Origin of the sequence: Pedobacter jejuensis, from assembly GCF_003725795.1 — a bacterium.
GTDB classification, from domain to species: domain Bacteria; phylum Bacteroidota; class Bacteroidia; order Sphingobacteriales; family Sphingobacteriaceae; genus Pedobacter; species Pedobacter jejuensis.
Genome location: NZ_RBEE01000043.1, coordinates 1 through 115343, shown reverse-complemented (window position 1 = coordinate 115343; position 115343 = coordinate 1). Strand labels below are relative to the sequence as shown.

Annotated in this window: 92 protein-coding genes, 1 tRNA gene and 2 pseudogenes (1 of these 95 running past the window's edge); 60 read left to right on the top strand and 35 right to left on the bottom strand. The window is 36.4% G+C overall.

Annotated elements, in window-relative coordinates; translation table 11 throughout:
* The 3 genes in view from D7004_RS17095 to D7004_RS17085 are tightly spaced (at most 52 nt apart) and all read left to right on the top strand, a layout consistent with a single transcriptional unit that may run on beyond the window.
* A protein-coding gene (locus tag D7004_RS17095; RefSeq protein ID WP_123207038.1) for an Mrp/NBP35 family ATP-binding protein crosses the window boundary here: on the top strand, positions 1 to 44 show its final stretch. 1030 nt of this gene lie to the left of the window's left edge; the window shows 44 of its 1074 coding nt (coding positions 1031-1074); its start codon lies beyond the left edge, outside the window; its stop codon occupies positions 42 to 44.
* 37 nt (positions 45 to 81) lie between these two features.
* A complete protein-coding gene (locus D7004_RS17090) occupies positions 82 to 327 on the top strand; it encodes a NifU family protein (RefSeq protein ID WP_123207213.1) in 246 nt (81 codons plus the stop codon).
* Between the two features lie 52 nt (positions 328 to 379).
* Positions 380 to 1018, top strand: a complete 639-nt coding sequence (locus D7004_RS17085) for a peptidase associated/transthyretin-like domain-containing protein (protein ID WP_123207037.1) — start codon at positions 380 to 382, stop codon at positions 1016 to 1018.
* 199 nt (positions 1019 to 1217) lie between these two features.
* On the opposite strand, the gene def is transcribed toward D7004_RS17085, so the two are convergent.
* The 4 genes from def to D7004_RS17060 form a co-directional block, all read right to left on the bottom strand.
* A complete protein-coding gene (gene def / locus D7004_RS17080) occupies positions 1218 to 1778 on the bottom strand; it encodes a peptide deformylase (protein WP_123207036.1) in 561 nt (186 codons plus the stop codon).
* Positions 1779 to 1924: 146 nt separating this feature from the next.
* Positions 1925 to 3157 carry a M16 family metallopeptidase gene (locus D7004_RS17075; protein WP_123207035.1) on the bottom strand — a complete coding sequence of 411 codons (1233 nt, stop codon included), beginning with the start codon at positions 3155 to 3157 and terminating at the stop codon, positions 1925 to 1927.
* Between the two features lie 26 nt (positions 3158 to 3183).
* Entirely contained in the window at positions 3184 to 3636 is a 453-nt protein-coding gene (locus D7004_RS17070) for a hypothetical protein (protein ID WP_148042832.1), read from the bottom strand.
* 288 nt (positions 3637 to 3924) lie between these two features.
* Positions 3925 to 6075: a S9 family peptidase gene (locus D7004_RS17060; protein WP_123207032.1), complete on the bottom strand. Its 2151-nt coding sequence runs from the start codon at positions 6073 to 6075 to the stop codon at positions 3925 to 3927.
* A gap of 352 nt (positions 6076 to 6427) precedes the next feature.
* Here D7004_RS17060 and efp point away from each other — a divergent pair, with 352 nt between their 5' ends.
* The 3 genes from efp (at position 6428) to D7004_RS20755 (ending at position 7814) form a co-directional block, all read left to right on the top strand.
* A complete protein-coding gene (gene efp, locus D7004_RS17055; protein ID WP_123207031.1) occupies positions 6428 to 6988 on the top strand; it encodes an elongation factor P in 561 nt (186 codons plus the stop codon).
* A gap of 101 nt (positions 6989 to 7089) precedes the next feature.
* Positions 7090 to 7650: a 5-formyltetrahydrofolate cyclo-ligase gene (locus D7004_RS17050; protein ID WP_123207030.1), complete on the top strand. Its 561-nt coding sequence runs from the start codon at positions 7090 to 7092 to the stop codon at positions 7648 to 7650.
* A gap of 5 nt (positions 7651 to 7655) precedes the next feature.
* Positions 7656 to 7814, top strand: a complete 159-nt coding sequence (locus D7004_RS20755) for a hypothetical protein (RefSeq protein WP_167459529.1) — start codon at positions 7656 to 7658, stop codon at positions 7812 to 7814.
* On the opposite strand, the gene D7004_RS17045 is transcribed toward D7004_RS20755, so the two are convergent.
* Positions 7811 to 8578, bottom strand: a complete 768-nt coding sequence (locus tag D7004_RS17045; protein WP_123207029.1) for an exodeoxyribonuclease III — start codon at positions 8576 to 8578, stop codon at positions 7811 to 7813. The two genes, D7004_RS20755 and D7004_RS17045, sit on opposite strands and share 4 nt — an antisense overlap.
* A gap of 167 nt (positions 8579 to 8745) precedes the next feature.
* Positions 8746 to 9444, bottom strand: a complete 699-nt coding sequence (locus D7004_RS17040) for a peptidylprolyl isomerase (protein WP_123207028.1) — start codon at positions 9442 to 9444, stop codon at positions 8746 to 8748.
* A gap of 94 nt (positions 9445 to 9538) precedes the next feature.
* On the opposite strand from D7004_RS17040, the gene D7004_RS17035 reads away from it, so the two are divergent.
* From D7004_RS17035 to D7004_RS17005, 7 genes are all read left to right on the top strand, one after another.
* Positions 9539 to 9940, top strand: coding sequence for an HYC_CC_PP family protein (locus tag D7004_RS17035; RefSeq protein ID WP_123207027.1), 402 nt, complete (start codon positions 9539 to 9541; stop codon positions 9938 to 9940).
* A gap of 83 nt (positions 9941 to 10023) precedes the next feature.
* The gene (locus tag D7004_RS17030; RefSeq protein WP_123207026.1) at positions 10024 to 10560 is read left to right on the top strand and encodes a heavy-metal-associated domain-containing protein; all 537 of its coding nucleotides are present in this window, start codon (positions 10024 to 10026) and stop codon (positions 10558 to 10560) included.
* 2 nt (positions 10561 to 10562) lie between these two features.
* Positions 10563 to 11372, top strand: coding sequence for a transporter family protein (locus tag D7004_RS17025; protein WP_123207025.1), 810 nt, complete (start codon positions 10563 to 10565; stop codon positions 11370 to 11372).
* A gap of 8 nt (positions 11373 to 11380) precedes the next feature.
* Positions 11381 to 11884, top strand: a complete 504-nt coding sequence (locus tag D7004_RS17020; RefSeq protein ID WP_123207024.1) for a DUF3347 domain-containing protein — start codon at positions 11381 to 11383, stop codon at positions 11882 to 11884.
* Positions 11884 to 12444, top strand: coding sequence for a helix-turn-helix domain-containing protein (locus tag D7004_RS17015; protein WP_123207023.1), 561 nt, complete (start codon positions 11884 to 11886; stop codon positions 12442 to 12444). The genes D7004_RS17020 and D7004_RS17015 overlap by 1 nt, the downstream gene beginning before the upstream one ends.
* 347 nt (positions 12445 to 12791) lie before the next feature.
* The gene (gene ygiD, locus D7004_RS17010) at positions 12792 to 13616 is read left to right on the top strand and encodes a 4,5-DOPA-extradiol-dioxygenase (RefSeq protein WP_123207022.1); all 825 of its coding nucleotides are present in this window, start codon (positions 12792 to 12794) and stop codon (positions 13614 to 13616) included.
* A 226-nt stretch (positions 13617 to 13842) separates the two neighbouring features.
* Positions 13843 to 14562: a heavy-metal-associated domain-containing protein gene (locus D7004_RS17005; RefSeq protein ID WP_123207021.1), complete on the top strand. Its 720-nt coding sequence runs from the start codon at positions 13843 to 13845 to the stop codon at positions 14560 to 14562.
* A 31-nt stretch (positions 14563 to 14593) separates the two neighbouring features.
* Here D7004_RS17005 and D7004_RS17000 read toward each other — a convergent pair whose 3' ends face one another.
* On the bottom strand, positions 14594 to 15121 hold the full coding sequence (locus tag D7004_RS17000) for a YfiT family bacillithiol transferase (protein ID WP_123207020.1): 528 nt from the start codon (positions 15119 to 15121) through the stop codon (positions 14594 to 14596).
* Between the two features lie 176 nt (positions 15122 to 15297).
* Positions 15298 to 16695: an aldehyde dehydrogenase family protein gene (locus D7004_RS16995; protein ID WP_123207019.1), complete on the bottom strand. Its 1398-nt coding sequence runs from the start codon at positions 16693 to 16695 to the stop codon at positions 15298 to 15300.
* A gap of 190 nt (positions 16696 to 16885) precedes the next feature.
* Between D7004_RS16995 and D7004_RS16990 the strand changes: the two genes are divergently transcribed.
* The 3 genes from D7004_RS16990 to D7004_RS16985 are packed head-to-tail and all read left to right on the top strand — an operon-like array spanning position 16886 to position 20704.
* Positions 16886 to 18070 carry a hypothetical protein gene (locus D7004_RS16990; protein WP_148042831.1) on the top strand — a complete coding sequence of 395 codons (1185 nt, stop codon included), beginning with the start codon at positions 16886 to 16888 and terminating at the stop codon, positions 18068 to 18070.
* Positions 18071 to 18120: 50 nt separating this feature from the next.
* Positions 18121 to 18276, top strand: coding sequence for a hypothetical protein (locus D7004_RS20750; protein ID WP_167459528.1), 156 nt, complete (start codon positions 18121 to 18123; stop codon positions 18274 to 18276).
* 40 nt (positions 18277 to 18316) lie between these two features.
* Entirely contained in the window at positions 18317 to 20704 is a 2388-nt protein-coding gene (locus tag D7004_RS16985) for a S9 family peptidase (RefSeq protein ID WP_167459527.1), read from the top strand.
* Positions 20705 to 21106: 402 nt separating this feature from the next.
* Here the strand turns inward: D7004_RS16985 and D7004_RS16980 are convergent, their stop codons facing one another.
* The 6 genes from D7004_RS16980 to D7004_RS16955 all read right to left on the bottom strand — a co-directional run bounded on the left by D7004_RS16980 (position 21107) and on the right by D7004_RS16955 (position 27057).
* Entirely contained in the window at positions 21107 to 21721 is a 615-nt protein-coding gene (locus D7004_RS16980) for an ABC transporter ATP-binding protein (RefSeq protein ID WP_123207017.1), read from the bottom strand.
* Entirely contained in the window at positions 21718 to 22188 is a 471-nt protein-coding gene (locus tag D7004_RS16975) for a GNAT family N-acetyltransferase (protein ID WP_123207016.1), read from the bottom strand. The genes D7004_RS16980 and D7004_RS16975 overlap by 4 nt, the downstream gene beginning before the upstream one ends.
* A 259-nt stretch (positions 22189 to 22447) precedes the next feature.
* Positions 22448 to 23233: an acyl-ACP--UDP-N-acetylglucosamine O-acyltransferase gene (gene lpxA, locus D7004_RS16970; RefSeq protein WP_123207015.1), complete on the bottom strand. Its 786-nt coding sequence runs from the start codon at positions 23231 to 23233 to the stop codon at positions 22448 to 22450.
* A complete protein-coding gene (locus D7004_RS16965) occupies positions 23230 to 24645 on the bottom strand; it encodes a bifunctional UDP-3-O-[3-hydroxymyristoyl] N-acetylglucosamine deacetylase/3-hydroxyacyl-ACP dehydratase (protein ID WP_123207014.1) in 1416 nt (471 codons plus the stop codon). Before D7004_RS16965 ends, lpxA begins: the two co-directional genes overlap by 4 nt.
* Positions 24635 to 25711, bottom strand: a complete 1077-nt coding sequence (lpxD, locus tag D7004_RS16960; protein ID WP_123207013.1) for a UDP-3-O-(3-hydroxymyristoyl)glucosamine N-acyltransferase — start codon at positions 25709 to 25711, stop codon at positions 24635 to 24637. Before lpxD ends, D7004_RS16965 begins: the two co-directional genes overlap by 11 nt.
* 122 nt (positions 25712 to 25833) lie before the next feature.
* Complete coding sequence (locus tag D7004_RS16955) at positions 25834 to 27057, bottom strand: HD domain-containing protein (RefSeq protein WP_123207012.1); 1224 nt, start codon at positions 27055 to 27057, stop codon at positions 25834 to 25836.
* 111 nt (positions 27058 to 27168) lie between these two features.
* Here D7004_RS16955 and porX point away from each other — a divergent pair, with 111 nt between their 5' ends.
* The 4 genes from porX to D7004_RS16935 all read left to right on the top strand — a co-directional run bounded on the left by porX (position 27169) and on the right by D7004_RS16935 (position 31253).
* On the top strand, positions 27169 to 28722 hold the full coding sequence (gene porX / locus D7004_RS16950; RefSeq protein WP_123207011.1) for a T9SS response regulator signal transducer PorX: 1554 nt from the start codon (positions 27169 to 27171) through the stop codon (positions 28720 to 28722).
* Between the two features lie 76 nt (positions 28723 to 28798).
* Positions 28799 to 29215, top strand: coding sequence for a tRNA (adenosine(37)-N6)-threonylcarbamoyltransferase complex ATPase subunit type 1 TsaE (gene tsaE, locus D7004_RS16945; RefSeq protein ID WP_123207010.1), 417 nt, complete (start codon positions 28799 to 28801; stop codon positions 29213 to 29215).
* Positions 29216 to 29300: 85 nt separating this feature from the next.
* On the top strand, positions 29301 to 30530 hold the full coding sequence (locus tag D7004_RS16940; protein ID WP_123207009.1) for an alanine dehydrogenase: 1230 nt from the start codon (positions 29301 to 29303) through the stop codon (positions 30528 to 30530).
* A gap of 39 nt (positions 30531 to 30569) precedes the next feature.
* Positions 30570 to 31253: a M15 family metallopeptidase gene (locus D7004_RS16935; RefSeq protein ID WP_123207008.1), complete on the top strand. Its 684-nt coding sequence runs from the start codon at positions 30570 to 30572 to the stop codon at positions 31251 to 31253.
* Positions 31254 to 31460: 207 nt separating this feature from the next.
* Here the strand turns inward: D7004_RS16935 and D7004_RS16930 are convergent, their stop codons facing one another.
* Positions 31461 to 31961 (bottom strand): histidine phosphatase family protein, encoded by a 501-nt coding sequence (locus D7004_RS16930; protein WP_123207007.1) that lies wholly within the window; start codon positions 31959 to 31961, stop codon positions 31461 to 31463.
* 304 nt (positions 31962 to 32265) lie between these two features.
* Here D7004_RS16930 and miaB point away from each other — a divergent pair, with 304 nt between their 5' ends.
* The 12 genes from miaB to D7004_RS16875 all read left to right on the top strand — a co-directional run bounded on the left by miaB (position 32266) and on the right by D7004_RS16875 (position 49346).
* Positions 32266 to 33681: a tRNA (N6-isopentenyl adenosine(37)-C2)-methylthiotransferase MiaB gene (miaB, locus tag D7004_RS16925; protein ID WP_123207006.1), complete on the top strand. Its 1416-nt coding sequence runs from the start codon at positions 32266 to 32268 to the stop codon at positions 33679 to 33681.
* 95 nt (positions 33682 to 33776) lie between these two features.
* Entirely contained in the window at positions 33777 to 35024 is a 1248-nt protein-coding gene (locus D7004_RS16920; RefSeq protein ID WP_123207211.1) for a sigma 54-interacting transcriptional regulator, read from the top strand.
* An 8-nt stretch (positions 35025 to 35032) separates the two neighbouring features.
* Positions 35033 to 35542, top strand: a complete 510-nt coding sequence (locus D7004_RS16915; RefSeq protein WP_123207005.1) for an LptE family protein — start codon at positions 35033 to 35035, stop codon at positions 35540 to 35542.
* 963 nt (positions 35543 to 36505) lie between these two features.
* Entirely contained in the window at positions 36506 to 37555 is a 1050-nt protein-coding gene (locus D7004_RS16910; RefSeq protein WP_123207004.1) for a hypothetical protein, read from the top strand.
* A gap of 13 nt (positions 37556 to 37568) precedes the next feature.
* Positions 37569 to 37928 carry a preprotein translocase subunit SecG gene (gene secG, locus D7004_RS16905; protein ID WP_123207003.1) on the top strand — a complete coding sequence of 120 codons (360 nt, stop codon included), beginning with the start codon at positions 37569 to 37571 and terminating at the stop codon, positions 37926 to 37928.
* A 560-nt stretch (positions 37929 to 38488) separates the two neighbouring features.
* Positions 38489 to 38779, top strand: coding sequence for a co-chaperone GroES (locus tag D7004_RS16900; protein ID WP_025141798.1), 291 nt, complete (start codon positions 38489 to 38491; stop codon positions 38777 to 38779).
* A gap of 134 nt (positions 38780 to 38913) precedes the next feature.
* A complete protein-coding gene (gene groL, locus D7004_RS16895) occupies positions 38914 to 40551 on the top strand; it encodes a chaperonin GroEL (RefSeq protein WP_123207002.1) in 1638 nt (545 codons plus the stop codon).
* Positions 40552 to 40871: 320 nt separating this feature from the next.
* Positions 40872 to 45140 (top strand): PKD domain-containing protein, encoded by a 4269-nt coding sequence (locus D7004_RS16890; RefSeq protein WP_123207001.1) that lies wholly within the window; start codon positions 40872 to 40874, stop codon positions 45138 to 45140.
* Positions 45137 to 46162 carry a PorP/SprF family type IX secretion system membrane protein gene (locus D7004_RS16885; protein WP_244214369.1) on the top strand — a complete coding sequence of 342 codons (1026 nt, stop codon included), beginning with the start codon at positions 45137 to 45139 and terminating at the stop codon, positions 46160 to 46162. Before D7004_RS16890 ends, D7004_RS16885 begins: the two co-directional genes overlap by 4 nt.
* 23 nt (positions 46163 to 46185) lie before the next feature.
* Complete coding sequence (locus D7004_RS16880; RefSeq protein WP_123207000.1) at positions 46186 to 46845, top strand: MgtC/SapB family protein; 660 nt, start codon at positions 46186 to 46188, stop codon at positions 46843 to 46845.
* A gap of 361 nt (positions 46846 to 47206) precedes the next feature.
* Positions 47207 to 47359 (top strand): hypothetical protein, encoded by a 153-nt coding sequence (locus D7004_RS20745; RefSeq protein ID WP_167459526.1) that lies wholly within the window; start codon positions 47207 to 47209, stop codon positions 47357 to 47359.
* 559 nt (positions 47360 to 47918) lie between these two features.
* A complete protein-coding gene (locus D7004_RS16875; protein WP_123206999.1) occupies positions 47919 to 49346 on the top strand; it encodes an L-serine ammonia-lyase in 1428 nt (475 codons plus the stop codon).
* A gap of 195 nt (positions 49347 to 49541) precedes the next feature.
* Here D7004_RS16875 and D7004_RS16870 read toward each other — a convergent pair whose 3' ends face one another.
* The 8 genes from D7004_RS16870 to D7004_RS16835 all read right to left on the bottom strand — a co-directional run bounded on the left by D7004_RS16870 (position 49542) and on the right by D7004_RS16835 (position 55206).
* Complete coding sequence (locus D7004_RS16870; protein WP_244214368.1) at positions 49542 to 50492, bottom strand: AEC family transporter; 951 nt, start codon at positions 50490 to 50492, stop codon at positions 49542 to 49544.
* A gap of 29 nt (positions 50493 to 50521) precedes the next feature.
* Positions 50522 to 51748, bottom strand: a complete 1227-nt coding sequence (locus D7004_RS16865) for a DEAD/DEAH box helicase (RefSeq protein WP_123206997.1) — start codon at positions 51746 to 51748, stop codon at positions 50522 to 50524.
* A 493-nt stretch (positions 51749 to 52241) separates the two neighbouring features.
* Positions 52242 to 52685, bottom strand: coding sequence for an Hsp20/alpha crystallin family protein (locus D7004_RS16860; protein ID WP_123206996.1), 444 nt, complete (start codon positions 52683 to 52685; stop codon positions 52242 to 52244).
* A gap of 56 nt (positions 52686 to 52741) precedes the next feature.
* Positions 52742 to 53125 carry a glycosyltransferase gene (locus tag D7004_RS16855; protein ID WP_123206995.1) on the bottom strand — a complete coding sequence of 128 codons (384 nt, stop codon included), beginning with the start codon at positions 53123 to 53125 and terminating at the stop codon, positions 52742 to 52744.
* Positions 53126 to 53133: 8 nt separating this feature from the next.
* The gene (locus D7004_RS16850) at positions 53134 to 53361 is read right to left on the bottom strand and encodes a hypothetical protein (RefSeq protein ID WP_123206994.1); all 228 of its coding nucleotides are present in this window, start codon (positions 53359 to 53361) and stop codon (positions 53134 to 53136) included.
* Between the two features lie 4 nt (positions 53362 to 53365).
* The gene (locus D7004_RS16845) at positions 53366 to 53635 is read right to left on the bottom strand and encodes a hypothetical protein (protein WP_123206993.1); all 270 of its coding nucleotides are present in this window, start codon (positions 53633 to 53635) and stop codon (positions 53366 to 53368) included.
* Between the two features lie 663 nt (positions 53636 to 54298).
* Positions 54299 to 54643 (bottom strand): hypothetical protein, encoded by a 345-nt coding sequence (locus tag D7004_RS16840; RefSeq protein WP_123206992.1) that lies wholly within the window; start codon positions 54641 to 54643, stop codon positions 54299 to 54301.
* A gap of 11 nt (positions 54644 to 54654) precedes the next feature.
* Positions 54655 to 55206 carry an RNA polymerase sigma factor gene (locus tag D7004_RS16835; protein WP_123206991.1) on the bottom strand — a complete coding sequence of 184 codons (552 nt, stop codon included), beginning with the start codon at positions 55204 to 55206 and terminating at the stop codon, positions 54655 to 54657.
* 717 nt (positions 55207 to 55923) lie between these two features.
* Here D7004_RS16835 and D7004_RS16830 point away from each other — a divergent pair.
* On the top strand, positions 55924 to 58347 hold the full coding sequence (locus D7004_RS16830; RefSeq protein ID WP_123206990.1) for a DUF5916 domain-containing protein: 2424 nt from the start codon (positions 55924 to 55926) through the stop codon (positions 58345 to 58347).
* A 306-nt stretch (positions 58348 to 58653) separates the two neighbouring features.
* On the opposite strand, the gene D7004_RS16825 is transcribed toward D7004_RS16830, so the two are convergent.
* The 7 genes from D7004_RS16825 to ruvX all read right to left on the bottom strand — a co-directional run bounded on the left by D7004_RS16825 (position 58654) and on the right by ruvX (position 63568).
* On the bottom strand, positions 58654 to 59652 hold the full coding sequence (locus D7004_RS16825) for a DUF3078 domain-containing protein (protein WP_123206989.1): 999 nt from the start codon (positions 59650 to 59652) through the stop codon (positions 58654 to 58656).
* Between the two features lie 112 nt (positions 59653 to 59764).
* A complete protein-coding gene (locus D7004_RS16820; RefSeq protein ID WP_208646877.1) occupies positions 59765 to 60100 on the bottom strand; it encodes a hypothetical protein in 336 nt (111 codons plus the stop codon).
* Positions 60097 to 60849 (bottom strand): hypothetical protein, encoded by a 753-nt coding sequence (locus D7004_RS16815; protein WP_123206988.1) that lies wholly within the window; start codon positions 60847 to 60849, stop codon positions 60097 to 60099. The genes D7004_RS16820 and D7004_RS16815 overlap by 4 nt, the downstream gene beginning before the upstream one ends.
* A 49-nt stretch (positions 60850 to 60898) precedes the next feature.
* On the bottom strand, positions 60899 to 61735 hold the full coding sequence (locus tag D7004_RS16810) for a glucosaminidase domain-containing protein (protein WP_123207208.1): 837 nt from the start codon (positions 61733 to 61735) through the stop codon (positions 60899 to 60901).
* Between the two features lie 29 nt (positions 61736 to 61764).
* Entirely contained in the window at positions 61765 to 62442 is a 678-nt protein-coding gene (locus D7004_RS16805) for a glucosaminidase domain-containing protein (RefSeq protein ID WP_123207207.1), read from the bottom strand.
* Positions 62443 to 62506: 64 nt separating this feature from the next.
* Positions 62507 to 63142 (bottom strand): O-methyltransferase, encoded by a 636-nt coding sequence (locus D7004_RS16800; RefSeq protein ID WP_123206987.1) that lies wholly within the window; start codon positions 63140 to 63142, stop codon positions 62507 to 62509.
* Between the two features lie 9 nt (positions 63143 to 63151).
* Entirely contained in the window at positions 63152 to 63568 is a 417-nt protein-coding gene (gene ruvX, locus D7004_RS16795) for a Holliday junction resolvase RuvX (protein WP_123207206.1), read from the bottom strand.
* A gap of 195 nt (positions 63569 to 63763) precedes the next feature.
* On the opposite strand from ruvX, the gene D7004_RS16790 reads away from it, so the two are divergent.
* Positions 63764 to 64495: a DUF3575 domain-containing protein gene (locus D7004_RS16790; protein WP_123206986.1), complete on the top strand. Its 732-nt coding sequence runs from the start codon at positions 63764 to 63766 to the stop codon at positions 64493 to 64495.
* Between the two features lie 86 nt (positions 64496 to 64581).
* On the opposite strand, the pseudogene D7004_RS16785 reads toward D7004_RS16790, so the two are convergent.
* A pseudogene (locus D7004_RS16785) lies at positions 64582 to 65807 on the bottom strand (outer membrane beta-barrel family protein).
* Between the two features lie 1400 nt (positions 65808 to 67207).
* Here D7004_RS16785 and D7004_RS16775 point away from each other — a divergent pair.
* Genes D7004_RS16775 through D7004_RS16765 form a run of 3 tightly spaced genes read left to right on the top strand, consistent with a single transcriptional unit; the run spans position 67208 to position 70264 of the window.
* A complete protein-coding gene (locus D7004_RS16775; RefSeq protein ID WP_123206983.1) occupies positions 67208 to 68356 on the top strand; it encodes a DNA polymerase III subunit in 1149 nt (382 codons plus the stop codon).
* A gap of 2 nt (positions 68357 to 68358) precedes the next feature.
* Entirely contained in the window at positions 68359 to 69804 is a 1446-nt protein-coding gene (locus D7004_RS16770) for a PSP1 domain-containing protein (RefSeq protein WP_123206982.1), read from the top strand.
* The gene (locus tag D7004_RS16765; RefSeq protein WP_123206981.1) at positions 69773 to 70264 is read left to right on the top strand and encodes a gliding motility lipoprotein GldH; all 492 of its coding nucleotides are present in this window, start codon (positions 69773 to 69775) and stop codon (positions 70262 to 70264) included. Before D7004_RS16770 ends, D7004_RS16765 begins: the two co-directional genes overlap by 32 nt.
* 209 nt (positions 70265 to 70473) lie before the next feature.
* On the opposite strand, the gene D7004_RS16760 is transcribed toward D7004_RS16765, so the two are convergent.
* The gene (locus D7004_RS16760) at positions 70474 to 71775 is read right to left on the bottom strand and encodes a UDP-N-acetylmuramoyl-tripeptide--D-alanyl-D-alanine ligase (protein WP_208646876.1); all 1302 of its coding nucleotides are present in this window, start codon (positions 71773 to 71775) and stop codon (positions 70474 to 70476) included.
* 82 nt (positions 71776 to 71857) lie between these two features.
* Here D7004_RS16760 and D7004_RS16755 point away from each other — a divergent pair, with 82 nt between their 5' ends.
* The 18 genes from D7004_RS16755 to D7004_RS16675 all read left to right on the top strand — a co-directional run bounded on the left by D7004_RS16755 (position 71858) and on the right by D7004_RS16675 (position 107678).
* Positions 71858 to 74353, top strand: a complete 2496-nt coding sequence (locus D7004_RS16755) for a M14 family metallopeptidase (protein ID WP_123206980.1) — start codon at positions 71858 to 71860, stop codon at positions 74351 to 74353.
* Positions 74354 to 74494: 141 nt separating this feature from the next.
* The gene (locus tag D7004_RS16750; RefSeq protein ID WP_123206979.1) at positions 74495 to 77668 is read left to right on the top strand and encodes a SusC/RagA family TonB-linked outer membrane protein; all 3174 of its coding nucleotides are present in this window, start codon (positions 74495 to 74497) and stop codon (positions 77666 to 77668) included.
* Positions 77669 to 77683: 15 nt separating this feature from the next.
* Complete coding sequence (locus tag D7004_RS20740) at positions 77684 to 77827, top strand: hypothetical protein (RefSeq protein WP_167459525.1); 144 nt, start codon at positions 77684 to 77686, stop codon at positions 77825 to 77827.
* Between the two features lie 51 nt (positions 77828 to 77878).
* Positions 77879 to 79354 carry a SusD/RagB family nutrient-binding outer membrane lipoprotein gene (locus D7004_RS16745; protein WP_123206978.1) on the top strand — a complete coding sequence of 492 codons (1476 nt, stop codon included), beginning with the start codon at positions 77879 to 77881 and terminating at the stop codon, positions 79352 to 79354.
* A 19-nt stretch (positions 79355 to 79373) separates the two neighbouring features.
* On the top strand, positions 79374 to 80249 hold the full coding sequence (locus D7004_RS16740; protein ID WP_123206977.1) for a hypothetical protein: 876 nt from the start codon (positions 79374 to 79376) through the stop codon (positions 80247 to 80249).
* A gap of 372 nt (positions 80250 to 80621) precedes the next feature.
* Positions 80622 to 83858, top strand: a complete 3237-nt coding sequence (locus tag D7004_RS16735; protein WP_123206976.1) for a SusC/RagA family TonB-linked outer membrane protein — start codon at positions 80622 to 80624, stop codon at positions 83856 to 83858.
* Positions 83859 to 83867: 9 nt separating this feature from the next.
* Complete coding sequence (locus D7004_RS16730; protein ID WP_123206975.1) at positions 83868 to 85403, top strand: SusD/RagB family nutrient-binding outer membrane lipoprotein; 1536 nt, start codon at positions 83868 to 83870, stop codon at positions 85401 to 85403.
* An 8-nt stretch (positions 85404 to 85411) separates the two neighbouring features.
* Positions 85412 to 85951: a DUF1735 domain-containing protein gene (locus D7004_RS16725; protein WP_123206974.1), complete on the top strand. Its 540-nt coding sequence runs from the start codon at positions 85412 to 85414 to the stop codon at positions 85949 to 85951.
* Positions 85952 to 86441: 490 nt separating this feature from the next.
* The gene (locus tag D7004_RS16720) at positions 86442 to 89582 is read left to right on the top strand and encodes a SusC/RagA family TonB-linked outer membrane protein (RefSeq protein WP_244214367.1); all 3141 of its coding nucleotides are present in this window, start codon (positions 86442 to 86444) and stop codon (positions 89580 to 89582) included.
* A gap of 11 nt (positions 89583 to 89593) precedes the next feature.
* Positions 89594 to 91171 (top strand): SusD/RagB family nutrient-binding outer membrane lipoprotein, encoded by a 1578-nt coding sequence (locus D7004_RS16715; protein WP_123206972.1) that lies wholly within the window; start codon positions 89594 to 89596, stop codon positions 91169 to 91171.
* Positions 91172 to 91205: 34 nt separating this feature from the next.
* Complete coding sequence (locus D7004_RS16710; protein ID WP_123206971.1) at positions 91206 to 91748, top strand: DUF1735 domain-containing protein; 543 nt, start codon at positions 91206 to 91208, stop codon at positions 91746 to 91748.
* A 385-nt stretch (positions 91749 to 92133) separates the two neighbouring features.
* Positions 92134 to 95172, top strand: coding sequence for a SusC/RagA family TonB-linked outer membrane protein (locus D7004_RS16705; protein WP_123206970.1), 3039 nt, complete (start codon positions 92134 to 92136; stop codon positions 95170 to 95172).
* Between the two features lie 12 nt (positions 95173 to 95184).
* On the top strand, positions 95185 to 96594 hold the full coding sequence (locus tag D7004_RS16700; RefSeq protein WP_123206969.1) for a RagB/SusD family nutrient uptake outer membrane protein: 1410 nt from the start codon (positions 95185 to 95187) through the stop codon (positions 96592 to 96594).
* A 98-nt stretch (positions 96595 to 96692) separates the two neighbouring features.
* Positions 96693 to 97331 carry a hypothetical protein gene (locus tag D7004_RS16695; protein WP_148042830.1) on the top strand — a complete coding sequence of 213 codons (639 nt, stop codon included), beginning with the start codon at positions 96693 to 96695 and terminating at the stop codon, positions 97329 to 97331.
* A gap of 429 nt (positions 97332 to 97760) precedes the next feature.
* A complete protein-coding gene (locus D7004_RS16690; RefSeq protein ID WP_123207204.1) occupies positions 97761 to 100865 on the top strand; it encodes a SusC/RagA family TonB-linked outer membrane protein in 3105 nt (1034 codons plus the stop codon).
* 23 nt (positions 100866 to 100888) lie between these two features.
* Complete coding sequence (locus tag D7004_RS16685) at positions 100889 to 102520, top strand: RagB/SusD family nutrient uptake outer membrane protein (RefSeq protein WP_208646875.1); 1632 nt, start codon at positions 100889 to 100891, stop codon at positions 102518 to 102520.
* Positions 102521 to 102954: 434 nt separating this feature from the next.
* Positions 102955 to 106158, top strand: coding sequence for a SusC/RagA family TonB-linked outer membrane protein (locus tag D7004_RS16680; RefSeq protein ID WP_123206967.1), 3204 nt, complete (start codon positions 102955 to 102957; stop codon positions 106156 to 106158).
* Positions 106159 to 106169: 11 nt separating this feature from the next.
* Complete coding sequence (locus D7004_RS16675; protein ID WP_123206966.1) at positions 106170 to 107678, top strand: RagB/SusD family nutrient uptake outer membrane protein; 1509 nt, start codon at positions 106170 to 106172, stop codon at positions 107676 to 107678.
* Between the two features lie 65 nt (positions 107679 to 107743).
* On the opposite strand, the gene D7004_RS16670 is transcribed toward D7004_RS16675, so the two are convergent.
* Positions 107744 to 108151: a DoxX family protein gene (locus D7004_RS16670; RefSeq protein ID WP_123206965.1), complete on the bottom strand. Its 408-nt coding sequence runs from the start codon at positions 108149 to 108151 to the stop codon at positions 107744 to 107746.
* A 1-nt stretch (position 108152) separates the two neighbouring features.
* Positions 108153 to 109052: a S66 peptidase family protein gene (locus D7004_RS16665; protein WP_123206964.1), complete on the bottom strand. Its 900-nt coding sequence runs from the start codon at positions 109050 to 109052 to the stop codon at positions 108153 to 108155.
* Positions 109053 to 109090: 38 nt separating this feature from the next.
* Here D7004_RS16665 and metG point away from each other — a divergent pair, with 38 nt between their 5' ends.
* From metG to D7004_RS16645, 4 genes are all read left to right on the top strand, one after another.
* Positions 109091 to 111196: a methionine--tRNA ligase gene (metG, locus tag D7004_RS16660; RefSeq protein WP_123206963.1), complete on the top strand. Its 2106-nt coding sequence runs from the start codon at positions 109091 to 109093 to the stop codon at positions 111194 to 111196.
* 133 nt (positions 111197 to 111329) lie between these two features.
* Positions 111330 to 111401, top strand: a tRNA-Arg gene (locus D7004_RS16655).
* 249 nt (positions 111402 to 111650) lie between these two features.
* Entirely contained in the window at positions 111651 to 112940 is a 1290-nt protein-coding gene (locus D7004_RS16650) for a site-specific integrase (RefSeq protein WP_123206962.1), read from the top strand.
* A 70-nt stretch (positions 112941 to 113010) separates the two neighbouring features.
* Positions 113011 to 113313 carry a hypothetical protein gene (locus D7004_RS16645; protein ID WP_123206961.1) on the top strand — a complete coding sequence of 101 codons (303 nt, stop codon included), beginning with the start codon at positions 113011 to 113013 and terminating at the stop codon, positions 113311 to 113313.
* Between the two features lie 121 nt (positions 113314 to 113434).
* Here D7004_RS16645 and D7004_RS16640 read toward each other — a convergent pair whose 3' ends face one another.
* Positions 113435 to 114547 carry a glycosyltransferase family A protein gene (locus tag D7004_RS16640; protein WP_123206960.1) on the bottom strand — a complete coding sequence of 371 codons (1113 nt, stop codon included), beginning with the start codon at positions 114545 to 114547 and terminating at the stop codon, positions 113435 to 113437.
* Positions 114548 to 114929: 382 nt separating this feature from the next.
* On the opposite strand from D7004_RS16640, the pseudogene D7004_RS16635 reads away from it, so the two are divergent.
* A pseudogene (locus D7004_RS16635) lies at positions 114930 to 115343 on the top strand (helix-turn-helix domain-containing protein); the annotation flags it as partial.

The window sequence follows — 115343 nt, the reverse complement described above, 5'->3', positions numbered from 1 at the left end:
TTGCACAACAAATTTCTATCAATAATGCACAAGTGGCAAATTGATAAAAAATTACTATTTTTATATTTTAAAAAACATATAATGAATTTAACAGAGCGAGTTGAACAGGCATTGGAAACGATAAGGCCGTACCTTATGGCAGACGGAGGGAATGTTTCTGTTGAAGAAATTACAGCCGATGGTATTGTAAGATTAAAACTTTTAGGCAATTGTGGTTCTTGTCCGATGAGTTTTATGACAATGAAATCGGGCATTGAACAGGCGATAATGAAAGCTGTTCCTGAAATTACATCAGTTGTTGCTGTTGATTTAGCAGAGCAAGAATAGCTTTAACAATATTTAACAAGGAAGTTTTATTATTAAAATTACTTTTGTATTGATGAGATATTGTATTGCCTTAATGTTGCTAATTTTTTCCGTTACCGCTTTTGCCCAACAGAAGTCTGCACAGGATAAACTTATCCAATTTTCAGGTATCATTACAGATATTGATAGTGGTAACGTGATACCTTATGTTACAATAACCAATCTTTCTGCTAAAAGTAAAAGAGTTGGCGCCGATTATAGAGGGTATTTCACCTTTATTGTTAATCCTGGTGATACAATTTTATTTACAGCAATTGGTTACAAAAAATTCTCAACTATAATTCCTACAAGTACACCAGATAGCAAATACACCATTATGGTAAAGCTACAATCTGAGGTTATTAATTTACCTACAGTTCGTGTTTTTCCATGGGCTACAACAGAAGAGTTTACGCATGAGTTTCTTTCCATGAAGCTTGCTGATGATGATTTGGCGATTGCAAAAAAGAATCTTTCAAAATCATCAATTAATGGCTTGATACAATCACTTCCTCGTGATGGCGGGGAGATTAGCAGCCAGAATTATAGATATAATTTTGATAGGATGATTAATAAGAATATGGTTCAAACGAATCCTTTATTAAATCCTTTTGCCTGGGGCAAATTGATGCAACAAATTTTTGATGGAGATAAAAAGCGAAGTGATAATTAGATATTGAGTTTAAGGTAATTTATACAGAGTGCGCAAATGTAGTTCTTTAAGAAAGGTTTCTTCCGTTATTGTGTATTAGGGTTAACCACATAATTCATATTAGTTCAATGCATTAGTTAGTTCTTTTTTGCAATAAAATAATGCAAAACAAAAAAAGGGAAAATGTTTCTATTTCCCCTCTTACATCTTCCATTTCAAACTATCGTTTCTTGCTCTTATTCGGAAATCTCATTTTATAATCTGTGTTGATATTTCCTTTCGAAATCGCGTCCAGTTTACTTTTAAGCATCGTTTTGCGTAAAATACTCACCTTATCAGTAAAAAGCTTCCCTTCAATGTGGTCGTATTCATGTTGTATTACACGAGCAGGCATACCATCAACATCCTCTGTATGCTCTACAAAGTTTTCATCTAAATATTTGATCTTAATATTTGGCTTACGTAGAATGTTTTCACGAATATCAGGAATGCTTAAACATCCCTCGTTGAAGTTCCAAGGTTCTCCGGTTTCCTCTAAAATTTGTGCATTGATAAACACTTTTTTATAGCCAGGATTTCCATCTTCGTCCTCACCTGTATCTACAATAAACAGGCGGATTGGCAAACCAATTTGTGGCGCAGCCAAACCAACGCCACTTGCATAATACATGGTATCAAACATGTTTGCAATTAGTTCTTTTAATTCTGGGTAATCTTTATCAATATCGGTTCCTATCTTTTTTAAAACAGGGTCTCCGTAAGCTACTATGGGTAATTTCATTGTTTATATTTCTTTCGGGCAATTAAACCCGAGGGTATCATTTGAACGATTTGTCAGTCTGAGCTTGTCGAAGACCATTGTTTCGTTAATCCTTCATCAAGCTCAGGATGACAAGCTGGTATTGCTTAACGCTACAAAAATAAGAATTATTCCTCTATTGGCGAGAATGTAAAGATATTTAGCTTTTCGATATCTAAAACCTCGTTAGCTACTTCAATCATTTGAGCAGTTGTTACGGCATTAATTTTTTCAAACACAGTTTCTAATGAATCAATTTTATTATGGTCGATTAAACTTTTCGCCATTGAAATAATTAATCCAATCCTATTTTCTTCTCCTAAAGCAATTTGTCCAATAAATTTGTTTTTGGCTTTTTGTAATTGCAGCTCGTTTAATGGTTTTTCTTTCAGTTTTTTAATCTCTTTGAAAATTAAAGAAAGCGCTTTAATTTGCTTTTCTTTATCTGTGCCGAAGTAAATCGAGAAAATTCCGGTATCACTAAGCGGAGAAAAATTCGATTCGATGGTATAGGCAATTCCATATTTCTCTCTTATCTGAAGATTCAAAATAGAGCTCATTCCGTTGCCACCAAAGTAATTATTCAATAACATTAAAGCCACTTTTTCTTGCTGATGTGTGGAATAAGCCTGAACGCCTAAAATACAGTGTGCCTGCATAATTGGTTTGTAAATAGTCGTGTTTGATTGGGGAAGATTTTTAGGTTTTTCACGTTCCTTGGTAGGCGTATTTTCTTCCACATCGGCAAAATGCTTGGTGCCTTTATTTATCACACTATTTAAGGTATAATTCCCTAACACCGCAATTACAATTTCATTGGTGCGGTAATTTGCCTTTCTGAAATTGATAACATCTTCACGGGTAAAATTCTGAACCGAATCCGTAGTACCCAAAATGTTGTTTCCGAGCGAATGACCTGCAAAAAGCATATCCTCAAAATCATCATTTATTGCTTCTTCTGGTTGGTCTAAATAGGATGCAATTTCATCCAGAATAACGCTTTTTTCTTTGTCCATTTCCTCTTCCGGAAAAGTAGAATGAAAAATGATATCGTTAAAAAGCTCTAATGTTCTATCCAAATAAGGATTTAAAAAAGAGGCATGTACACAGGTATATTCTTTTGTGGTATAGGCATTTAAATCTGCGCCAACGCTTTCCAATCGATTTAAAATTTGATTGGTGCTGCGTTTTTCGGTGCGTTTAAAAATCAGGTGTTCTATAAAATGTGCTAAACCAGCTTTTCCGTTTGGTTCATCACGAGAGCCTGTATTGATGATGATACAGGCATGAGATATAGCAGAGGCCGCGGGCACATGCAGTAAGCGAATGCCGTTGGATAAAGTATGAACATTGTATTCCATTGGGTGGCAAAGATAAGGCTATTTGCTTACAATGCCTCCGTATCAGGGTATTGCAATTGTACGGCAGAAATCAATTTATCTTTTGTGGGCCTTTTTAGCACAAGAAAGATGAAATTCACAGCGGCAAACAGCAAAAAGAAAGCATTATGGGTAAGGAAAAACCCAACGATATTAAATAATGCACCTCCTTCTAACAAAGCTGCGCTTATGATAAAAGCGGTTTGATATTGACTGATTTTGGAACCTACAGCATCAGACGTATCAATTTTGGAAATTACATTTCTGAAAAAGAATATGCTTGCTGATAATGTTATCAAACCAACAACCGGGAAGATTGGGTTAAAAGGAGCTGTTGTAGCTGGGTTGGCATCAAAAAACATCATTTCTCTATTTAAAAAAATGGTGACTAAAGCGAAAAGAAATACGCCACCGCATAAAGCAAGGTGGATAATTTGAAGTGTTTTTAATTGGGTGCTCATTGTGGTTTTGGAATGAAATCTTTTTAAAATTTTTAAACCACAAAAGAATCAAAAAGTAGATTGAAGAACTGAAATTTAACTTTTGTTTTCTTTTGATTCTTTTGTGGTAAACTGGGTATCTTGTTTTATCTAATTGACCTGAGATTGCTTTGTTGGTTGAAAAAGCCTCCTCGCAATGACGACCGCTCATAGAAATACGCTTAAATTCATTAATCAACTCTGTTTTCTCTGTGAATTTTCCTTATGGTAAAACTGGGTCTCTTATTTTTTCGGAATCAGCCAGTTACATTACTGCTCAATCCCCTCAAGCGCAAACAAAAACGCCCATCTTAATGATACATCTTTTAGATAATCAAATCTACCTGATGCGCCACCGTGACCAAAATCCATATTGGTTTTTAGCAGCAACACATTTTTATCGGTTTTCATTGCCCTTAGTTTGGCTACCCATTTCGCTGGCTCGAAATATTGCACCTGGCTATCATGTAAACCCGTGGTAACCAACATGTTTGGATAGGCTTTTTTCTCTACATTTTCATACGGCGAATAGCTTTTCATATACTCATAAGCCTCTTTTTTCTTAGGATTTCCCCACTCATCAAACTCATTTGTAGTTAAAGGAATGCTCTCATCCAACATGGTATTTATTACATCAACAAAAGGAACATCAGCAATTACACCGTTCCATAAATCTGGAGCCATATTTACAACGGCACCCATTAATAAACCTCCGGCACTGCCGCCGTTGGCGTACAAATGACCTTTAGAAGTATATTTTTGCTCTACCAGATATTCTCCTGCAGCAATAAAATCAGTAAATGTATTTTTCTTTTTCATCAATTTACCATCCTCATACCATTGGCGACCCATTTCTTGTCCGCCGCGAATATTGGCAATCGCGAAAACGAATCCACGGTTTAGTAAACTCAACCTTGGCGATGAAAAAGTAGCATCGGTACTGGAGCCATAAGAACCATACGCATATAACAACAATGGTGCTTTACCATTTTTTTCTAAGCCCTTTTTGTAAACTAATGCAATCGGAATTTTAGTGCCGTCTTTAGCTGTAGCAAAAACACGTTCTGTAGCATAATCTTCAGGGTTATAACCACCAACAACTTCTTGCTGTTTCATCAGCTTTTTATCCTTTTTCTCTAAATCATAATCGTAAGTAGAGTTGGGAGTGGTTAAAGAAGTGTAAGAATAGCGCAGCATTTTGCCATTATATTCGGGGTTTGAACCAATGCCTGCAGCATAAACAGGTTCATCAAATTTGATATAATAATCCCCACCACCTTTTTTCAAAACACGCAATTCGGTTAAGCCGTTTTTTCGTTCAGATAGTACAAGGTAATCTTTAAATTCATCACCATATTCAAGCAAAATATCTTTACGATTTGGAATTACTTCCTTCCAGTTCTCCTTTTCGGTTTTATCCAGAGGGCATTCCATCAAACGGAAATTCTTTGCATTCCAGTTGGTTACGATGTAAAATTTATCATCAACAGGCAAAACATCATATAAAACATCTTTACTACGAGCCGCAAAAACCTTAAATGGTACTTCAGGATGGTCGGCATCAATCATCCTATATTCAGTTGTTAACGTTCCTTGCGAACCAATAAAAATATATCTTCCGTTTTTCGATTTAGAAACACCTATATAATTCGAATTATCCTTTTCATCATATACCACTTTGTCGGTCTTTTCATCCGTACCTAAAACATGCTTTTTAATTTTTTCGCTTAGTAAAGTCACTGCGTTTTTTGAGGTGTAAAACAATGTTTTATTGTCGTTTGCCCAAGCCACACCACCTTCTGTATTCGTAATCGCATCTTTGTAAATTTCACCGGTTTCTAAATTTTTAACCTGAATGGTGTACTGTCTGCGAGAAACTTTATCTACACCAAAGGCCAGCAACTTATTATCAGGACTAATACTAAAACCAGTTGCACTGTAATAAGAATGGCCTTTTGCTAATTCATCAACATCTAATAAAACCTCTTCTTTGGCGCTTAAACTGCCTTTTTTGCGGCAGTATTTGTAGTATTGTTGTCCATCTTCGGTACGGCTGTAGTAAAAATAACCATTCTTAAAAACAGGTACAGATTCATCTTTTTCTTTAATCCTACCTTTCATTTCCTTAAACAAATCTGCCTGAAACTTTTCAGTTCCTTTCATCATCGTATCCAGGTATTTATTTTCTGCTTTCAGGTAATCAACAACCTTTGTGCTGTCAGGTCCTTTTGCAAAATAATCAATCATCCAGTAGTAGTTGTCTACCACTGTATCGCCATGAATAGTACGTTTATGCGGAATAATCTCCGCCACAGGAGCCTTTGCGTCAGGCCATTTTATGGGTTCCATTTCTTTCTTTTGAGGATTATTACAAGCCGAAATTGCGCCAAGCAAAATCAGGGATGGCAAGATACGTTTCATAATTGGATTGATTTAGGTAAAGCAATTTAATGATTTTTTGCAGATTTTGTTCTGGATATGGATGTTTCGTTACAACACATTAATATAGACAATGGTTATTTATCAAACTTACATAGTACGAGGTTTGGTAAAAAAGATCGCTGTAAACGAGAGACTAACCTAAACGATTGATGCAAGCATTGCTTTTTGATTTAAAAAGCATATTTACTTACAAATAATTTGCTGCACTAAAGCACCTGAAAAAAGACTTAATCCCTTAAGCTTATGCCCTTAACTTGCTAGGTTTTTATTAAAATAATTTTACCTTTGCCCTCACAAAAACCGAAATTAAATCCATTAAGGATAACATTATATGGCAAAAGCATCAGAAATTAAAACAGGTAACATTCTTCGCGTAAATAACGAATTGGTTACTGTTGACGAATGGAACCACCGTACGCCAGGTAAAGGCGGCGCTTTTTACACAGGAAAGTTTCGTAATATTAAATCAGGTAGAATTGTTGAGGCTCGTATGAATACTGACGAAGCTGTAGAAATTTGTCGCGTAGAAACCAGCGATTATCAATATCTGTATGAAGATGGAGATTATTTGGTGGTGATGGATAACAATACTTATGAGCAATATAATGTTGAAAAAACGTTATTTGGTTCGGCCATTAAATTCTTAAAAGAAGGTATGAATGTTATCGTTTCTATGGAAAGCGACGAGGCAATAATGGGCCAGTTACCAAACTTTGCAGAGTTCGAAATTACGTATTCTGAGCCAGCAGTTAAAGGTGATACTTCTACAAATGCATTGAAAGCAGCAACGCTTGAAAATGGAGTTGAGGTTAAAGTACCAATGTTTGTAAACCAAGGCGATAAAATTAAAGTTGATACACGTACAGGCGAATATGTAGAGCGTGTAAAATAATATTTTCTATTGAATAGAAAGCCTTTGAATTTGTTTTCAAAGGCTTTTTTTGTTTAGAATAGTGCCTTAAGACTTGATAAAATATCTTAAATTTAACCAAAATGTTAAAAGTCGAAATCAGAAAACAAGCCTTAAAGGAGCGATTATCGTTGACTGATGAAGATTACGAAAGCAAAAATGATAGCCTTTTAAATCAATTTAAATTGCTTGATTTTAGTTCTGTAAAAACATTGCATGTTTTCTTGCCGATTGTAAAAAAAAAAGAACCGAACACTTTTTTGCTGATTGATTGGCTGGTAAGAAATCACCCAGAAATAAAAATCATAATCCCAAAGGCAGATTTTAACACCTCATCAATGACCCACCATGAATATATCGGTTTAAATGATTTGCAGAAAAACAGCTACAATATTCCTGAACCACAAACAGCAAATCAATACCATGGCGAAATCGATATGGTTTTAATTCCTTTATTGGCTTTCGATAATCAGGGATATCGTGTGGGTTATGGCAAGGGCTTTTACGACCGCTTTCTGGAAAATTTAAATGCTCAAAAAATAGGCTTATCTTTATCGCCAGCAATAGAAAAAATTGATGATGTAAACAAGCACGACATTCGTTTGAACTTTTGCATTACACCAACAGAAATTATTAAATTTTAACCATCATGGCATCCGAAATCGTTATCAAAACCGAAAAGCAATACGAAGACAATATGGTTGCGGTGTTTGAATTGCAGGAAAAAGAAGAACTAACGGCTGATGATTTAAAGCAAATTGAGTTGATGCTTAAAGCTGGCGAAAAATACGAGGCTGAACATCTTTAATGTAACTCAAGCAAAACCGGACAATGGTCTGAATGAATGGCATCGGGCAAAATTCTCACGTTTTTCAATCTATTTTCCATCGCTCGGGTAACCAAGTGATAATCTATACGCCAACCTAAATTCTTACCTCTGGAGCCTGCACGATAACTCCACCAGGTGTAATGGTGTGGGTCTTTGTTAAAATGACGGAAAGAGTCAATAAAACCATTTTCCAAGAATAATTGCATCCATTCTCGTTCTTCAGGCAAGAAACCAGATGAATTGGCATTTGATTTTGGGTTGTGAATATCTATGGAAGTATGGCAAATGTTGTAATCGCCACTAACAATCAGGTTTGGAATCCTTTCTCTTAATGTTCCGATATAGCCATCAAAGAATTTCATAAACTCGTACTTTTTCACTTGTCGTTCATCACCGCTTGAGCCTGATGGCATGTATAAACTCATTAAAGAAAAGTCATCAAAATCGGCTCGTAATATTCTTCCCTCCTTGTCAATCCATTCTTCGCCACAACCATATTCTACATGATTGGGCTTTATTTTGGTTAGGATTGCCACACCGCTGTAGCCTTTCTTTTCTGCCGGAAACCAGTAGTGATGATAGCCCAACTGCTCTACCAACGCAATAATTTCTGGTATTTGTGATGGCATTGCTTTTATTTCCTGCAAGCAAATCATATCTGCATTGGTGGCTTGCAACCAGCCGAAGAAGTTTTTTGTGCTGGCAGCACGTATTCCATTAACGTTGTAAGAGATGATTTTCATTCCAAATTTTCAATAAAATCGCAAAGAGTAAAATTAGAAATTAAATGAATAAATGTTTATTAATTGAGATTTGCATTGCCTTTACACAAACCCGTCGTCACCCTGAATTCATTTCAGGGTCTTATTAGCAGGAAAGATGCTGAAATGAATTCAGCATGACGAGAATATTAAGCCTTAGTCAACTGCTTTTCTAACTTCTTTGCTGCTCTCCTTTTTAAAATTGTAATTTCCATTTTTACATCTTGTTTTGGACGATTATTTTTATCCGTTACTAAAACAGCAATTTTGTCAACCATATCTAAACCAACAACAATTTCACCATAAACGGTATAATTTCTATCTAAATGTGGCGTTCCACCGATGGTTTTATAAACCTGTCGCTGCCATTCGGGGATTTTAAATTTTAATCGTTTTTCTTCTACGCTGTTCAATTGCTCATCTGTAAAAACCTTTCCCTGCACTAAATAAAACTGACTTCCACTCGAGGCTTTACTTGGGTTAACGCCATCTCCTTCCCGAGCCGCAGCTAAAACACCCTCCTTATGGAAAAGGCTATCTTTAAATTCTGCAGGAATGGTGTATTTCGGTCCGCCCTCGCCTAGTAAAGAATCTGGCTTAGCATTTCTAGAATCTGGGTCGCCGCCCTGAATCATAAAATCTTTAATTACGCGGTGAAATAAGGTGCCGTTATAATAACCTTCTTTGGTCAATTTTAAAAAATTATCGCGGTGCAATGGCGTTTCATTGTACAGCTTCACAATGCATTCACCAAATTCCGTCTTAATGCGGATATATCGGTTTTTAGGTTTAGCTGCAAAGGTAAAAAGAACAGAAAATGTACAGATAAGCAATAATAATTTCTTCATTTTGATGGTGTTTGAGGCTAAATTAAACTAAAAAATGAAATTGAATAAATAAAAACTTGTATTATTCGCGTTATTTTCCATTACCTTTGTGCCAATGAAGTTAAAACAAAAAATAGCACTTTCTTTAGCCGTATTCTACGCGGTTAGTGTTATGGGTTTGGCTTTAAGTTTGCATTTTTGTGGTGGAAAACTAGAAAATGTAAAGCTATTTAGTAATGAAGTTTCTTGCAAATTTTGTGCAGATATTCCTGCTGAAAAGAAAGATGATGGCTGTTGCAAAAATACACAGGTAACGGTTAAAGTTAAAGATAGTCACCAAACTGAAGCACAAACACAAATGCCAAAGTTATTTTCTATCCAATTATTTCTGCATCCACCTGTTTTAGCTTTTCTAAGCAACATTACCCCAACTTTTTTTAGCAAATTCACAAACAAAGCACCGCCAATTTCTTCGCGGGTTGCCTTGCACGTTTTCAATTGTATTTTTAGGAATTAGGATTATTCATTAGCCATTTCGATATGCACCGCATTTTGACTGGCTATATGTGGCATTTTCTTAAATTCTAATTCAAAAAAATCATGAAAACAATAAAATTATTTAGCATTATTATGCTCCTTTTTGCCGTTAAAGTTTCGGCTCAACAAATATCAACAGCAGATTTACAAGTAACTGGTTTAACCTGTTCCATGTGTTCAAACGCAACACAAAAATCGCTAGAAACATTGGGTTTCATCAACGCTGTAAAGCCAGATTTAAATAAAAACATCTTCGTATTAACCTTTAAGAAAGGTGCTGATATCAATTTAGATATGGTGCGCAAAAAAGTTCAGGATGCTGGTTTTTCTGTGGGTGGTTTAACTGCAGATTTTACTTTCAATCAAGTTAAAGTAGATGAAAAAGGTCAGGCGATTGTTAATGGCAATGTTTACCGTTTCCTAAATGCAAAAAACAAAACCTTAAACGGGACGGTAAAAGCATCTGTGGTTGATAAAAATTTCATCTCAAGTTCGGCCTTTAAAAAACAAGCTACAACTGTTAATTCTGATGCTTATGCAAATGGAACCGCTGTAGTGAACGGAAAGAAAACTCGCGTGTACCACCTAGTGCTTTCTTAGAAATGAAGAATATTATCATAACGGTGCTGATTGTAATCGGCGCTTATTCTTCTGCTTTGAGTCAGGAATTATATGTATTTACGGAGCCGGCCAGCAATATGCCAACAAAATCTATTGGTGTAAGGATTACGAATGAGGGCATGAATAACCCCGATTTTATGAGCAGAACCATCCCGGAGGTAATGATTGGCTTTAATAAAAACCTGATGATGCATACCCAAGCTTTCTTATCTGATATGGATGGAAAATATCGTTTAGAAGGTGGAAGCTTATATGCAAAGTATCGTTTCTTATCTTTGGATGAGGCTCATTCTCATTTCAGAGCAGCTGCATTCGGGCGTATAAGCACCAGTAAAAGACCAACATTTACCAGAGATGTAAATTTAGAAGGCGATAATAGTGGTGTTCAGGGAGGATTAATTTTTACGCAACTTCTGCACAAACTGGCGCTATCGGCAACATTAGGTTACGCACATGTTTTTAAGGATTACGACAAACAAATTGTTGGTATGCCGCGACCAAATAATATGCTTTCCTATAGTTTATCATCGGGCTATTTGGTTTTGCCCATTACTTATAAAGACTATAAGCAGCCAAATTTTAATGTTTATTTTGAGCTATTGGGTAAAACCGACCCAAGCTCAGGTCAATCTTATTTAGATTTAGCACCTGCTTTACAAGTAATTTTAAACAGCACCACCCGAATTGATTTGGGATATCGCTTTCAGGCAACAGGAAATATTGCCAACCGATATACCAAAAACATGTACCTGATAAGGGCAGAATTTAATTTTTTTAACGTTTTAAAATAGAATAAGAGATGAAAAAAATAATGATAATGGTGGCTATAATTGCCATCGCAACTACCAAAATCACTTTTGCACAAAGCAAAACCGATGTAGCATTTAATCAGGTTTTAACAGCCTATTACGATGTAAAAAATGCCTTGGCAACAGATAAAAAAGATGTTGCAATTGAAAAGGTAAAGGTTTTAACGGCAAAAGTAAATGCTGTGCCGCATAAAGATTTACCTGCCGCACAACATAACGTTTGGATGGAACAAGCTAAAATCATCAAAGCAAAAGCGGCAGAGTTAGCTGCCGGTAAAGATATCAAAGTGCAAAGAAAATCATTTGAAGGAATTTCTTATGCAATGATTAAAACCGTAAAAAACATCAAATTTAATTCGGGTACCGTGTATGTTCAGCATTGCCCAATGGCGAAAGCAAGTTGGTTAAATGAAAAAGAGAACATCGAAAATCCATATTATGGAAGTATGATGTTTGATTGCGGTGATGTTGCTGAAACGATTAAAGCTAAATAATGAAACTGCATATCAAAAATATGGTGTGCAACCGTTGTAAAATGGTGGTTAAAGCCGAGCTGGAAAAGCTTGGCTTTAACCCTATTTCAGTCGAATTGGGGGAGGTTTGTTTAGTCGATAATATTTCTGTAGATGATAAACAGAAAATTGCCGAGAAACTAAATCATTTTGGTTTCGAGCTATTGGAAGACAGGAAAACACAGATTGCAGAACAGGTAAAAACCTCGATTATCAACCTGGTTCATTATACAAAAGAACCCTTAAAAATTAATCTTTCAGCTTATTTAAGTGAGCAACTGAAAATTGAATATCCGCAGCTAAGTTCAGTTTTCTCTGAAGTTGAAAATCAAACGATTGAGAAGTATTTCATCGCTCAGAAAATAGAAAAAGCTAAAGAAATGCTTACTTACGATGAATTAACACTTAGCCAAATTGCCTACCAACTTAACTATAGTAGTGTTGCGCATCTTTCAGCACAGTTTAAAAAGGTGACTGGTTTAACACCTTCGACTTATAAAATTGAAGCTAATGGTAAAAGAAAAACATTGGATGAAGTGTAAAGACTGATTAGCAATTGGCTGAAATAAAATAGAGGCAAAATTAGTTGATTATCTATATCCGTCAGTTGAAACTGACGGTAAGGAATAGCAGGGCGGTAACATAATAGAGAGAGAAAAAAATACATAATTTCAATATAATCTATCAGTTGAAGCTAAAGGTGAGGAATAGCAGAGGGGATGCGCATTATTGAAGTTGAAGCGCCTATTTAATATGTACACTATACATTTCATTGACGTTGACTTTAGTCAACGGACAATAAATATTCTATAACATAAAGCATCTTTCTTATCCTAGGTTAAGTTACCCCTAAAAGTTGCGATGTATCTTTATGCTTAATCTTTAGCAGATGTCAACTTTATCACAATTCAGAAATTTCACTCAGCGTTTGCCTCAAACAGATTTAATGCCAACCCTATTTATTGGCCATGGTTCGCCGATGAACGGGATTGAAAACAATGAGTTTAGTGAAAGTTGGTTTGATTTAGCCAAAAATATTCCTGTTCCTAAAGCCGTTTTGGTGGTTTCAGCACATTGGTACACCCACGGAACTTTTGTTACAGCAATGGATTTCCCATCTACCATTCACGATTTTGGTGGTTTCCCACAGCAGCTTTTTGATGTTCAATATCCTGCACCTGGTGATGCAAAGTTAGCGGCTGAAATCCCATCGCTAATTCATTCGGCCCAAGTTGGGTTAGACCACGATTGGGGTTTAGACCACGGAACCTGGACGGTAGTTAGGCACATGTATCCGGATGCTAATATTCCGGTTTTACAACTGAGCATTGATTATACCAAATCGCCTGAGGAGCATTACGAAATTGCTAAAGAAATTTATGCCTTGCGAAAAAAGGGCGTTTTAGTTATTGGCAGCGGCAATATGGTGCACAATCTTCGTATGTTAAGCTGGGACATGATTAACGGAGGCGGTTATGATTGGGCTAATGAAATGAATGATAAATTCAAAAGCCTTATTGCTAATGGCGACCATAAACCCTTAATTGATTACCGCAATTTAGGTGCTGATGCCATGCTGGCTATCCCAACTCCCGAACATTATTTGCCTTTGATATATACTTTAGGTTTAAAAAACGACAAAGAAGAGGTTTCCTTTTTCAACGATAAAGCTGTGGGCGGTTCACTAACGATGACTTCGGTTTTGGTGGGGTAAACCAACTAACCCAAGTACGAATTTCCTTTGTTTATAAACCCGATTGGATGAATGCCGATTTTTCTTCGGCAGTAAGGAAAGCGGGGCTGTTATTCCCGATGAAACACAGAACGTTCATTTCCAAAAAATAAATCGTCACTTAATACCCAAAATTCTATAACATTTTATGATTATTCTGTAACGCATTACGGGCATCTAAAAAGTACTTTTGTACAAACATTATAACATGACACATACCTATCAACTTACCGGAATGACTTGTGGTGGTTGCGAAAATAAAGTAAAAAGTAACCTTTTGTTATTACCTGACGTGACTTCGGTTGAAGTGTCGAAAGATACAAATTCGGCAAAAATTAGCATGGATAAACACATTGATTTAGCTGCGCTACAACAAGCTTTGGGTGGCAAAGAAAGTAAATATCAAATTTCGGCAAACGTACACACCGAAACAACTGAGAACACAAAATCATGGCTGGAAACTTATAAACCTATCTTGATTATTTTTGGTTACGTTACGGCAATATCATTGGTGGTTTCCTGGGAAAATGACGCGGTTAATTTCATGACTTTCATGCGCATTTTCATGGCAGGCTTTTTCCTTACTTTTTCATTCTTCAAAATACTGAATTTAAAAGGCTTTGCCGAAAGCTATGCGATGTACGATATCGTTGCGAAAAAATTTAGTGCCTGGGGATATATTTATGCTTTTATAGAACTCGGCTTGGGAATAAGTTTTGCGTTAAACCTCTCTCCTGTGGCTGTAAATTGGGTAACATTAATTGTGATGACCATCAGTATTTTAGGTGTTTTAGAAAGTGTATTAAATAAGAAAAAGATTCAATGCGCATGCTTGGGAGCCGTTTTTAACTTACCCATGAGTACGGTTACCATTGTAGAAGACGCAATTATGATTGCCATGAGTGCGGCAATGTTGATATTGATATAGATTTCTTTTACAACGTTACATTTGAAGAAGGTTATTGTTGCGATATGGTATTCACAATGTGTGCCAAATGGTGTTTTCCATGCCAGGCATACATGCCTAACATATTTGCCAAGGTAAGTTCTTTATTCTGTGCCGGGTGGATATATTTTCTTTGGTAATCTCCTATTTTTAAGGTTTTTAGGAAAGCAACCCAACGCTGATGTAGGCTTGCCAAAAGCGCAATTGACATTTGTATATCGCCATTTTTTGCCTCTTCAGTTTCAGCCCAGCGCTCCTCAAAATAAGGCCTAATAACCGGAATATCTTCTGTAATGGCCTGCTTAAAACGAATGTAGGCATTCATGTGGCTATCGGGAATATGATGAACCACCTGCCGCAATGTCCATCCATTTGGGCGATAAGTTTGATTCAGTTCTTCTTCAGTCAGGTTTTCAGTTGCCATTTTAATTTGATTTGGCAAATTCTCGATTTCAGAAATCCAGATTTTGGCTTGTTGCTCATCAAATTTTGCCGGCATAATAAATTGTCCGATTGGGTATTTAAGTTGTTCTAAATCCATAAAAGCAAAATAGGGTTTATATTGTAATTGCCAAGGAGCTTGTTTAAGCTTTAACTAAATAGTCATCAATAAACTCAGACGGACATGTTATGCTAATAGAGTTATCTTAAAAATCTTCTAATTTATAGAATTATAATTCCTTCATCTTATAATCCTACAATCCTCTAATCCTGGTCTTACAGTATTTTCTTCAACCACTTCAACAAGCCCATTTTTTCTTTGTAAGGTGGATATATCATGTTCGTCATGCCTAACTTTGATTGAAAGACTACAGCTCTTTCGTGTGAGAAGTTTTTAAATCCAAAGATACCATGGCAACTTCCCATTCCGCTGCTGTTTACCCCACCAAAAGGAAGATTCGGATTGCTGATATGAACCAAAACATCATTTACACAAGCGCCACCTGAGCTGGTTTCTTTAATGATTTTATCCTGATTATCTGAATTATTGGAGAAAATGTAAAGCGCCAAAGGCTTATCTTTCGCATTTACAAAATCGACGGCATCCTGTAAGTTTGCATAGGTTATTATTGGCAAAATCGGACCAAAAATTTCTTCTTGCATGATGGTATTTTCAGCTGTTACCGAAGTTAAAATGGTAGGCTCAATGGTTAAATCTTCAAGATTCGTTTTACCTCCCCAATTCAGCTTGGCGCCATCTTCAACTGCAGTTTTAATTAAGCCATCTAAACGCTCAAACTGTTTCTTATTGATGATTTTTCCAAAAACCTGCTTATCGATTTTGCCAGCATTGTAAAACATTTTTTCTGCTGATGCTTTAAAATACGATACAAACTCAGCTTCCATCTTTTCATCAATTAACACATAATCTGGAGCAATACAAGTTTGCCCGGCATTGACCAATTTACCCCAGGCAATTTTTTCTGCAGCTTTTTTTAAATCGGCAGAATCATCTACAATAGCTGGCGATTTTCCGCCCAATTCTAATGTTACCGAAGTGAGGTTTTTAGCAGCCGCCTGCATAACCACTTTTCCAATAGCTGTGCTGCCGGTAAAAAATATATGGTCGAATGGTAATTTCAATAATGCTGTTGATAAATCAGCATCGCCTTCAAAGCAAGCAATTTCCTTTTTATCAAAGGTTTGGCTAATGATGGTATGGACAACATGCGCAGTTGCAGAACTAAGTTCAGATGGTTTCAAAATCACGCAATTTCCGGCAGCGATTGCTGAAATCAACGGACTCATGATTAACTGAAAAGGGTAATTCCAGGGCGCAATAATTAAGCAAACGCCTTTTGGTTCGTAATAAATTTTATTGCCCGCAAAAAGGTTGCTCATTGTTCTACCAACCGAAATTGGTTTCATCCACTTCCCTAGGTTTTTTATCGCATCGTCTATTTCGGCATAAGTAAAAAATAATTCGGTTACAGCACTTTCAAAACGGCTTTTACGCAAATCATTTTCTAAAGCTGCGTAAATTACTTCTTCTGCACTTTCTAAGGCTTGCTTAAGAATTTTCAGTTTCGCAATTCGGGTTTTCGCATCTGTTTTACGCAAATCAAACTTGTGTTTCTGCTGTAAATCGAAAACTGCCTTTATTTTTTCTTCCATGTTTACCAATACTCTTTATTTAACATTTAAAGAATGTAAGAAATTATAGGGCTGTTGAGCTTATATGAAATCTTAAATGTCTTAAATGTTCAATTAGATACGCTATGTTTAAATTTAGTTAAAATACAATCGTTTCATCAAAAATTCATCGATTTAAAGCATATTGCATTAATTTTTTAAATCATCGTTTATGAAGAGATTGTTTCTAATTTACGCCTTTTTATTTCCATTCATGATGCGAGCGCAAACGATAAAAACGGATGTGTTGGTTATTGGAAATGGCGATGCTGCTTTAGCCTCCGGAATTCAATCTTATAAATCTGGTGTTAAAACACTTGTTTTAACGCAATCTGCCGGTTTTTCCAGTCAAAAAAGCGCTGTGAAACAATCAATTGCAGTTCAAAATTTATTTAAAACCTTAGCTACGTGGGAAGTTAAAAAGCGAAACAAACCAACAGAGCCGGTTTCAAAATCAAAAACTAAAGACACAAAAAAAGTAATTGATAGCACAACTTTGTTAAATATTATTGATAACGTAAAATACACCGAAATTAAGCGTTCGGGAAATGGATGGGCGTTAAATTTGAGTAATGGCTTGGATATAAAAGCTAAAATTTTAGTATTAGCCGATGAACCTGGAAAGCTTTTAGCGGCTTTAAAAATTACAGATTTAGCGGCTGCAGATACAGAGGTTTTAAATTACAACAGTAATCTTTACAGAACTTCCATCGCAGGACTCAATTTAACAGCATCTCGTTATTTATCGCTCTATAACTTACTCATTCCAAACCAAGAAAACTTATTGTTTATACCGCCCGGAAATGTAGAAATTGCACAGGCTGCTGGAGCCACCGCCGCATATTCTGCATTTTTCGACACGAAAACCAGTTTATCAAATCTAAAAAGAATTCAGGGCGAACTACTTAGTTACAGGCTAGCATTAATGCCTTTTGAAGATATTAAAGCTGCCGATTCGAATTGGTTAGCCTTACAAAAAGTTAGTATTACCGGAATTTTAAAGGCAGATATTAAAGAAGGAAAGGCATTTTTCAACCCGGAAAAAGTCGTTAGTTATGATGAAATAAAACAGCCCATTAAAGACTATTATTACAAGGCACAAATCTGGTTTGATGACAATAATAACATTCCCATCAACCTGGAAAATACAATTTCTTTGGTTTGCTATGTCGGCAATAAGGCAATTGATGCCACAAAAAACGAAATTGAAAAGAAATGGAAAAAGAACTATAAATTTTCATCTAAATACGATTTAAAAAAGGTGTTAAATCGTAGAGAATTTTCCGTTATCATCAATGAATATTTAAAGCCGTTTGATGAGGTGAATGTCGATAAAACAGGAAGAGTGATTCGTTAGAATCGGTTCTCTTTTCAACTAAAGGTAATTCTATGAAAATCTGAGTTTTTGTGGCAACTGCTACACCTGATAGAAACAAAATTTTGCCGCGGAAACACAGAAGTTATGGAAACTATTTATGTCTGAAAACATCATCTGTAAAATCTTTTCCATCTGTGGTTGATAAAGACGAGCGTTGTAACATTTCCATTTCCTTACCAATTTAGTTGCTGCATTATTTAAATTGCAGCATCCAAAATAAAATTCATGAAGAAATATTTACTTTTCCTTTTGCTTTGCTCAGGCGAACTCACATTTGCACAACAAATAGCTCCACTAACGGTAGAAAAAATAATGCGAGACCCAAAATGGATGGGAATTGCACCAACAAATTTCCGTTGGACTGCCGATAGCAAAACATTGTATTTCAATTGGAATCCTGAAAATAAAGCCAAAGAAGAGTTGTATAAAATTTCTGCAACAGCAAGTAAACCAATAAAGGCCGTTGATAAGGAAGATGAAAAATTATTAAGCTTAAATTACATCTACAATAAAGATAAATCGCTGGGTTTGGTGGAGAAAAGCGGAGATATTTATCTTCAAAATTTCAAAGCAAAAAAGGAAAGTAGGCTCACCAATACCATGGAAAGAGAAAGCAGTCCTGTCTTTTTAACCAATGGCGATATTGTTTATCAGTTAGGGGATAATCTTTTTCAACTGAATTTAAAAACTGCGGAAACGAAACAAATCACAAATTTTACTAAAGGTAAACCTGCCGGAAGAACGGCATCGAAACCTGCAACCGAACAAGATAGCTGGCTAAAAGCGCAACAAACTGAGCTTTTTGATATCATTAAAAAAAGAAATGCAGATAACCGTGGCGGCGGCGCTCGTGGAGCCCGAGGTCGTTTTGGTGCGCAAACTGCTGATACAAAATCTTTAAAACCACTTTACACCGATGATAGGTTTTTAAATGGTGTGGTGATTAGTCCGGATGGACGCTATGTTACCTACAAATTAACTACTCCGGCAACCAATAACCACAATACCATTGTCCCGAATTATGTAACAGCATCTGGTTACACAGAAGATATTCCAGGCAGAACCAAGGTTGGTGAAAGTGAAAATGTATCTCAAGGATTTATTTATGATACACAAAGAGATTCTGTGTACGCCATCCAAACGGCAACCATTCCCGGCATTAAGGATATTCCAGATTTCTACAAAGAATACCCTAAACAGCAGGATACTTTAAAAAAGAAAAACGCGGATAGACCGGTTAACTTTTTCGGTCCGCTGTGGAACGAAAATGGCAGCACCGGAATCGTAGTTGCAACTTCTACCGATAATAAAGACCGATGGATTTTAAAATTAGATGCTGCAACAGGAAAATTTAATCTATTAGACCGTCAGCACGATGAGGCTTGGATTGGTGGCCCTGGCGTAAGTGGTTTCTTTCAGGGAAGTACAGGCTGGATTGATAATAACCGTTTTTATTATCAAAGCGAGGCCACAGGATATTCACACTTATATGTAGTAAATGTTTCTACTGGCGATAAAAAACAGCTTACGTCAGGAAAATGGGAAGTGCAATCTGTCCTGCTATCGAAAGATAAAAGCACCTTTTACATTAAAGCAAATAAAGAACATCCGGGCATAACGAATTTCTTTAAAATTGGTGTAAACGGTGGTGCACTTGTGCAAATTACTTCAATGAAGGGCTTGAACGACATCACATTATCTCCCGATGAAAAGTTTTTGGCCATAAATTATTCTTATCTGAATAAACCAGGTGAATTATACCTTCAACCAAATAAGGTTAGTGCAAAAGCAGTTAAAATTACCGAATCTACTTCGGCTGAATTTAAATCGTATAAATGGCGTGAACCGGATATGGTTTCTTTTAAAAATCGTTATGGTGCCGATGTGTACGCAAGGGTTTATAAGTCAGATAATCCTCACCCAAATCATCCAGCAGTAGTTTTTGTACACGGAGCTGGTTATTTGCAAAATGTTCACTTTGGTTGGAGTACTTATTTCCGTGAATTTATGTTTAACAACTTGTTGGCGGATAATGGATACACGGTTATTGATATTGATTATACCGGAAGTTCTGGCTATGGCCGCGACCACAGAACAGGAATTTATCGCCACATGGGTGGAAAAGATTTAACTGACCAGGTTGATGGTGTTAAACTTTTGGTTGAAAAATATGGTGTAAATCCTAAACACGTTGGTTTATATGGAGGTTCTTATGGTGGCTTTATTACTTTAATGGCAATGTTTAACGAATCGGACGTTTTTGCAAGCGGTGCTGCTTTACGTTCGGTAACTGATTGGGCACATTACAACCACGGTTATACTTCGAACATTTTGAATGAACCTTTTAACGACCCAATCGCATACAAACAAAGTTCGCCAATTTATTTTGCCGATAAACTCAAAGGCAATTTATTGATGGCGCATGGAATGGTTGATGTGAATGTTCATTTCCAGGATATTGTGCGCATTTCTCAACGATTTATTGAGCTGGGAAAAAACAATTGGGAACTGGCTGTTTATCCGGTTGAAGACCACGGTTTTATTGAGCCAAGCAGCTGGACGGATGAGTATAAAAGGATTTTTAAATTGTACGAAAATACGTTGAAGAAGTAAAGTATGATTGAATAAAAATGCAATAGTCAGTCTTTTCATTCTAAAAACCTGAGATTTTCTCAAAAAGAATTTTCGTGAAATTGGGTTTAAATGAAGTCATTGCAGAGCACAAAAACCTTGTATAAAAGAAATGCCTTTGGGAACCACTCCAAAGGCATAATCAACCTAAACCTCAAACTAAACTATGAAAAATCTTTTGCCAATTGCTGGCTATATTTTAAATCCGCACTTGCGGATAATTGTATGCTTTCTAAAAGAAAAATAATAGGATATTTGTTTCTCTTTTTGGTGGTGCAAAGGTAAGAACTATTTTATATTTACCAAATATTTATTTAAAATTATTTTTATAATACAAAGTGATGACAAATGAACATCATTTCTAGGCAACATTTGCATAACAAACTACTTATAATCAGACAATTGAATATGATTATTGCAGAATTCATATTCTGCAATTTGGTTGGATCCGATAATGGTTAACCTGTCTTTAGTGAATTTTTCTATTAATTCCAGATACCATTTCATGCCTTGAACATCCAAATTACTGGTTGGTTCATCTAAAAATAATATTGGCGAATTAGAACAACAAGCCAAAGCTAGTTTGGTTCTTTGCTTCATTCCCGATGAAAAATACTTTATTTCTTTATTTGCCGCTTTATCAAAACCAAGAATGATGATGAGTTCTTTTGCATCAACACCATTAGCAAAATTTTTAAACTTAAAATGGAAGTCTATAAGTTCTTTAAGTGTAAAAGTTTCCACGAGTTCTAAGTACGGGGCAGCTAAACTGATGTGTTTGTAAATTTCTTCCACAGGAATATCTTTTGCGTCTGCAAAAGATATTTCACCTTCTGATGGTGTTAAACTTCCTGTGAGAACGCTTAACAATGTAGATTTTCCAGAACCATTCGGACCTAATATCGCATAACTGTTTCCAGAAATAAATTCGGTACTTAGATTTCTAAAAATCCACTCCTTGTTAAATCTCCTACCAACATTGTTTAAGCTTATCTTCATTTTTTAGTATCAAGTAAGACCTTACTCATGCATACGCTATTATCTACGCCGATATATTGACCGTAATTTTCAGTAATATGATAACCCATTTTTTGATACAAAGAGATAGCTTCGGGCTGCTTTTTGCCTGTTTCTAAAACACATTTGTTGTATTTTAATTCAGTTGCCCAAGTTTCTAGTTCGGATAAAACTTTTGCTGCTATGCCTTGCTTTCTGTAATCGAGGTGAACAAACATACGTTTTACTTCGGCTGCAGAATCTGAGAAAGTTTTGATGGCACCACAAGCAACAGGAATTTTATTTTGATAAGCTACTACAACTTCTTTTATTGTATCAACTTTATTAAACTGAGCATAAAAAGCATGTTCATCACCATCTCTAATTGCTAAATCTTTATCCAATAAAGCAACCAATTGTCTAAAATCGGCATTATCTGAATTGGTTCTGATAAGCACTAAATCATTCATATTCTTATTTTTTATCCCTTTAGAAACTCAGAAATATTAGACCAGAAATATAAAGGTGAGATAATTTTTTATTTAAAGGGCTATTCAACTCTGAATCGCTTTGCTTACAAAGATGGCTTAATCAAGATTAAAACTCAACTTAACCACATATGCAGCTAAGTGCTTATAACTTAGTTTTTTATTTCACCTGAAACCTTAGTATTAACCTTGTCCTCAACCTCATCCTTGATCTCAACCTCAATCTAAGCCTCAACCTCAACTAACTTCCCATGCCAAAACCCTTCATCACACCGCGGTTAGAGTTACGGATAAAATCTACAATCTCATCGCGAATTTCTGTAGGTTTAAATTCGGCCTCAATCATATCTAGGGCTTTCGTAACGTTGTTATGTTTCACAAAAAGCACACGGTAAATTTCTTGTATTTCGTCAATTTGCTCATTGGTAAAACCTCTTCTACGCAAACCAACAGAGTTGATACCTGCATAAGAAAGTGGCTCTCGAGCGGCTTTAACGTACGGAGGAACATCTTTACGTACTAGTGAGCCACCAGTTACGAATGCATAAGAACCTACTTTAACAAACTGATGAATAGCAACTAAACCAGCCAATACCACATTGTTTCCGATGGTAATATGACCTGCTAAAGTTGTGCTATTAGAGAAAATGCAATTGTCGCCAACCTCGCAGTCGTGAGCAATGTGCGAATAAGCCTGAATTAAGCAATTGCTGCCAATAGTGGTTTTCCATTTATCTTTTGTACCACGATTAATGGTAACACACTCCCGAATGGTGGTATTGTCGCCAATTTCTGCTGTGGTAACTTCTCCCGCAAATTTTAAATCCTGAGGTTCACCCGAAATAACGGCTCCGGGAAAAATACGGCAGTTCTTGCCAATCCGAGCGCCATCCATAATGGTAACATTCGAACCAATCCAGGTACCCTCGCCAATTACAACATCTTTATGTATTACAACAAAAGGTTCTATAACTACGTTTTCGGCAATTTTTGCCTGGGGATGTATATATGCTAATGGTTGTATCATTGTTGGGCTGGTTCTGTTTGTTTAACTTTTGAAATTTGAGCCATCATTTCGGCTTCTACTACAATTTTCTCGCCAACCATGCCAACACCTTTCATTTGAGCAATGCCTCTCCTAATTGGCTCTAGTAAATCGCAACGGAAAATTATGGTATCACCCGGAGAAACCTGTGCCCTGAAACGTACGTTATCTATTTTTAAGAAATAAGTTAGATAATTACTAGGGTCTGGAACGGTGCTTAAAACTAAAATTCCTCCAACTTGTGCCATTGCTTCTATCTGTATTACCCCAGGAAAAACCGGCGCACCAGGAAAATGCCCTTTAAAAAACTCCTCATTAATGGTTACGTTTTTTAAACCAACAACATGGTTTTTAGATAGTTCTAATATCTTATCAACAAAAAGAAACGGTTGGCGATGAGGTAAAATTTCCATTATCTGAGTTACATCATATAATGGTTTGGCATAAGGATCGTAAACTTTTAGTGTTTTTTTGTTTTTCTCTTTTTTTATGGCCGCTTTTATTTTTTTAGCAAATGCAACATTCGCGGCATGACCAGGACGAGCAGCCATGATGTGCCCTTTCAGGTGCATACCAACAAGCGCTAAATCGCCAATCATATCTAATAATTTATGGCGGGCTGGCTCATTTTGATAGCGCAGTTCCATATTATTTAAGATTCCTTGCGGCGCAACATCGATATCTTTTCTATTAAAAAGCTTAGCGAGATGATTTAATTCATCCTTTGTAACTTCCTTATCAACAATAACGATGGCATTGTTTAAGTCGCCGCCTTTAATCAAGTTATGTTGTAATTGATATTCTAATTCGTGCAGAAAGCAAAAAGTGCGGCATGAAGCAATTTCTTTTTTAAATTCGGCAATAGTGTTTATTCCAGCATGTTGACTACCTAAAACAGGCGAATTATAATCAATCATGCAGGTAAAACGGTAGTCATCCAAAGGCATAGCCACGATTTCTACTTTTCTATCTGCTTCGGTATACGTAATATTATGAGGGATGGTAAAATATTCTCTATCAGCATTTTGCTCAATCGTACCAGCTTCCTCTAACAAATCGATAAACTGAATGGAGCTTCCATCCATAATAGGCGTTTCGGGTCCATCAAGTTTGATTAGAACATTATCTAAATCCATGCCTATTAATGAGGCCATTACATGTTCGATTGTACTTACACTTGCTCCGTTTTGAGTAATTGTTGTTCCTCTGGAGGTGTCTGTTACATTATCTGCATCAGCATCAATAATTGGGTGACCATTTAAATCAACACGTTGAAATTTGAAACCATGATTTTCTGCCGCAGGGCAAAAAGTAATGGTAACGTTAGCGCCAGTATGTAAACCAACTCCCGATGCTGATATTTCTTTAGTAATTGTCCTTTGTCTAACGTTCATTATTAATTGTATTCTTTTCCAATTCTGCTGTAAGTTTTTTTAATTCTTCTTCGAGCACATTAATTCTTTTTTCAACATCAGGTAGATGTTTAAAAATTACAGAAGCACGCATCCAATTGCGTAAAGGTTGCGCTGGACTACCATGCCATTGCTTATTTTCTTCGGTAATGTTAAAGTTTAAACCAGCCTGAGCACCAATTTGTGTGCCTTTCGCAAGGGTTAAATGACCGGCAATGCCTACCTGGCCACCAATAACACTATTCGGACCAACTTTGCTACTACCAGAAATACCCGATTGCGCAGCTAAAACCGTATGCTCGCCAATTTCTACGTTATGTGCAATTTGAATTAAATTGTCGATTTTGGCACCTTTTTTAATAATTGTAGATCCCATTGTGGCTCTATCAACCGCTGTATTTGCGCCAATTTCTACATCATCCTCGATAATTACATTGCCAATTTGAGGTATCTTGTTATACGTGCCGTCCGTTTGCGGAGCAAAGCCAAAACCATCACTACCAATAACGGTATTTGAGTGAATGATAACCCGATTGCCAATAATTGAATTATGATAAATCTTAACGCCGGGGAAAAACACGCAAGACTCGCCAACTTTGGTGTTTTCTCCAATAAATACCTGGGCATTTATTTTCGTAGCGTCTGCAATTTCAACATTTTCGGCTATGTAAGAGAACGGCCCAATAAATACGCCTTTGCCAATCTTTGCAGATGGATGTACGAAAGCCAATTTATCAATACCAGATTTTTCTGTGTTCGCATTTACCGCTTCGTTGTATTTATCTAATAGTACGGTAAAAGAACTATATGGATTTTCGACACGAATTAACGTGCTTGTGTATTCTTGTGTAGGTTTAAAATCTTTAGAAACAATTACAACTGACGCCTGAGTAGAATACAAAAAGTTTTCATACTTAGGGTTAGAAAGGAAAGACAAAGAGCCTTCTTTACCATCTTCTATTTTAGAGAGTTCTGTTACAGCTACATTTGGGTTACCATCAATGGAACCGTTTAAAAACTCGCTTATCTGCGTGGCAGTAAATTGCATTGTACAAAGGTAAATGTTAAATTGATATGAACAAAAAAACCTGTTCGGGTTAACTCGTGTATTTAATACACAATAATAAGACTTAAAACGGCACTGAAAGTTAAATATTTTGTTAAATAAGCTTAAATTCCACGAGGATAGCAAAGAATATATTTTTCTACCGTTTTCTGCAGCGATTGTAAGTTAGATAAATCTGATGCTTTTGCAATATCAACAATATCGTTATTTTTCATCAATATCTTAATATTTCCAACACCTGCATTATAAGCTCTGTTCTGTATAGAATCGGTAAAAACGAAATATTTAGCTTCTTCTTTTGTTATGCCTAATAAATCTGCAGCAGCATTTTGTAGAAACTCAATGCGCTCCTCATCAGCTTTTCCATTGCTCACCTCAACTTTATATAAATTTCTAGAGGTAAGCATTTTACATAGTTCAGACAAAATTTTATCAGGATGTTTAGCCCAAACCTTTACGGAAGTATAAATGTCCTGATCATCTAGATTTGTAAAATGCTCCAGATTTTCATGCTGATAAAAGAAATTATCTTCGTTTATATCATTTTCAAGAAAATAATTTAATGATGGTGCAGCAAACAGATTTTCGCCATTGGCTGATAATTCTTTAGCTCTTTCCAACAGTTTAACCAAAATCATTTCTCCAGAAATAACCGTTTTGTGCAAATAAACTTGCCAATACATTAAACGCCGGGCAATAAGAAACTTTTCGATTGAATAAATGCCTTTCTCTTCGATAACCAAATCATCATCAAAAACATTAAACATTTTTATAATTCTATCAAAACTTATCACACCTTCACTCACGCCAGTAAAAAAACTATCACGGTTCAAATAGTCCATTCTATCTAAATCGAGCTGACCAGATATTAATTGATGTAAAAACTTCTTGTGATAAGTGCCATTAAATATTTCAATCGCATGCGTTAATTTTCCGCTAAAGTGGCGGTTTAAATCCTGCATCAGCTTTGCTGAAATATCTTCGTGTTTTATTCCGGTAACCAACGAATGTTCCAAGGCATGAGAAAATGGTCCGTGGCCAATATCGTGTAGTAAAATGGCCAATATTGCCGATTCTTCTTCACCATCGGTAATTACATGTCCTTTACTTTTTAATAATCCTATGGCCAAACTCATTAAATGCATGGCACCTAATGCATGATGAAAGCGGGTGTGTAATGCTCCGGGATAAACAAGATGTGTCATCCCAAGTTGCTTGATGTAGCGCAATCGCTGAAAGTAAGGATGCGATATCACATCGTAAACTAATTCGGTTGGAATGCTGATAAATCCGTAAACCGGATCATTTATGATTTTCTTCTTATTCAAGCGTTAAAAATAGTTAAATAGACATATACGGTACAAAAATTGCTATTTTTATTTATACTTTGATTACCTGCCATAATATATGGCTCGATACACAACAATTTTTACAAAAACATGCAAGAAACTAAAATATTGTGGGCCGATGACGAAATCGATCTACTAAAACCTCATATATTACTACTTAACGATAAAGGTTATAATGTTACTACGTTTACAAATGGTAACGATGCGCTTGAAGCGTTTGGGAAATCTCATTTCGACCTTGTTTTTTTAGATGAAAATATGCCGGGTATGAGTGGTATTGAAACCCTTTCGGCAATAAAAAATTTAAATCCTGATGTACCTGTAGTTTTAATTACCAAAAGTGAAGAAGAAAATTTGATGGAGGATGCGATTGGTAGTAAGATTGATGACTATTTAATTAAACCTGTAAACCCGAAACAAGTTCTATTAACCATAAAAAAACTGATTGATAAAAAACTATTGGTAAGTGAAAAAACATCAATGGCTTACCAGCAAGATTTTAGAAGGTTGGGTATGACGTTGGGCGATCGCCTTAGCTATGATGAATGGGTAGATACCTATAAAAAAATAGTGTTTTGGGAACTTGAATTAGAGAAATTGGATGATCCGCAAATGCATGAAATCTTAACCATGCAAAAACAAGAAGCCAACACCCAGTTTTCTAAATTTATTGAAGAACATTATTTAAACTGGATTAAGGATAAGGATAACGCACCGTTGCTATCAAACGAATTGTTGAAGAAAAAAGCCTTTCCACACATTAACGATACCACGCCAGTATTTTTTATTTTGATTGATAACCTGCGTTATGATCAATGGAAAATTATCAACCCATTAATTTCTGAGTATTTTAGAATTGATGAGGAAGATATGTACACCAGTATTTTACCAACTGCAACTCAATACGCAAGGAACGCGATATTTTCTGGTTTAATGCCTTTGGAAATGGAGAAGCGCTTTCCTAGTTTGTGGCAAAATGATGATGACGAAGGTGGAAAAAACATGCACGAAGAAGCATTCCTAGCCGATAACATTAAACGTAGTTTGCGTAAAGATTGCAAGTTTAGCTACAATAAAATTTTAACTTTTGAGCAAGGGAAAGAATTGGTGGAGCAAACCAATAATCTATTAAAAAACGACTTCAACGCAATTGTGTTCAACTTTGTTGATATGCTTAGCCACGCCCGTACCGATATGCAAATGATACGTGAACTGGCAAATGATGATGCTGCTTATCGCTCGTTAACGCTTTCATGGTTTGAACATTCGCCGCTTTGGGATTTATTGAAAAAAATATCTCAAAAGCAGGTTAAAGTTATTATCACAACTGATCATGGAACCATAAGGGTTAAAAAACCGGTAAAGGTTATTGGAGATAGAAGCACAAACACCAACTTGCGTTATAAACAAGGTAGAAATCTGAATTTTAATGCAAAGGAAGTTTTTGCAATTAAAAACCCTCATGATGCATTATTGCCAAAAATTAATATCAGTAGCAGTTACATTTTTGCTAAAGAAGACAGCTACTTCGTATATCCGAATAACTACAACCAATTTGTTAATTATTACAACGAAACTTTTCAGCATGGAGGGATATCATTAGAAGAAATGATTATTCCTGTAGTAACCTATTCTCCAAGATAACCCCCAACCCCTAAAAGGGATTTAAAAGCAAAAGCGATGCAATTATGTATTACTTTTGCTTTTTATTTTTGTAGCAATGAAAGTCCAGATTGAAAATTTAGATGATTTACCTAAAGTTGCAGATAAGCTTTTGGTGTTTTCAGGCGAACATAAAATTTTCCTTTTTGAAGGAGAAATGGGTGCAGGTAAAACCACCTTTATAAAAAACTTCTGTAAAACTTTAGGCGTAAACGATGCAGTTTCTAGTCCAACATACTCTATTGTTAACGAATATATAGGCAATAGTGGGTCATTATATCATTTTGATTTTTATCGGATAAAAAATATTCAAGAAGCTTATGATTTAGGTTATGAAGAGTATTTTTACGGAGGTGGTATTTGCCTTATCGAGTGGCCTGAAAGAATAGAAGAATTATTGCCTGAACATTATGTAAAGGTAGAAATATCAATTCTTAACGACTCGCAAAGGGTGTTCGAGTTTAGTAAAATCTAAATTCTGATGTGATTTGTTATCAGTATTTTAACAGATTTTCCGTACCTTCATCAACCTAAATTAAAACATTTTACTGATAAAAAACATGGCTACAGGATTACGCGAAGGAATGGCCGATATAGCTCGTCAAGGTTTACTGCAAACTCAAGAAGCAACGCTTGAAACTCGAAATAAGAAGAACAACCTTTATATAGGAATTCCTAAGGAAATCTCTTTTCAAGAGAATAGAATTGCATTAACGCCTTTATCTGTTGCCTTGCTGGTTAATAATGGGCACCAAGTTGTTTTAGAAAGTGGGGCTGGTATTGCCGCTAATTTTTCTGATTCGGAATATGCAGAGCAAGGCGCTAAAATTGCTTACGATAAAAAAGAGGTTTTCGATTGCGATATTTTAGTGAAGATTGCGCCACCTATGCTTGAGGAAATCGCGATGATGCATGCAGGGCAAACTTTAATATCATCACTACAAACTGGTACGCTTAAGCAAGAATACCTTAAGGCTTTAATGCAAAAAAAGATTAATGCATTATGCTTTGAAAATCTTCGGGATGAAGGTAACGTATTAAGCGTAGTTAGGGCTATGAGCGAGATTGTGGGTTCTACATCGATATTAATTGCTGCTGAATATCTGAGCAATGTTACCGGTGGTAAAGGGCTTATGTTAGGTGGCTTTACTGGTGTGCCACCAACTGAAATTGTAATTTTAGGCGCAGGTACAGTGGGCGAGTATGCTGCCAGAACAGCGCTAGCATTAGGGGCAGAAGTTAAAGTTTTTGATAGTTCTATTTATCGCTTACGCAGGCTCCAAAATAACTTGGGCAATAGCAGGGTTTTTACCTCGGTGATGCAGCCAATCGTTTTAAATAAAGCAATTGTAACATGTGATGTTGTCATCGGTGCAATTCGTGCAAGCCATGGTCGTAGCCCTTGTATTGTTATGGAAGAAACTGTTGCCCGAATGAAACCACACTCCGTAGTAATTGATATAAGTATTGACCAGGGTGGGTGTTTTGAAACTTCTGAAGTTACAAACCATACTAACCCGGTATTTAGAAAATATGATGTTATTCATTATTGTGTACCAAACATAGCATCTCGAGTTCCTAGAACAGCTTCATATGCTTTAACAAATATTTTTGCGCCAATTCTGTTAGATATTGGTGAATTTGGTGGCTTAATGAACATGGTTTGGAACAATCCCGGTATCCGCGAAGCGCTTTATATTTATCAAGGTAATGTTACCAATAAAGATTTGGCAGATATGTTTAATCTGCCTTTTAAAGATTTGGAATTATTGGTCGTTTCCAATCAGTAAATTAAATATTTGTAATCGCGATGCTCAAAAATCACAACAATGAAATTTAACATTTTTGTACTTTTCTTATTTGTTTCCTTTTCTGGTTTTGCTCAAACAAGCCCTATAAAACCAAAGAAACTTGTTGTAATAAATTCTTACAGTCAATATTTATCATCGGTTAAAAGCAACCCAAACAACGAGCTTATCGAAATAAAAAAGGCAATTCCAACAATTAAACTGGATATACGTTATGCTACAAAAAACAATTTCATGAAGCAGGTTATGTATGGACAGGCTAGGGCTTTCGCCAGGAAACCTGTTGTAGAATCTTTAAAAAAGGTGCAGTCAGAATTAAATAAAAAGGGTTTGGGTTTAAAGATTTTTGATGGCTACAGACCTTATGCAATTACAGTTGCATTTTATAAAAAAGCAAGCGATAAAAACTTTGTTGCAAATCCAAAGCAAGGTTCTAAACACAATAGAGGTTGTGCTGTTGATTTAACAATTATAAACTTAAAAACGGGGAAGGAAATACCAATGCCTACGCCTTATGATAGTTTTTCTGCGGCTGCGGCAGCCAATTATCCAAATGTATCAGCAGAGGTTAAAAAAAATCGCGATTTCTTTATTTCTTTAATGAGAAAACACAAGCTAAACGTTCTTGAAAATGAATGGTGGCATTATGATTTTCAAGGATGGCAAAATTATGCTTTAATGGATATTCCTTTTGAGAAGCTTTAAAAAGGTTCATTAGTCATTTGCCATTGGTTTATTAGTTTGGACGTATTAAATGCTACTTTTTTACTCCGAGCAAACGCTGCGGTTAGTGTAAAACGAATGTTTAATACTTATGGTTGGCGAGCCACCGCGGATATTGGCTAGCTTAAATTCCAAGAGATAATTCGTGGGTTTTAAATCTGCGTATATCTCCGGGCAAAAATGAAAAAATTACAAATGATGCGGAACTCCGTATTGATCCATTTTTACTCGGGCCTTATCGCCTTTTACTGTTAGGTGAAAGATAAAGTCGTAATCATCATCAGTTAATTCTTCACGCGGGCGCTTGCCTCCAAAGGCTTCGATAATTTCTAAAACCGTGTTTGAATGACCTGCAATAACAATTTTTTTGCCAACGTAATTTGTTTTGATGCTATCAACAAGTGATTTAATATCGGTGTAATTTACCACTTTAGGTATAACCAGCGAATCTAAAGTAGTTCGTGTTCTTTTGTAAGGTGTAGTAAATCCAAAATCGATTTTCTCTTTTTTCAAATACTCCGCCAAATCTCTCGCTCTTATTTTTCCTTCATCAGATAGTTCTGGATCTTTTTCCTGTGGGTTTGATTTATCTTTTTCAGCATGGCGAACTACCCAAATCTCGGTAGTTTGCGCTAAAATAGAAGAAGTAAACAGTAAGATTATGGATAAAAACAAGACTAATTTTTTCATGCTGCTAATATTAAAAAATTAAGTGGTTAATTAAAACATTGTCTCGTAATGCGAATTAGTTCATCATTTTGATGGTTTATCATAGCATTAATTTTTAATCTCAAAATACAACACAGACATCGACGAAGTGGTGCAGAGTTAAGATAATCTATGCTTGGATAATAACTAACTAATTATATTATTATAACTAAACCAAACCTTACACTTAAAATAATTGCTTTGTAAACATTTAAAGTAAATATGTCAATTTGTCACTTTTAATTTTATTTATGTACTTTTGCAATCCCCAAAATGTTATTAAATAATGATTGATTTACAAGTACAGGATAAGACGCATGATGAAGCAAGGCAGGGTGAAGCTTTAATTTTAGAAGCACCCGTAAAGGCCGATGCACGTAAATTATACATAGAAAGCTATGGTTGCGCAATGAATTTTGCAGACAGTGAAATTGTTGCATCTATACTTTCCGAAACAGGTTTTGAAACCACTGGCGATTATCACCAGGCAGATGTAATCTTTATCAACACCTGTTCTATTCGTGAAAACGCAGAAACTAGGGTTAGAAATCGACTTTCTCAATTTGGGGTTGAGAAACGCCGGAATCCAAAACTAATTGTAGGCGTTTTAGGCTGTATGGCAGAGCGCCTAAAATCTAAATTTTTAGAAGAAGAACGTTTGGTTGATGTTGTTGTTGGTCCGGATGCATACCGCGATTTGCCCAACTTAATTGAGCAGGTGGAAAGTGGTCACAAAGCTGTAAACGTACTTTTATCGCGTGAAGAAACTTATGCAGATATTAGTCCTGTTAGGTTAAATAGCAACGGCATAACTGCTTTTATATCCATTACAAGGGGTTGTAATAATATGTGCTCGTTTTGTGTAGTTCCATTTACACGGGGTAGAGAACGCAGTCGCGATGCACATTCTATTGTTGCAGAAGCTCAAAGTCTTTTCGATGCGGGTTATCGTGAAGTTACGCTTTTGGGGCAAAACGTGGATTCATACACCTGGACTTCAGAAGATGGATTGGAAACGGTAAATTTTGCTCAGCTTTTAGCGCAAACGGCTTTAATAAACCCCGATTTAAGGGTTCGTTTTTCTACATCTCATCCGAAAGATATTACGGATGAAGTTTTATATACCATTGCTAAATACGATAATATTTGCAATTACATTCACCTGCCAGTTCAATCTGGAAATACTCGTGTTTTGGAGTTGATGAACAGAACTTACACCCGCGAATGGTACATTAACAGGATTGACGCAATCAAAAAAATTATCCCAGGTTGTGCAATTTCTACAGATATTATTGCTGGTTTTTGTACAGAAACAGAAGAAGAACATCAAGATACTTTAAGCATGTTGGATTATGTGAAATATGATTTTGCATATAATTTCACTTATTCAGAAAGACCAGGAACACTTGCTGCCCGTAAATTGGCGGACGATATACCTGAAGAGGTTAAGAAACGCCGTTTGGCTGAAATTCTGGCTAAACAACAAGCGCATTCATTATTACGTTTGCAAGAATGGGTTGGTAAAACGGTACGTGTTTTAATAGAAGGCACATCAAAAAAATCAGACCAAGATTATTGCGGAAGAGGTGATAGCGGAGCAATGGCAATTTTCCCTGCCATTGATGGGGTAAAACCTGGGCAATATGCAAATGTATTAATCGAAAAATGCACATCAGCAACGCTGATTGGAAGGATTGTTTAATTTGAGTTGCCTGTTATGGGTGACGAGTTACGGGGCTTTTGCCAATTGATGCACCCAAACTTTTAACAGGTAACAAACAACTCGTAACACAACAAATGGATACACAAAATATAAAACAACGATTCGGTATTATTGGCAATTCGCCGTTACTTAATCGTGCTATAGATATTGCAAGCCAGGTAGCACCTACAGATATGTCGGTACTAATTACTGGTGAAAGTGGTAGTGGTAAAGAGGTTTTTTCTCAAATTATCCATCAAATGAGTGCCAGGAAACACGGTGCTTTTATTGCTGTAAACTGCGGCGCCATTCCCGAAGGAACAATAGATTCAGAATTATTTGGGCATGAGAAAGGTTCGTTTACAGGTGCACACGAAGCACGTAAAGGATATTTCGAAGTGGCTAACGGCGGTACAATTTTTTTAGATGAAGTAGCTGAACTTCCATTAGGAACTCAGGCTCGTTTATTGAGGATTTTAGAAAGCGGTGAATATTTACGCGTAGGTTCATCAAAGGTTCAAAAAACAGATGTTCGTATTATTGCTGCAACAAATGTTGATGTTTACAACAGAGTTAAAAATGGAAAATTTCGAGAAGATTTATATTATCGCTTAAATACCGTTCCATTGCGTATTCCTGCATTGCATGAACGTAAAGAGGATATTTATTTATTATTCAGAAAGTTTTCTGCCGATTTTAGTGATAAATACCGTAGTCCTGGATTACAATTAGAGCCCGATGCAGTACAAATTTTAACCAACTACAGCTGGCCAGGAAATGTTAGGCAGTTGAAAAATATTGCAGAGCAAATTTGCGTTTTAGAAAAAGATAGAAACGTAACCGGTCAAGCAATTTTAAATTATATCCCTAATGAAGCAGGCAGCAATTTGCCTATGACCATTAATGCTCAGTCGAAAGAAGATTTTACCGAAAGAGACATTTTGTATAAAGTGCTGTTCGATATGAAAAAGGATATGGTTGAGCTTAAAAAACTGGTTGCAGAAATTATTCAGCATGGCGGTAATACGGCTACGGTTTTGGCAGATAATCCACAATACATCAATCAGCTTTATAGAGATGTGGAACTACCAGCCGGGCAAGAGCATGGTTTTACCATACAACAGCCGACTCCGAATTCAAATAGCAATGGCGTTAATAATGCAGATTATAATTTCGCTCACGATGCCGAAGAGGTTGAAGAATCATTATCGTTATTTGATAAAGAATCTGACTTGATAAAAAAAGCATTGAAAAAGCATAAGGGAAAACGAAAGTTTGCCGCTCAAGAATTAGGAATATCTGAACGTACGCTCTACCGCAAGATTAAAGAATTGAGTTTATAAACGATTTTATGAAGATTAAGATATTTGCATTTTTAATTGTTACTGCATTAAGTTCGTGTGCTTATACATTTAGTGGAGCATCCATTCCGCTAGAAATGAAAACAGTTACAGTGCGTTTTTTCGAAAATAGCGCACAATTGGTAATTCCAACTTTAAGTCAGCAATTTACCGAGGCGGTTAAATCTCGAATTCGTAGCCAAACGCGATTAAGCATTACGCCTACTGATGGCGATGCAATTTTTGAGGGTAGAATTACCGGGTATGATATCAGGCCTGTGGCTTTAACATCGAGCAGTACACCAACGGCTTCTAATAACCGCTTAACCATAACCGTTGCGGTTAAGTACATTAACAATATTAAAGGCCATGATAAAGAAAGCTTTGAAGAAAGTTTTTCGAGGTTTTATGATTTTCCTTTAAACGGTGCGTCAATACAATCGCTTCAGCCCGTAGCCATCGAAGCCATTAACAAACAACTTACCGAAGATATTTTTAACAGGGCATTTGCTCAATGGTAATTAAGAGCGATATTTTAGAAAGCTGAGGATTTCAATATTTTGGAAATGAACTTTTCTTGCGTATCGCTATCTTCACCTGTATCCCCATTGGGAGGGGGAAAGGAAATTGCGTAAATTACTTCTATAAAACTTGTAGTTTTTTTGGAAATGAACATTTAGTGCTCTTGGCGGACTGCAGCCCTGCTTTACATTTCAAGCCCAATGAAAAATTGGGGCTTTCCACTTCAATCAGGTTTACAAACAAAGGGTTGTGCACCATGCAAACCGTTAAAATGGAATACCACATTTGCAAATTAGCCCCGGTTGAAGCGAACACGTAGCAACAGCCATTTCGGCTGTTAGCGGAGTAAAGCGAAAAACGGGAACAAATTTAGTTTCTTGCACAAACCTTGCGCTGCAAAAAAATATAAAACGCTTGGCACATTTATGAACCAGTTTAATATTATTTTGGAAATGAACATTTAGTGCTCTTGGCGGTCTGCAGCCCTGCTTTACATTTCAAGCCCAATGAAAAATTGGGGCTTTTCATTTCAATCAGGTTTACAAACGAAGGTTTGTGCACCATGCAAACCGTTAAAATGGAACACATCTTTTGCAAATTAGCCCCGGTTGAAGCGAACACGTAGCAGCAGCCTTTTCGGCTGTTAGCGAAGTAAAGCGTAAAACGGGAACAAATTTAGTTTCTTGAACAGGCCTTGCGCTGCTAAAATATAAAATGCTTGGCAACGAGTTTGAAATTATTTTGAAAATAAGTTTATTGCTTTATTTATTTACCACCTCAGTCACCTTAGAAAACTAAGCTTAGACGTTTAAGCTTGTAAACTATTCTGGATTTTCTTGTACAAACCTTGCGCTGCTTAATTTTATGTAATAAGAACCTGAAAATAGATTTAAAGAAGCGAAAAAGACCTTTAAAATTTTAAAAACCATCCGCATTATTTATCTTAGCAGCAAACCTGAGTAATGGATAACAAAAAGCTACTTGCAAAATTAATGGCACAACCGGCAATGGTTGGGCATGAGCATATCCAAATGTTGCAGGAAATGTTAAAGGAATATCCTTATGCACAACCAATCCACTTACTTTTAGCCAAAGCTGATTCAGAATTTATACCTAAAGCAGCTTTATACAGCAATGGAAACGTGCTGTATAAAATAATGCAGGAAGAGCCTCCAGCCGAAATCAAACAAGATGAATTAGAAGAGTTTGCGATAGTTGATGCTGAAAGCACCGCTGATGAACAGGAAATTTTTGATGAGATAGGAGAAATTACTGAACACTCGGAACCTAAAATTACTCAGGCTGTAAATATAGAAACCCCTTATAATTTACCGGGTATTGATAGCCATTTAATGGATTTGCCGGTAAATGACGATAATTATATTGAAACCGCTGCTGCTACAGATTTTTTCGCTTTTGAAAAAAAATTAAGTACTGATGTGGTTAAGGTTCCGGAAATAGAAACGGTAGTACCTGATGAGCCAGAACATAGTTTTGTTTCAAAATATGATGACGACCAATTACCTTACACTTTTTTATGGTGGCTGGCTAAAACCCGTAAAGAGCACGACCAGATTTTTCAGCCTTATGCTCAACCTAAACCGCAGTTGGTAAAACAATCGCCAATAAAAAATCAGGATAGAGCAGAGTTTCAACAGCAATATGTAGAGCATATTTTTCATATCCAAACGCCGTTTGAAGTCGCAGATCATTTAGCAGAATATCCTGCAGCTGAAGCTAAAGATGCAAAGGGTGCCGAAATAATAGAAAAATTTTTAAAAGAAGACCCAACGATAAAACCTCCAAAACCAGAGCAAATAGATAATGAGAACAAAGCCAAAAAGAGTGCTGAAGACCGTTATGACTTGGTTTCGGAAACTTTAGCCAAAATTTACATCGAGCAAATGCTTTACCACAAAGCCATAGATACTTATAAAAAATTAAGTTTGAAATATCCAGAAAAAAGTGGTTACTTTGCCGACCTTATCCAATCTATAGAAAAGAAATTTTAAAATATATTTTATCATGATAACCTTTTTAATCATTTTATTAATTGTTGCCTGTGTAGCTTTAGGTTTATTTGTTTTAGTACAAAACCCTAAAGGCGGTGGTTTGGCAACTGGTGGTGGTACAAGTAATATGTTTGGCGTACAACGTACTGGCGATGTTTTAGAAAAAGGATCGTGGGTGTTGTTAGCACTAATTGTGGTTTTAACTTTATCAATTACTACTATTGCTAAAACAAACAACGGTGCAGCAGCAACCGGAAATACAGAAATTCAAGACCGTTTAAATAAAATGCCTTCTCCATCTCCACTTGGTGGCGGTGCAACTAACAACGCTACTCCTGTACAACCTGCACCAGCAGATACGACTAAAAAATAGTTAAGGCTAACAAGATATTTAAAAGCTTTCCTCAAAAGGGAAAGCTTTTTTTGTTTCTAAATCATTTGGAATTTAAATAAGCATTGTGGCGTTTGCTTATTTTCAATAGGACTAAAAATTACATCTAAACAAATGATAAAGTTCGCATTTATCGACGTAATTAGCGATATCTGTGGGGATAAGCACAGATTCATAAAAACACTATTAACCTGAATTCGATTCTTAAGCTTAATCAGTTTTATAGCTGCATTGCTTGTACGGCCCGTCTTGCTGAATTTATATCAGCATCTTTCCTGCAAAAAGGACCCTGAAATAAATTCAGGGTGACGTAAACTAAAAAAGCAGCTTATTAATAATGTATAGGAAAATTAATAATCGAACATAGGTTAATAGCCTAATTACCTTCTGCCAAGCTGACACCCAAAATTTCCGATATTCGCCATTTGTTTAAAAATTTGACAGTACAGGTGAAAATTTGTCCCTGCAAAGCTATTGGCATAAAAAGTGTAATTGTATGCTTAGTTAAAAACTTAAATCAAAATAAAAAAATAATAAAAGTTATGGCGTTAAACCTTAAACCAATTGCTGGCAGTTCGAACAGAGTAATCGTTGAACCGGCTGCGGCAGAAGAAAAAACTGCATCGGGTTTGTATATCCCTGATACTGCAAAAGAAAAACCATCTAAAGGAACTGTAGTTTCTGTTTCTGAAGAAGATTCTGAAGGTAAAAAAGCTAGCGTTAAAGTTGGTGATGTTGTAATTTATGGTAAATACGGCGGTACCGAATTTCCTTACGAAGGTAAAGACTACCTAATTATGCGTGAAACCGATATTTACGCTGTTGTTGGATAAATAATGATTGAATGACTGAGTTTCGAATGAGTGAATATTTCAACAATATGCCTATTCAATCATTCTCTCATACAATCAATCAATCATTTTAAATTATCATTCTATCATACAATCATTCAAAATTTAAAAATAAGATGTCAAAACAAGTAAAATATAACGTAGAAGCACGCGACGCCCTGAAAAGAGGTGTTGATATTCTTGCAAATGCAGTAAAAGTAACATTAGGTCCGAAAGGACGTAACGTAATTATCGATAAAAAATTCGGTTCTCCAGCAATCACTAAAGATGGGGTTACTGTTGCAAAAGAAATCGAATTGAAAGATGCGGTTGAAAACATGGGTGCTCAAATGGTTAAAGAAGTTGCATCTAAAACAGCTGATATAGCTGGTGATGGTACAACAACTGCAACAGTTTTGGCTCAGGCAATTATAACTACAGGTATTAAAAACGTTGCTGCAGGTGCAAATCCAATGGATTTGAAACGTGGTATTGATAAAGCGGTTTTGGCTGTTGTAGAAAACTTGAAAGCACAATCGCAAACGGTTGGCGAAGACAACAACAAAATTAAACAAGTTGCATCTATCTCAGCAAATAATGATGAGGTTATCGGTTCGTTAATCGCAGAAGCGATGAGCAAAGTTGGTAAAGATGGTGTAATTACTGTTGAAGAAGCAAAAGGTACTGAAACTGAAGTTAAAACAGTAGAAGGTATGCAATTTGACAGAGGTTATTTATCTCCATATTTTGTTACCAATGCAGATAAAATGGAAGCGGAATTAGAAAATCCTTACATTTTAATCTACGACAAAAAAATTAGCAACATGAAAGAATTGTTGCCAGTTTTAGAAAAAACTGTTCAAACTGGTAAACCATTGGTTATTATTTCTGAAGATTTAGACGGTGAAGCTTTAGCTACATTGGTAGTTAACAAAATCCGTGGTTCGTTAAAAGTTGTTGCAGTTAAAGCACCAGGTTTTGGCGATAGAAGAAAAGCAATGTTGGAAGACATCGCTATCTTAACTGGCGGTATTGTGGTATCAGAAGAAAGAGGTTATAAATTAGAAAATGCTGATTTAACTTACTTAGGTTCTGCTGAGAAAGTTGTTGTTGATAAAGACAATACAACTGTAATTAACGGTGCTGGTAATTCAGAAGATATTAAATCTCGTGTTAGCCAAATCAAATCTCAAATTGAAACAACTACATCTGATTACGATAAAGAAAAATTACAAGAGCGTTTGGCTAAATTAGCTGGCGGTGTTGCGGTTCTTTACGTTGGTGCAGCTTCTGAAGTTGAGATGAAAGAGAAAAAAGACCGTGTTGATGATGCTTTACATGCAACTCGTGCAGCTGTAGAAGAAGGTATCGTTGCTGGTGGTGGTGTTGCTTTCATCCGTGCGGTAGAAGCATTAGCTAACCTAAAAGGCGCAAACGAAGATGAAAATACTGGTATCCAGATTATTCGTCGTGCGATTGAAGAGCCATTACGTCAAATTTGCGAAAATGCAGGTATTGAAGGTTCTATCGTAGTTCAAAAAGTTAAAGAAGGAACAGGCGATTTCGGTTACAATGCCCGTACTGATGTTTACGAAAACTTAATTGGTGCTGGTGTTATCGACCCAACTAAAGTAAGTCGTGTAGCATTAGAAAATGCAGCATCGATTGCAGCGATGTTATTAACCACAGAAGTGGTTTTAGCAGATGAGCCAGAAGAAGCAGGTGCATCAGCACATCCTCCAATGGGTGGTGGTGGCATGGGTGGTATGATGTAATCAACTATCCACACAAATTACGTGTAAAATTAAATCCCTCAAAACTAAAGTTTTGGGGGATTTTTTGTTTGAAGAAATCGCTAAGAGGGCATTTATGTAAAAAATTTAATACTTAAGCCTTCGCCTTTCGTGTAAAGTTTTTAAAGAGTAGATAGTATTTCAGTAGTTTAGTTACTGAAAATTTGAAGAAAAGCAATATCGAATAAACTTTTACCAAACAAATAAGCGTTTTTTTTAGCCATTTTGGCTTTATTGCAATTGGCAGGTTGTATTTCTTTGCAAAATTCTTCTTTTCGGCAATTTCTTATTGTTAAAGATCTATGAAGACCTGGTTTATAAAGATTTCGCGTACCGCTGTTATTTTTTTGGCCTTTTTATTTTTTGCATCTCCGGTTTTTGCACAATTGACTATTGGCACTGTAGATTCCGGACCTTACACTCCTGGGAGTACGATAGCTGTTCCGTTTAAGATTGTTCCTAATTCTTGTATTACTCAAGGAAATGTTTTTCAGTTATACCTTTCTGATGCGAGTGGAGATTTTACAAACGAAAAGTTAATCGGTACTTATAATGGGTTTTACAGTACATATGTTAACGGAATTATTCCCGTTACTACACCCGCAGGCACAGGCTACCAAGTGCGGGTAAAGTCTATAACCCCTGCATTTATAAGTGATGTTTCTGAGGCCTTTGAAATTAAAGCCGGTACAATTGTTGAAGCTAAATTAGTTGCCCCATTATTAACGTCTACGAATACAGAAACATTCGGAACCTGTACAACAAAGGATAATAACGACATTGCGCTTTCCAATCAATCTACCACAAGTGCTGCTGTTACTGCAGCAATTACAAATGAGTTAACTTCGATATCTACAACCTTAGCCTTCGATACTCAAAATAAAATTTTTACCGCCTCATTAGCACATTACACTGTATTTGTCAAAGCAGTAATGCCAGATGGAAGAGTTGCCACCAAGGCATATATGGTTGTAAATAACTCTGCGGTAACAGCATTTTCAACAGCAGGTAATAATGTTGTTTGTTTACCCCTCGGTTACCTCACATTTACGGTTGTTACCTCAGGTATAGGCGGAATTCAAAATAACTTTCCTGGTGATGTTTATAGAATTAACTGGGGAGATGGTGTTTCAGAAACTTATACCCTTTGTGAAATTTTACAGAATTCAAATCTCGTTCGTCACCTCTACACAAAGTCGTCATGTGGTTTAACATCGACAGGAAGTAGCGGTTCAATTTTTAACGTTTTTGATATTACAATTAATGTAACAAATGCCTTTTGCGGCAATATTGGTACAGCGGTTTCTACAACAGCTAAAGTTGTTGTAAAGCCTGTAAATTCGTTCACTTTCAATAACCCAGGTTGTACTAATGCAGATATTACGTTCATCAATACTTCAATTGTAGGCGAGAATCCTAACACAAGTACAGCTGGTTGTACGCCAAATAATCTAACTTATAACTGGTTTGTAGATGGGGTCTTAATTGAAGCAAATAAACCTCGTTCTTTTAATTTCGTGCAAAAATTTACAACGCATGGTAAGCATGTAATTCGGTTAACATCAACAAGTTCGGGTGTTTGCGATGCAGACCCTGTTATACAAGACGTTTGTATTCAAGATCCTCCTCAGCCTATATTTACTTTAACAGGAAACACTTTCTGTGCACCTGCAATTGTAACACCTATTGACGCCTCTATTCTTGATTTCTTTTGTAACACGGATAATAATTATACCTGGACGGTTGTTCCATCTGTTGGTTTTGCAAACGGAACATCAGCTTCAAGCAAAGCACCTGATTTTAATTTTACTACAGCAGGAACCTATACCATTACGTTGAGCATTTCTACACCATCTTGTGGGATAGTTACTTCGGCACCTCAAACGATAGTTATTTCTGGAGCCAATGCGGGTATAGATCAGAGCTTATGTAGTGGAAATGAAATCTCCTTAAGTGGAAATGACCCGGGGTCTTATGCAGGTAAATGGTTATTGGTTTCGGGACAAACAGGTATAAGTTTTGCAGATGAGAATATTTACAATACAAAAGCTATCGGATTAGTTCCCGGGCAATTATATACTTTCAGATGGACGATTACAGGCACTGCAACTTGTCCTTTGAGTTATGATGAAGTAACCATAACTTATCCACCATCCGTTACCAATACAATTACATTTGCATCTACAACAGTTTGTTCCGGACAAAACATCACAATTACTGGAGATATCCCGACTGGTGGAAATGGGACTTTTTCTTACCAATGGCAAACCAGTACAGATGGAAATGTTTGGGTAAATATAGCCGGACGAACCACTAAAGATTTAACCATAGCAACTGTTAACTCTTTCTTTTACAGACGACAAGTTACTAGCGGAGGCTGCTCATCTAGCAGCAACGCAATACAAATTAGCGTTTTACCAGCTATAGCTGATAACAATATTTCAGCAGACCAGTCTATTTGTATTGGTGCAACTGTTTTGCCTTTAACCGGAACGCCGCCAACAGGAGGAGACGGTACAAATTTCACTTACCAATGGCAATCGAGTATTAACGGTACAACATGGGTTGACATTACTGGCGCTACGCTTATTAACTACGCTCCCCCACAACCTACAGCAACCATATATTATCGGCGTTTGGTTGCGAGTGGGGCATGTTCAGGAACTTCGCAAAATAGCAGTAATACAGTTACAATTACCGTGAATCAGCCTGCAAAGGCAGAAATTAATTTTATAAACGATAAAGGTTGTGCACCTTTTGCATTAACCGCTGCAAATATTACAGCAGGGCTTTATCCTGGAAGAAACAGTACGTTTACATGGTTTGCAGATAATGTTCAAATTGGAACTGGAGCAACTTTTCCTGGATACAACCTAGCTACAGATAACTCAAGCGTAATTATTAAGTTAGTTGTTACCAGTGGTGCAAATTGTGTGGGCGATGTAATAAGCCATACCTTTTCTACGTATCAAAGCGTAACGCCAAATTTTACACAAAATGTTACCGATGGTTGCGGACCACTTAGCGTTACCGTTGTAAATACTTCAAGTTCACTAACCGCTGCAACGTTTAAGTGGGATTTTGGAAATGGCACAACATCGAATTTGGCAACACCGCCAACGGTAATTTATCAACCAGACCCAGCTGGTCTCGACATTACCTATACCATAAAACTTGAAACCACCACACCTTGCGGAACGCTAACAAAAACTTCAACCGTTTTGGTAAAGGCTCAACCAATTTCAGTTTTCTCTCCTGATAAAACTACAGGTTGCTCTCCGTTTACAGCAACGTTCAGTAATACTTCCCCTGGTAATTACACCAGTTTTACATACGATTTTGGCGATGGAACAACCTTAAATACAAGAGATAAAAATAGCGTAACGCATACCTATACTACTATTGCGGTTAAGGATTATATCGTTAAAATGACGGCCAGAAACGATTGTGGCGTTAATGAATCTCAATACACGATAAGGGTTTCGCCTAATAATATTTTGCCAGAATTGGTTGTTAATGCAACCGAATTAAAAGGCTGCGCACCCTTAACGGTTAATTTTTTTAATAACACAAAAGGAGCAAGCACCTTTTATTACGATTTTGCAGATGGAAGCTCAGCACTTACGAGCACGGCTCCCGAAATGATTGCGCATACGTTTACCAAACCAGGTTCGTACTTGGTAACGTTGTATGCCTCTAACAGTTGTTCGAACGCTTACACCACAGAAACCATTGTCGTACTCGACCAACCAACGGTAGCGTTTACTTCTGATAAGACAATAGGTTGTAGCGGAACGGTTATCAGCTTTAAAAACAATAGTAAAAATGCCATAACTTATTTGTGGGATTTTGGTGATGGAACTACATCTACAGCTTTCGAGCCTCAACATACTTTTACGGGCACTGCTACGCATTACACCGTAAGTTTAAAGGCTACAAACCTTCAGGGCTGCAGTAATACTTCAATTATTCCTAATTACATAAATCTTGTTGCGCCACCACAATCGATTTTTACTGTCTTACCAGGAAATGAGCTATCCATTCCAAACTTCGCTTTTAGTTTTAGAGATGCAAGTTTAAATGGTGCAGGTAGCTGGGAGTGGAATTTTGGTGATGGGTCGACATCAACACTTCAAAATCCAACACATACTTACGCTAACGTAGGTGATTATACCGTAACGCTAAAAGTTTTAAATAAAGAAGGCTGCCCTGGAACATCATCTCAGGTTGTAAGGATTATTGGTGTTCCCGGATTTCTCTATGTACCAAATTCATTTATGCCCGCAAGCCAGAAAAATGAACTTCAAGCTTTTAAGGCAAAAGGCAGGGGTATTGACAATTGGACGATGACAATTTTTAATAAGTGGGGACAAGTTTTGTGGGAAACAACAAAATTAAGCGATGGTTCGCCGTTGGAAGGCTGGGATGGCAAATATAATGGTCAGGAGCAACCGCAAGGCGTTTATTTCTGGAAAATTGATTTGAAGTTTATTAATGGCGGCGAGTGGAAGGGGATGACTTATGATTCATCTGCCCCTAAGAAAACAGGAAACATATATTTAATAAGATGATGAAGGGCAGTTGGATCAATTTATTTATGTTGATAATGGTAATGCCTTTATTTTCGAGGAGCCAGGATCATATTTATTCTCAATTTTATAACTCACCGATTTACTTAAATCCAGCTCTAACAGGTCAATTTGAGGGTGATATTCGATTTAATGCTTTATACCGAAACCAATGGACTGGTCTTTCTGGCGACTTTTCTTACATGAGTGCTTCTGCTGATTTAAACCTGCAGAAGTTAAATAGCGGTGTGGGCTTAATTTTTAATAGAAGCAGCGAAGGAACCGCGTATTTACAAAAAAATAATATCGCTTTAAGCTATTCTTACATTATCAATGGTGATGATTTTACGCTTTCTTTCGGTCTGCAAGGCGGAGTAACCAATCAAAAATTAAACTGGGACAGGCTGGTATTTGGAGATCAGATTGATGTAACAGCAGGAATTATTCCGGGCATCATTTCAGGAGCTGAAAGACCAACTATCGATAGCAGATTTTACTTTGATGCAGCCGCTGGTGGAAATATGGTTTACAAGAATTTTATGGTTGGTCTTGGTTTGCATCATTTAAACCGCCCTGACGAATCTCTGGCAGGCTTCCAGGCTAAACTGCCCATGAGGATTTCGGGCAACCTGAGCTATAAACTTACTTTAATTGCAGATCAATATGATAGAGATGGAACGTACCTCATTCCTTCTATCGTGGCCTACAAACAGCAAAATGTAACATCGTTTAGTTTTGGCACACAATTTAAATATGCGGGTATAAACGCAGGGATTTGGTATCGGAATGATGGCAATTCTAACGGAAACGATGCGATAGTTTTCTCTGTAATATTCGACATTTTTAACAGACGAACAAATGGAGAAAAATTCAGAATTGGAATTAGCCATGATGCCACAACATCCAAAATAAATTATACAAACACCGGTGGAACTTCGGAAATTGGACTTGGCTATGAAAAATATTGGCTTAATAGTAGCAATTCTGGTCGTGCAAATGGTTTAAGATGTTATGATTTTTACTAATTTGCCATTTTGAATTAAAGGCAATGAATGAAATATTAGATAACGGTCATTTCATCACACAGAGTGAAGTCAATAAATTTCTTTTGGCAACATTGCTCTGCGGTTTAATTGGCGCAGAACGAGAATACAGAAGTAAATCTGCGGGCTTAAAAACCATGATGATGATTGGTTTGGGTGCAGCGCTATTTACTATTCTTTCCATAAAAATAGGGCCAACCAGTCAGGACAGAATCGCATCAAATATTGTTACGGGAATAGGTTTTTTGGGAGCTGGAGTTATTTTTAAAGAAGAAAATCGGGTTAAAGGTTTAACAACCGCTTGTATTATCTGGATTGTTGCGGCCATCGGAATGGCGGTTGGTTCTGGTTATTATGAGCAAGCCATTGGCGTAACTGCCGTTGTACTTTTAGCACTTATCGTTTTTCCTTTTTTAGAAGAAGTTGGCGATCGCAGGTTTACAAAACGTATTTATCGAATTGTTAAAAAGCAACATATGCAAGGCGATTTAGAAAGCTATGAAGAAGTTTTTAAAGAGAATAAACTTAAACCTCAAAGGGGAAAGCATCAGTTGGTAAACAATGTTATTACCGGAAACTGGACCGCAACCGGAACCCCAAAAAACCATCAGAAATTTGTGGAACAAATGTTAAAGGATAATGAAATTATAGAGTTTGATTTTTAAATTCAGAAAAAATTCAATTTTCTTTTCCGCTCTTTTTGACAATGGTTTTGTTTGTGCATTATCTGTGGCTCAATTATAATTCCTTATCCATAATCAAAATAGATTAAACTGGTGCCTAAACCTCACCCTATTAACCTAAGTTCGATTCTAAAACTTAATATTTTGCTGTTTTATCGCCGTATTGCTTATACGACACGTCTTGCTGAATTTATTTCAGCATCTTTCCTGCAAAGAAGACCCTGAAATAAATTCAGGGTGACTTTAGCTAAAAAAGCAGCTTATAATAATGTGAAGGGAAATTAATTATCGAACTCACCCTATTAATGTCGGTACTCTTTTAACTTTTACTACATCCCTTTCCTTGAAGAGAGAAAGAACGGATACTACTTTTAAGCCAAGCGTTTATGGAATGAAGGTAAAAGAAACCCGCGGTTTGAATGACAAGCTAAAGTTAATAAACCCGATTGTACGGATGCCATTTTTCATGGCAGGAGGGAAAGCGGGGCTGCTCTAAGCGAAAAACTACTAACTTTCATTTTCAAATTATTTAGATGGTAAACTATTCGGTAGTTGTAACACTTCAAAATTAATTCATCTGCTGGCCTCATGGGTTTAGTTTTAGCTGTATAAATCAAAATAGATTAAACTGGTGCCTAAACCTCATCCTATTAATGTCGGTACTCCTTTAACTGTTACTACATCCCTCTCCTTGAAGAGAGGGAAAGAAAGGATACTACTTTTAAGCCAAACGTTTACGGAATGAAGGTAGAGGAAACCTGCGGTTTGAAAAACAAACCATAGTTAATAAACCCGATTGTACGGATGCCATTTTTCATGGCAGGAGGGAAAGCGGGGCTGCTCTAAGCGAAAAACTACTAACTTTCATTTCCAAATTTTTTAGACAGTAAACTATTCGGTTGTTATAACACTTCAAAATTAATTCATCTGCTGGCTTCATGGGTTTTTATTTCCAAATCTTTCTAAAGAGTTTTTTTATTCAATCAATATTTTACGTCAAAATTTAATCGCCACAAGTTCTAAAACAATCATAGCTTTGTATAACTAAATATTTCATGATTAAAGAACAAATTTCAGTCTTCGATATTTTTAAAATAGGCATTGGTCCGTCAAGTTCTCATACACTTGGTCCCTGGCGTGCTGCACAACAATTCACAGCTTCACTTAAAGAAAACGATCTTTTAGATGATGTTGAAATGGTAAAAATATTGCTTTATGGCTCTCTTGCTAAAACAGGCAAAGGCCATGGAACTGATGTTGCGATTTTGCTGGGCTTAACGGGCGCAGACCCTGTTACTTTTAATGTTGATGTTGTTACGCCAACTTTTGAAGCCATAAAACAAGGCAAAAAGCTAAATCTGGCAGGAGCATTCGATATAAATTTCGATTACGATAATGATTTACTTTTTCTATTTGCCGAAAGTTTACCATTTCATCCTAATGCGGTTACGTTTCAGGCATTTTTGAAAAGTGGAAGAGCTTTTTCTGAAACTTATTATTCTATTGGTGGTGGTTTTGTAGTAAAAGAGGGAGAAGATAACAGTCAGAAAGTGCAAGTTGATTTACCTTTTCCGGTAGAAAAAGCGAAAGAACTTCTGCACTGGTGCTTATCAACCGGATTAAAAGTGAGCGAGATTGTGATGGAAAATGAAACTGCATGGCGACCAGAATCTGTTACCAAAGCGGGGATTCTTCAACATTTTGCAGTGATGCGGGATTGTATTTATCGTGGCTGTCACACTACCGGTTTTTTACCTGGCGGATTGGATGTTGCCAGAAGAGCTTTCCCACTCAATAAACGGTTAATGGGCAAGAGCGAATATCATGATTATAATTCTTGGATGGATGCGATTAGAAAAGGCGGTAATGGATTTAACTATATTTTAGATTGGGTTAGCTGTTTTGCTCTGGCTGTTAATGAAGAAAACGCTTCATTTGGACGTGTAGTAACAGCACCAACAAATGGTGCAGCAGGCGTAATTCCGGCCGTATTACAATATTACATTACTTTTTGTGATGGATACTCAGAAGAGAAAATCATTCAGTTTATTGCTTGTGCATCAGAGGTTGGTAGCATTTTCAAAAAAGGAGCAACCATTTCGGCGGCGATGGGTGGTTGTCAGGCAGAAATTGGAGTCTCATCGGCTATGGCTGCTGCGGCACTGACAGAATGTTTAGGTGGTTCTCAAAGACAGGTTTTAATGGCTGCAGAAATCGCAATGGAACACCACTTAGGTTTAACCTGCGACCCAATAGGCGGCTTGGTTCAAATTCCATGCATTGAAAGAAATACTATGGGCGCCATAAAGGCAATAACGGCAAGTCAGCTGGCTTTACAAAGTAATCCTGATAAGGCAAAAGTAAGTTTAGATGCCGTTGTAAATACCATGTGGGAAACCGCTTTGGATATGAATGCAAAATACAAAGAAACATCAGATGGGGGTTTGGCAACCAACATTCCGATTAGTTTACCGGAGTGTTAAAGAATTTCATAACCTAAGACACCTTAGTTCATCTAAGAAAAGCTTCCGCTCTGCGAAAAGAAGGAAACAAAGAACTGTAATTAACTTTTCAAATCTTTTGTATCCTTGTGGTTAAAACTGGCTCCTGCTTTTTTTTTACTTTTCCATGGAATAAATACTTTGTGCGCTCTGCGAAAAACTTAGCGTTCTTTGCGGTTAAAATAAACCCGAATAAGTCAGCACCAACCACCAAACTCCTGTCGTAATAAACGATAATAAGATTCCAATCCCAACCACTAAATTAGAAACCTTAGGATTTAAGTTATACTGGTCGGCGACAACACCTGCGGTTAACAGAGTTGGCATCGCCATTTCGAAAATTGTTATTTTAGTTATCATGCCATTCATCCCTAAAAGCAAAGCGATAGCCAGAACCGAAAATGGTGCTAAAATCAATTTGTATAACAAAGCAAAGCTGATGTGTTTGATTTCACTAAACCAGCCGCCAAATTTGAGTTGCAAACCGATAGAAAACAAAGCTAACGGACCAACCGTACCTGCGAGTTTATCAAACAATATATCCAGTGCAGATAAATCTAAATAGCGAGGTAAAATTAATGCCAAAATACATCCAATCAATGGTGGAAAAGTCAGCACCTTTTTAAGCACCAATTTTGAGTTTAGTTTCTGCTGTTGCGAAGAACGAATTGCTAGAATGATCCCAATTGTAGAAAGCAAAGTGAATGTCACTTGGTCGCATATTACGGCAATTGCCAATTCTTTTTCACTAAAATAAGCTATGATTAACGGGAAACCAATAAATGACGTATTGCTTAAAGAACTGACCAGTTTCAGCCCGCCAGATGTTGCCTTGCTAAGCTTGCTAAACTTCGAATACATCGTAATAAATAACCAGCCTAGCATCCACACGCAAATAGGAGCCAAGGCAGGAAAAAGTAAATCTTTGGTCCAGGTGATATGAGGAAGATATTTAAACGAAACCGCTGGTAACGCAATGTAAATTATCCAGGCGTTAATGCCTTTATGAGCATCTTTGGGTAAGGCTTTACTTTTGCGGAAAAGAATTCCTGCAAGAATGCATATACCGATTAAAATAAAATTGGCCATCGAATAAGGGAAAGATAACGATAAAAAGAAAAACGCCATCCAGAAATTCTGTTGACGTTTAAATTTACTTAACTTGGATTGCTTGGCTTAGGCTTTTTCTTATGCCAAACCTTTTTCTTGCCGTTATTTTGGTGGGGTCTTTTTTCTTCCACATGCGTAATTTCCATTGCAGAAATGTGCTCAGGTAATGTCATTCTTGGAACTTCTTTTTCAATCAGCTTCTCTATGTTATCAAATTTGCGCTTGTCTCTGCCGTTAACTAAAGTTATGGCTGTTCCTTTTGTAGAAGCCCTTGCAGTTCTGCCAATTCTGTGAACGTAATCTGCCGGGTCGCCAGGAACATCGTAATTAATTACCAAATCAATTCCCTCAACATCAATCCCACGAGACAAAACATCTGTTCCAATCAAAATAGGCAATCTTCTGTTTTTAAAAGCAAGCAAAATATCTTCTCTTTCTTTCTGACCTAAATCCGAATGGAAAGCCTCGGCTTTAATACCTAAACCTCTAAAAGCTTTGTAAAGCGCTTTAACTTTATCTTTGGTAGATACGAAAATGATACTGCTTTTATACGTACCGTCTTTAAAAATGTCAGTCAATAAAGCTTGTTTCTGCTGGTCGTGAATGATATAAGCCTGTTGGTTAATTCCTTCTGCAGGTTTTGCAATCGAGATGGTAATTTGTTGTGGTTCGTGCAAAATTTTACTCGCCATCGTTCTTATTTTTGGCGCCATCGTAGCCGAAAATAAAAGGGTTTGTCGTTTTTTGGGCAGGTAACTTATAATGCGGATAATGTCATCATAAAAACCCATATCCAACATTCTGTCGGCTTCATCTAAAATTAAATGCTGCAAGTGTTCTAGTTTTAAAACACCAGAAGATAAATGTGCCATTAAACGGCCGGGGGTTGCAATAATAACATCAACACCATCACGCATTGAGCGTTTTTGTTGCTCGTATGCAATACCATCGCCACCACCATAAACTGCCAATGAGCTGATGTTGGTAAAATATGCTAGCGCCTCAACCTGTAAATCAATCTGTTGCGCAAGCTCGCGGGTTGGCGCTAAAATTAAGGTATTGTTATGCCTGTCTTTTGCCTTCATTATTTTGTCCATTACAGGCAATAAATAGCTGGCTGTTTTCCCGGTACCTGTTTGGGCACATGCAATAAGATCATGATTATCTAAAATTACCGGAATGGCCTGTTCTTGTATCGGAGTAGCGCTTTTATACCCCATTGCCATCAGGCCTTCGTATAAATCGGGGTTAAAATTAAAGTCGTTAAAATTCAATCTGTTATGTTTTTTATTTCAGCAAAAGTACCTTAAAATACGACGAATAGCAAACCACATTTAAAACTCGACGTGTTAAATGATTTGGAAAGCAATGTTTGGTGCTGTTTGGTTGCGATAGTCCCGCTTTTGCTCCAATCTTTCTTAAACCTATAAGGTTTTAAAAACCTTATAGGTTTAATCAAAAGTATTTCCGCGATAATCGGGTTTAGATAACTCAGTTCAGTGCGAGAAACCTAGGTCGCAAAGCGTAAACCCGACCTACGATGTTTAGTGGGAATAAGTAGGTGGAAAGTTCATAAGCCTCAAAATTCAATTCCCAAAGAACGTATTAAACTTTTGAAGTTCCCCTTTGCTTTTGACCGTTTAACCTTCGCAAGTTAAACTTACTTTTTCCGCGTCTTCCGTGTTTCCGTGGCAAAAAATCTTTTAGCAGCAAAAAAAAGCCCCGACTGCAAAACAATCGGGGCTCAGAAATTATAATAGACGAAACTTAGTTTACTGCGATATCTTTAGCAGGTATATTCGTTTCGGGGTTTTTAGGAAGTGTAATTTTTAAAATTCCATCAGCATAACTGGCAGATATATTTTCGCTAAGTACTTTTCCGTTTAAAGCAAAAGCCCGCTCAAAAGCACCATTGCTGTATTCTCTCCTACTAAATTTCTCAGCAGATTCTACATTTTCTTTTGGTGTGTAAGAAATTGTTAAAACGTCATCTTTGGTTATAACTTTCAAATCTTCTTTTACCAATGCTGGTGCAAAAAGGTGGATGATGAAATTTTCGTCTGATTCTTCAATATTTGCCGGTACGCGTCTAAACCCACTACCAAACATTTCTTGTGCATGTTGTGCAAATCTTCTGTGGTGATAACCACCAAATCTTCTGCCCCAGCCATTATTCATTTTGCCCGAATGGCATCTATTTTCGTTGTACATTTTTTTAATTTTAATTGTTTTTAATCTGTTAATTCATTGGCCCGAAGCCAATATTTTTAATTGGAGACACCATATTGTGTTTTCGGAATTCCCAATAACTGTGTAATGATATTTGCGTATGGATAAGCAGGAGAGAAAACGGCATAATCAAATTTCAATCCTCGTATCTTTTCCACGATATCATCTATAAACTTCATCGGTTCTAATAGCGCCGTAATTAAACCGGATTTTGGTTCTTCCATATCTTCTGTTGTATGGAAAACATCCAAATTTTTACTGTATGCTTTAAAATCAGCACCAATATTTTCGATAGATTGTTTAAATTCATCAGAACTGAAGAAAGTAACCTGTTCACCTCGGATAATTAAATCACTTGCCAGGCTTAAATTTGGTTTAACATCACCTTGTGATGGAACGCTTAGAAATAGAACTTGAGACATTAGCTTGTTTATTTAATATTGGTGCTATCAATTGGTGTTATCGAAGTATCAACAGCTTTTCTGCCGTGGTGACTGAAACCGTTATGTCTGTTTTCGTGGTTGCAATCGTGCTCGTGATAATGTCTGTTTTTGAAATCTAACCTATCGCGATAACCATTCATTACAGCGAATGTGTTTAAGCTATAAAATGTTGCTCCAGCAACTGCAAACGCTAATAATATTCTAAATGCTTTCATGGCTTTAATAATTTACATTGATGTTTTGAACAAAACCATTTCCTTTAACTTCAGGCTTATACCATTGATTATCAATTGATACAATTGGAGAGAAGTAATTTCCATAGCTTTCAAATCTACCATCAAAATAACTACGTTTTCTATCCCTAGAAATCATTTTGAATATCAAGCCGATTACCAATACAGCAAATATAAATTTGAATATAAAAGGTATGAAGAATGCGGTTGCACCAAGTACAATCCCGAATCCTATTGTTTTTAATATTTGTTTCATGTTATTATCTGTTTATATAATAGGGAAGACGGCAGCATTTAATTTTTACTTTAAAAAAAAATAAAAAATGTTTTACCGTCATGGAAAAACTTCACCCTGTGAATGTTGCCAGGAGAAATTAAACTTGTGTAGGAGGCTGTATCATAAATACAAATGTCATCTTGAGCCTGTCGAAGGACTTACATAAACTGCCTCTTGGGGCGTTTCGACAAGCTCAACGTGACAAGATTCAAGGATAAATTGATTTATGATAAAGCATAAGTTTAAAATTGTGGGCTAAACCAACTGCCTGAAAATGGAGAAATAGGCGTGCTAATACCATCAACTTTCATAGTTGCGGGACTTGCATAGCAGATATTTGTAGGAAAAAACGACAAACTGTTGGCTGTTTCAATCATAAACCACCGACCAAAATAATTTTCAGCTGTGTTGGAGGTATTGTGAAGTGGGCGAAAGTCTCAAATTATTTTCGAAAACAGTTTATTGAGTTTTTACACAAATAGATGCAAGCCTTGAACTTTTGCTTTAAGCCAAAAGAAGAGAGCCCGTCTGGCGAAGACAAAAAAACACCCCGCCCTGCGGGCACCCCTCTAAAAGAGGGGAATTACAAATCGCAGAGATTACTACATAAATAAAAAAGCCAGCTGAAAAGCTGGCTTAAAATTATTCCTTATTACGGTGTCCCCAACCACTACACCTCCGTTTATATTCTTCTTTAAATTTTACACGTTCCTCATCGTTCATGCTTTGCCATTTAGAACGCATCCCCATAGCCTTTTCACGGAAGCGATTATTGCCTCCGCCCTTATTAAAATTACCGAAAAGCAATCGGCATAAGACTAGTAAGCCAAGTGCCTGCCAAAAATTTAATGTTCCGGTGTGTGCTACTTCTGGTAAAATCCAGTTCCATAAATACATTACGGTATAGCCTAATGCCGTAGCAATTAACGCTATAACAGGGATAAAGAAAAAGAATTTCTTGCCTTTACTAAACTTTCTGTTTCTCATTTCCTTCTAAATTAATAGTTAATAAATTCTTGATATAAATTTTGTAAACGGCTACGCAAATGTTTCACTGCATAGCCTTTTCTCGATATTAAAGTTTTAATGTTTTCGCCACTTTCATCAGCCAATTCCTGAAAGGTTCTATCTTCCAATTCGTTTTGAACGAAGACATAACGCTGGTTTTCTGGTAATTCTTCTAAAGCTACAAACAGCTGGTCCCAAAAAAGTTTCTTCAAACTTTCCTCTTCAGGCGAAAAAGCTTCTGCTAATAAAATTTCCCTAAAATTAATTTCACCATCCTCATCCTCGAAACTCAAATCTTCAATAAGCACATCTTTTTGTTTCCGATACTTGTCGGTAATCTTATTTCTTGCCACCCGATAAAGCCATCCGCTCATTTGTTCTATCGCACCCGCCTCGGGTTGGTTGCTCAATTGATACCACACATCCTGTAAAATATCTTCTGCATCCTCATCCGTATTCACCCGCCCACGAATGAAACTGAATAAGCGCTTACCATAATTGGCAACTGTAGAAATTATATTTTGGGATTCGTTTGTGGGCAAAATTTTTCGATTGATAAACCTGTAAACGGATGAAAGTCAATATTACTTTAAATTATTCTAACTTTTTTATTTGAATTGGTTACGTTAACGGTTTATAAAATTTGCAGAGGCATTGCGCTCCAAAAAATAAAAAAATTGTATAATGGAATTTGATTAAAGGTCTATTTTGGAAATGAACATTCATTTGCATTTGGCGGTCAGCAGTCCCGCCATGCGCTGTAGCCTCATGAAATATTCGTGGCTGTCGCTGTTGTCGGGTTTAAGAACAGTGGCTTGTTGCAAACCGTTAAAAATTGTACTGCTTTAGCCACCTAGCCCTGGGTGCAGCGGTACCCTGCAGCGAGGAGGCACGACGATGCAAAGCGTACAAGCGAAACACAGGAAGAAATTAATTGGCTTGCAGAAGCATTGCGCTCCAAAAAATTTGGGTAATGAATCTTAAATTAAATGAGTTTTTTGGAAATGAAAGCTACTGCTTATGGAGGTCAGCAGCCCCGCCATTCGCTATAGCCCTCATGAAATATTCGTGGCTGTCGCTGTTGTCGGGTTTAAGAACATTGGTTTGTTGCAAACCGTTAAAAATTATTGTAATTAAAATCTTTTTAACTCACATTATCAAAGCATTTTGTTCGAAAACGTTCAAAATCTGCAACCTAATTTCCCTTCTCGTGCAACATTTCTTTATGGTGCTAGTCTTATGTAAACTAAACCAAACCTATGAAATTCTATTTAACGCTGTTTTTACTGCTTGTTTTTACTTTTTCTTATGCACAAGACCCGGCAAAACAGAAACAATTAGCTGCTGTAAGAACTGCCGAAGTGCCTAAAATTGATGGCGTTCTAAATGATGCTTGTTGGGTAAATGTACCAATTGCCACAGATTTTTTTGAAATACGCCCGGTGCCTGGAAGAGTAGAAACAAAAGAGCGACGGACGGAGATGAAACTGATGTATGATGACGTTGCCATTTATGTGTATGCCCGAATGTACGATGATAAAGATAGTGTTTCGCATGAATTGGTTTCTCGGGATAACATTGGTAATGCCGATTTTATTTCCATCATTGTTGACCCATTTTACGATAAAATGAATGGCAACGGCTTTTTTGTTACAGCGGCCGGCGTGCAGTTTGATGCGAAATATTCGCAGGTTGGTGATGAAGACCCAAATTGGAATGCCGTTTGGGAAAGCGCTGTAAAAATAGATGAACTGGGTTGGACTTGCGAAATGAAAATTCCTTATTCTGCGTTGCGTTTTTCGAGCAAGGATATTCAAAATTGGGGCTTAAATTTTAGCAGGCGGATTCAAAGAACCAACATACAAACGTTCTGGAATTTTGTAGACCCGAAAGTAAACGGCTTTATCAATCAGGAAGGATTATTTACTGGCATTAAAGATATTAAACCGCCCCTGCGCCTTTCATTTTCGCCATACATTTCTGCTTATGCCAATCATTATCCGGCAAATATTCCCGGAGTTAAAAACACTACGGCTAGGTTTAATGGTGGTATGGATGTTAAATATGGCATCAACAACAGCTTTACATTAGATATGACTTTGGTGCCAGATTTCGGCCAGGTACAATCGGATAACCGAATTTTAAACCTCACACCTTTCGAAGTAAAATTTAACGAAAACCGGCAATTTTTTACCGAGGGAACCGAACTTTTTAATAAAGGTGATTTATTTTACTCCAAGCGCATTGGCTCTATTCCATCATATTACAATTACACTGGCGTAAATAGTGATGATAAAATTATTAAAGACCAAACCGAGGCAAAAGTATTAAACGCCACCAAAATTTCGGGCCGTACTGCTAAAGGCTTGGGCATTGGTATTTTTAATGCCATTACCAATAGCATGCAAACGGAAGTTGAAGATGCGAATGGAAACCTTAGGAATGTAGAAACCCAACCGCTTACAAATTATAACATTTTAGTTTTCGACCAATCATTAAAAAACAACAGCTCTGCAACGTTTATTAATACAAATGTTTTAAGGCAAGGCAGTGCTTACGATGCCAATGTTAGTGCTTTGCTTTTTAATTTGAATAACAAAGACAATAAATATTTTATTAACGGTGGCGGTAAAATGAGCTATTTACGAGGCGAAGAAACAAGCACAGGTTACAGCTATACCCTTCGTTTTGGCAAGCAAAGTGGCAACTTTACCTGGAGCTATAACCAGGTATTTGCCGATGATAAATTCGACCCATCGGATATGGGGTTTTTTACCAATAATAATTTTGTAGACCAGCGCATTGGTTTAGGCTATAACGTTTTTAAACCAAGCAAGTGGTACAATGAATGGCAAAATTGGTTTAACATGTCGTATTCTAGGCGGGTTACACCTGGCGATTACCAAAGTTTTGGGGTAAATGGTGGTTCGTATGTTAGGTTTAAAAACTTATGGTCGGCAGAGTTGGATGCTAATTATGATGCGCAACGTAATGATTTTTACGAAGCCAGAAACGGGCAGGTTTATAAAGCTCCAGAGAGTTTTGGTATTGGTTTGTACATCAATCCTAACCGTGCAAAAGCATATAATTTCGGTGGAAATATTCGCTATCAGGAACAGGAGCTTTTTAAAGGTAAATCATACAATTTTTACTTTTTTCAAAATTTGAGGGTGAATGATAAAATCGCATTCGGATTGGATTTGAATTTCAACCCGAATTATGATTTTGTAAATTGGGTAACTTCGCAAGGCACTCAGGCTATTTTTTCCAAATATGACAGACGAACGGTTGAAAATTCTTTTGATGCAAAATACACCTTTACAAATTTAATGGGTTTTACAGTGGTGTTAAGGCACTATTGGAGTGATAGAAGAAACAAGGATTTCTTTTTACTAAAACCCGATGGTAATTTAACTGATTACCAAGGACCAAGCCTAACCGGTACCGACCGGAATTACAACGTATTTAATATCGATTTAATTTACACCTGGCAGTTTGCGCCTGGAAGTACGCTTTCTCTATCTTACAAAGATGCCGCTGAAACTTACGATACTTATTATACGCAACGTTACAATAAAAACCTCAACGGTATTTTAAACTCACCACAAAATAATAGTCTATCGATTAAGGTTTTATACTATATAGATTATTTGGATTTAAAAGGCAAACATAAGAAGATTTGAAGGTGAGGTTAAACTACCTGAAAATAGTTCTCTGCTTTGCTTGTAATGACATAATTAGTTTCTTCTGTGAAATCTGTGTTTCTGTGGCAACACCCTTGTTTATAACCTCACCCTTTGAATGGTTTAGGTTTATCGATAGTTAACTGCATCCCTCTTGAAGAGAGGGAAATGAAATTTAGTGCTTTAAACTTATAGATTTACTCATTATCCAACAAATCCCTCTCTTCAAGGAGAGGGAGCGCAAAACTGAAGCCAAAGCAGAAACATTGTTAGGGTGAGGTGAACTGGCAGATTCTTCTGATTCAACTACCTCGGGAACACAAATGCAAAGCCTAAGGCCAATGTTTGGCTAGCTTGTACTTTTGGGTTAGTATCTTTATCAAACAATACAACACCCGTTATGCTGGTGTTCATAAATCGGTTAATTTTAGCGGTTAAAGCAACATCAAGTCTGTGGTCAATTTGTAGCCAGCCAATGTTTTCATAAGGAATAAACATGGCATAACGGGTTTTCAAATTTGTGTTTGTAAAAATGTCTTTATCAAATGCTGCTACAATCTGGAAAGCTAGCTCATTACGAAAAACCTTGCCTGTATCTACCCCGAAGTTTTTTGGATTGGTTTTATACAGATTTCTATCCAGTACAAATGTTTGTCTGGCCGTTCCGGTACCAATCCTTGTAGAGAAATACTTGTTTGGTTTATATTCAAAACCTATCGATTCTGTTAAATAACCCGGCCCCATAAATCTTGAAATTAATGTAGCAGTTTCTGAACCATTAACTGTAGAGTATGAGAAACCATTATCAAACTGCGACTCGAAGTTTAGCGACCCGAAAAAATACCAGTTTTTTGATAATTGAAAGGAAGCCTTATTATCCCAAAATATACGGTCGTTGGTTTTCTTCTGTAACTGACCACGATTTTTTACTTTTCCGTATTGTAAAATTAGTTCGGTAACGTAACTATAGCTGTTTTTGTTATACTCGGCTTTATAGTTTAGCAAGCCACCAACTGCTAACGAATTTACGCCACCACCTTGCCAATTATCGCTAAATTGAGCTTGATTGATATTTATGGCAATAGCAGTTTTTGTTTTCCAGTAATTTACCTTTGCATTTACAACTGCAGGGCGAAGTTTTACGGGTTCGAAAGAAAGGGGTAGAGTTCTGCTCGGCAGCGGACTTCGCTTAAGCTTAATATTTAAATCTTTCGTGTTGATAGGAATTGTATCAATCTCCTGAGCATATAATTTTGCAGAACTGAGGCTTAAAATAATAATTAAGGAGGCTAAAAAATTCTTCATTGGCTACAAATAAAAAGAAAATTAATTAGAGATTAAAAGTTTAATCCAATCATTTTACATTAAAAGCCTATTTCAATTCGCTCTTCAGTTGAAAAATAGCTGCTGCCAAAATTCAAATGGTCCATTTAAAATAGCTTAACCACCTGAACCAACTGCCGCTTTTAAGATAATTTAAATCATTTTCATTATCATAAGCTTCTTGCTCAAAAATGATTTTCCGGTAGGCTAAATAATGATTTTTATATTTAATGAGGTTGAAGAAATAATTGAAAAAATACAAAATGTAAAAAGGCAATATTAGTAGTTCTAATTGTTGCCGTAGGTGAATTCTTTCGTGATTGATAATTTGAGCATCACCTTTATAATCTTTGTTCTTTAATAGAATAAAAGGAAAAATTGCCATCCCGGCAGCGGGTAATTTTCTAACAATTAAAATGGGTGTTTTCACAGTTTATCAATACTAAGTTGAGGCAATGTAGGTAACCTTAATGCCTGCGGATTTAACCTGTAACTTTTGTAAGCATTTTTGATGAATAGATTAAACGTATAATCACTAGCATCTAATACAAACTGATATGTAGGGCGGTATTGTTGCATAAAATCTTTTAACTCTGGCTCTTTTATTCCTAAAACCTGCTGTACCAAACCAGGTGTAAAACGATAATCAATCATATCTTCACGATAATCTTTTTCGAGTATCTTTTGTAAGTGGCGGGCATTTTTGCCTTGTCTGCTTAGCAGATTGTAAATTGCATCGATACCTAAACCTACACCGCCGTTGCCAATACTTAATAAATCTTTGCTGCTGCCTCTCAAGGTCGCATAACGGTATTCTTGAATCGTTTTTTCATATTGCTCTTGTGGCGATAATTTTTTCTGCTGAATCAAAACATCTCTTAAGCGAATACCTAAAGATTTTAATTGGAAATATGCTGCAGGTTGACCTTTAAAAACCACCGTATCAACTCCATAACCCGAAAGTGCAGCCACTAAAGTATCACCAGGAATTGCAAATGTACTAAATTCACCTTTGGTGGTATTGTAAAGGCCATCTCCACTTCGGGTATTATAAATGTAAACCTTAGCTAAACGTTGCTTGGTTTCTTTATCAATTACCACACCTTGCACAGGTTTTGTTTGTGCATATAGCATGGCCGAAAGGCTAATGAAAGTAAAAAAAACAATTAAAAATTTCATTTGAATAACAAAACTACAATTTACCAGGCAGTAACAGGTTCGATTAACATTATTTAACCTTCAATACCTGGCCAAGTTTAATTGCATCGGTAGTCATGTTATTTAAAATTTTTAAATCGTCTATACTAATATTAAAACGTTTTGCAATATTATAAAGTGTATCGCCTTTTATTACGGTATAAGTTCCATCTGCCAATATAGGTTTGGCGCCTGGTGGCGGTGTATCTACAGGTGTAAATTTTACTTTCTCTTGAGGAATATTCTGATTAATTTCACTGAATACCTTGTCTTCGCGGGCAATTTTCTGCTTCTCAGTTTCCGATTGATCGTATTGATATAGCTGATATTTTTCTATGGTATTGATTAGCAAATCGGGATATTTTGGATTTGTTGCATAGCCAGCTTGTTTTAAACCTAAAGCCCAGCTTTTGTAGTCATTTTTATCCAATTGAAATAATGAACTGTATCGTTTGCGTTTTAGAAATTCTGAATGATCTTTAAACGATTCTCGGGCATCTTTATACACTCTAAAACAATCGTTTTTCTGGTCATCATCTCTAAAATAATTTTTCCCTTTCCAATCTGATGTACACTTGATACCGAAATGGTTATTTGCGTACTTGGCCAAATCGCTATTTCCACTACCTGATTCTAAAATGCCTTGCGCTAAAGTTATACTGGCAGGAATTCCATAGGCATTCATTTCTTCTATTGCAACAGCTTTAAATTCATCTATATAACTAAGTGTATTATAACTTTTGTAAGTGTTATTGTTGGCTTTATTGGATGCTTTTTCTATCTGTTTATTGTTTTTAACATATTTACGTGTGCTGCATGAACTAACTAGCAGCACAAATAAAGCAAAATAGATGTATGGTATTTTCATGTTTTTGGAATAAGGCATAGTTGGCGAATTTACAACTTGATTTTTTGTCCTGGTTTTAAATTTGCTTTTTTAAGTCCATTTTTTAGCATTAGCGCTTTTACTGTTGTTCCCTTTCTGTCGGCAATTATGCTTAAATTATCTCCTGGTTTAACCGTATAAGTATTTGTAATTTTTCGTTTGGCGGTTTTTTTACGATAAGTTTTTGTTGCATAAACAGGCTCTACATAATCTTCGGGGCGTTCATCGTACTGGTATAACTGATGTTTTTTAATTAATGCTATAACTTGGTTGGCCCAACTTCTGCTACTTGCATACCCGCATCGTTGAATTCCTCTTGCCCAACCTTTATAATCGTACTGGTCGTATTTTGTAAAAAGATTATTAAATGGAGAACGGGTTTCCATAATTTCCACAAAATGGCTATAAGATTCATCAGCACTTTCATAATCGCGATAGGTGGAATGAATATCATCATTGTTATTTGGTCCTTTTACGCCAAAGTGATTGTTCAAATGTTGGGCAATTTTGCTATTTCCTGAGGCCGATTCGTGTATGGCAACAGCCAAAATTAAACTTGCAGGAATTTTATGATCACGCATTAAGCTTTGAGCAAAAGGAACATGTGTTACAATGTATTCTTCTGTGCTTTGCGCTTTAATTACAATTGCTGTAAAAAGGAAAATACAAATGGTTAATAGTTTTTTCATTTCATAAATGCTTACATCATAATTAGTTTTAAGCAACAAGCCATCAATTGGCTAATACAAAAATTTATTTTTTTCTTATAATAAATAAGCCATCTCTAACGGGTAGAATCATTTGCTCAACCCTATCATCCGTTGCTATTTTATCATTAAAATTGGTAATATTTTGTGTGTCTTTATCTTGTTTTTCTTGCAGCACTTTTCCACTCCACAACACATTATCTACAATGATTATTCCACCTGGGCGAACCCGCTCAAAAATCAAGTCATAATAAGTTCCATTGTTTTTTTTATCGGCATCAATAAAAACGATATCAAAAACTTCATTTAGAGTATCAATGGTTTTCGTAGCATCGCCTAAAATGTAATTTATTTTGTTGTGATAAGGAGATTGTTCAAAATTGGAACGAACCATGTCTTCCAATTCTGCGTTAATATCTAAGGTGTAAATTACCCCTTCATTTGTTAAACCTTCGGCTAAGCATAGTGTGGCATAACCGGTAAATGTTCCAATTTCTAAAATCCTTTTGGGTGCAATCATTTTGCTAAGCATACTTAAAACCCGACCTTGATAGTGTCCAGATAACATTCTAGGCATTAAGACTTTAAGATTGGTTTCGCGATCGATTTTCTGAAGCAATTCGTTCTCCGGTTCGCAATAGCTAATTAGCAGATTTTGTAAATCGTCGTTTATCAGGCTCATTTTATTTGGTTATAAACGGTTAGTTTCCATAAAATATTGTAAAATTATGGTTGCCGCTATGGTATCCACTCTTGCTTTATTTTGTCTGTCTGTTTTTTTCAATCCACTTTGCATTATAGCCTGCTGTGCCATTTTTGATGTAAAACGCTCATCAACCCAATACTGTGGAATATTTGGAAATGCTTTTTTTAGCAACGTAGAAAATCCTTTAGCATGCTGTTTTGAGTCAGAATCAGAGCCATCCATTTGCTTTGGATCGCCAATAACAAAGGCTTCAACTTGTTCTGTAAGCAAATACTTTTGTATGTACTCTATCGCATGATTTGGGTGTACCGTATCTAAGCCAGTCGCGATAATCTGTAACGGATCGGTTACTGCAATACCTATTCGTTTTGTTCCGTAATCAAAAGCAAGAATTCTGGCCATATAAATTATAAAAGCCTCAAAGGTAAGGTTTTTTAAGAATACGGGTTTTATGCAGATTAGATGTGAAATTCCCATATTGTAGAAATTCTTTCCCACTTATAACCTATTAAAATTTTGTAATGAATTGGTTTTTAGTAAATTGTATTTTTGGTTTCATGTTTGTACACGACTTTACTAACTATTTAAACTAATATTATGAATCTAAAATTTACAAAAACTCTTGCTTTAATGTTTCTAATAGGCGGAATGTCTGTTTCAAACGGTTTTTCTCAAACCAAATCTACTGATGATGGTGAAAATCTGGTAAAATTAAACCTAGTGTCACTTGCGATGAAGACGATTAATGTACAATACGAAAGAGCTGTTTTCGGCAAAACTAGTGTTGGTTTAGGCGTTAGATTAATGCCTAAGGGTTCTGTGCCATTTAGCTCATCATTTGATAGCATTGATGATCAGTTAGGCAGCTTAGAACTTGGAAATTTTGCCATAACTCCCGAAATAAAGTTTTATTTGGGTAATGGTGTTTTTAAAGGGTTTTATATCGCACCTTTCTTAAAATACGCACATTATAATACATCAATTGATTACGAATTTACTTCTAATAACGTAACAGAGATTATTCCATTAAGTGGTAAATTAAATACTTACACTGCTGGTGTTTTATTTGGAGCACAATGGCGTATTGCAAATAAATTCTATTTAGACTGGTCGATTTTTGGACCACAGTATGGAATTTCAAGAGGAAACTTACAAGGAACAAAATCTTTATCAACTCAAGAGCAGCGAGATTTGAAGGCTGAGTTAGATGATATTGATCTTCCTGTTGGAAAAATTACAAACACAGTAAACGCTAACGGTGCTAATGTTGATTTGAAAGGTCCTTGGGCTGGTATTCGTGCTAATGTTGGTATTGGGTATCGTTTCTAAATTGTGTTACAATTTAAGTTCCTTTTGTGGTAAAAAAACTACCATGAAAGGAACTTAAATCAAAAATGATTTTAAATGCTATCTAACTAAGATCCCGCTCTCCTCATTTCTTCAGTTGCGCCACCATTAGAGCGTTTCATTGCTTTTAAAGGCTTACCAAATCTGTAGTTAAAACTCAAAACAAAAAGTCTACTATCTCGTGTTAATTTAAAATACTCTTGTGCCTGGGGGAAATCGGTTAATCCTTCCATAGCTTGGGTAAAGAAAATATCTCGGGCACTAAATTTTAAACTTCCTTTTCCCTTAAATATCGATTTTGATACTCCTGCTGAAACCTGGCCGGTAGGGTAGAGCAACTCCTGTAAATCGTTTCTGGCTTTGGTTATGTAAAACCCGGAAAGTTCTGCAGATAAAGTTTTTATGATATTAAATTGGTTGCTAGCACTAAACTGAAATTGATTTATAGATGATTGATAGCTGATGTTCTGATAACCATCGAGTTTTTTATAATTGTAATTTCCCTGCCCGTTAAATGACCACCATTTCATCGGCGAAAATTGAAGCGACACTGAAACGCCAAGATTATTCATCCGACCGACATTACCATCTGTATATATCAAAATATTTGTTCCTTCAGAAAGAAATAATTGCGAAAAATAATTGCTGATTAAGCTATAAGAAATGGTTGTGGTTAATAGCTGTTTAAATTGGTGGCTAATTTCCATATTCCAGCTGTATTGCGGCAAGATGAAGGGATTGCCTCTTTGTAGCGTATATTTATTAACTATAAAAACAAACGGATTTAGCTTTTGATAAGCCGGACGATCTATCCTCCTGCTTGCGGTTAATGTTAAAGAGTTTAAAGAATCTACAGTATAACTCACATATCCCGATGGAAATAAATTTTCATAAGTTCGAGAGAAGGAAGAGTCTCTTTTCAAGCTGTTTCCTAACTGATGGGCATCATAATCTATGTGCTCGTAGCGCAACCCAATTTGCGCATTCATTTCCCTGTTCTGTGTTCTAAACTGCTATACAAAGCACTAATATTTTCTTTGTATTGAAAATGATTGCTTCTATTTAAATCAATAGTACGAACAGCACCATTTGTATTCACATAATCTGCAATATTATCTGTACTGATTGATGAAACCTTAAAGCCAGATTCTAACTGAGTGTTTTTGCTAAAATGAACCACATGATCTGCTTTTGCCGAGAAAATTTTTATGGTAGATGGAATACTAATTTCAGTACCCTGAACATAACCATTCGTTGCTAAAAGTTGGTTGGTAAATACCTGATCGTTATTCATACGATATCTTAGCAAATCGATATCAACAGATATATCTTGCTTAGCGTTAATTGCATGTTTTAAATTAACATTTGCGGCTCCGTTTCTAAATTTATAGTCGCTGTTGCTAATAGTAGAAACTGCAGAATCTATACTGCCTGAAGCCTTTTTCCAAGTCGCCACAGCATCGCTAGTTCCATCTCTTTTAATTAAAGTTCCACTAACAGAAAAGCCAACAGTTGTGTTTTTTGAAGCATAAATATCTACTCCGGTTTTTAAATACGTATAATGGGTTAAGCTCGCTATCGCTGTATTTTGATCGAGCAAACCTGTTGTAGTGTTGTTCTGCCCAAAGTAAGTTCTGTGTGCAACAATATCTGTAAAATTATTATTTGTATTATAGCTGGCCGTTGCATAAGCATTTACCTTTCCCTTTTTATAATTTACCAACAGGCTGTTATTGTTTTTGTAATCTCGGCTCCAACCCCCAATAATATTTATAGAACCATTAAAACCCTCTTCCGTATTCTTTTTTGTTTTAATGTTAATTATGCCACCATTGCCACTTGCATCGTATTTAGCCGATGGATTAGTTATAAGTTCAATTTGATTTACCTGCGATGAGTTCATATTGCTCAACAGATTTGTTAAGTCGCTTCCTGATAAATAGGTGGGCTTTTCATCAATCATTACCAGAACCGTCGATTTTCCTTGCAAGCTTATATTGCCATCCTTATCTACCATTACACCCGGCGATTTTTCTAATAACTCTAATACCGAAGTTCCGGTATTTGTTATTGCGGCTGCTACATTTAGCACAATTTTACCTCTTAAATGTTGGATGATTGGTTTGTTCCCTGCTACGGTAACTTCTTTTAAAACCTGGCTGCTAGGTAATATTTTTATATTGATAACAGAGAGCGCAAATGGAGATTTAATAGTTGATGTTTTGTGAGGTTCATAACCAACGGCTTTAGCTTTAAAAAAGTAATTGCCTTGAATGGGTTGAATGAAAATAGCAGCTCCTTTATTATCTGTTTTTGCAGCTTTTATTAAAGTAGAATTTTTTGCCAACAAAAGCTCTACTGTGGCGTTGGGGAATGGTAAATTTTTTTCATTTAGAACAATTATTTTAATCGTTCTTGCTTTTTTCTGGCTAAAGCTTGTTATTGTTGAGAGCAATAAAAAAGGCAATAACATAGACTTCGAAAAGATCATTATTTAAATAAATAGTTAGTTAGAGGGGACTAATTGGGTTTCAAATATAATGAAATGCAACTATATAAGTTAGCAGAAATTGACTAAATATTCTATCGTTTGTCATAATTTTTTTGGTAGATTTTTATAGGAGCAGTTTACATAAGGTCAAAATTTTACAGCGCATCGCTAACATTTCATATCTATTTCTTATTTTGCACCAAATGCAGTTTAAAGAAATTATAGGTCAGCAAAGAATTAAGCAACAGTTGGTGCAAACGGTAAAAGAAAACCGTGTTAGCCATGCGCAACTTTTCTTATCGCCTATTGGTTCTGGTGCTTTGCCCTTGGCATTAGCATACGCACAATACATCAACTGCTTGGATAAAGGAGAAGTTGATAGTTGTGGTGTATGCTCGAGTTGCAGAAAATACGAACGTTTAATTCACCCTGATTTACACTTTTCGTACCCGTTTTTTGCATCTACAAGTATTAAAACCGCTGTTGATGTTTTAGAAGAATGGCGAAGTATGTTGCTTATGGACGCATATTTTGACATTGATATATGGCGATCTAAACTGGAGGCAGCAAATAAACAAGCTAACATTCCAATCGCCGAATGCCATGATATTATTAAGAAGTTAAGTTATAAAGCTTTTGAGGCAGAAACGAAAGTTTTAATCATGTGGCTGCCCGAATATTTAGATAAATCAGGAAATGCCTTATTAAAACTGATCGAAGAACCGCCTGCAAATACATTATTTATTTTGGTGGCTCAAAGCCAGGATCAAATTTTAAGTACAATTTTATCACGAACTCAAATTGTTAAAATTCCGAAGTTAACAAGCCACGAAGTTTCTCAATTCTTACTCAATCATAGTGGCTTAACTGAAAATCAAGCATCAGATTATGCGTTTTTAACTGATGGAAATTTGATTGAGGCAAAAGCTTTAGCCGCTGATAACCAAAATGATAGCTCAGGTATATTTACCGGTTGGTTGCGCAATGGCTTTAGTAATAAAGTACCAGAATTAATCGATTTTACCGAAGTTGCTGCAAAATGGGGAAGGGAAAATCAAAAGAACTTTTTAAAATATGGTATTAACTATTTACGCGAATGCTGTTTAATTATTAGTGGTGCCGAGGCTATGGTAAAACTACCACCCTTAACCCTCGAAACTGCAAAAAAACTAAGTACTCATGTACTCACTTTGCCTATGGCCGAAGCAATTATTGCCGAGCTGGAGAAGGCGCATTACCACATTGAAAGAAATGCAAACCCTAAAATTCTGTTTTTAGATGTATCTTTACAATTGGTTAAAATTATAAAGTTTAAAACGCTCCCCGCGGGGACTCAATATATATACAATTAATTATGGGATGTGGAAGTTGTTCAACAGGTGGTGGTTGCACCCCTAATGGATGCAAGAGCAATGGCTCATGCGGCACCGGTGGTTGCCAAACAATGGAAGTACACGATTGGCTATCCAACCTGGATATGCCCTCTAGCTATAAACCTTTTCAGGTTACAGAAATAAAATTCAAGGGTTCTAGAAAAGAATTTTTTCTAAATAACGATAATATTTACCTCGAAATTGGTGAATTGGTTGCAGTTGAAGGTCCGACAGGTGGATTTGATGTGGGCCATGTATCGCTAACTGGTGAGTTGGTTCGTGTGCAAATGAAGCGACGTAAAACGCCTTTAGATCAGGTTACCAAAAAGATTTACCGTAAAGCTACTGAAGCTGATGTTGAAAAATGGAATGCCGCTAAGGAAATGGAATGGGAAACCATGCATAAAGCCCGTAAGCTGGCATTAGATTTACGTTTACAAATGAAAATTAGTGATGTAGATTATCAGGCCGACAAGACCAAGGCTACATTTTTTTATACAGCAGATGGACGGGTAGATTTTCGTGAGTTGATAAAGAAAATGGCCGAAAATTTCCGAATTCGTATCGAAATGCGCCAGATTGGAATGCGCCAGGAAGCTGGTCGTTTAGGTGGAATTGGTTCTTGCGGTCGAGAGTTGTGTTGTTCTACCTGGTTAACCAATTTCAAAACAGTATCTACAGCTGCGGCTCGTTACCAAAACCTTTCTTTAAACACACTTAAACTTGCCGGACAATGTGGTAAGTTAAAATGCTGTTTAAACTACGAATTGGATACCTATTTAGATGCATTAAAAGACATCCCCGATAGGATAGAAAATTTAGATACCGAGGCTGGTTATGCTCGTCACCAAAAGACAGATATTTTTAAAAAAATTATGTGGTTTAGTTACCAGGGCGATGAAAACTGGATTCCGGTAGCTGCGGCTCGTGTTAAAGAAATTATGGTAATGAATAAGGCAGGTAAAAAAGCGCCTAATTTAAAAGAAGAAGCCATTCAAATTGCAGCACCAGTTGTAATAGAGAAATCTTTTGATTACGAAAACGTAGTTGGTCAAGACAGCTTAACCCGATTAGATGAACGTTCTAAAAATAAAAACAACAACCAGAACAGAAATCAGAAAAACAATAGAAATAATACTCAAGCCAAGAGAGAAAGGGTTCCGACCGCAGAAAAAGCTGTACAACCTAAACCTCAAAATCCGAATCAGCAAAAGCCGCAACAGCAAAGCGCAAGGCCACAAAATGCTCCAAAACCTCAGCAACCTCAAATGCCTAAAAATGTTGTTGCAAAAGTAGAAGGTTTAAAAGTTGAAGGTGGCGAGCAAACCGCTCAACCTAGCAAAAATAAGAATAGAAATAACAGAAGGAAAAACAATAATCGCCGAAACAATACCAATGGTTCAGATAATAAGCCGGTTGCTGAATAAGAAACCGAATTTTTACATGGTTTTAATGTTATTTGTGCTGCTTTTTTCAGGCTGTACGAATAACATCGTTGATAGTAATGTTGAAATTCCTGAACGCAAATGGACTTATCGGAATAAGATAAAAGTCCAGTTTGAAATAAAAGATAATTCAAAATCATATAATATTTATTTCAAACTAAGACACACCGCCGATTATCGCTATGCGAATATCTTTATCATGGCTCATTTTAAAGATGGAAAGCAAATTAATACCAAACGTTATCAATACAAACTAGCCAAAAATGATGGCGAGTGGTTGGGCAGTGGTTCTGGAAATGTATTTAATTACACCCTTCCGATGTTAACAAATTATAAGTTTGCTCATGCAGGCAAGTTTGAAGTTGAGGTAGAACAGAATATGAGAGATAACCCGCTGCTAGAAATTGCTGATGCTGGTATATTAGTGAGTGAGGTAAAATAATCGCTCATTTTAATTATTAACTTAACTTCAATTTATTAATTTTCATTCACATCATTAATAAGTTGCTTTTTTTTCGTTTACGACACCCTGAATTTGTTTCAAGATCTTTTTTGCAGAAAATATGCTGAAATAAATTCAGCAAGACCTGTCGTCAAACATTACGGCGATACTACAGCAAAATATTAAGTTTTAGAATCGAACTCCTCAAGTTATAAATATTCTAATAAGCTTTCTAATTTCATTCCTCTTGAACCTTTCAATAAAACCAAACTGTTTTTAATTGGATTTTCTTTTAGGTAAGCAGCTGCCTCTGTGGGTGTTTCAAAATAGGTTCCCTTAAATTTCTCTTTAAAACTGTAGAAGTATTTGCCTATGAAAATGGCTTCATCCAAATCGTTATTTTCTGTCTGCTGGGCAATTAACTCGTGTTGATTTTCTGATTCTGCTCCTAATTCAAACATATCACCCAAAATTGCAACCTTTTTATCAGCAGTTAATACACTAATATTGTTTAATGCCGCAGTCATACTGCTAGGATTGGCGTTATAGAAATCGCAAATAACGGTATTGGTCTCCGTTTTGGTTAATTGCGAACGATTGTTTTTTGGCTCGTACTTAGATAGTCCGCTGTTAATGTCATCAGCACTCATATCAAAAAAATCCCCAATGCATATTGAAGCAAGAATGTTTTCAAAATTATAACTTCCCGTTAAGTGGGTTTTAACGGTTGTTGTAACTTCGTGATTTGTCCAATCTACTTCAATAAACGGATCGCTGCTTTTTAATGTACCCTTAATGGTATTGCCATTTTCTGTTCCGTAATAAATCAACTTAGATAGACCTGCATTTGCGCTCATTTCTAATAAGTTCGAATTATCTCGGTTGATAAAAGTATAGCCTTGGGTTTGTTTAAGGTAATTATAAAGTTCGGCTTTGCCTTTTTTTACACCCTCAAATCCCCCAAAACCATCCAAGTGCGCCATACCAACATTGGTAATAATGCCATGCGTTGGCTGAGCAATTGTACACAACAATTCAATTTCCTTTTGATGATTTGCGCCCATCTCAATGATGGCGATTTCAACATCAGGTTTTATCGATAAAATTGAAAGCGGAACACCAATATGATTATTTAAATTACCATGAGTAGCAAAGGTTTTATAACGTTCAGCCAGAACAGCATTTATTAATTCTTTACTTGTGGTTTTGCCATTACTTCCTGTTAAGCCAACAACAGGAATGTTTGATTGCTCACGATGGTATTTAGCCAACTTTTGTAAGGCAGTAAGCACATCATCAACCAATAAACATTTGTTATCTGTTGAGTATTCTTCTTCATCAATCACTACAAAAGCGGCACCTTTTTCTATAGCCTGCGCCGCAAACTGATTGGCATTAAAATTTTCTCCTTTTAGCGCAAAAAATATACAACCGTTTGAAATATTTCTGGTGTCGGTAGAAATTACCGGATTTTTTAAATAGTAAGCGTATAATTCTTCGGTTGTAATCATGCCAATTATAAAATTTTTGTGGTAAAATTAAGCTTTCGCGGCAACAATAAACAAAATTAGTACATTAGATAAAATTTTTATTATGAAGAAACTGTTTACTCTTTTCGTTTTAACCTTATCATCTGTTATTTATGTAAATGCCCAGGTAAAAACGCCTGATGAATTTCTTGGGTATGAGCTTGGAAGCCATTTTACTGCCCATCATAAAGTGGCAGAATATTTTAAGCAAACTGCAAATGCCGCTGCTAAAAATGTAAAACTGATAGGATACGGCAAAACAAACGAAGGTAGACCGCTTCTTGCGGCTGTTATTTCTTCAGCAGAAAATATAAATAAGTTAGAACAAATTCGCACCAATAACTTACTGCTTGCAAGTGGTGGAACAAATAGTGTTGACCTAGCATCGCAGCCAGCTATTTTATGGTTGAGTTACAACGTACATGGTAACGAAGCAAATTCTACCGAAACGGCGATGAAAATGCTTTATAATTTAGCATCAGGGAGCAATCAACAAGCCAATAATTGGTTAAAAAATACAGTAGTTATTATCGATCCATGTTTAAATCCTGATGGAAGAGATCGTTATGCAAATTATTTTAATAGTGTTGTAGGCGAAAAGCCTAATGCTGATCCAAGCTCAAGAGAACATATTGAACCTTGGCCGGGTGGAAGACCAAACCATTATTATTTTGACTTAAATAGAGATTGGGCATGGCAAACTCAACTGGAAAGTAAACAACGTTTAGCCCTTTATAATCAATGGATGCCGCAAGTGCATGTCGATTTTCATGAGCAAAGCTACAACGACCCATATTATTTTGCCCCTGCCGCGGAACCTGTTCATCAAGACATCACGCCATGGCAAAAAAGTTTTCAGGTTGTAGTTGGTAAAAATAATGCTAAATATTTTGATGAACAGGGCTGGCAATATTTTACTAAGGAACGTTTCGATTTATTATATCCATCTTATGGTGATACATATCCGCTGTACAATGGTTCAATAGGAATGACTTACGAGCAAGGAGGAATTAGAGCTGGTTTAGCTGTGGTTACAAATGATGGAGATACTTTAACATTGAAAGACAGAATTGCCCATCATTATACAACGGGAATGTCTACGCTTGAAGTTACTTCCTTAAACCACAATAAATTGTTAGATGAGTATAAAAAATACTTTCAACAATCATTAGTTACCGCTCCGGGCATTTATAAAAGCTATGTAATTAAGCCGGATAATCTATCTAGACTTAAAAAACTGGCAGAATTGCTTACCAAAAATAAAATTGAATTTGCTTTCGGTGGTGATAAAACCGCTCGTGGTTACGATTATGATACTCAAAAAGAGGAGAGCTTTACTTTAGGGAGAAATGATTTGATTGTAAATGTTTTGCAACCAAGGTCTGTTTTAGCCAATGTATTATTGGAGCCTCAAACTTTAGTAACCGATTCTAACACTTATGATATCACCGCGTGGGCATTGCCTTATGTATATGGATTAAAAGCTTATGCTTTAAAAGAGAGTATAAAGGGTAAATTTTCATCTTTAGATGAAAGTAAAATCGTTTCCTCAAACCTGGATAAACCCTTGGCTTGGCTATTTAATTGGGGTAATAGCGAAGATTTACAATTGCTTATTGCTTTACAGAAGGAAAATATTAAGGTTAGGCAGGCAGATCAGCCCTTTTCGGTTAATGGAAAAGATTACGCTGCCGGAACCCTGATTGTGTTGAGGGCCGAAAATGAAAAATTAATAAAGGATTTAAAAAATAAAGTTGTGCAAGTTTCTACTCAATTAAATAAACCTGTACAGGCAATTGCAACAGGTTTTGTAGATAAGGGGAAAGATTTTGGCTCATCTGTATATCCGATTTTAAAGCAACCAAAAATTGCAATTGTATCAGGAAATGAGGTTTCATCATTAGCTTTTGGCGAAGTTTGGTATTACTTAGAACACGATTTAGGTTTAACACCAAGCATTATTAATGCCCGCGACATTAACAATCTGGATATCAGCAAAATAAATACATTAATACTTCCTGATGGAAGTTACAGCAGTTTTATTGATGAAGGTTTAAAAGCATGGATTAGCAAAGGCGGTAAATTGGTTTTAATGGAAGATGCTATAGAAAGCGTTTTAGATAAAAAGGGTTTCGACATTAAAAAGAAAGAAGCCATTGTAAAAAAGGATGAAAAGCCTGAACCAAGTAAACTTTTATTTAAAAATAGGGATAAAGATGATTATGAAAATAGCATTCCTGGTGCTATTTATAAGGTAATGATGGATCAATCCCATCCATTAGCATACGGCATTGGCAAATCTTATTACACCCTAAAAACAGATAGAAAGGTTTACGAACCACTTGTAAAAGGATGGAACGTTGGTCAGTTAAACGACAAAAGCCTAATGGCTGGTGTTGTTGGCAAAAAAGCACGCCAGGAACTAAAAAACGGACTATTAATTGGTATTCAAGATTCTGGAAGGGGAAGCATAGTGTATCTCGCAAACGACCCATTGTTTAGGAATTTTTGGGAAAACGGCAAAACCTTGTTCGGGAATATTATTTTTTGTAGTTATTAAAAGAAGATATTGTAAAAAATTGTATAATTGTAGCAACAATCCCCTATTGTTGTAAAAAATTAAATTCTAATTGAAAAGATTAGTTTAATGATCCATTCTACGTGTTCAACGTAATTAATTATTAACTAACCTTTTCAAATTATGAAAAAACTTTTACAAAGTTTGTTCATAATTATGTTTTTTGCTGTAACGGCAATGGCACAAGATCGAACAATTACAGGAACAGTTACTTCAGCGGATGATAAACAGCCAATCCCTGGAGTAAGTGTTAAAATTCAAGGAGCAGCGGGTGGAGCTTCTACAAACGCTCAAGGGAAATTCTCAATCAAGGTTGGGACCTCGGCAAAAACAATTCTATTTTCTTCTATTGGTTATGTAGAGCAGGCTAAAACAATTGGAACTTCCGATGTTATTAATGCTGTTTTGGCCACCGATTCAAAGCAACTTAATGAAGTAGTAGTAACTTCTTTCGGCGTTATTCGTCAGGCGAGGTCGCTAGGTGCAAGTGTAGGGAAAGTTAACAATGAGCAGATTACACAAGTTTCAGAACCTGATGTGCTTAAAACGCTTCAAGGAAAAGTAGCAGGTGTTGATATTAGAGCATCACAAGGTACTCCAGGAGCAGCTACACGAATCCAAATTAGAGGAAATACATCTTTTACAGGAGATGCGCAACCTTTAATTGTTGTTGATCGAGTTCCATATAGCAACGATCAGGTTACTACATCAAATCAATTAGGTGGTGGTGGTGCTTATGGGAGCGGTTTTTCAAACATCGACCCAAATGATATAGCTTCCATTCAAGTACTAAAAGGTTCCGGTGCTGCTGCATTATATGGCTCTCGAGCATCAAACGGAGTTTTATTAATCACAACCAAATCAGGCAGTGCAACAGCAGGAAAAAAAGGCTTAGAAATAAGCTTAAAGAGTTCGGTTTCATTAGAGCAAATTGCTGGGTTGCCAGAACTGCAGAATAGTTTTGGAACAGGTTCTTATGGTAATTATTCTGCTTCAAATGGTTCTTGGGGACCGAAATTCGGAGGAACACTTAAAGAGATACCAGCTTGGCCAGCGTATTTAGCGGCTTATCCAGAATTATTTCCAACCGGCAAGGTTCCATACCAAGCTTATCCAGATAATGTAAGCAGCTTATTCAAAGATGGTTACGTGTTTGAAAATTCTATTAATTTGAACGGAGGAAATGAGAAAAGTGCTTTTGTAGTTACCGCATCGCAATTAGATCAAAGCGGTTATGTTACTAATTCAAACTACAACCGTACAAACATTGCAGTAGGGGGTAGTTCGAAATTAGATATGGGCTTAAATATACGTGGTAACTTGAGTTACAGTCGTTCAACCCAAGAAGGTGGTTTTTATGGAGAAACTCAAAATGGAGCACCTTCTTTATTTTCTAGAAGCTTATTCTTAGGTAGAAACTGGGATTTAAGCCTTCCATTTGAAGATAAAAATGGAAATAGTATAATTTATGCAGGAGCTGGACAGTTTGACAATCCACTTTGGTCTGCTAAGTACAATACAACGAATACAGCCGAAGAACGTTTCATCGCAAATATTAAGGCTGATTATGATATTACAAAATGGGCTAATTTCTCAGTTGCAGCTGGAACCAATGTTAATTCTCTTGCTCGTCGCGAGGTCATCGAAGTAAGTTCGAGAGCAGCCGAAGGACTTGGAAGATTAACGCTTGATGATTATCGCAAGCAAGAAATCGAATCAACAGCACTTTTAAATTTAAAGCCAAAAATTAATGATGACTTTAGTTTTAATGGTCTATTAGGTTTTAACTTTAATCAACGTACTTCAACCAGACAAGTAGACAGAGGTAACCAATTCATTGAGCGTGGAATTCACAATCTGAATAATACCGTACAGCAATCGTTTTTGATAGATAGTTATCAAAGAAGAAGAATTTTTGGTGTATTTGCTGAAGCAACTTTTGGTTATAAAAACTATGCTTTTATAACTGCAACGGGAAGAAACGATTGGTCTTCAACTTTACCTGTTGATAACAGAAGCTATTTTTACCCAGCTATATCGGGCACATTTATTTTTACCGATGCCTTTAAAATAAAAAGCAAGGTACTTGATTATGGAAAGCTAAGAGTAAGTTATGCAAAGGTAGGTCGTGATGCAAGTCCTTATGGTGTAAGTAATGGTTTCTCTTTTAACACCAATTTCTTAAGCGTACCTAACGCAAGTGCTAATAACAAAGCAAACGATCCTAACTTAAAACCAGAATTTACAAAAGAATTTGAAACAGGAACTGAATTGAGTTTCTTTTCTCAAAGAATTAATTTCGATTTTACTTATTACAACAAAATCTCGACAAATTTAATTCAAGCAATTGATGCTCCTGCAAGCTCTGGCTACGAGTTTTACAACACAAATATTGGCCAAATTAGTAATAAGGGTGTTGAGATTCAGTTAACAGCGGTTCCTGTAAGAACAACGAATTTTAACTGGAATTTATCTTTAGCCTATACACGTAACAAGAATATGGTTGACAAATTAAAGGATGGAGTTTCCAGAATTGATTTGGCAGGCTTTTTCGCTTCAACAGGATATTCTGCCTACGCAGAAGCAGGGATGCCTTATGGCTATTTAAGAGGAAGCACAAGTGCAAGAGATAATGAAGGAAATTTATTAGTAGATCCGGCAACAGGTGCCTTAATTGACAATACCGAGCCTAGTATTATTGGCGACCCTAACCCTAAGTATAAACTTGGTTTTACTAATACATTTTCTTATAAAGGAATTAGTTTAGGTGTATTGTTAGATTTTACAAAAGGAGGAAGTGTTTATTCTACCACAATACAGAATGAATTGGGTAGAGGAACTTCTAAACTTACTGAAGATAGAGAAACTACTTGGGTAATACCAGGTGTTTATGGTAATCCAAATACTTTTCAACCAATATTGGATGCCAACGGAAACAAAATCCAGAACATTACCAGAATTACTACCAATAGCCTTTATTTCAATGGTGGAGGAGCATCAACGTTTGCAACAAATGGTGCTGACGAATGGAGTGTATATGATGGTACTGTATTTAGACTAAGAGAAATCAGCTTAGGATATACGCTTCCAAAAGCTTTATTCAAAAAAACGCCTATTGGTTCAATCCGAGTTAGTTTAACTGGTAGAAACTTGTGGTTTTATACTCCGAACATTCCAAAAGGAACAAACTTCGATCCAGAAACAAATAGTTTTGGAGCAACAAATATTCAAGGTATTGAGCTTTCAACAGCTCCAACAGTTAAGCGTTATGGATTTAATATTAATATAACTTTCTAACAAAAATCTTCCAAAATGATACGTAAATTAAAATATATTATACCTGCAGTGATTTTGTTGGCATCTTCATGCAAAAAGTCGCTCGATATTAACACCGACCCATATAGTCCCACTTCGGTTAGTGAAAATAAATTATTGCCTGCTGCGCAACTTGCTTAAGGTACTAATTTAGCAACTTCCTCTGGGATATCACAAGTACTTGAAGTGTACATGCATCGTCTTGTTGTACGTGAAGATCCAAATCAGTACAATGCAAGTGGGTCAGATTTTAATATTTTAAATAGTTGGAAAGGGATGTATACTAAAGTTTTTACTAACTTAGATTTTATTATTTCTGAAGGAGCAGCCAAAGGAAATATGAAATATGTAGGCATTGCTGAAATATTGAAAGCATATGGTTATAGCCAGATGGTAGATATTTATGCTGATGTTCCTTTTACTGATGTTAATAAATTAGTTTCAGAAGGTAAATTCGGAGCTAAATTTGATAAAGGCGCAGATATTTACCCCCAATTAATAGCTTTGTTAGATAAGGGAATAGCCGATTTGAATGTTACAGCAACTAACAATTCAGTACCTGGAAACGACGATGTAATTTATAAAGGAAATATTTCTAGATGGATAAAAGCTGCAAATACCATAAAACTAAAACTGCTTTTGCAACAGCGTTTAACCAAAAACGTTACGGCAGATATTAATGCATTAATCACAGCAAATAATTTAATTAGCTCACAAGCCGAAAATTTCTTGCTTCCATTTGGACCTAATGGCGCTACAGATGACAGAAATCCTGGGTTTGGCGATTATTTTGCTTCTCAAAGATCGCAATACCAAAGCCCTTGGTTTTACGAAATTTTAAAAGGCTATAATACCAAAATTTATACAGGAATTAAAGATCCACGTCTTCCTTATTACATCTACAATCAGCTAAAGCCAAGTGGTGCAACTGCAAATCCGACTGAATATAGGGATGGTGCATTTTTATCAATTTACTTTGGATCTACAGGTCCAAACGCTGCTCAATCTCAACAAAATTATATGTCTTTGTTTGGTATTTATCCAGTTGGTGGCAGATATGATGATGGTGCGGGAGGTACTGCAAGTGCAACAAGTGGTACTGGTGCAGCGCCATATCGCTTCATAACTTATGCAGACGTGTTGTTTATGAAAGCTGAGTTAATAAAAGCTAACGTAATAACAGGTGATGCAAAAGCAATGCTTCAATCAGCAATTACTGAATCTTTCAAACAAGTTGATTATATAATTACCAACTATGTAAAACCATCGCAAACAGTACCTGCTGTTTCCGGAACTGCGGCCAGTACATCATATATTAATGCAATAATGGCTCAATATGATGCAAAACCATCGCAACAATTAGAATCAATTATGACTCAAAAGTGGATTTCGAGTTATGGTAGTGCTGTAGATGCTTACACAGATTACAGAAGAACAGGTTTTCCTGTATTATTTGACCCATCAAATGCATCACAGGCACCGGGAGGAAAAGTTCAACCTCCAATTAATGGAGATCCTTTTCAAACCAATCAGCCAGCAGTAAGTGTTCAAGTATCGAAGAAATACCCGCTTAGTTTACCTTGGTCTAGCGCAGAGCTTTCGGCTAATGGTAATGCGCCGGCACAAAAAACTGATCCATCTACATATAAACCTTTTTGGTTACCATAGATTTTTAAATTTAATTATTATGAAAAAAATACTCATATATTTATTTACATCCTTAATAGTTATTTCTGGATGTAGAAAGGAAGATAATCCTAAAATCCCTGTTTTGGAGCGAGTTCCTTTAATTCAGTTAACCGCCGATAAAACCGGCGATGCGACTATTTCTGCATTAAACCCTGATGCTTTTAATGGTAAATTTTCGGTGTCTTTATTTTATCCAAGCGATGCTGCTCCATCTAATATTGATATTGTTGTAATTAAAAATGGTGATGCAACAAAAGTTAAAACTGTTCAGGCTGGTGTGAAATCATTTCCTACTTCCATTGTATTAACGGGTACAATGATTAAATCACTTTTTGGTGTTTCGTCTGTTTTAGGAGACTCATATACAATTGGTGCAAATGTAACAACCACCAGTGGTAAAGTCTACCCGGCTTTCTCAACTCTGGGAGAAACTAATAATGGCGGAATATCATCAATTGCTGGCTCAACACCAACGATTTCGTTTGCAGCTGTTTGTCAATTCAAAATGACAGATTACGGTGCTATTGGAGCATCCGTGCCATTTACTGTGGTAACTGACGAATGGCAAGACTACTCAGCGGGGCAAACCATTCAGGTAAAAATTATTGATGACACGCACCTATCTTTCTTTTATGGAACTGATGTAAGTGTTCAGCCAATTGTAATCACTGTAAATCCAGCAGATAATACAACATCTGCTGCAAGTGTTGCTTACGGAGGATATGGTGGTGCTCCTATTTTTACTTCTGTTAGCGTTGCGGGTAGCGCAGCCAATGTTGTTGCTCCTTGCGATTTAACTGTTGCAGTTAGATTAGCGCATACTTCTCCTCTTGGTAGCTATGGTAGTTTTACAATAAAGCTTAAAAAGAAATAATAGTAAAATTGTTTTAATTCAAATTACTGAGAAGCCTTTCCAAAACTAATTGGAAAGGCTTTTTTAATTTATGCAATTGTGTTCTTTCTTATTAAGCTATTTTATTTTATTAATTCACTCTTTTGCTCATATTCTTTCAACTTTCTATTCATTACAGAATAAAATAGGATTATACTATTATTCTCTTGCAATTAGTTTTCCTTGGAGAATTACATCCTCACTTTCTAGCATAATAACCAAATATTTACGCGTATCATCACAAATTGAAATATGTATTCTATTTTTTTGTTAAAAAATGTTAAATTTAATTTGGTGTTATTGCTAAGTAATTCTACATTAGTACTAACTAATTAACTAACCTACTAAAAAACTATGAAAAAACTTCTACAAAGTTTGTTCATACTTATGTTTGTTGCTGTAACGGCAATGGCGCAAGATCGAACAATCACAGGCACAGTTACCTCATCGGACGACAAATTGCCAATCCCTGGAGTAAGTGTAAAAGTAAAAGGAACATCTGTTGGTGTTTCAACCGGCGCTGATGGAACTTATTCCTTAAAACTCCCCTCAGGCTCAAACACGATCGTATTCTCAAGTTTAGGGTACGCACAAAGAGAAATTTCTGTGGGTACTTCAAGTGTTGTCAATGCTTCTTTAGCTTCGGATGCTAGACAACTTGGTGAGGTTGTGGTAACTGGAGCTTTAGGTATTAAAAGACAAGCTAAAGAAATCGGTTACTCTACAACTACAGTTTCTGCAAAAGACTTAACAGCAACTAACGTTACGAATGTTGCAAATGGATTAACTGCAAAAGTTGCTGGTTTACAGGTTAATACTATAAACAATGGTATTAATCCCGAAGTAAGAATTACTTTACGTGGTGCCAGGTCAATCAACGGTAATAACAATGCGTTAATTGTTTTGGACGGTGTCCCGATTCCAGGTGGTACATTAAATTCTATCAATCCAAATGATGTAGAAGATGTAACCGTTCTAAAAGGTTCAAGTGCTTCTGCACTATATGGCTCTGAAGCTTCAAACGGCGCACTAATTATAACCACTAAAAGAGGTTCTGCTGCCAATAAGCCTAAGATTACTTATGCTAATTCATTTCAACTTCAAAAAGTAGCTTATTTTCCAGAGATTCAAACAAAATTCGGACCGTACGGTGGTGAAACTGTTGCAGACGGATTTCGAGATCCAGAAACGGGCTTTCCTCTATTTACAGGATATGAAAATCAATTATATGGCCCAGCATACAATGGCGCACAATATCAGTTAGGTGCTCCACTCGCTAATGGAGAGAAGAATATAATAACCTATTCACCTCGTGATAAGAGCCCAATTGAAGCATTCTTTAAAACAGGTTTAACTGAACAAAATGACCTTTCTTATCAAAGTGGCGATGCAGATAATAATTTTTATTTCTCTGCTCAAAATGTTTACACTAAAGGTGTAATTCCTGATGATTTGTCAAAAAGAACTTCATTACGAGCATCTGGCACAAAAACTTATGGTATTTTTAGGTTAGATTATTCTGTTGGATATACAAACGGCAACACGAGTACGTACGGCGTTAACTATTCAACTAATGCAACTACACAAATCTTATATGCCAATTTATTTCAAATGCCTGCATTTATTAATATTGATGATTTGGCTGAAGGAGATAATAGTAAATTTTATAATCCTAACGATTATTACAGTGCTTATAATGTAAATCCGTATTGGCAAATTAAAAATTCTAGAAAAAATAATAAAAGCGATACATTTTTGGGCAATATTAGTTTAAATATAAAGCCTACAAAATGGTTTGATGCAACTTATCGTTTATCACAAAATTTTGGCATAAACAATTTAAAATATACTCGTAAAGAGGTTCAGTTCTCTGCTTATGCGGCTTCAGATCCACTTGGAGTAAGTAATATTCCTTCTCGCTATGGAGCTGCTCGTAAATCTCCGGGTTTTGTTCAGGATTATACACAATATGGTGATGGTACGACCAACTTTTCTGCAACGAATGGTCAAGGTTCTTCGCGTTTACAACAAGACGTGTTCTTAAAATTCAACCATACATTTTTTGATGATTTTAAAACAGATTTATTAATTGGTAATACCATTTGGCAATCTAAGGCACGTATTCAAAATGATCAGAGTGCCAATCTTTTAATTCCAGATTTTTATAATATAGGTTTAATATCAGGTGCTCCAACAGTTTCACAATCAGAATATTTCATCCGTCAGATAGGTGTTTATGGTGCGTTGAACATTGGTTACAAGGATTTTGCTTTTATTCAAGCAACAGGAAGAAATGATTGGGATTCTCGTTTGTCAAAAACCAAAAGGTCTTTATTTTACCCATCAATCTCTGGTTCATTTGTCTTCACTAATGCTTTCGAAGCTTTAAAGAACAACAGAATTTTATCATATGGTAAATTAAGAGCTGCGGTTTCTAAAGTTGGACAGGTTAGTGTTGCCCCATATTCAATAAACAATACATTTACTTCATCAACTGGATTTCCTTATGGTGGATTAGGTGGTTTAACTTTGGGTACAACGAATAATAACCCATTATTAGAGCCTGAGTTTATTACTGAGAAGGAGTTTGCAGTAGAACTAGGTTTGTTAGATAATCGAATTAACTTAAGTGCTACTTATTACAAGCAAAACAGTAAAAACCAGACTTTAAACGTTCAAACTTCTGCCTCGACAGGTTTTAACGCTGCAACAATTAATGCAGGTGAAATCGAAAATAATGGTTATGAATTTGAGCTAAATGGTACAGTTCTTTCTGCATCTAAAAATGCAGTTGGTTTAAAGCTTGGCGGTAATTTAGGTATTTATGATTCTGAGGTAGTTTCACTCCTTCCAGGAAGTTCTCAATTCCAGGTTAGTGGAGCAACAGGTTCTGTTTATGCTGTTGTTGGCCAGCCTTACCCTTCTTTGCTTGGTACAGATTACAAACGTGATGATCAAGGTAGAGTGATTGTAGATGCAACAGGAACTACAGCAGGATATCCTCAATTAGGAACCACCTTAACTAATTTTGGAAGAACAACTCCAAAATATGTTCTTGGCCTAAACATGTCAGCTACATATAAATTTATTACATTTTCTGCTGTTGCCGAATACAAAAGCGGATATGTTATTTATAACGCCATTGGTTCTACTTTAGATTTTGGTGGTATTTCTGCTACCAGTGCATCAGCAGATCGCCAACGTTTTATATACCCAAATTCTGTTATTCAAACTTCTCCAGGTGTTTATGTACCTAATACAACTGTACCTGTAGTTGATGGAAATTATGGCTTTTGGCAAGGTTCTAACTATGGAGCAGCACTTACGCCTTTTGTAAATAATGCAGCATTCTGGAAAATAAGAGAAATGACATTAAATTTCAATTTAACACAGTTTGTTAATAAAACAAAAGCTATTAAAGGATTAAACTTCGCATTAACTGGTAGAAATTTGTTCTTGTTTAGACCTAAGGATAATCCTTACGCTGACCCTGAATACAATTTAGATGCGTCAAATGCGGTAGGTGTAACAAATGCAAATCAAACGCCACCTACCAGAATATTCGGTGCTAACCTTCAGATAACTTTTTAAAAAATAAATATGAAAAAGATATTTTCGATCATAGCCCTTTCTGTAATTATCAGTATTACTGGTTGCAAGAAAGACTTCCTGAGTTTGGAAGAAAACCCTAATGTACCTTCGGTTGCTACACCACAATTTCAATTATCAGGTTCATTAGTTACTTCAGCAAATTTATACAATTCTGCTACGGGTGTAACTGGTGCGATTAGTTTAGCCTCTGGGGCGTATTCGCAAACCACTGGTGTTTGGATGGGGTATTGGACAACGAGTGGTAACTACGTTCCAAACTCTGCTTTAAATACCAATAACTTTACCAATACTGCTTACCAGATTTGGACACAGTTTTATTTAAATCTTTCTAACTATACAGATATAGAGAAAAAAGGTGCAGCAGACCCATCACTGGTTTACTTTTCTTCTATTGCCAAAATTATGAAGGCTTTAGAATTCCAAACCTTGGTAGATACATATAATAATGTTCCATATAGCCAAGCATTTAAAGCGCCAGATGTTTTATTTCCTGCTTATGATAATGGTGATGTTATATATGATGATTTAATGAAACAACTTGATGCTGCAATAGCTAGTGTTAAATCAGCGCCTACTTCTGCAGTAAATCCTGGAACTTCTGATGTAATGTTTAAAGGTGTAATGACTAACTGGATTAAGTTTGCAAACACAATCAAATTGAAATTGGCTATTAGACAATGGAATAAATTGCCAGCTAAACAAGCAGCTTTAAAAACAGCTGTTACAGCAACTGCCGCAGATGGATTTATTGATCAAACTTTTCAAGCAGCTGTAAATCCTGGATATACAAATGATGATGCGAATGGTCAAAAACAAAGTCCATTTTACGTAAGTTATGGATTTACAGCTACTGGAGCCATATCTTTACCGGGAGACTATTATAAAGCCAATGCTTATGCAATTAATAAATTGAAGGCTACAAACGATCCACGTTTATCAAGGTTATACGCTCCTGCCTCAGCACCAGTTGATCCTTTAGTCCCTTTTGTGGGTAATGTGTACGGTTCAACATCACCAACAAATAATCCAAAAACAAGTAGCATCGGTCCCGGTTTATTAAAGAGTGCAACACAAGATGCCATTATATTAAGTTCTTCAGAATCTTTATTCCTACAATCAGAAGCAGCGCTATACGGTATAATATCTGGTAATGCACAATCGTTGTATGAAAGTGGTATTACAGCTTCATTTAATGCTTTGGCGGTTCCTAGTGCTACAACTGCTGCTTCAACTTACTATGCTCAACCAGTTGCAAATGTCAGCTGGACAGCATCAACCGACAAGTTAGCAGCAATTATTAACCAAAAATGGACTGCGCTTAATGGTTATGGCAATATTGAGGCTTATAATGAATATAGAAGAACGGGCTTTCCAGCTGATGTACCAGTTTCTACGCAATCTACTCAGCCAACAATCCCGAGCCGCATTTTCTACCCAAGCACAGAGGTGTCTAATAACGGTGACAATTTAAACAAACAAGGAACCATTAATCAATTTACATCCAAAATATTTTGGGCTAAATAATTATAAAGATGAAAAAATTTAATATAAATAAATTGTTTCCTATTCTACTTGTAGCATTGACTTTTAATTTAAGTTCATGCTTAAAGCCTAAGGAAACCTATGTTGATTTTAGCAAAGTTGGAACTACAATTGAATTGCCTTTAGCAGCTTTGAATCAAGAGACCGGGGTTAAGGTAGTAACTAAAACTTATGCGTCTAGCGCTACTCCGTCTGACCTACCTGTTGTAGTAAATATAGCTTCACCCAAAACCTTAGATCGCGATCTAACAGTAACATTAGCTGTAAATGCTAATGATGCTATTGGAAAGTTAAATGCTGCTGTTCCAACTGGGGCATATGTATTAATTCCAAGTAATGGATATTCTGTATCAAGCCTTAAGGTAACAATACCTGCCGGTCAACGCACAGGAACGGTTAATTTTAAAATTAACTCTTCTCTTATTGGAACAACTAATACAAAATATGTATTGCCGGTTTCTATAGTAGATGGTGGCGGCGAGCAAATAAGCCTTTACAGTACTGTAAATTATAATATAATAGTGAATTAAATATCACATTAATTTACGCCTCAAATAATCTTGATTTTTAATCCTGGCTACAATTGTAGCCAGGATTTTTTTATTTAAATCTTAATATGATGATTCAAATAATCTTTATATGTTTTCCCTTATTTGCATTAGAAATAAATTATATTTTTGCTAAAGAGCTATAAATTTGCGCTACAAAATAAATATTTTGGCAATAAATATTAACATTATTAATTTGAAATTAGATTAAAACTTATTGAAGACAGGGCTTGGTAATATTTATGAATCCTAATTCTAAATATTATTATATTTAGTAGATGAATCATGAAATTATTCTCTAAAGATTTAACTAAATTTACAGTTAAATCTTCATTTTTAGTTTTTTATTAATTTTTAATAGGATTTTATCATTTTTTAAGAGAAATGTTAAAAATAGTTAAAAAAAATTTGGTGTTATTGTTAACTAACTCTACATTAGCGCCAAATCATTAACTAACCCTATTATTAAATTATGAAAAAACTTCTACAAAGTTTGTTCATTCTTATGTTTTTTGCATTTAGTGCAATGGCGCAAGAACGGACAATTACTGGTACAGTTACATCCCAAGAAGACAAATTGCCAATTCCTGGAGTAAGTGTAAGATTAAAAGGCACACAATCTGGTGCAGTAACTAATGCAGATGGAAAGTATTCCATCAGAGTAAATTCTAACAACGCAATTCTAGAGTTTTCTTTTGTTGGATATACTCCATTGAGTAGGACGGTTGGCTCATCGAGCAATCTAAATGTTACGTTAACGGGTGATGCAACCTCATTAAACGAGGTAATTATTACTGCTGGTGGTTTGGCATCCTCAAGAAAATCACAAGGAACTGTAACCACAACCATTCAGGCAGAACAATTAATCGCAGCAAAACCAACAAATATTGCAAGTGGTTTGCTAGGAAAAGTTGCGGGTTTACAAATTAATGGTACTGGCGGAGGTACAAATCCAAATTTTCGTGTAGTATTGAGGGGTCAACGCTCATTAACAGGTAATAACGAAGCATTAATCGTTTTAGATAATGTTATTGTACCAAATGCCGTTTTAGGAAATTTAAATCCAGAAGATGTAGAGTCAATAACAACTCTAAATGGTGCTAGTGGTGCAGCTCTTTATGGATCTGATGCTTCGAATGGAGCTTTAATTATCACTACAAAAAAAGGTAAAGTAGGTAAATTGGAAATCAAAGCTCAGCAGTCAGTAACTGTAGAGCAGACAGCTTTCTTCCCACAATTACAGGAAAGATTTGGTGGAGGTTCGGATAACGATTTAAAAATTTACACACCTTACGAAAATCAGCAATATGGACCTGCTTTTGATGGAGTAGCAAGACCGATAGGTTTTCCATTAGCAAATGGTACCATTAGAACAAATCCTTACCAATGGGGTAATGATAAGTATGATTTCTGGGAAAATGGATTAACTAACCAAACAGATTTATCGCTTTCTTCTGGAGACGAAAAGGGAACACTATTTATCTCAGGTCAATATGTTGATGTTAGTGGAACCCTTCCAAAAGATCTTTTCAATAAAGCGAATTTTAGAGTTAACGGCACTAGAAAGTTACTAGAAAATTTATCTACAAGCTTTGCCGTAAGTTATGCTCAAAATCGGTATGACCAAACAACTTCAACTGGATTCTATGATCAGATGTTACAGAGTCCAGGTAACTTACCTATAACTTCTCTTCAGGACTGGAAAAATGACCCATTTGCAGATCCAAGCGGTTACCCAAATGCCTATTACATCAATCCTTATTTCAGTATTGATAATAATCGCGAAAAGGTAAGAAACGATTATTTAACAACAAGTTTTGATTTAAAATATTCTCCAGCTAAATGGGTTGATTTAACTTATCGCGTTGGTTTCAATACTAGAAATCAATCAGGTAAGTCTACCTCTGATGTTTACAAATTTAATGATTATATTAAAGCATTGCCAGAAACAGCAGGTACTTACAAGCGTAATGACATTGTTGGTGGTGTTACGGATAATTCTTTATATACTGCAAGAATTACCAATGAGTTTCAAGCGGCGTTTAAAAAATCAGTTAAGGATTTCGACTTTAAGTTAGTTTTAGCGGCTTATGCTCGTCAGGACAGAAGTAAATCACTTGATGCTTCTGTAAGTGGATTGGTTCAACCTGGACTTTTCAATTTAAATAACAGTACCAATACACCAACAGCAAATGAGTCAAATTATCTTGCACGTCAACAAGCTGTGTATGGAGTGTTAAATGTAGCATTCAAGAACTACCTATTTTTAAATGCTACAGCACGTAACGATTGGGATTCTCGTCTGTTACAGGCAAACAGATCATTCTTTTATCCTGGAGCGAACTTATCGTTTGTACCAACTGATGCATTTCCTATACTTAAAACCATCAAATCTTTGGATTATTTGAAATTAAGAGCAGGTTATTCAAAAGTAGGCTTGGTTAACTTAGGTGGTACAGCTACTACTTTAGGCGCTTATCGTTTAGATCCAACCTTTTCTCAAGGATCTGGCTTTCCATATAATGGAATTGGTGGCTTTACTATCGGAAATAGTATAGTTTCGCCAAGCATTACACCTGAATTCACCTATTCATTTGAAACAGGTTTAGATGCCTCATTTTTGAAAGATAGAATTAATGCAACTGTAACCTATTATAAAAACAAAACTAAAAACCAAACGGTTACGGCTTCAGTTGCTAATAGTTCTGGTTACACACAATATTTGCTAAATGCAGGACAAACTAGTGGTACTGGTTTGGAAACAACTTTAGCATTAGTACCTGTAAAAACAAAAGAGCTTACAGTAACTGTGGGTGCCAATTATGCTCACTACAACAATCAGGTTGATGAACTTTTATCTGGAATCCCAAGTATTAATCTTTCTAATACTACCAACGCGGGTTCTTATGGTATTGCTGGTCAGCCATTCCCTGTTTTGCAAGGTAGAAGTTACAACCGTGATCCTCAAGGTAGAATCATTGTTGATCGTACAACTGGATATCCTTCTGGAACTTCAACTTTAACAGTATTCGGTAATGCTTCTCCTACGCATATCTTAGGTTTAACGATGAGTGCAACTTGGAAGGGTTTAACGCTATCTGGTATTGCAGAATATAGAGGTGGTTACAGTGTTTACAACGGTATTGGTCCAAATAGTCTTGATTTCAGTGGTGCTGGTATTAATACTGTTGCTTATGATAGGGAACGTTTTGTAATTCCTAACTCATCTTATCTAGATCCAGCAACAAATACCTACGTACAGAATACTAACATTACCATTAAAGACGGTGGGCCAGGTTACTGGACAATTGGTGGGCCAAGAACAAACATTGATGAGAATTACATCACTTCAGGTAATTTCTGGAAAATTAGAGAAATTACTTTAGCTTACGACTTGCCACAATCTTTACTGATGAAGTCTAAATTTGTAAAAGCAGCTAGAATTAGTGCTCAAGGGCGTAACTTATTTTTATTCTTACCTGATACAAATGTTTATACAGATCCTGAATACAATAGTAATACAGGGGTAAATAGCGGAAATGGGGTTGGTTTAAATGGAACACAGGTTCCTCCTTCAAGATACTATGGTGCTACAATATCACTTACTTTTTAAAAATTGAAATCATGAAAAAAATATTTATATTGTTTTTTGCACTAGCGGGGATTTCCATCTCGTCATGCAAGAAATACCTTGATGTTAACACAAACCCAAATCAGGCTATTTCTGGAACTCCTGAATTGGTTCTACCGCAGGCAATGGTTGCGGTGGCAAATCAAACATGGGCTTATAACCTATACGGCGCTCAGACTGTTGGGTATTTAGCTAACGGCGGTGGTGTGAGTGGTTGGGGCGCTATAATTTCATATAATTATGCTTCTACAGATCAACAGGGGTTATGGAATAATACTTATGACATAGCAACTGATATTCAATACGTTATTGATAACACAGAAGGTAAAGCTGGATATGCACAATTTAATGCTGCTGCTAAAGTTATGAAAGCTTATGCATTTCAGAGATTAGTAGATCAGTATGGCGATGTGCCATATACGGATGCATTGAAAGGTGGATCAAGTGTTACACCTAAATATGATAAAGCAGTTGATATTTATAAATCTCTAGCTGATTTATGTGATGCCGCTATTGTAGCTTTTAAGGCTAATCCTTCTGCTGCAACTAATTTCAAAGCTGCAGATGTTATATTTGGTACTTCGTCTGCGACATTGGAAATCACCAGATGGATAAAATTTGCAAATACACTTAAATTGAGATTAATTTTAAGGGCTGGAAATAAAGTAACATTTTCAAATACAACGTTTGATGCTGCTGGCTTCTTAGATGACGATGCTCAGGTTAATCCTGGTTACGCTAAGGTAAGTGGAAAACAAAACCCTTTCTGGAATTCATTTGTTTATACATTTGCAAATGCGGCTGTTGCTGGAAGTACCCAATACGTACCTACTCCATTTGTTATGGGATTTTACAACGGAACTAAATTAACCGATCCTGCAAGAGCAAATGTTACTTATAAAAATGGTATAACCACTGCAACAAACCAATTAGGCAATCAATTGGCTACAGCAGGTCGTGGTGCAACTCCAAACTCATGGTTTAGAGGAACAAATGCAACAACATTTGAGTCTCAGGGAATCTTTAAAGGTCCTGATGCTCCTCAACCATTATTTCTAGCTGCAGATAGTTATTTTTTACAGGCAGAAGGTATTTTAAAAGGTATCATTGTAACAGGTTCTGCGCAAACCAATTACAATTTAGGAATCCAGTCTGCATTCAGATTTATGTATAAAACAAATACTGGAGCTATTGCTACAGGTAAAGATCCTGTTGCTGATGCGACTGCTTATCAAGCGGCAAACTCAACAAATTACCGTGCAAATTATAATTTAGCAGTTGGTGCAACTCAACAGCTTGAATCTATCATTACGCAAAAATACATTGCTTTGAATATGTTATTTGGTGATGAGGCCTGGAATGAATTCAGACGTACAGGATATCCTGTTAGTAATCCTGATATTAGTGCAGCTACTCCAGCACAAACTATTGTATCTATTGCTGGCGAGTCAACTGCTTCGGATAAATTACCAACACGCTTATTATATCCTAGTACAGAATTTACTTATAATCCGGCAAATGTTCCAAAGGATGTTAATAAATACAGTACTAAAATATTTTGGGCTAGATAAAAGCGGTTATAATTAAAAATAAAATATTAAGGAAATGAAAAGAATATTTCAAAATATAGCAATATTGTTCATGGTAGTAACGCTAAGTTCTTGCCTGAAATCAAAGGAGCTAATAGGCCCCGATGCGCCGAATGGTGCAGGCGCAATAATTGAGTTTGATAATCCTGATTTTATTGCGTCAGGATCATTAACGGCAAGTGTTAGGTTGGCTCGTTATCAGCTAACTTTGCCTAAAGGAACGGCTTCGCAATTGAAGATTAGAATTAATTACGTTGGTACAGGTAAACCGGCACCTTCTGATGTTACCGTTGGATTAGGTGTAGACGCAGCTGCTTTAACATTACATAATACTCAGGCAAGCAGAACTTATACGCTATTGCCTTCTGCATGGTATGTATTGCCTTCAAGCGTCGTGATTCCTTCGGGTCAAAATGGTGTTGATATTACAATTCCAATCAACACAAATAATTACGTTGCTGGACAAACATATGCCATACCTTTGTCAATAAGAAGTACTTCGGTAGGTACAATTAGTGGTAATTTTGGAACGATTATCGTAGCTGTAGCAGCACAATAAAAAGAATATTAATAGTACAAAATTCAAAATAGCCTGGTAATCTAATATTATCAGGCTATTATTTTTTAAATTTAATTCATCTACCGTAGCAACCATTCTGGTTGATTAGATATTATTATAATACTAAAAGCCAAGCAACCCCATGTTGCTTGGCTTTTTGTTTAACGTAATGCTATGGAATGTTCAGCTAGATTAGAACCAGATTAGAAAAAATGAGGAAATAATGAATATTTGAAATTGTTTGTCTTCTTTTTGTCAAAATATTATTTAGGAATGTTAATATATGTTAAATTAAGTCGTCATAAATTTATATTAGAGGATTAATAAATCATTCATCCCTAACTTAAATTTCATAAAAAAACTTTTACAAAGTTTGTTCGTGTTGATGTTCATTGCTTTTAATGCAATGGCTCAAGACCGAACTATTACAGGTACTGTTACTTCTAAAGAAGATGGTCTGCCAATACCTGGGGCCTCTGTTAGAGTGAAAGGAAACACCACTATTGGAACACAAACTAATACCAATGGAAATTTCACTTTAAGAGTACCAGCATCAGCTAAAACACTTACGATCTCATTTTTGGGTTATGTAGCTCAAGATATCGGTATCGAATCTTCAACTAATGCTACTGTATCTTTGATTTCCAATGCACAATCGTTATCCGAGATTGTTGTAACAGGTTACTCTCAGACTTCAAAAGCTCGTAGTGTTTCGGCTTCTACGGTTGTTTCAGCAGAGCAAATCGAAAATATACCACAGCCATCGTTCACTTCGCGTTTACAAGGTCAGGCTGCCGGTGTTACTGTTTTATCAGGAACTGGCCAACCTGGTTCTAATGCAGGTATCCGTATTCGTGGTGCAAACTCCATTCAGGGAGGTGTTACTCCGCTATATATAATGGATGGTATTGCAATTGATGAAGCTACATTTTCTACTATCAATCCAAACGACTTTGCATCGATTACTATACTAAAGGATGCCTCAGGTACTGCACTTTATGGATCTAGAGGTGGCAATGGAGTTGTAGTTATTAAGACTAAACGAGGTGCTTCAGGAAAGCTTAGAGTGACTTACAACGTTCAAGGAGGTGTCGATGTAAGAACTCAAGATAAGTTTGATATGATGAATACCAGTGAATTGTTAGCTTTGCAGGAAAGAGGCAGGGCTGGAACAGGTTGGACACTATCACCAAATAATACCACCTCACCATACAATCCTACGGTTCGAGCTGCGCTTAGAGATTCAATTAGCAAAATTAATACGGACTGGTCTGACATTTTTTTTAGAGATGGCAAGTTCCAAACACATGAAGTAACAGCATCTGGAGGTAATGACCAAACTCGTTTTTTCACTAGTTTCAATTATTACTCACACGAAGGTATTGCTTTAAGATCAAATTTAGATCGTTATACCTTTCGCACGAATTTAGATCATACTTCTGGTAGGTTAACCTTAGGTTTACAAAGTGGTTTGGGTTGGTCTAAGTCAAACTTTATTGAATCAGAAGCCGCTGTAGCCCTTGCAAATCCATTCGCAGCTGTTTATTTAGCTACCCCATGGGAAAATCCTTATGGACCAGATGGACGAGTAATCACTACAAATAATACAACGAACGGATTTAGCCCATTCAATCCTTTTACTACTCAGTATGGTACCTTGCTCGATAGTAGATTAGGTTCAAATGCATTGGACAGGCTATATAATTCTACGTCAAAAACAGATCAAATAAAAACTACTATTGTTGCCAATGCGGCTTTTGAAATTATCGACGGTTTAAAACTTACGACCAATTTAGGTGTTGATTATCGTCAGACAGTACAAGAGAGAAGTATTTTTCCGGGTTCGAATGCTGGTGTAAGTGTACAAAGCGGTAACCAAGGTTCTTATGCAGATTTTGTGACAAGAATTTTAAACCTGACTTCGACATCAGGATTAACTTATGCAAGATCATGGGGTAAAAACCAACTTAATGCTAATGCTTTAATTGAAGCTGTTAGAAACAGAAATAATACGTTTAACTTCACAGGTTTTGGTATCAACCCTAAGCTATTAAATACGCCGGCGGGTATCACGCCTGGAACAAACACAAATGGTCTGATTCCGACTGTTGGTGGTAGTAAGACAGAATATGGTTTCACATCTTACATAGGTTTAGTTAACTATACTTATGATAACAAATATACTGTTCAAGCAACCTATCGTGTAGACGGTTCATCGAAGCTTCCTAAAAAGAATCGTTGGCAAGGATTCTACTCTTTTGGTGCCAATTGGAACGTTAAGGAAGAAAACTTCTTAAAATCAAGTGAATTTGTCAATGCATTGAATTTACGTTTAAGTTATGGTCAGTCTGCAACAGCGCAAAATCAAAGTAATTTTGGTTATTTGCCAACTTATGGCAACGTATCTTATGCAGGTGTTGCTGGTATAGCCCCAGCCTCGCCAGGTAATCCAGACTATGATTGGGAATATACTAACGTAGCGAATATTGGTGTAGATTTTTCCGGATGGAAGAACCGCTTAAAAGCATCAGTTGAGGTTTATAATAGTATCACAAAAAATCTATTCTTAGATCAAAAATTATCATTCACTTCAGGGTTTGCTGGTTTAGCTATCAACGCAGGAAGCCTAAGAAATAGAGGTATCGAAGCAAGTTTAGGTGTTGACGTAATTTCTAATACTGATTTGGTATGGAACATCAATGCAAACATTGCTTACAACAAAAATGAAATCACAAACTTAGGACAAGCTACTGAATATCCTTTGGGAACATCAATAGTTAGGGTTGGCTTGCCAGTTGGAAGTCACTATATCCCTTACTATGCAGGGGTTGATCCTGCGAATGGAGACCCTTTATACTATAATGTAGATCCGAATACTAAAGAAATTAACGGTACAACCACAAACGTATACAATTCTGGAGCTCAAAGTGTTGCTCAGTTTGGAACTTATAATGCTCCTACTTCAGGTGGTTTTGGAACAACTCTTTCTTATAAAGGATTTTCCCTCAGCACTTTGTTCGCATACTTTCAAGGGTTTTCAATGTTTAATAATGAATCGTTTTTCTTATCAAGCACGAGTAACTTTTCAGCCTATAATCAACAACGAAGAATGGCTGATGCTTGGTCAACTCCGGGACAAATCACAAACATTGCAAGGCTAGGATCTCAAAGGCAATTTAGTTCATTCGATATCGAGGATGCTTCATATATCCGCTGGAGAAACTTAACTTTGAGCTATAACTTCCCGACGAAAATTATTCAAAAACTAAAATATGTGAACGGAATTAGAATCTATGGGATGGGTCAGAACTTGGCAACTTGGACTAAGTGGAGTGGATTTGATCCGGAAAACAGCAATAATATTGCACAATTCAAATATCCAGCCCCCCGTAATTTTTCATTTGGTGTAGAAGTTAAATTTTAAGAATTAAAGAAAATGATTAATAAAATAAATAAAATGCTAGGAGTAATGCTTGTTTCAAGTATGCTCTTTGCTTCATGCGAGAAAAATATAGACTTGTCGCCTACGGATACTATTTCGAACGAAACGGCAATTACCAAGTATGATGACCTTGACCGTGCTGTAGTTGGCGCATATTCAAATATTGCTTATACACAGTCGCTTTTTGTTAATACCATTATGGCAGATGAGGCCCGGTGGGCAATCGACAATAATGCCAGAAATTATGGTTTACCTCATAAATGGGCTTTTGACGCTGGAGCAGGAGACGCTCAGGCAGCATGGGCAAATTTATATAATGTTATCGATCGTGTGAACAGAGCATTGGCAGCTTACGATGCTGTAGCCGTTTCCAATACTACACAGGCTGCTGCCAAACCTCGATTAAAAGCTGAATTGCTGGCAATCAGAGCGTTTGCACATGCCGAATTGCTAAGATGGTTTGCTCCAACTTATGAAAACAATTCTTTAGGTGTAGTAATTATGTTGCAGTCAGATATATTGGGTAAACCTCAAAGAAGTACTTTCGGACAGGTTATGACCCAAATAAATGCTGATTTCGCTGAAGCAGATGCATTAATGCCAAGTACTTTTACAGATATTTTTCGTATAACTAAGCCAGCAATTTCAGCGATGAGGGCTAGGGCAGCATTGTATGCAAAGGATTGGGCAAATGCAAAATTGTATGCCAGCCAGGCTATTGCTTTAAAAGGTACATTGGCTACAGGAGCAGCTTATGCTAATATTTGGAGAGACTCAAATACCTCTGAAACATATTTCCAGTTGAGAAGAAATTCTAACACAGGCTCAGTAAGAACACTTTGGACAGATGATAATACTGATGTATTTTTCTCTCCGTCTTATAAGCTTATTGATACTTATAATACAGTTACAGATGTGCGTTATAACGCCTTTATCTTAAATGACGCAGCTGTACCATCATCAAGAGAAAGATGGAAAGTTAATAAGTACCCAGGTCAGGATGCCACAAATCGTTTCAATAACATTAAAGTTTTTCGTGTTTCTGAAATGTATTTGATTTTAGCTGAAGCAAATGCCGAACTAAATGACTTAGGAGGTGCTGCAACTGCACTTAATGCAGTGCGTGCAGCGAGAATTACAGGTTATGTTAATGAAGTTTTCGCTGCTAAAGCAGCGCTTATTGATGGCATATTGTTAGAGAGATTTAAGGAATTGGCATTTGAAGGACATCGCTTTTTTGATTTAAGAAGAAGAGGTTTGCCAGTTGTAAGAAATGATAATGACATTACTTCAGGAGCAGCAATACCTAAAACACTTGCTACCAATGCAAGAAATTATATTCTACCACTGCCACAAGATGAGCTTTTTGCTAATCCAGCAATACAGCAAAATCCTGGTTACTAAAAATCTAAACAAAATCCCGGTTTCTATCGGGATTTTGTTATTTTAGGTAATAATTTTAAACTAGTCTTATGAAATGCTATTATTTGTTTCTTGCTTTTATGCTAACATTTTATTTCTCTTCAGCTCAGACCCAAGGTGAGTTTAGGATGCTTAACAATCAAGCATTCCCCCCCTTGCCCTTGCCTCCTGGAACATTAGTGAAAACACCGAGATATGATTATGTTAAAGGTAATGCATATGCTTTCGACGGTTGGAAAAAGGCCGATTTGACGCTTCAGAATGGCAAAGTTTTTAATGCTATAAATGTAAAACTGAATTTAGTGGATGAAAGTGTAATATTTGAGGGTCAAGACCAAACAGAAATGGTGCTAAACCTGCCGCTTTCGCATATAACTTTCGTTAACGGTAGTACCTATAAAACCATTAATGTGAATAACGAAAGTGGCCTTTATGAAGTTCTTGAACAAGGAACCATCACTGTATTAAAGCATAGTAAAAAAACGGTGATGGAATCTAAAGGATATAATGAAGTAACAGAAAAGCGTTTCACTTTGACAACTAAGTACTACCTCAACAAAGATCAAAATTTTCAGGAAATTAAGCTAGATAAGAAATCTGTAGCAAATGCATTAATAGCACTAGGTGTTACTTCGACTGCTGCAAGTGATGCGAAATTCAACCTGAAAAAAGAAGAAGATATTATTGCTGTTATTAGAAATATCAACCAAGGAATATAAACTATAGATTAATTCTGTGTTATTTCGCTGTTTAAGCACATAAATCTAGCTTCAAAAGAGATGAGGATTTGATTGCTATAGTTACCTATTACAATTCTTTAAAGTAGTGAAATTAAGACTATTTTAACTTAGCGTATTCTTAAAACCATCTCATCCTTTTTAATTTAAGTTTTAAAGGTTATTCTAAACACACAATTATTTTCTAATCCTATTTTAATGTAACTGTATTTTCTTTGATGCAATTTTGTCTTTAAATTCCTGTTTTAAATTGAAATGTTGGGATTCTCGCACCAGAACTCTGATTTTGGCATCATTTGGACAAGAAATACAGATAATAGAGATTGTTTTAATTTTTTTGTAAAATTTGCATTACATTATACTTTTATATACATTAGCGCCACAAATCATTTCATCCCTAACTTAAATTTCATGAAAAAACTTTTACAAAGTTTGTTCGTGTTAGTGTTTATTGCATTTACAGCAGTAGCTCAAGAACGAACAATCACAGGTACAGTTACAAGCAAAGAAGATGGTCTTCCACTTCCTGGTGTAAGTGTAAAAATCAAAGGCTCATCTAACGGAGTAAGTACTACTGCAGATGGTAGATATACCATCAAAATGTCTTCGGCATCAGGCATCTTAGAATTCACATCTGTTGGATTTTTAACGCTATCTAAAAACGTAGGCTCTGCTAATGTCGTTAATGCTGTTTTAGAAACAGATGCCAAAACTTTAACAGATGTTGTAGTTGTTGGTTATGGCTCGGTAAGCAGAAAAGATGTTACCGGATCGCAATCTAGTATATCAGCTAAAGAATTTAATGACAGAGCTATTCCATCTTTCGATAAAGCTTTAGCGGGTAAAGCTGCGGGCGTTCAGGTAATAACTCCAAGTGGCTTGTTAGGTCAGCCAGCTCAGGTGCGTATCCGTGGTACAAATACCATTACTTCTGGTCAGGGGCCACTTTACGTTGTTGATGGTGTTCCGATTGTCTCCGGCGATGTTGGTGGATTTACATCATCAAATGCTTTGGGAGATATCAATCCTAACGACATCGAATCATTCGAAGTTTTAAAAGATGGAGCTTCTACGGCTATTTATGGTTCAAGAGCTGCAGGTGGTGTTATCTTAATTACAACTAAAAAAGGTAAAGCTGGTCAATCTACATTTACATACGATGGTTATTATGCTGTTGGTAAAGTATCAAAAAGATATGATCAATTAAATGCTGCTGAATTTATTGAAATTGCTAATGAGCGTTTGGTTGCTGCCGGCAACTTACCTCAGGCTTTTTCTATGCCTGATGGTCAGGGAGGAATTGTTGATACGGACTGGCAAGATTTTCTTTTCAGAACTGCAACTCAACAAAATCATTCAGTTTCTGCCTCTGGTGGTACAGATAAAGCAAAATACTATTTCTCATTAGGTTATAGCGACCAAGAAGGTGTAATTATTGCAAACTCTTTAAAAAGATATTCAATCAAGGCAAATTTTGATCAAAAGGTAAATAAAGTATTTAGCTTTGGTTTAACATCAGGGTTTACTTATCAAGATAATACTGGTCCTCAAACGGGTAGTAATACTTTATCAGGTAATATTTTTGGTGGTTTACGTATGTTACCAAACGTACCGGTATATGATGCAACTAACGTAACTGGCTATAACATTGCTCCAAACAGAACTGCACTGGGTAGAGGTAATAATTTAATTACAATATCTGATAATATTGGAAACCAACGTTTTGTTTTAGATAATAATATCAGAAGATCTCAGAGCTATCGTTTATTAGCAACTGCTTATGCAGAGGTAAATATTTTTGACGGTTTAAAATTCAGAACTCAGGTTGGTGTAGATAATCAAAACATTGATGATTTTACATATACAGATCCACGTGCTGGTGATGGTGTAAGTAGCAATGGAAGTTTGTCTCAAGTTTACAGCCCATTCATAAGATTAGATCTTCAAAACGTATTATCTTACAATAAAACATTCGCAGAATCGCATAATTTGAGCGTTACTTTAGTACAAGAATTTCAAAATGATAGGTCCTCATTCTTTCAATCTACGGTTTCTAACTTAACCGATATTTACTGGAATCAAAATATTATTACTGGAACATTTGTTACGCCAACAGCAGCTGGAGCTTTAGCAAGAACTGCATTAGAATCTTACCTTGCTCGTGTAAACTACAACTATAAAAACAGATACTATATTGGTGGGTCAATCCGTTCGGATAAAAACTCTAATTTACCAGAAGCAAATCGTAAAGGTTATTTCCCTGGAGTATCAGCAGCATACCGTATTTCAGAAGAATCATTCTTTAAAAATTCATCGAGTTTAGATTTTGTTTCAGATTTACGTATCCGTGGTTCATATGCTGAAGTTGGTAACGTTAATATTGGAAATTTCAGATACCTTGGTCAGTATAATGCAGCTGTTTATGGCGCACAAGCTGGTATCGGTTTCAGTAACATTGGAAACTATAACCTTCAGTGGGAATCTCAAAAGAAAGTTGACGTAGGTTTAGAGTTAGGTTTATTTGATAGCCGAATTAATTTTACTACAGATTATTTCAGACAAAATACTGATGGTTTGGTACAAAATGCACCAACAGCTCCGTCTTTAGGTGTTCCATCAAATACAATCACACAAAACATTGGTAATATCGTTAACTCTGGTTTCGAATTCTCATTAGGTGGCGATGTTGTTAGAACAGAAGATTTCACATACAATGCAAACATCACATTTACTACTCAAAAAAATGTTGTTGGTTCATTAAGAGAAGGACAAGATCAGATAGGTACTTATAACATCATCCGCGTAGGAGAATCTTTAAATGCTTTCTATGGTTATGAGTATGCTGGTGTAAATCCTGCAAATGGTAATCCATTATACGTTAAAGGAAATGGTCAAATTATCCAAGGTAACATCACCAACCAAACTTATAATGTTTACGATCCTGCTAATCCAGGTGCTACTGGTGCTAATGCAATTTTATCTGCAACTACTGATAAAAAAGTTTTGGGTAAATCGTTACCAACATGGTTTGGTGGTTTTAACAATACTTTTACCTATAAAGGATTTGATTTAAATGTGTTTTTAAGATTTCAAGGTGGAAATAAAATCTATAACAGAACTCGTGTAGATCAATTAAATCAAAACTTTGTAAATAACGGTGCTGAAATTTTAGGCAGATGGCAAAGCCCTGCAAACCCTGGTGATGGTGTTACACCAAGACAATGGTTTGGAAGGTCTACATTTATAAACAGAGATGGTGATGCCACAACTCGTTTCTTAGAGGATGGAAAATTCTTAAGATTGGATAACGTAGCTTTAGGATATAAAGTTCCGGTAAGCTTCTCTAGCAAATTAAAAGTTAGCAACATAAGATTATATGCTTCCGCTCAAAATCTTTTTGTAATCACAGGCTATAAAGGTCTTGATCCAGAAACTAACACAACAGGTGCTGGTGTAGACTTTAATGGTAATCCACAACAACGTACGTTCACATTTGGTTTAAATGTGAGTTTTTAATCAAACCAACTAAAGATTTTAAAATGAAAAATAGATATTTTATAAGCAGAAAGGCATGGGTGCTACCTTTACTTGGCTTAATGTTATTTGCGGGTTCATGCAAAAAATATACAGATATTGTACCAGATAATACATTTTCTGAAGATGATGCATATTCAAACCCTCAACGTGCTGCTTTAGCAATTACAGGTGTTTACAGTGCAGCTCAATCTAGTCCATATACTGATGGCACTAATCGTGGCTATCCTTTTGGAGCTGCGAATACCATTCAGGGAGATATGAGAGGAGAGGATATGATGGCTATACCTTCATTCTTCTTAGTGACTTACGAAAATAGTTATGATGCTACTACAGCTAACAACACTGCAATGTGGACAAGCCTGTACGCAACCATTAACCGTGCAAATATTGTAATTGCAAAATTGAAAGAGGCTGTTGCAGCAGGTACTATTACTGCAGAGGTTGCTACTGCAGGAGAAGCTGAATGCCGTTTCTTAAGAGCTTTGAGTTACCACGAATTGTTAATTCACTTTGCTCTACCTTACAATGAAACTGCTGGTGCAACTCATCAGGGTGTCGTTCTTCGTACAGTAGGAATTAACACCCCTGAATTGGTAGAACAGTACAAAAACGAGGGCAGAGGTACAGTAAAACAAGGATATGATTTAATTTTATCGGATCTTGATTTTGCTGAAACCAATTTAGCTGCTCAAACTACTGCTTCCCTTAGAATCACACGTGCAACGAAAGGAGCTGCTGTAGCGTTAAAAACACGTGTTAAATTACACATGGGAGATTATGCTGGTGTAATTACTGAGGGTGCAAAATTAGGAACATCTGCTGCCGGTCCAACTTTTACTGCTCCTGCAACATTAGGAAGTTATGCCTTAACCGCAACACCTGATGGACCATTTGCTAGTGTAGGCGCTAATTATGGAAACTCTGAGTCAATTTTCTCAATAGAAAATTCAACAATCCGTAGTGCTGGTACAAACGGTTCATTAAGTACCATGTATTCAAAAGCGCCGGGAAGGGCCTTAGTTGTTATATCGCCTATCATCTGGAACGATCCATCATGGAAAGCAACAGATCTACGTAGAACTTTATTGGCTACAACAGATGCTGCAACAGGTGTGGCTGCTAAATATTACTTTAGCTCTAAGTACAAAGATCCTGCAACCTGGACTGATGCCAATCCTATCATTCGTTATGCAGAAGTATTATTAAATGTTTCTGAAGCATATGCTAGAAATGGAAATGCAGCACAAGCTTTATTGTTATTAAATGCAGTCAGAAACAGATCTGTTGCTACAGCGGACAGATACACTGCTGCAAACTTCGCAACAAATGCCGCTTTAATACAAGCAATTATCAATGAGCGCCGGATAGAGTTCTTAGGCGAAGGAAAGCGTTGGATGGATATTCATCGTTTGGCTAAAGAAAATTTATATGCGCCAAATGGTATTCCTGCAAAAACTAGCTCTACAATTACTTTTGCAGCTTATAATGCAGGAGCAGGATATACTGGTGTAAGATCAATACTTGCCATTCCTTATCAAGGTGCAGCAACTAGTTTTAGATTTATATGGCCTGTTCCTACGGTTGAAACTCAAGCTAACCCTGTTTTAGCTGGTCAGCAAAACCCTGGTTACTAGTTATTTTTTATGATCAAAAAACCCCAGCATGCCTTGGCCTGCTGGGGTTTTTAATTTTGATAAGAGAGTATTTTCTATTTCTTATCCAAACTATAGAACAGTAAACTGACTTCGATTGATATTTCGAGAAAGCTTTGGTTTAAACAAAATTTCCTTCATCGCAGTTTATTAAACCTATACATCAATCTGCATCTTGATGACATATCATGCATCTTTCGATTTGTCTTGAACAGAATAAATTAATGCAACAATTGTAATTGTTAAAAAAATAAAATGCCCATTTCAACCATGATAGATTAAGTTTGCATTGATTTATTGAGGATTATAGCTTTAAAGAATACTCCTAATTTGTTTGTTTTTTATTGTAAAATTTGCATTACGTTTCAGTTTTATATATTTTAGACCCCAACTAATTAAAACTTTAACTAAATTTTATGAAAAAACTTCTACAAAGTTTGCTCTTTCTTATGCTTATTGCTTTTACAGCAGTTGCTCAAGAACGAACGATTAATGGTACAGTAACATCTGCTGAAAATGGATCTCCCATCCCAGGTGTAAGCGTGAAAGCAGTTGGCACGTCAGCTAGCACGGTAACTGGAAACGATGGAAAATACTCCATCCGAGTAACTTCGTCAACCAAAAGCTTAACTTTTAGCTTTATCGGATTTTCATCCAAAACAGTAGCCTTAACAGGATCAAGCATTGCAAATGTTAAATTGGAAAACGATGCAACAAATCTTCAAGATGTTGTAATTAATGTTGCCTATGGCACAACCACAAAAGGTAAGAACACAGGTTCTGTATCTACAGTTGGGGGTGACAAAATTGCCGAGAGACCAATTACAAACATTAATAGTGCTTTAGCAGGTGCAGCTCCTGGAGTTCAGTTAAATGCAGGTAGCGGGCAACCAGGCTCTGGTCCAACAATTCGTGTTAGGGGTTTCGGTTCTATTTCTGCATCAAACGATCCATTGTATATTGTCGACGGAATTCAATATTCTGGAAACATAGGTAATATAAATGCCGATGATGTGGAAAGTATTTCAGTATTAAAAGATGCGGCTTCATCTGCTTTATATGGTTCTAGCGCTGGTAATGGTGTGATTTTGATTACAACTAAAAAAGGTAAAAAGGGAAAAGAACAATTAGATTTTAGAGTTATTCAAGGTATAACATCTCGTGGTATTCCTGAATATGAAACTGTAAATGCAAATGAATATTATCCATTGGCTTGGCAAGCTTATCGTAATAGCTTAGTTTATCCAGTTACAGGAACCGGTGTTCCTTTGGCAACTGCTAATGCAACGGCAACAAATGGTATTAAAGCATTATTAGGAAACAATCCTTTTAATGTTGCCGATAACGCGATTGTAGGTTTAGATGGTATACTGAACCCAAATGCATCTCTTCTTTATGCTGATGATTTGAACTGGAGAACTCCATTAGAAAGAACCGGACAACGGGGCGATTACTCTATGTCATATAGCGGTGCAACAGAAAAATCTGATTTCTACGCATCCTTAGGTTATCTTACGGAAAAAGGATACATTATCAGATCAGATTTTAATAGGATTAACGGACTCGTTACCATTAACAGTAAACCATTAACCTGGTTTAAAACTGGTTTAAACTTAACTGCTAATATTACAAAATCTAATCAGGCTGATGCAGATGGAAGTGGAAGTATTGTTAACCCATTTAACTTTTCTAGGAATATTGGCCCAATTTATCCGTTATATGCACATAACCAAACCAATGGTGCTTACCTTTTAGATACCAAAGGTAATCAGATATACGATACAGGTAACTTATTAACTTCTTTGGGTATTCCGAACCGTCCATCGGGTGCTTATGCTGGTAGACATATTTTGCAAGAAACTTTATTAAACTCAACTCAAATTAAAAGAAACGTATTAGGAGCAAGAACATACGGCGAAATTTCTTTTCTGAAAGATTTTAAATTAAGAACAAATTTAGGTGTTGATATTTCAAATTATTCTTTTGCTGATTATCAAAATAAAATTGTTGGTGATGGTGCGCCAAACGGTAGAGCAAGAAATACATCTACAACCACTACAACTTACACAATCGAGCAATTATTAACTTACAACAAAAAAGTTGGTAAAAGTACATTTGATGTATTGCTAGCACATAATAATTATGATTATGCTTATAAATATTTAACTGGTGCCAGAAATACACAAATTTTAGATGGCAATAGCGAACTAATTAATTTTGCTACAACAAGTGATTTGAGTTCCTACTTGCAGGATTATAGAAAGGAAGCATTTTTTACCAGATTGAATTATGATTATGATTCTAAATACTTCCTTTCTGCATCATATCGTAGAGATGGCTCATCTAAATGGGGACCTGGTCTTCAATGGGGTAATTTTTATTCAGGAAGTGCTGGTTGGTTAGTTAGTGAAGAAAACTTTATGAAAAATGTTAGTTGGGTTAGTTATTTAAAGCTTCGCACTTCTTATGGTTCATTAGGTAACGATGATTTGTTAAATCCAAACGGGTCTAGAAGTTACAATTTAGATAGGTCGCTTTATAGTTTAGATTATAATAACTCTGCTGAACCTGGTATTCTTTTACAAAGTCTTGCAAACCCTAATATCACTTGGGAAACACAAACTCAAATAGATGCAGCATTAGAATTCGGTTTATTTAAAAACCGATTGCATGGTAGTTTTGAGGTTTTTAATAAGCAATCTAAAGATTTATTGTTCAATGTACCTCTTCCTCTATCATCAGGTTTAGGAATTGGTAACGGTACCGGAACATTCCCTAAAAACATTGGTAAAATGTGGAATAAAGGTATTGAAATTAACTTAGGTGGTGATGTGATCAGAGTGGGTTCATTTAAATGGGCTATGGATATAAATTGGTCTTTAATTAGAAACAAAATCACAAAAATGCCCGATGAAACACCAACAATTATCGATGGAACAAAACAATACGCTGTTGGTCAATCAAGATATCAATACTGGTTACGTCAATGGGCTGGTGTTGATCCAGCAGATGGAGCAGGTTTGTATTTAATTAATCCATTAAGTCCAGGTACAGCTGCTGATACGAGAACGGTAAATGGTCAAAATTATACTATTAATTCTAATAATGCACTTTATGCTTATTCTGGAACCTCAATTCCTGATTACTTTGGTAGTTTAACAAATACTTTTACTTATAAAGCTTTCTCACTTTCAGTAATTATGAATTACCAAATTGGTGGGCGTGCGTATGATTCAGCATATCAATCTTTAATGTCATATACTAATTATGGTAGTGCTTTACATGTAGATGCTTTAAATTCATGGAAGCAAGTAGGAGATCCATCAGGTATTCCAAGATTAGACGTTGGACGTTCAACATTTAACAATGCAACATCTAGTAGATTCTTGATTGATGCCTCTTATTTAAATATGAGATCAGCAGTATTAGGATATAATATTCCTAAGGTATTTATTAGTAAAATAGGGTTAAGCAAGGCAAATATATATGCATCTGGCGAAAACTTATTCTTGTTATCTAAACGTAAAGGCTTAGACCCATCTGAAAGCTTTTCTGGTGTAAATTCTAATAACTACACACCAACAAGGATTTTTAGTTTTGGTGTAAACGCTTCATTTTAATAAAGAAACTCATGAAAAATTTAAATAAATTACTTTTTCCATTGGCAGTTTTAACACTAACAATGGGTGCCTGTAAAAAGGATTATTTGTACACTAATCCAACGGATGCAGTTTCAAATAATGCTGTTTTTACAACAACAACAAATGCTATGGCGGCATTAAATGGAATTCATAGGTCACTTTACATCCAGTATTCCCGACAAGAAGAAGGAGGACAAGGTGCTGTGAATTTGAATATCGATTATATGGGTGAAGATATTGTAAATACAATAAACACCACTGCTTTTGGAGTTCATAAATGGGTTACACACAGAAGTGCTGCAAATGCAAATAACTCATTTATCTATACTTTTTATTATAGAATTATTACAAACGCCAATTTAATCATTGATAATATTGATGGCGCTGAAGGTAGCGATGCAGATAAAAAGGCAATTAAAGCAGAAGCTTTAACTTATAGGGCGTGGGCTCACTTTCAATTGGTTCAAGTGTTTGGAAAACGCTATGATGCTGCAGGCAACAATACACAGGCAGGTATCCCCATCTCAAATACCTCCAAGGTTGATGGAACTCCTGGCAAGCCAAGAGCTACTGTTGAGGCTGTTTATGCTCAGATAAATTCTGACCTTGATGCTGCTATTTCGGCATTCAATGGTGCTTCTGCCAGACCAAACAAATCGCACTTTAATATTAACGTTGCAAAAGGTATAAAAGCAAGAGTTGCTTTAACTCAAGGTAAATGGGCACTTGCAGCTCAAAATGCGCTCGAAGCCAGAACTGGTTTAACATTAATGACTAATGCAGAATATTTATCAGGATTTAACAGCTATACAAATCAGGAATGGATGTGGGGTAGTAAACAACAGGAGGATCAAACGACTTATTTTTATTCATTTTTTGCTTACTTAGGAACATTCAATTCAACCGCAAACAGGACAAATCCTAAAAGAATCAATTCCGTTTTGTACAACCAAATCCCGGCAACTGATGTTCGTAAAGGTTTATGGGATCCAACTGGTACTAACCCTACCTTTTCGTTACCAGTTGGAGTTGTAACTAATTCAACCGCTAGTTATAGACAAAAGAAATTTGCTGTTGCTGGAACTACAAGCGTTGGTGATGTTGTGAATATGCGAGTTGCTGAAATGTTTTTAATCGAAGCGGAAGCAAGAGCGAGACTCGCTATTGAAGGAGCTACTGCAGAAAATATTAATGCACAAAACGTCTTATTTACACTAGCTAAGAATAGAAACCCAAGTTATGTTTTATCGACAAACACTGGCACAGCATTGCTAAATGAAATTTTAATTCAACGTAGAATTGAACTTTGGGGTGAAGGATTTAGATTCTTTGATTTGAAAAGAATGAATGCACCATTGGATAGAACAGGGGGTAATGCTACAATTGCTTTGTCTGGTGTTTTATCAGTTCCTGCTGGTGGTGTTGAGTGGCAATGGGCGATTCCACAGGCTGAAATTGATTCCAATCCTGCGATTGGTCCATCAGGTCAGAATCCATAAATACTATAACGATCAAAAAACCCCAGCATGCCTTGGCATGCTGGGGTTTTTTGATCGTATTCAAATTACTTTTTATCAACACTATATTTTCCTGGGCCAATGAATATTAAGCCTAAAAACACAATTGCCAACTCGATCGCATGGCTTGCACCTTGTAATCCATCGCCTTTAGAAAAGTGAACTAATGCCGCAATTATCATTGTAAAAATTAATAATATACTCGCTGGTCTGAAAAAGAGTCCAACTATCAATAAAAATCCTCCAAAGGTTTCCGTAGCGGCGGCCATGAAACCCCAAAAAGTTGGTAAGAAGTCAACTCCTACTACTTTCATACTTCCACCTAGTCCAGTCCACCCATCGGGGCCACCGGCTAATTTTGGGAAGCCATGAATAATGAACATGATGCCCAAACCAACTCTTAAAAGCAGTAAGCCTGTGTTTCGGTATTTTCCTAAATTATCTAATATTGCCATTTTATAAATACTTAAAGTGCACGTTATTTGTTTCAATTTTTAATTCAATATCTGCTCCTACAACCATTGTTAGGTTATCATCGATATGGCCCACAGGGAAATTAAAGCAAACCGGATAGTTATACTCTTTTACAATATCCCAAATTACTTCATCCGCAGTTTGGCCGAATGGTATTTTTTCTTGCTCAATTTCGTTAAATGCGCCAATTATTAATCCTTTTAACTTTGCAAGTTTCCCCGCTCTGTTTAACATTCTCAGCATTCTGTCGATAGAATATTCGTGTTCACCTACATCTTCAAGAAATAAAATTTTATCTTCAAAATCCATTTCTGATATGGAGCCTTGGAGCATGCAAAGCAAGGTTAAATTTCCACCTATTAGAGTTCCGCTACAATTTCCTGCCCGATTTTTAAATTCACTTTGATACGTGTAAGATTGTTTTTCTCCGAATAAAGCATTTTTTAAAGATAGCAATGCTTCGGGAGTGGAACTTTCAAATGTATAGGGCATTTGCGCATGCATAGATTGGGTTTGCTGCTGCGAAAAGAGATGAGATAACAAAACGGTGATATCACTAAAGCCTATAATCCATTTCGGATTGTGGGCGAAATTGCCAAAATCCAAGTCATCGATTATTCTGATGGTTCCATAACCACCGCGACCAGCAATTATTGCCTTTACCATTGGGTCATCTAAAAACAATTGAATATCAGAAGCCCTTAAAGCATCGGCTCCTGCAAATTGATTTTCCTCAGCATAAACACTTTTACCAAGAACAACATCCAGTCCCCAACTTTTTAAAGTAGTAATTGCATAATCAATGGTTTTAGGTAATTTCTTTGCCGGGCAAACAATGGCAATCTTATCTCCTTTTTTTAAATATGGTGGCTGTATAATCATGGTTAAAACGATATCTTTGTCAAATTAAATAATTTGTTTTGGATAATAGTAAAATAAAAAGATATACCGTAACTGCGGCACTGCCATATACCAACGGACCAGTACACATTGGGCATTTGGCTGGCGTGTACATTCCTGCTGATATTTATGCAAGATACCTACGTTCGAATAAACGAGATGTAAAATTTGTATGTGGTTCTGACGAAAATGGAGTGCCAATTACTTTAAAAGCTAAACGAGAAGGCATTACCCCGCAACAAGTAGTAGATAAATACCACAAAATAATTGGTGATTCATTCAGGGAATTCGGAGTGTCTTTCGATATTTACCATCGTACATCATCATCAACACATCATCAAACTGCTGCCGATTTTTTCGAAACCCTTTATGATAAAGGTGTTTTTACGGAAGAAATAACGGAACAATATTATGATGAAAAGGCAAAACAGTTTTTAGCTGATCGTTATATTACCGGTACTTGCCCAAATTGCGGTAACGAAAATGCATACGGCGACCAATGCGAAAACTGCGGTTCGACACTAAACGCAACCGATTTAATCAACCCAAAATCTACGCTATCTGGCGATAAGCCAATTTTAAAAGAAACCAAGAACTGGTTTTTACCTCTAGATAAATACGAAGACAGATTAAGAACATATATCGAAAGCCATAAAGAATGGCGACCGAATGTTTATGGACAATGTCAAAGCTGGTTAAATGCTGGTTTACATCCACGAGCAATGACCCGCGATTTGGATTGGGGCATTCGTGTTCCACTTCGCGATGCGGAAGGTAAAGTGTTGTATGTTTGGTTTGACGCACCAATTGGCTACATATCTGCCACTAAAGAACTTTGTAATTACGCCAAGCTTGATGTTTGGAATCCAATGGCCGAAGAGTATTACATCAATAATTTTGAAGCAGATAAGTGTGGCTGGGAAGAATATTGGAAAGATGAAGACACAAAATTGGTGCACTTTATTGGCAAGGATAATATTGTTTTTCATTGCATAATATTCCCTGCAATGTTAATGGCGCATGGTGGTTTTATTCTGGCAGATAATGTTCCTGCAAATGAGTTTTTAAACCTTGAAGGTCAGAAAATATCTACATCGAAAAATTGGGCAGTTTGGTTAAACGAATATTTAAGGGAGTTTGAGGGAAAACAAGATGTTTTACGCTATGTTTTAACTGCTACAGCACCAGAAACTAAAGATAACGACTTTACCTGGAAAGATTTTCAAGCCAGAAATAACAATGAACTGGTTGCTATTCTCGGCAATTTTGTAAATCGCGTTATGGTGCTTACACACAAATACTTTAATGGTGTAGTACCAACCTTAATGGAAATTACCGAACAAGATCAGGCTGTAATAGATGATTTAGCAGCATTTCCGGCAAAAATATCAGCATCTATTGAAAATTATCGTTTCAGAGAAGCTTTATCAGAAGTAATGAATGTAGCTCGACTAGGCAATAAATACCTTGCCGAAACGGAGCCATGGAAACTGATTAAAACGGATGAAGATCGCGTTCGTACCATTTTGCATATTTCTTTACAAATTTGTGCTAATCTTCAAATTTTGATGGAGCCATTTTTACCTTTTACTGCTGATAAGCTAATGAAAATGCTGAACAACGGTAAGCAAGGTTGGGCAGAAGCAGGCTCTATCACACTTATTAAGCGTGGTCATGATATTTTGGAAGGTGTACTTTTGTTCGAAAAAATTGAAGATGCAGCAATTGATTATCAGATAGAAAAGTTAAATCAAAGCAAGGCATCTAATGCGACTACAGTCACATCTATTCCGGCAAAAGAGAATATTAATTTTGATGATTTTTCTGCGATGGACATCAGAGTGGCTACCATCATCGCCGCAGAAAAAGTAGAGAAAACAAAAAAGCTTTTAAAGCTCACGGTAAATACTGGTATTGATGAACGGACAATTGTTTCAGGCATTGCCGAACATTACAAACCGGAAGATATTATTGGCAAACAAGTAAGCATAATTGTTAACCTTGCTCCGAGAGAAATCAAAGGAATTTTATCACAGGGAATGATATTGATGGCCGAAAATTCGGAAGGTAAGCTCGCTTTTGTTGCACCTGCTGATAAATTTGAAGAAGGCAGTGTGGTAAGGTAGTTTACAACAAATGCATTGAAATAGAAATCAAATCTATTAGGCACTTCTAGAGATTGAAGACTAATAAATTTGATTATCTTTGCCAGCTGTGTTAATAATGCTAGTTTATTTTCATAGAAGTATTGCATAATATGGTCCCGTAGTTCAACGGATAGAATAGAAGTTTCCTAAACTTTAGATATGAGTTCGATTCTCGTCGGGACCACTTTTACGTGTTTTAAAACGATTCAAAATCCTGTAAATCAAACAATTACAGGATTTTGTTTTTGTCCAAAAACTATCAAAAATAGGTCGTTTTCGCTCACTTTGGTGAGTAATTCGGTGAGTTTTGGGAAGAATCAAATTTCTACCACGGATTGAGCTTAAAATACTGATTGTCAGCATGTTCGAATTTCGAACATCTTGTTTTAGTCAGGTTGCAAATCTAACTTTGTTAACCTAGTAATTCAAGCTTATGAACCAGAATTTTAGTATGCTTTTCTATCTGAAAAAGCAAAAAAAAGAAAATGAAAATGGCCTGTTGCCGATTTACCTGCGCATCACCGTGGGCGGAAAACGCTCTGAGATTTCAATCGGGAGGGAGATTGAGCCTGAGCAATGGGACAATCGCCGCAACAAAGTCAGAGGCACTAGGCAGGAAAGCCGTGCTTTAAACGATTACATGAATAGCATCATTTCCAAAATCAGGAAAATCCACACCAGTATGATAGACCGTGATGAAGAGATTGATGCAGAGACCATCCGCAACCACTATCTTGGAAAAGGTACAAAATCAAAAATGATTCTTGAAATTTTTCAAGAGCATAATAAAAAAGTGGCCGAGCTTATTGGCAATGGCTACAGTAAGAATACACTAAAGACTTACAAGAGTTCAATAAAGCATCTTGCTGCCTACATTCTAGCGAAGTATGATAAAGCAGATTATCCCTTAATCAAGGTCGACTTTGGATTCATTACCGGGTATGAGCATTATCTTCGGGTGGAGAAAGAATGCGTGGCCATCTCTGCGCAAAAATATATTGTTCATTTAAAGAAGATCGTATTTTTCAGCCTGGCAAGCGGATGGATTATCGCCAATCCATTTCTTCACTATAAACTAAAAGCCAAGCCGTCTCCAAGAACATTTTTGACTCAGGCAGAGCTTGATGCCATGCGCACAAAAAGGCTACATGTGCAGAGGCATATCCAGGTCAGGGATATTTTTGTTTTCAGCTGCTATACCGGCCTTGCCTATATAGATGTCCAAAAACTTAAAAGAAGTGAAATTCAGTTTGGTGATGATGGCAAGGAATGGATTTTTACATCCAGGACTAAAACTGAAACGCCATCCCATATTCCTATCCTCCCTGAAGCAAAAGAAATCCTCGACCGATATAAAGACCATCCCATTTGCGAGATAAAAGGTTTGGCACTTCCGGTCTACTCCAACCAGAGGATGAACAGTTATCTTAAAGAAATCGCTGATCACTGCGGCATCACCAAGACTTTAACCTTCCATTTGGCCAGGCATACATTCGCGACAACAGTCACCCTTTCCAATGGCGTGCCGATAGAAACTGTTTCGAAAATGCTAGGGCATAACGGCCTGAAAACCACTCAGCATTATGCGAAGGTATTGGATTCAAAAACGGGACACGATATGTCTGCACTGGCTGAAAAACTATCTAAGAGCGTAAAGCATAAAGAACCGAAAAAGAAAAAGAGTGAAAAGGTAAAAATCTTGAAACTATATCAATATAAATAAAACATTAACCACCAATCGGCAAATATTTCAGTATATTAGTCTATTAAAGTTTTTTAGTAAATTTGTATTGATGAAGGGAACAAGACAAGCACGGGTTATACTGGTTCATTGGAAGCGATTCACCGGCACTGAGTTGGATGTTTTCTCCAGTCTCAAAAATTTCTGTGATAGTTATCCAGGTTATAGTTATCACACCCTTAGCAACCACTTGTCAAAAAAAAAACTGCCTTTCGAGAATAATCAGATCAAGATTGAACGTAAGCCGGTTCTAACGAAATTAGAGCGGCCCGAGCTTCCCAAGGGTTTATTCTGGGACATGAAATATGCCACAATAAACTGGCAGCAGCCGGGTGCGCTGGTGCCTGTTGCTTGATCTTTGTAAAAAGATCCTGGCTTTTCTGTAACGGACTGGCCGTATTGTTTAAGGAATTTCCCATAGATTCTTTTTTTTAATTAAAATCAGATATAAAGCTAATAAAAACTAATAATATTAGCTAAAAATCTTTCTCCGGCTCATCTGTTAGTTTTCCACAAAACCTGCGGTTGTTGAAAATCAGATGCAGCAATGATTGCCCGTGTTCCGATAGCAGATTAAATACATCTTCAAAAATCAATTCCGCACGACCATGAATCTCTATTTTGGTTCTTGTCGGCAGATTTATCAGGGCAAATTGCGAAACCGGGTTCAAAATTTGTTCACCGCCGATGATATGTATAAAGTGCGCTGGCAGCACACAGAATATCGCAAGGAGGTGTAATCTCCTCTGATCCATGAGATAGTCCATTCCTTTTCCGTTCAAATGAAATTGATAATCCAGCAACCGAAAATTTTGAACCCACTGTCGCTCACGGGGAAACCCGGCAGTGGCAAAAACCAATGAAGGGTCAGTCAAAATATCCCTGACACTATGAATGACACTGGCGCCAGAAGTTTTAGCCCTTGAGGCCCCTTTTAATTTCGCTGCTATAAATAATCTGGTCGTTTCCGCCAGTATCTCATCCCCATTTTCGTTATGGATGACTCTGTGTCCGCCCCAGGAAAAGTAATCCTGCATGCGGTAAGCAACAGCTTTATCGTCTATGATCAGATCATCGGGGTAATCGCTGAAGTAAACCTCGCATTCCTGGTCTATGTCTTCGCAGGTGTGTAGAAATACCTTACCTTTTTCCGAAAAAGATGCGGGATAACCTGTCTCCGCTTCAATCATCACGTTCGCGCCAACTTCTTCTGCTTTTAAACGCATTGCGTCGAGATAACCTGTGCTGTAAATGGTGTCCGCGTCGGCCTGAATAATGAGAATGCTCTCCTGATTGATCCGACTTTTGACCACAATATTCCGCGCATGTTCATTACCCGCCTTTCTGCTCGCTACGATACCCTGTTCTGACTGTTGAAATAAAAAGACAGATTCCGCTATCGAATCCTTACACAGCTCTGTAACGATCCGCTCACCTGAATCTGTAGAGTTGTTGTTGACCAGTATTAAAGTTTTGTGTTTTACCGTTGGAAAGCCTTTACCAAAGCCCAGCGACTGGATCGTAGCAGCTAAGGTGAGCTCCTCATTATAAAATGGGACGACGACGAAAATATGGCTTATGTTTCCCATGGGTAATGGTTAAACGATCATAAAGCTAATAAAATCTTCAAAGATTATATCAACGCTTTGGATCTACGTATAATTTTACAGGCTGACTTTTTCTCCTATCGGCATCATTTCTTTATTAATGCAAGTATAGTGCAATCTCTTTGAGCTGTCAAGGTGGATAAACCGCTTTAAATTGACCCCTTTTCGCCACTTTAAAAAGCCCCCCTTTGCCGAGTTAATTTGATAAGGTCCGCCAAAGCAAAAAGACCCCTTTGCGCCGATCCAAATTGACCCCCTTGAAATCGCAGATTCGTTTGTGCTGAATGGTTTGTAGGAATATGTTTTTGTTTAGCTTTTAGCCGAACAAAAACTGTTGATTACAATGTCCAATAAGCCTATCAAAATGAATAAACTAAGACAGATCATCCGTCTGTACAGTCAGGGGATTGGGACCAAGCGCATCCATGCAATGGTATCAACCTCACGCAATACCATTAAAAAGTATATTCGCATCTGGCAGACACTTGGTATTGGCTATGAGGAGTTCAATGCCAAGAGCGATAGCGATCTGGCCATCATTTTCACTACCCCCGTGGCCAGGATCTCCAGCGCACCCCGTATGCAGATTCTCCAAACATTATTACCCGATTACTGTAAAAGATTGAAGAAAAAGGGTGTTACAAGGGAATCTCTCCATGAGGAGTATGTAAAGAAGCACCCGGATGGATATAGTCGTTCACACTTCAATAATGCCATAATGGTCTATCTGCAGCTTTCCAGATCGGTAATGCACATCGAACATAAAGCTGGCGATAAA

What these genes read in the sequence shown, in the direction of transcription:
- D7004_RS17000 (WP_123207020.1), bottom strand. Translation starts at nt 15,121, where the DNA reads ATGGATTTAGAACAACTTAAATACCCAATCGGACAATTTATTATGCCG.
- D7004_RS16805 (WP_123207207.1), bottom strand. Translation starts at nt 62,442, where the DNA reads ATGAAAAAACTATTAACCATTTGTATTTTCCTTTTTACAGCAATTGTA.
- D7004_RS16715 (WP_123206972.1), top strand. Translation starts at nt 89,594, where the DNA reads ATGAAAAAAATATTTATATTGTTTTTTGCACTAGCGGGGATTTCCATC.
- D7004_RS16850 (WP_123206994.1), bottom strand. Translation starts at nt 53,361, where the DNA reads ATGAAAGCATTTAGAATATTATTAGCGTTTGCAGTTGCTGGAGCAACA.
- D7004_RS16640 (WP_123206960.1), bottom strand. Translation starts at nt 114,547, where the DNA reads ATGGGAAACATAAGCCATATTTTCGTCGTCGTCCCATTTTATAATGAG.
- D7004_RS17050 (WP_123207030.1), top strand. Translation starts at nt 7,090, where the DNA reads ATGTTAAAAGTCGAAATCAGAAAACAAGCCTTAAAGGAGCGATTATCG.
- ruvX (WP_123207206.1), bottom strand. Translation starts at nt 63,568, where the DNA reads ATGGCCAGAATTCTTGCTTTTGATTACGGAACAAAACGAATAGGTATT.
- D7004_RS16910 (WP_123207004.1), top strand. Translation starts at nt 36,506, where the DNA reads ATGGATAACAAAAAGCTACTTGCAAAATTAATGGCACAACCGGCAATG.
- D7004_RS16740 (WP_123206977.1), top strand. Translation starts at nt 79,374, where the DNA reads ATGAAAAAAATACTCATATATTTATTTACATCCTTAATAGTTATTTCT.
- D7004_RS16815 (WP_123206988.1), bottom strand. Translation starts at nt 60,849, where the DNA reads ATGAAATTTTTAATTGTTTTTTTTACTTTCATTAGCCTTTCGGCCATG.
- secG (WP_123207003.1), top strand. Translation starts at nt 37,569, where the DNA reads ATGATAACCTTTTTAATCATTTTATTAATTGTTGCCTGTGTAGCTTTA.
- D7004_RS17020 (WP_123207024.1), top strand. Translation starts at nt 11,381, where the DNA reads ATGAAAAAAATAATGATAATGGTGGCTATAATTGCCATCGCAACTACC.
- D7004_RS16750 (WP_123206979.1), top strand. Translation starts at nt 74,495, where the DNA reads ATGAAAAAACTTTTACAAAGTTTGTTCATAATTATGTTTTTTGCTGTA.
- efp (WP_123207031.1), top strand. Translation starts at nt 6,428, where the DNA reads ATGGCAAAAGCATCAGAAATTAAAACAGGTAACATTCTTCGCGTAAAT.
- D7004_RS17085 (WP_123207037.1), top strand. Translation starts at nt 380, where the DNA reads ATGAGATATTGTATTGCCTTAATGTTGCTAATTTTTTCCGTTACCGCT.
- lpxD (WP_123207013.1), bottom strand. Translation starts at nt 25,711, where the DNA reads ATGCAATTTACTGCCACGCAGATAAGCGAGTTTTTAAACGGTTCCATT.
- D7004_RS16775 (WP_123206983.1), top strand. Translation starts at nt 67,208, where the DNA reads ATGCAGTTTAAAGAAATTATAGGTCAGCAAAGAATTAAGCAACAGTTG.
- D7004_RS16685 (WP_208646875.1), top strand. Translation starts at nt 100,889, where the DNA reads ATGAAAAATAGATATTTTATAAGCAGAAAGGCATGGGTGCTACCTTTA.
- D7004_RS16840 (WP_123206992.1), bottom strand. Translation starts at nt 54,643, where the DNA reads ATGAGAAACAGAAAGTTTAGTAAAGGCAAGAAATTCTTTTTCTTTATC.
- D7004_RS16745 (WP_123206978.1), top strand. Translation starts at nt 77,879, where the DNA reads ATGCATCGTCTTGTTGTACGTGAAGATCCAAATCAGTACAATGCAAGT.
- D7004_RS16890 (WP_123207001.1), top strand. Translation starts at nt 40,872, where the DNA reads ATGAAGACCTGGTTTATAAAGATTTCGCGTACCGCTGTTATTTTTTTG.
- miaB (WP_123207006.1), top strand. Translation starts at nt 32,266, where the DNA reads ATGATTGATTTACAAGTACAGGATAAGACGCATGATGAAGCAAGGCAG.
- D7004_RS16680 (WP_123206967.1), top strand. Translation starts at nt 102,955, where the DNA reads ATGAAAAAACTTCTACAAAGTTTGCTCTTTCTTATGCTTATTGCTTTT.
- D7004_RS16770 (WP_123206982.1), top strand. Translation starts at nt 68,359, where the DNA reads ATGGGATGTGGAAGTTGTTCAACAGGTGGTGGTTGCACCCCTAATGGA.
- D7004_RS16735 (WP_123206976.1), top strand. Translation starts at nt 80,622, where the DNA reads ATGAAAAAACTTCTACAAAGTTTGTTCATACTTATGTTTGTTGCTGTA.
- D7004_RS17075 (WP_123207035.1), bottom strand. Translation starts at nt 3,157, where the DNA reads ATGGAATACAATGTTCATACTTTATCCAACGGCATTCGCTTACTGCAT.
- D7004_RS16800 (WP_123206987.1), bottom strand. Translation starts at nt 63,142, where the DNA reads ATGAGCCTGATAAACGACGATTTACAAAATCTGCTAATTAGCTATTGC.
- D7004_RS16900 (WP_025141798.1), top strand. Translation starts at nt 38,489, where the DNA reads ATGGCGTTAAACCTTAAACCAATTGCTGGCAGTTCGAACAGAGTAATC.
- D7004_RS17030 (WP_123207026.1), top strand. Translation starts at nt 10,024, where the DNA reads ATGAAAACAATAAAATTATTTAGCATTATTATGCTCCTTTTTGCCGTT.
- D7004_RS16980 (WP_123207017.1), bottom strand. Translation starts at nt 21,721, where the DNA reads ATGAAGATAAGCTTAAACAATGTTGGTAGGAGATTTAACAAGGAGTGG.
- D7004_RS16885 (WP_244214369.1), top strand. Translation starts at nt 45,137, where the DNA reads ATGATGAAGGGCAGTTGGATCAATTTATTTATGTTGATAATGGTAATG.
- D7004_RS16940 (WP_123207009.1), top strand. Translation starts at nt 29,301, where the DNA reads ATGGCTACAGGATTACGCGAAGGAATGGCCGATATAGCTCGTCAAGGT.
- D7004_RS16690 (WP_123207204.1), top strand. Translation starts at nt 97,761, where the DNA reads ATGAAAAAACTTTTACAAAGTTTGTTCGTGTTAGTGTTTATTGCATTT.
- D7004_RS16975 (WP_123207016.1), bottom strand. Translation starts at nt 22,188, where the DNA reads ATGAATGATTTAGTGCTTATCAGAACCAATTCAGATAATGCCGATTTT.
- D7004_RS16875 (WP_123206999.1), top strand. Translation starts at nt 47,919, where the DNA reads ATGATTAAAGAACAAATTTCAGTCTTCGATATTTTTAAAATAGGCATT.
- D7004_RS16695 (WP_148042830.1), top strand. Translation starts at nt 96,693, where the DNA reads ATGCTAACATTTTATTTCTCTTCAGCTCAGACCCAAGGTGAGTTTAGG.
- D7004_RS16985 (WP_167459527.1), top strand. Translation starts at nt 18,317, where the DNA reads ATGAAGAAATATTTACTTTTCCTTTTGCTTTGCTCAGGCGAACTCACA.
- D7004_RS16755 (WP_123206980.1), top strand. Translation starts at nt 71,858, where the DNA reads ATGAAGAAACTGTTTACTCTTTTCGTTTTAACCTTATCATCTGTTATT.
- D7004_RS16670 (WP_123206965.1), bottom strand. Translation starts at nt 108,151, where the DNA reads ATGGCAATATTAGATAATTTAGGAAAATACCGAAACACAGGCTTACTG.
- D7004_RS16825 (WP_123206989.1), bottom strand. Translation starts at nt 59,652, where the DNA reads ATGAAGAATTTTTTAGCCTCCTTAATTATTATTTTAAGCCTCAGTTCT.
- D7004_RS16935 (WP_123207008.1), top strand. Translation starts at nt 30,570, where the DNA reads ATGAAATTTAACATTTTTGTACTTTTCTTATTTGTTTCCTTTTCTGGT.
- D7004_RS16870 (WP_244214368.1), bottom strand. Translation starts at nt 50,492, where the DNA reads ATGGCGTTTTTCTTTTTATCGTTATCTTTCCCTTATTCGATGGCCAAT.
- D7004_RS17035 (WP_123207027.1), top strand. Translation starts at nt 9,539, where the DNA reads ATGAAGTTAAAACAAAAAATAGCACTTTCTTTAGCCGTATTCTACGCG.
- D7004_RS17045 (WP_123207029.1), bottom strand. Translation starts at nt 8,578, where the DNA reads ATGAAAATCATCTCTTACAACGTTAATGGAATACGTGCTGCCAGCACA.
- D7004_RS17090 (WP_123207213.1), top strand. Translation starts at nt 82, where the DNA reads ATGAATTTAACAGAGCGAGTTGAACAGGCATTGGAAACGATAAGGCCG.
- porX (WP_123207011.1), top strand. Translation starts at nt 27,169, where the DNA reads ATGCAAGAAACTAAAATATTGTGGGCCGATGACGAAATCGATCTACTA.
- D7004_RS16965 (WP_123207014.1), bottom strand. Translation starts at nt 24,645, where the DNA reads ATGAACGTTAGACAAAGGACAATTACTAAAGAAATATCAGCATCGGGA.
- D7004_RS17060 (WP_123207032.1), bottom strand. Translation starts at nt 6,075, where the DNA reads ATGAAACGTATCTTGCCATCCCTGATTTTGCTTGGCGCAATTTCGGCT.
- D7004_RS17070 (WP_148042832.1), bottom strand. Translation starts at nt 3,636, where the DNA reads ATGAGCACCCAATTAAAAACACTTCAAATTATCCACCTTGCTTTATGC.
- D7004_RS16930 (WP_123207007.1), bottom strand. Translation starts at nt 31,961, where the DNA reads ATGAAAAAATTAGTCTTGTTTTTATCCATAATCTTACTGTTTACTTCT.
- D7004_RS16845 (WP_123206993.1), bottom strand. Translation starts at nt 53,635, where the DNA reads ATGAAACAAATATTAAAAACAATAGGATTCGGGATTGTACTTGGTGCA.
- D7004_RS16765 (WP_123206981.1), top strand. Translation starts at nt 69,773, where the DNA reads ATGGTTCAGATAATAAGCCGGTTGCTGAATAAGAAACCGAATTTTTAC.
- D7004_RS17040 (WP_123207028.1), bottom strand. Translation starts at nt 9,444, where the DNA reads ATGAAGAAATTATTATTGCTTATCTGTACATTTTCTGTTCTTTTTACC.
- D7004_RS17015 (WP_123207023.1), top strand. Translation starts at nt 11,884, where the DNA reads ATGAAACTGCATATCAAAAATATGGTGTGCAACCGTTGTAAAATGGTG.
- D7004_RS16725 (WP_123206974.1), top strand. Translation starts at nt 85,412, where the DNA reads ATGAAAAAATTTAATATAAATAAATTGTTTCCTATTCTACTTGTAGCA.
- D7004_RS16700 (WP_123206969.1), top strand. Translation starts at nt 95,185, where the DNA reads ATGATTAATAAAATAAATAAAATGCTAGGAGTAATGCTTGTTTCAAGT.
- D7004_RS16855 (WP_123206995.1), bottom strand. Translation starts at nt 53,125, where the DNA reads ATGTCTCAAGTTCTATTTCTAAGCGTTCCATCACAAGGTGATGTTAAA.
- D7004_RS16880 (WP_123207000.1), top strand. Translation starts at nt 46,186, where the DNA reads ATGAATGAAATATTAGATAACGGTCATTTCATCACACAGAGTGAAGTC.
- D7004_RS16665 (WP_123206964.1), bottom strand. Translation starts at nt 109,052, where the DNA reads ATGATTATACAGCCACCATATTTAAAAAAAGGAGATAAGATTGCCATT.
- D7004_RS16705 (WP_123206970.1), top strand. Translation starts at nt 92,134, where the DNA reads ATGTTCATTGCTTTTAATGCAATGGCTCAAGACCGAACTATTACAGGT.
- D7004_RS16710 (WP_123206971.1), top strand. Translation starts at nt 91,206, where the DNA reads ATGAAAAGAATATTTCAAAATATAGCAATATTGTTCATGGTAGTAACG.
- D7004_RS20740 (WP_167459525.1), top strand. Translation starts at nt 77,684, where the DNA reads ATGATACGTAAATTAAAATATATTATACCTGCAGTGATTTTGTTGGCA.
- D7004_RS16645 (WP_123206961.1), top strand. Translation starts at nt 113,011, where the DNA reads ATGAAGGGAACAAGACAAGCACGGGTTATACTGGTTCATTGGAAGCGA.
- D7004_RS16990 (WP_148042831.1), top strand. Translation starts at nt 16,886, where the DNA reads ATGAAGAGATTGTTTCTAATTTACGCCTTTTTATTTCCATTCATGATG.
- lpxA (WP_123207015.1), bottom strand. Translation starts at nt 23,233, where the DNA reads ATGATACAACCATTAGCATATATACATCCCCAGGCAAAAATTGCCGAA.
- ygiD (WP_123207022.1), top strand. Translation starts at nt 12,792, where the DNA reads ATGTCAACTTTATCACAATTCAGAAATTTCACTCAGCGTTTGCCTCAA.
- D7004_RS16720 (WP_244214367.1), top strand. Translation starts at nt 86,442, where the DNA reads ATGAAAAAACTTCTACAAAGTTTGTTCATTCTTATGTTTTTTGCATTT.
- D7004_RS17025 (WP_123207025.1), top strand. Translation starts at nt 10,563, where the DNA reads ATGAAGAATATTATCATAACGGTGCTGATTGTAATCGGCGCTTATTCT.
- D7004_RS17005 (WP_123207021.1), top strand. Translation starts at nt 13,843, where the DNA reads ATGACACATACCTATCAACTTACCGGAATGACTTGTGGTGGTTGCGAA.
- D7004_RS16860 (WP_123206996.1), bottom strand. Translation starts at nt 52,685, where the DNA reads ATGTACAACGAAAATAGATGCCATTCGGGCAAAATGAATAATGGCTGG.
- D7004_RS16730 (WP_123206975.1), top strand. Translation starts at nt 83,868, where the DNA reads ATGAAAAAGATATTTTCGATCATAGCCCTTTCTGTAATTATCAGTATT.
- D7004_RS16650 (WP_123206962.1), top strand. Translation starts at nt 111,651, where the DNA reads ATGAACCAGAATTTTAGTATGCTTTTCTATCTGAAAAAGCAAAAAAAA.
- def (WP_123207036.1), bottom strand. Translation starts at nt 1,778, where the DNA reads ATGAAATTACCCATAGTAGCTTACGGAGACCCTGTTTTAAAAAAGATA.
- D7004_RS16995 (WP_123207019.1), bottom strand. Translation starts at nt 16,695, where the DNA reads ATGGAAGAAAAAATAAAGGCAGTTTTCGATTTACAGCAGAAACACAAG.
- D7004_RS16830 (WP_123206990.1), top strand. Translation starts at nt 55,924, where the DNA reads ATGAAATTCTATTTAACGCTGTTTTTACTGCTTGTTTTTACTTTTTCT.
- D7004_RS16760 (WP_208646876.1), bottom strand. Translation starts at nt 71,775, where the DNA reads ATGATTACAACCGAAGAATTATACGCTTACTATTTAAAAAATCCGGTA.
- D7004_RS16675 (WP_123206966.1), top strand. Translation starts at nt 106,170, where the DNA reads ATGAAAAATTTAAATAAATTACTTTTTCCATTGGCAGTTTTAACACTA.
- D7004_RS16915 (WP_123207005.1), top strand. Translation starts at nt 35,033, where the DNA reads ATGAAGATTAAGATATTTGCATTTTTAATTGTTACTGCATTAAGTTCG.
- D7004_RS16920 (WP_123207211.1), top strand. Translation starts at nt 33,777, where the DNA reads ATGGATACACAAAATATAAAACAACGATTCGGTATTATTGGCAATTCG.
- D7004_RS20755 (WP_167459529.1), top strand. Translation starts at nt 7,656, where the DNA reads ATGGCATCCGAAATCGTTATCAAAACCGAAAAGCAATACGAAGACAAT.
- tsaE (WP_123207010.1), top strand. Translation starts at nt 28,799, where the DNA reads ATGAAAGTCCAGATTGAAAATTTAGATGATTTACCTAAAGTTGCAGAT.
- D7004_RS16810 (WP_123207208.1), bottom strand. Translation starts at nt 61,735, where the DNA reads ATGAAAATACCATACATCTATTTTGCTTTATTTGTGCTGCTAGTTAGT.
- D7004_RS16790 (WP_123206986.1), top strand. Translation starts at nt 63,764, where the DNA reads ATGAATCTAAAATTTACAAAAACTCTTGCTTTAATGTTTCTAATAGGC.
- groL (WP_123207002.1), top strand. Translation starts at nt 38,914, where the DNA reads ATGTCAAAACAAGTAAAATATAACGTAGAAGCACGCGACGCCCTGAAA.